94 protein-coding genes (2 of these 94 cut by a window edge) are annotated in these 115,343 nt (G+C 70.9%); 49 read left to right on the top strand and 45 right to left on the bottom strand.

The genetic code is table 11. The features are described from left to right. The 8 genes in view from ACQP0U_RS19105 to ACQP0U_RS19070 are tightly spaced (at most 28 nt apart) and all read left to right on the top strand, a layout consistent with a single transcriptional unit that may run on beyond the window. Nucleotides 1-812 carry the final stretch of an ABC transporter substrate-binding protein gene (locus ACQP0U_RS19105; protein ID WP_433308900.1) on the top strand. It extends 832 nt beyond the left edge of the window, so the window shows 812 of its 1,644 coding nt (coding positions 833-1,644); its start codon lies beyond the left edge, outside the window; its stop codon occupies nt 810-812. A gap of 1 nt (nt 813) precedes the next feature. Then, on the top strand, nt 814-1,749 hold the full coding sequence (locus ACQP0U_RS19100) for an ABC transporter permease (RefSeq protein ID WP_433308898.1): 936 nt from the start codon (nt 814-816) through the stop codon (nt 1,747-1,749). A 5-nt stretch (nt 1,750-1,754) separates the two neighbouring features. Further along, complete coding sequence (locus ACQP0U_RS19095; protein WP_433308896.1) at nt 1,755-2,645, top strand: ABC transporter permease; 891 nt, start codon at nt 1,755-1,757, stop codon at nt 2,643-2,645. Beyond that, on the top strand, nt 2,645-4,288 hold the full coding sequence (locus ACQP0U_RS19090) for a dipeptide ABC transporter ATP-binding protein (protein WP_433308894.1): 1,644 nt from the start codon (nt 2,645-2,647) through the stop codon (nt 4,286-4,288). Before ACQP0U_RS19095 ends, ACQP0U_RS19090 begins: the two co-directional genes overlap by 1 nt. Beyond that, on the top strand, nt 4,285-5,493 hold the full coding sequence (locus ACQP0U_RS19085) for an LLM class flavin-dependent oxidoreductase (protein WP_433308892.1): 1,209 nt from the start codon (nt 4,285-4,287) through the stop codon (nt 5,491-5,493). The genes ACQP0U_RS19090 and ACQP0U_RS19085 overlap by 4 nt, the downstream gene beginning before the upstream one ends. A gap of 15 nt (nt 5,494-5,508) precedes the next feature. Then, entirely contained in the window at nt 5,509-6,858 is a 1,350-nt protein-coding gene (locus tag ACQP0U_RS19080; RefSeq protein WP_433308890.1) for an NtaA/DmoA family FMN-dependent monooxygenase, read from the top strand. Between the two features lie 28 nt (nt 6,859-6,886). Then, the gene (locus tag ACQP0U_RS19075; protein WP_433308888.1) at nt 6,887-7,954 is read left to right on the top strand and encodes an LLM class flavin-dependent oxidoreductase; all 1,068 of its coding nucleotides are present in this window, start codon (nt 6,887-6,889) and stop codon (nt 7,952-7,954) included. Nucleotides 7,955-7,971: 17 nt separating this feature from the next. After that, nucleotides 7,972-9,096: an LLM class flavin-dependent oxidoreductase gene (locus tag ACQP0U_RS19070; protein WP_433308886.1), complete on the top strand. Its 1,125-nt coding sequence runs from the start codon at nt 7,972-7,974 to the stop codon at nt 9,094-9,096. Nucleotides 9,097-9,118: 22 nt separating this feature from the next. On the opposite strand, the gene ACQP0U_RS19065 is transcribed toward ACQP0U_RS19070, so the two are convergent. Continuing rightward, nucleotides 9,119-10,237 (bottom strand): sulfite oxidase, encoded by a 1,119-nt coding sequence (locus ACQP0U_RS19065; RefSeq protein ID WP_433308884.1) that lies wholly within the window; start codon nt 10,235-10,237, stop codon nt 9,119-9,121. A gap of 209 nt (nt 10,238-10,446) precedes the next feature. On the opposite strand from ACQP0U_RS19065, the gene ACQP0U_RS19060 reads away from it, so the two are divergent. Continuing rightward, nucleotides 10,447-10,812, top strand: a complete 366-nt coding sequence (locus tag ACQP0U_RS19060; RefSeq protein ID WP_433308882.1) for a hypothetical protein — start codon at nt 10,447-10,449, stop codon at nt 10,810-10,812. Between the two features lie 55 nt (nt 10,813-10,867). Here the strand turns inward: ACQP0U_RS19060 and ACQP0U_RS19055 are convergent, their stop codons facing one another. From ACQP0U_RS19055 to ACQP0U_RS19045, 3 genes are read right to left on the bottom strand one after another with little or no spacing between them, the layout of a single operon-like run. After that, nucleotides 10,868-11,524, bottom strand: a complete 657-nt coding sequence (locus ACQP0U_RS19055) for a response regulator (RefSeq protein ID WP_433308880.1) — start codon at nt 11,522-11,524, stop codon at nt 10,868-10,870. Then, nucleotides 11,521-12,816, bottom strand: coding sequence for a sensor histidine kinase (locus ACQP0U_RS19050; RefSeq protein ID WP_433308878.1), 1,296 nt, complete (start codon nt 12,814-12,816; stop codon nt 11,521-11,523). The genes ACQP0U_RS19055 and ACQP0U_RS19050 overlap by 4 nt, the downstream gene beginning before the upstream one ends. 42 nt (nt 12,817-12,858) lie before the next feature. Next, the gene (locus ACQP0U_RS19045; protein ID WP_433308876.1) at nt 12,859-14,856 is read right to left on the bottom strand and encodes a serine hydrolase domain-containing protein; all 1,998 of its coding nucleotides are present in this window, start codon (nt 14,854-14,856) and stop codon (nt 12,859-12,861) included. 368 nt (nt 14,857-15,224) lie between these two features. Here ACQP0U_RS19045 and ACQP0U_RS19040 point away from each other — a divergent pair, with 368 nt between their 5' ends. Next, nucleotides 15,225-17,306, top strand: a complete 2,082-nt coding sequence (locus tag ACQP0U_RS19040; protein ID WP_433308874.1) for a PQQ-dependent sugar dehydrogenase — start codon at nt 15,225-15,227, stop codon at nt 17,304-17,306. 114 nt (nt 17,307-17,420) lie between these two features. Here the strand turns inward: ACQP0U_RS19040 and ACQP0U_RS19035 are convergent, their stop codons facing one another. The 3 genes from ACQP0U_RS19035 to ACQP0U_RS19025 form a co-directional block, all read right to left on the bottom strand. Continuing rightward, complete coding sequence (locus tag ACQP0U_RS19035; RefSeq protein WP_433308872.1) at nt 17,421-20,213, bottom strand: AfsR/SARP family transcriptional regulator; 2,793 nt, start codon at nt 20,211-20,213, stop codon at nt 17,421-17,423. An 85-nt stretch (nt 20,214-20,298) separates the two neighbouring features. After that, nucleotides 20,299-22,434, bottom strand: a complete 2,136-nt coding sequence (gene helR / locus ACQP0U_RS19030) for an RNA polymerase recycling motor ATPase HelR (RefSeq protein WP_433308870.1) — start codon at nt 22,432-22,434, stop codon at nt 20,299-20,301. A gap of 154 nt (nt 22,435-22,588) precedes the next feature. After that, entirely contained in the window at nt 22,589-22,969 is a 381-nt protein-coding gene (locus ACQP0U_RS19025; RefSeq protein ID WP_433308868.1) for a YccF domain-containing protein, read from the bottom strand. A 237-nt stretch (nt 22,970-23,206) separates the two neighbouring features. Here ACQP0U_RS19025 and ACQP0U_RS19020 point away from each other — a divergent pair, with 237 nt between their 5' ends. Further along, nucleotides 23,207-23,803, top strand: a complete 597-nt coding sequence (locus ACQP0U_RS19020; protein ID WP_433308866.1) for a hypothetical protein — start codon at nt 23,207-23,209, stop codon at nt 23,801-23,803. A gap of 48 nt (nt 23,804-23,851) precedes the next feature. Here the strand turns inward: ACQP0U_RS19020 and ACQP0U_RS19015 are convergent, their stop codons facing one another. The 11 genes from ACQP0U_RS19015 to ACQP0U_RS18965 all read right to left on the bottom strand — a co-directional run bounded on the left by ACQP0U_RS19015 (nt 23,852) and on the right by ACQP0U_RS18965 (nt 38,601). Continuing rightward, a complete protein-coding gene (locus ACQP0U_RS19015; RefSeq protein WP_433308864.1) occupies nt 23,852-25,768 on the bottom strand; it encodes a glycerophosphodiester phosphodiesterase family protein in 1,917 nt (638 codons plus the stop codon). 101 nt (nt 25,769-25,869) lie between these two features. Beyond that, on the bottom strand, nt 25,870-26,514 hold the full coding sequence (locus ACQP0U_RS19010) for a response regulator transcription factor (RefSeq protein ID WP_433308862.1): 645 nt from the start codon (nt 26,512-26,514) through the stop codon (nt 25,870-25,872). Continuing rightward, on the bottom strand, nt 26,514-27,731 hold the full coding sequence (locus ACQP0U_RS19005; protein WP_433308860.1) for a sensor histidine kinase: 1,218 nt from the start codon (nt 27,729-27,731) through the stop codon (nt 26,514-26,516). The genes ACQP0U_RS19010 and ACQP0U_RS19005 overlap by 1 nt, the downstream gene beginning before the upstream one ends. Nucleotides 27,732-27,832: 101 nt before the next feature. After that, complete coding sequence (locus tag ACQP0U_RS19000; RefSeq protein ID WP_433308858.1) at nt 27,833-30,373, bottom strand: FtsX-like permease family protein; 2,541 nt, start codon at nt 30,371-30,373, stop codon at nt 27,833-27,835. Beyond that, nucleotides 30,370-31,122: an ABC transporter ATP-binding protein gene (locus ACQP0U_RS18995; RefSeq protein WP_433308856.1), complete on the bottom strand. Its 753-nt coding sequence runs from the start codon at nt 31,120-31,122 to the stop codon at nt 30,370-30,372. The genes ACQP0U_RS19000 and ACQP0U_RS18995 overlap by 4 nt, the downstream gene beginning before the upstream one ends. 84 nt (nt 31,123-31,206) lie before the next feature. Further along, on the bottom strand, nt 31,207-31,944 hold the full coding sequence (locus ACQP0U_RS18990) for a cellulose binding domain-containing protein (RefSeq protein ID WP_433308854.1): 738 nt from the start codon (nt 31,942-31,944) through the stop codon (nt 31,207-31,209). A gap of 74 nt (nt 31,945-32,018) precedes the next feature. Then, on the bottom strand, nt 32,019-32,327 hold the full coding sequence (locus ACQP0U_RS18985) for a DUF742 domain-containing protein (protein WP_433320951.1): 309 nt from the start codon (nt 32,325-32,327) through the stop codon (nt 32,019-32,021). 49 nt (nt 32,328-32,376) lie between these two features. Beyond that, on the bottom strand, nt 32,377-32,826 hold the full coding sequence (locus tag ACQP0U_RS18980; protein WP_433308852.1) for a roadblock/LC7 domain-containing protein: 450 nt from the start codon (nt 32,824-32,826) through the stop codon (nt 32,377-32,379). Continuing rightward, nucleotides 32,823-34,775: a nitrate- and nitrite sensing domain-containing protein gene (locus tag ACQP0U_RS18975; RefSeq protein WP_433308850.1), complete on the bottom strand. Its 1,953-nt coding sequence runs from the start codon at nt 34,773-34,775 to the stop codon at nt 32,823-32,825. The genes ACQP0U_RS18980 and ACQP0U_RS18975 overlap by 4 nt, the downstream gene beginning before the upstream one ends. Continuing rightward, complete coding sequence (locus ACQP0U_RS18970) at nt 34,772-37,336, bottom strand: LuxR C-terminal-related transcriptional regulator (RefSeq protein WP_433308848.1); 2,565 nt, start codon at nt 37,334-37,336, stop codon at nt 34,772-34,774. Before ACQP0U_RS18970 ends, ACQP0U_RS18975 begins: the two co-directional genes overlap by 4 nt. A 5-nt stretch (nt 37,337-37,341) precedes the next feature. Continuing rightward, nucleotides 37,342-38,601, bottom strand: coding sequence for an Hsp70 family protein (locus ACQP0U_RS18965; protein ID WP_433308846.1), 1,260 nt, complete (start codon nt 38,599-38,601; stop codon nt 37,342-37,344). Nucleotides 38,602-38,902: 301 nt separating this feature from the next. Here ACQP0U_RS18965 and ACQP0U_RS18960 point away from each other — a divergent pair, with 301 nt between their 5' ends. From ACQP0U_RS18960 to ACQP0U_RS18930, 7 genes are all read left to right on the top strand, one after another. Continuing rightward, complete coding sequence (locus tag ACQP0U_RS18960) at nt 38,903-39,787, top strand: IniB N-terminal domain-containing protein (protein WP_433308844.1); 885 nt, start codon at nt 38,903-38,905, stop codon at nt 39,785-39,787. Between the two features lie 116 nt (nt 39,788-39,903). After that, nucleotides 39,904-41,760, top strand: coding sequence for a dynamin family protein (locus ACQP0U_RS18955; RefSeq protein WP_433320948.1), 1,857 nt, complete (start codon nt 39,904-39,906; stop codon nt 41,758-41,760). Then, nucleotides 41,757-43,217 carry a hypothetical protein gene (locus ACQP0U_RS18950; protein ID WP_433308842.1) on the top strand — a complete coding sequence of 487 codons (1,461 nt, stop codon included), beginning with the start codon at nt 41,757-41,759 and terminating at the stop codon, nt 43,215-43,217. The genes ACQP0U_RS18955 and ACQP0U_RS18950 overlap by 4 nt, the downstream gene beginning before the upstream one ends. A 147-nt stretch (nt 43,218-43,364) precedes the next feature. Continuing rightward, nucleotides 43,365-44,387 carry an ABC transporter substrate-binding protein gene (locus tag ACQP0U_RS18945; RefSeq protein ID WP_433308840.1) on the top strand — a complete coding sequence of 341 codons (1,023 nt, stop codon included), beginning with the start codon at nt 43,365-43,367 and terminating at the stop codon, nt 44,385-44,387. A gap of 112 nt (nt 44,388-44,499) precedes the next feature. Next, on the top strand, nt 44,500-45,426 hold the full coding sequence (locus tag ACQP0U_RS18940; protein ID WP_433320946.1) for a FecCD family ABC transporter permease: 927 nt from the start codon (nt 44,500-44,502) through the stop codon (nt 45,424-45,426). Nucleotides 45,427-45,431: 5 nt separating this feature from the next. Continuing rightward, the gene (locus ACQP0U_RS18935) at nt 45,432-46,508 is read left to right on the top strand and encodes a FecCD family ABC transporter permease (protein WP_433308838.1); all 1,077 of its coding nucleotides are present in this window, start codon (nt 45,432-45,434) and stop codon (nt 46,506-46,508) included. Continuing rightward, a complete protein-coding gene (locus tag ACQP0U_RS18930; RefSeq protein WP_433308836.1) occupies nt 46,505-47,278 on the top strand; it encodes an ABC transporter ATP-binding protein in 774 nt (257 codons plus the stop codon). The genes ACQP0U_RS18935 and ACQP0U_RS18930 overlap by 4 nt, the downstream gene beginning before the upstream one ends. A gap of 62 nt (nt 47,279-47,340) precedes the next feature. Here ACQP0U_RS18930 and ACQP0U_RS18925 read toward each other — a convergent pair whose 3' ends face one another. Continuing rightward, on the bottom strand, nt 47,341-47,631 hold the full coding sequence (locus ACQP0U_RS18925) for a DUF1540 domain-containing protein (RefSeq protein WP_285795715.1): 291 nt from the start codon (nt 47,629-47,631) through the stop codon (nt 47,341-47,343). Nucleotides 47,632-47,765: 134 nt separating this feature from the next. Then, on the bottom strand, nt 47,766-48,425 hold the full coding sequence (locus tag ACQP0U_RS18920; protein WP_433320943.1) for a DUF2470 domain-containing protein: 660 nt from the start codon (nt 48,423-48,425) through the stop codon (nt 47,766-47,768). Nucleotides 48,426-48,535: 110 nt separating this feature from the next. Between ACQP0U_RS18920 and rpsD the strand changes: the two genes are divergently transcribed. Continuing rightward, nucleotides 48,536-49,144, top strand: coding sequence for a 30S ribosomal protein S4 (rpsD, locus tag ACQP0U_RS18915; RefSeq protein ID WP_433308833.1), 609 nt, complete (start codon nt 48,536-48,538; stop codon nt 49,142-49,144). A 253-nt stretch (nt 49,145-49,397) separates the two neighbouring features. After that, a complete protein-coding gene (locus ACQP0U_RS18910) occupies nt 49,398-53,348 on the top strand; it encodes a ThuA domain-containing protein (protein WP_433308831.1) in 3,951 nt (1,316 codons plus the stop codon). An 88-nt stretch (nt 53,349-53,436) separates the two neighbouring features. Here the strand turns inward: ACQP0U_RS18910 and ACQP0U_RS18905 are convergent, their stop codons facing one another. Continuing rightward, nucleotides 53,437-53,796: a hypothetical protein gene (locus tag ACQP0U_RS18905; RefSeq protein ID WP_433308829.1), complete on the bottom strand. Its 360-nt coding sequence runs from the start codon at nt 53,794-53,796 to the stop codon at nt 53,437-53,439. Between the two features lie 55 nt (nt 53,797-53,851). Between ACQP0U_RS18905 and ACQP0U_RS18900 the strand changes: the two genes are divergently transcribed. After that, nucleotides 53,852-54,304, top strand: a complete 453-nt coding sequence (locus ACQP0U_RS18900) for a MarR family winged helix-turn-helix transcriptional regulator (protein ID WP_433308827.1) — start codon at nt 53,852-53,854, stop codon at nt 54,302-54,304. Nucleotides 54,305-54,320: 16 nt separating this feature from the next. Here ACQP0U_RS18900 and ACQP0U_RS18895 read toward each other — a convergent pair whose 3' ends face one another. Beyond that, nucleotides 54,321-54,794, bottom strand: coding sequence for a septum formation initiator (locus ACQP0U_RS18895; RefSeq protein WP_433308825.1), 474 nt, complete (start codon nt 54,792-54,794; stop codon nt 54,321-54,323). A gap of 102 nt (nt 54,795-54,896) precedes the next feature. On the opposite strand from ACQP0U_RS18895, the gene ACQP0U_RS18890 reads away from it, so the two are divergent. From ACQP0U_RS18890 to ACQP0U_RS18875, 4 genes are all read left to right on the top strand, one after another. Further along, nucleotides 54,897-55,592, top strand: a complete 696-nt coding sequence (locus tag ACQP0U_RS18890) for a response regulator transcription factor (RefSeq protein WP_433308823.1) — start codon at nt 54,897-54,899, stop codon at nt 55,590-55,592. Continuing rightward, nucleotides 55,589-56,875: an ATP-binding protein gene (locus ACQP0U_RS18885; RefSeq protein ID WP_433308822.1), complete on the top strand. Its 1,287-nt coding sequence runs from the start codon at nt 55,589-55,591 to the stop codon at nt 56,873-56,875. Before ACQP0U_RS18890 ends, ACQP0U_RS18885 begins: the two co-directional genes overlap by 4 nt. A 28-nt stretch (nt 56,876-56,903) precedes the next feature. Continuing rightward, on the top strand, nt 56,904-57,458 hold the full coding sequence (locus tag ACQP0U_RS18880) for a DUF5872 domain-containing protein (RefSeq protein ID WP_433308820.1): 555 nt from the start codon (nt 56,904-56,906) through the stop codon (nt 57,456-57,458). Between the two features lie 106 nt (nt 57,459-57,564). After that, complete coding sequence (locus ACQP0U_RS18875) at nt 57,565-58,086, top strand: PepSY domain-containing protein (RefSeq protein WP_433308818.1); 522 nt, start codon at nt 57,565-57,567, stop codon at nt 58,084-58,086. A 155-nt stretch (nt 58,087-58,241) separates the two neighbouring features. Here the strand turns inward: ACQP0U_RS18875 and ACQP0U_RS18870 are convergent, their stop codons facing one another. From ACQP0U_RS18870 to ACQP0U_RS18855, 4 genes are all read right to left on the bottom strand, one after another. Beyond that, complete coding sequence (locus ACQP0U_RS18870; protein WP_433308816.1) at nt 58,242-60,134, bottom strand: ABC transporter ATP-binding protein; 1,893 nt, start codon at nt 60,132-60,134, stop codon at nt 58,242-58,244. A 51-nt stretch (nt 60,135-60,185) separates the two neighbouring features. Next, nucleotides 60,186-60,824, bottom strand: coding sequence for a hypothetical protein (locus tag ACQP0U_RS18865; protein WP_433308814.1), 639 nt, complete (start codon nt 60,822-60,824; stop codon nt 60,186-60,188). Between the two features lie 90 nt (nt 60,825-60,914). Then, the gene (locus ACQP0U_RS18860) at nt 60,915-62,165 is read right to left on the bottom strand and encodes a DUF222 domain-containing protein (protein ID WP_433308812.1); all 1,251 of its coding nucleotides are present in this window, start codon (nt 62,163-62,165) and stop codon (nt 60,915-60,917) included. Nucleotides 62,166-62,707: 542 nt separating this feature from the next. Beyond that, a complete protein-coding gene (locus ACQP0U_RS18855; protein ID WP_433308810.1) occupies nt 62,708-63,916 on the bottom strand; it encodes a chitosanase in 1,209 nt (402 codons plus the stop codon). 269 nt (nt 63,917-64,185) lie between these two features. Between ACQP0U_RS18855 and ACQP0U_RS18850 the strand changes: the two genes are divergently transcribed. From ACQP0U_RS18850 to ACQP0U_RS18840, 3 genes are all read left to right on the top strand, one after another. Beyond that, nucleotides 64,186-64,785 (top strand): RNA polymerase sigma factor, encoded by a 600-nt coding sequence (locus ACQP0U_RS18850; protein ID WP_433308808.1) that lies wholly within the window; start codon nt 64,186-64,188, stop codon nt 64,783-64,785. Continuing rightward, nucleotides 64,782-65,510, top strand: a complete 729-nt coding sequence (locus ACQP0U_RS18845) for a hypothetical protein (protein ID WP_433308806.1) — start codon at nt 64,782-64,784, stop codon at nt 65,508-65,510. The genes ACQP0U_RS18850 and ACQP0U_RS18845 overlap by 4 nt, the downstream gene beginning before the upstream one ends. A 153-nt stretch (nt 65,511-65,663) precedes the next feature. Continuing rightward, nucleotides 65,664-66,314 (top strand): hypothetical protein, encoded by a 651-nt coding sequence (locus ACQP0U_RS18840; RefSeq protein WP_433308804.1) that lies wholly within the window; start codon nt 65,664-65,666, stop codon nt 66,312-66,314. Nucleotides 66,315-66,359: 45 nt separating this feature from the next. Here ACQP0U_RS18840 and ACQP0U_RS18835 read toward each other — a convergent pair whose 3' ends face one another. After that, on the bottom strand, nt 66,360-67,985 hold the full coding sequence (locus ACQP0U_RS18835) for a glycoside hydrolase family 43 protein (protein ID WP_433308803.1): 1,626 nt from the start codon (nt 67,983-67,985) through the stop codon (nt 66,360-66,362). A 403-nt stretch (nt 67,986-68,388) separates the two neighbouring features. On the opposite strand from ACQP0U_RS18835, the gene ACQP0U_RS18830 reads away from it, so the two are divergent. Continuing rightward, entirely contained in the window at nt 68,389-69,372 is a 984-nt protein-coding gene (locus ACQP0U_RS18830; protein ID WP_425699472.1) for a LacI family DNA-binding transcriptional regulator, read from the top strand. 6 nt (nt 69,373-69,378) lie between these two features. Here the strand turns inward: ACQP0U_RS18830 and ACQP0U_RS18825 are convergent, their stop codons facing one another. Further along, nucleotides 69,379-70,086, bottom strand: coding sequence for a SanA/YdcF family protein (locus ACQP0U_RS18825; RefSeq protein ID WP_433308801.1), 708 nt, complete (start codon nt 70,084-70,086; stop codon nt 69,379-69,381). Nucleotides 70,087-70,234: 148 nt separating this feature from the next. Here ACQP0U_RS18825 and ACQP0U_RS18820 point away from each other — a divergent pair, with 148 nt between their 5' ends. Both ACQP0U_RS18820 and ACQP0U_RS18815 read left to right on the top strand, forming a co-directional pair. Beyond that, nucleotides 70,235-70,390, top strand: a complete 156-nt coding sequence (locus ACQP0U_RS18820; RefSeq protein ID WP_433308799.1) for a hypothetical protein — start codon at nt 70,235-70,237, stop codon at nt 70,388-70,390. A gap of 216 nt (nt 70,391-70,606) precedes the next feature. Continuing rightward, nucleotides 70,607-72,667: a cellulose binding domain-containing protein gene (locus tag ACQP0U_RS18815; RefSeq protein WP_433308797.1), complete on the top strand. Its 2,061-nt coding sequence runs from the start codon at nt 70,607-70,609 to the stop codon at nt 72,665-72,667. A gap of 81 nt (nt 72,668-72,748) precedes the next feature. On the opposite strand, the gene ACQP0U_RS18810 is transcribed toward ACQP0U_RS18815, so the two are convergent. Continuing rightward, nucleotides 72,749-75,505 (bottom strand): BTAD domain-containing putative transcriptional regulator, encoded by a 2,757-nt coding sequence (locus ACQP0U_RS18810; protein ID WP_433308795.1) that lies wholly within the window; start codon nt 75,503-75,505, stop codon nt 72,749-72,751. 148 nt (nt 75,506-75,653) lie between these two features. On the opposite strand from ACQP0U_RS18810, the gene ACQP0U_RS18805 reads away from it, so the two are divergent. Next, a complete protein-coding gene (locus ACQP0U_RS18805; protein WP_433308793.1) occupies nt 75,654-76,031 on the top strand; it encodes a hypothetical protein in 378 nt (125 codons plus the stop codon). Next, the gene (locus ACQP0U_RS18800; RefSeq protein WP_433308791.1) at nt 76,028-76,405 is read left to right on the top strand and encodes a hypothetical protein; all 378 of its coding nucleotides are present in this window, start codon (nt 76,028-76,030) and stop codon (nt 76,403-76,405) included. The genes ACQP0U_RS18805 and ACQP0U_RS18800 overlap by 4 nt, the downstream gene beginning before the upstream one ends. Before the next feature lie 135 nt (nt 76,406-76,540). On the opposite strand, the gene ACQP0U_RS18795 is transcribed toward ACQP0U_RS18800, so the two are convergent. Further along, nucleotides 76,541-78,895, bottom strand: a complete 2,355-nt coding sequence (locus tag ACQP0U_RS18795) for a VWD domain-containing protein (protein ID WP_433308789.1) — start codon at nt 78,893-78,895, stop codon at nt 76,541-76,543. Continuing rightward, the gene (locus tag ACQP0U_RS18790) at nt 78,892-79,503 is read right to left on the bottom strand and encodes a hypothetical protein (protein WP_433308787.1); all 612 of its coding nucleotides are present in this window, start codon (nt 79,501-79,503) and stop codon (nt 78,892-78,894) included. Before ACQP0U_RS18790 ends, ACQP0U_RS18795 begins: the two co-directional genes overlap by 4 nt. Nucleotides 79,504-79,693: 190 nt before the next feature. Here ACQP0U_RS18790 and ACQP0U_RS18785 point away from each other — a divergent pair, with 190 nt between their 5' ends. Then, a complete protein-coding gene (locus ACQP0U_RS18785) occupies nt 79,694-80,494 on the top strand; it encodes an SAM-dependent methyltransferase (protein WP_433308785.1) in 801 nt (266 codons plus the stop codon). A gap of 22 nt (nt 80,495-80,516) precedes the next feature. On the opposite strand, the gene ACQP0U_RS18780 is transcribed toward ACQP0U_RS18785, so the two are convergent. The 4 genes from ACQP0U_RS18780 to ACQP0U_RS18765 all read right to left on the bottom strand — a co-directional run bounded on the left by ACQP0U_RS18780 (nt 80,517) and on the right by ACQP0U_RS18765 (nt 82,976). Beyond that, complete coding sequence (locus tag ACQP0U_RS18780) at nt 80,517-81,095, bottom strand: hypothetical protein (RefSeq protein ID WP_433308783.1); 579 nt, start codon at nt 81,093-81,095, stop codon at nt 80,517-80,519. Between the two features lie 101 nt (nt 81,096-81,196). After that, complete coding sequence (locus tag ACQP0U_RS18775) at nt 81,197-82,387, bottom strand: hypothetical protein (protein ID WP_433308781.1); 1,191 nt, start codon at nt 82,385-82,387, stop codon at nt 81,197-81,199. 47 nt (nt 82,388-82,434) lie between these two features. Beyond that, entirely contained in the window at nt 82,435-82,683 is a 249-nt protein-coding gene (locus ACQP0U_RS18770) for a flavin reductase (protein WP_433308780.1), read from the bottom strand. Then, a complete protein-coding gene (locus tag ACQP0U_RS18765) occupies nt 82,683-82,976 on the bottom strand; it encodes a hypothetical protein (RefSeq protein ID WP_433308778.1) in 294 nt (97 codons plus the stop codon). Before ACQP0U_RS18765 ends, ACQP0U_RS18770 begins: the two co-directional genes overlap by 1 nt. A gap of 224 nt (nt 82,977-83,200) precedes the next feature. Here ACQP0U_RS18765 and ACQP0U_RS18760 point away from each other — a divergent pair, with 224 nt between their 5' ends. After that, entirely contained in the window at nt 83,201-84,010 is an 810-nt protein-coding gene (locus ACQP0U_RS18760) for a helix-turn-helix domain-containing protein (protein WP_433308777.1), read from the top strand. Then, nucleotides 83,998-84,192 carry a DUF397 domain-containing protein gene (locus ACQP0U_RS18755; protein ID WP_433308775.1) on the top strand — a complete coding sequence of 65 codons (195 nt, stop codon included), beginning with the start codon at nt 83,998-84,000 and terminating at the stop codon, nt 84,190-84,192. The genes ACQP0U_RS18760 and ACQP0U_RS18755 overlap by 13 nt, the downstream gene beginning before the upstream one ends. A 67-nt stretch (nt 84,193-84,259) precedes the next feature. On the opposite strand, the gene ACQP0U_RS18750 is transcribed toward ACQP0U_RS18755, so the two are convergent. Continuing rightward, nucleotides 84,260-87,061, bottom strand: coding sequence for a M14 family zinc carboxypeptidase (locus ACQP0U_RS18750; protein ID WP_433308773.1), 2,802 nt, complete (start codon nt 87,059-87,061; stop codon nt 84,260-84,262). 174 nt (nt 87,062-87,235) lie between these two features. Here ACQP0U_RS18750 and ACQP0U_RS18745 point away from each other — a divergent pair, with 174 nt between their 5' ends. Next, nucleotides 87,236-87,592, top strand: a complete 357-nt coding sequence (locus tag ACQP0U_RS18745) for an effector-associated constant component EACC1 (protein WP_433320940.1) — start codon at nt 87,236-87,238, stop codon at nt 87,590-87,592. A gap of 56 nt (nt 87,593-87,648) precedes the next feature. Here the strand turns inward: ACQP0U_RS18745 and ACQP0U_RS18740 are convergent, their stop codons facing one another. After that, a complete protein-coding gene (locus ACQP0U_RS18740; protein ID WP_433308771.1) occupies nt 87,649-88,977 on the bottom strand; it encodes a glycoside hydrolase family 18 protein in 1,329 nt (442 codons plus the stop codon). Between the two features lie 146 nt (nt 88,978-89,123). Between ACQP0U_RS18740 and ACQP0U_RS18735 the strand changes: the two genes are divergently transcribed. Beyond that, nucleotides 89,124-90,008, top strand: a complete 885-nt coding sequence (locus ACQP0U_RS18735) for a bile acid:sodium symporter family protein (protein ID WP_433308769.1) — start codon at nt 89,124-89,126, stop codon at nt 90,006-90,008. A 68-nt stretch (nt 90,009-90,076) separates the two neighbouring features. On the opposite strand, the gene ACQP0U_RS18730 is transcribed toward ACQP0U_RS18735, so the two are convergent. Continuing rightward, entirely contained in the window at nt 90,077-91,135 is a 1,059-nt protein-coding gene (locus ACQP0U_RS18730) for an oxidoreductase (RefSeq protein ID WP_433308767.1), read from the bottom strand. 47 nt (nt 91,136-91,182) lie between these two features. Between ACQP0U_RS18730 and ACQP0U_RS18725 the strand changes: the two genes are divergently transcribed. Continuing rightward, nucleotides 91,183-91,560, top strand: a complete 378-nt coding sequence (locus tag ACQP0U_RS18725; RefSeq protein ID WP_433308765.1) for a MerR family transcriptional regulator — start codon at nt 91,183-91,185, stop codon at nt 91,558-91,560. Nucleotides 91,561-91,641: 81 nt separating this feature from the next. Here ACQP0U_RS18725 and ACQP0U_RS18720 read toward each other — a convergent pair whose 3' ends face one another. The 3 genes from ACQP0U_RS18720 to ACQP0U_RS18710 all read right to left on the bottom strand — a co-directional run bounded on the left by ACQP0U_RS18720 (nt 91,642) and on the right by ACQP0U_RS18710 (nt 94,725). Beyond that, entirely contained in the window at nt 91,642-92,061 is a 420-nt protein-coding gene (locus tag ACQP0U_RS18720) for a PPOX class F420-dependent oxidoreductase (RefSeq protein WP_433308763.1), read from the bottom strand. Between the two features lie 139 nt (nt 92,062-92,200). Then, nucleotides 92,201-93,838, bottom strand: coding sequence for a hypothetical protein (locus ACQP0U_RS18715; protein ID WP_433308761.1), 1,638 nt, complete (start codon nt 93,836-93,838; stop codon nt 92,201-92,203). Beyond that, entirely contained in the window at nt 93,838-94,725 is an 888-nt protein-coding gene (locus tag ACQP0U_RS18710; RefSeq protein WP_433308759.1) for a hypothetical protein, read from the bottom strand. Before ACQP0U_RS18710 ends, ACQP0U_RS18715 begins: the two co-directional genes overlap by 1 nt. A gap of 287 nt (nt 94,726-95,012) precedes the next feature. Here ACQP0U_RS18710 and ACQP0U_RS18705 point away from each other — a divergent pair, with 287 nt between their 5' ends. Next, entirely contained in the window at nt 95,013-95,909 is an 897-nt protein-coding gene (locus tag ACQP0U_RS18705) for an NAD-dependent epimerase/dehydratase family protein (protein WP_433308757.1), read from the top strand. A gap of 163 nt (nt 95,910-96,072) precedes the next feature. After that, nucleotides 96,073-98,019 carry a S8 family peptidase gene (locus tag ACQP0U_RS18700; RefSeq protein ID WP_433308755.1) on the top strand — a complete coding sequence of 649 codons (1,947 nt, stop codon included), beginning with the start codon at nt 96,073-96,075 and terminating at the stop codon, nt 98,017-98,019. A 48-nt stretch (nt 98,020-98,067) separates the two neighbouring features. On the opposite strand, the gene ACQP0U_RS18695 is transcribed toward ACQP0U_RS18700, so the two are convergent. Both ACQP0U_RS18695 and ACQP0U_RS18690 read right to left on the bottom strand, forming a co-directional pair. Then, complete coding sequence (locus tag ACQP0U_RS18695) at nt 98,068-99,003, bottom strand: hypothetical protein (RefSeq protein ID WP_433308753.1); 936 nt, start codon at nt 99,001-99,003, stop codon at nt 98,068-98,070. A gap of 52 nt (nt 99,004-99,055) precedes the next feature. Then, entirely contained in the window at nt 99,056-100,150 is a 1,095-nt protein-coding gene (locus tag ACQP0U_RS18690; RefSeq protein ID WP_433308751.1) for a glycosyl hydrolase, read from the bottom strand. A gap of 289 nt (nt 100,151-100,439) precedes the next feature. On the opposite strand from ACQP0U_RS18690, the gene ACQP0U_RS18685 reads away from it, so the two are divergent. Beyond that, nucleotides 100,440-104,105 carry a family 78 glycoside hydrolase catalytic domain gene (locus ACQP0U_RS18685; RefSeq protein WP_433308749.1) on the top strand — a complete coding sequence of 1,222 codons (3,666 nt, stop codon included), beginning with the start codon at nt 100,440-100,442 and terminating at the stop codon, nt 104,103-104,105. A gap of 134 nt (nt 104,106-104,239) precedes the next feature. Here ACQP0U_RS18685 and ACQP0U_RS18680 read toward each other — a convergent pair whose 3' ends face one another. Further along, nucleotides 104,240-105,271 carry a LacI family DNA-binding transcriptional regulator gene (locus tag ACQP0U_RS18680; RefSeq protein WP_433308747.1) on the bottom strand — a complete coding sequence of 344 codons (1,032 nt, stop codon included), beginning with the start codon at nt 105,269-105,271 and terminating at the stop codon, nt 104,240-104,242. Nucleotides 105,272-105,480: 209 nt separating this feature from the next. On the opposite strand from ACQP0U_RS18680, the gene ACQP0U_RS18675 reads away from it, so the two are divergent. The 7 genes from ACQP0U_RS18675 (at nt 105,481) to ACQP0U_RS18645 (ending at nt 114,985) form a co-directional block, all read left to right on the top strand. Then, the gene (locus ACQP0U_RS18675) at nt 105,481-107,004 is read left to right on the top strand and encodes a sugar ABC transporter ATP-binding protein (protein ID WP_433308745.1); all 1,524 of its coding nucleotides are present in this window, start codon (nt 105,481-105,483) and stop codon (nt 107,002-107,004) included. Beyond that, on the top strand, nt 107,001-108,062 hold the full coding sequence (locus ACQP0U_RS18670) for an ABC transporter permease (RefSeq protein ID WP_433308743.1): 1,062 nt from the start codon (nt 107,001-107,003) through the stop codon (nt 108,060-108,062). Before ACQP0U_RS18675 ends, ACQP0U_RS18670 begins: the two co-directional genes overlap by 4 nt. After that, complete coding sequence (locus ACQP0U_RS18665; protein WP_433308741.1) at nt 108,052-109,107, top strand: ABC transporter permease; 1,056 nt, start codon at nt 108,052-108,054, stop codon at nt 109,105-109,107. The genes ACQP0U_RS18670 and ACQP0U_RS18665 overlap by 11 nt, the downstream gene beginning before the upstream one ends. 38 nt (nt 109,108-109,145) lie before the next feature. Next, a complete protein-coding gene (gene rhaS, locus ACQP0U_RS18660) occupies nt 109,146-110,231 on the top strand; it encodes a rhamnose ABC transporter substrate-binding protein (RefSeq protein ID WP_433308739.1) in 1,086 nt (361 codons plus the stop codon). A gap of 65 nt (nt 110,232-110,296) precedes the next feature. Beyond that, on the top strand, nt 110,297-111,478 hold the full coding sequence (rhaI, locus tag ACQP0U_RS18655) for an L-rhamnose isomerase (protein WP_433308737.1): 1,182 nt from the start codon (nt 110,297-110,299) through the stop codon (nt 111,476-111,478). Nucleotides 111,479-111,515: 37 nt separating this feature from the next. Continuing rightward, nucleotides 111,516-113,549: a bifunctional aldolase/short-chain dehydrogenase gene (locus tag ACQP0U_RS18650; protein ID WP_433320937.1), complete on the top strand. Its 2,034-nt coding sequence runs from the start codon at nt 111,516-111,518 to the stop codon at nt 113,547-113,549. Further along, a complete protein-coding gene (locus tag ACQP0U_RS18645) occupies nt 113,549-114,985 on the top strand; it encodes a rhamnulokinase (RefSeq protein WP_433308735.1) in 1,437 nt (478 codons plus the stop codon). Before ACQP0U_RS18650 ends, ACQP0U_RS18645 begins: the two co-directional genes overlap by 1 nt. 206 nt (nt 114,986-115,191) lie before the next feature. Here ACQP0U_RS18645 and ACQP0U_RS18640 read toward each other — a convergent pair whose 3' ends face one another. Next, nucleotides 115,192-115,343, bottom strand: the 3' portion of a protein-coding gene (locus ACQP0U_RS18640; protein WP_433308733.1) for a pectate lyase family protein. The gene runs 2,365 nt beyond the window's last position; only the last 152 of its 2,517 coding nucleotides appear in the window; its start codon lies off the right edge, out of view; the stop codon is at nt 115,192-115,194.

Below are 115,343 nucleotides of genomic sequence, written 5' to 3'. Positions count from 1 at the left end.
GCAACCGGACGCTGCGCCTGACCCGCGAACTCAACTCCGGCTCCGCCTACTCCTACTACTTCAACACCTCCCACGCGCCCTTCGACGACCTGCGGGTCCGGCAGGCGTTCCGGGAGGCCGTCGACGTCGACACCGTGTTGAAGTCCGTCTACCGCGACACCGCCACCCGCGCCTGGAGCGTGATCAGCCCATCCAGCCCGCTGTACGACAAGCGCCTCGAAGGCGGCTACAGCGGCGACACCGCCAAGGCGAACACCCTGCTCGACCAGGCCGGCTGGGCTTCCCGGGACGCCGACGGCTACCGGGTGAAGGCCGGCAAGCGGCTCACCGTACGGCTCGTGCAGTCCGCACCCTTCGTCCGGGACCGCCGCGACGTGCTGGCCCAGGCCGTACAGGCCGCCGTCAAGCAGAGCGCCGGCATCGACCTCAGGGTGTCGCTCGTCGACCAGGGCACCGCCACCGACGCGTTCCAGCGCAACGAGTACGAGGTCTTCGACAACTCGCGCGCCGACACCGACGCCGGCGCCGCCCTCAACCTGCTGCTGCACTCGAAGGGCGGCATCAACCGCACCCAGATCAACGACCCGCGGATCGACCAGCTCCTGGAGGCCGGTCAGGCCGCCGCCGACCCGACGAAGCGCGCCAGCATCTACGCCGAGCTGCAACAACAGGTCGTCGCCGAGCAGGCCCTGCTGCTGCCGCTGTACGCCCCGGCAGACCAGATCGCGGCCAGCACCGGCGTGGGCGGGGTGCGCTTCGAGCCCACCGCCGGGGTCCCCGCCAGCGCGTACGACCTGTGGATCGGCAAGTGACATGAGCCGCCCACCCGTACGTGCCGTGGCCCGCCGGCTCGGTGCCGGCCTGGTCGTCCTCTGGGTCGCGGCCACCGCCGCCTACCTGGCGCTGCTGGCCGCCCCCGGCGACACAGTGGACAACATCGTCGGCGACGGTGCCGACACCCCGCAGATCCGTGCCGAGATCGTCACCGAGTGGGGCCTGGAACGGCCGGCCGTCGTGCAGTACCTCGACTACCTCTGGCGGCTCGGCGGTGGTGACCTCGGTCGCTCGTACCTGTTGCAACGCCCCGTCGCGGAGGTGATCGGCGAACAACTCGCCCCCACCCTCACCCTCGCGGTCGCCGCCGCCGGGCTCGGGGTGCTGCTCGCCCTGCTCCTCGCGGTGGCCACCGCCGGGGACCGGCGACCGTGGCTGCGCCGGGTCAGCTCCGGCACCGAACTGCTGCTGGTCTCCACCCCGCCGTTCCTGATCGGGCTCCTGCTGCTCAGTGTGCTGTCGTTCCGGTTCGGGCTCTTTCCGGTCTCCGGCGATCAGGGCATCGCCGCGTTGGTGCTCCCCGCCGTCACCCTCGCGCTGCCCATCGCCGGGCTGCTGGCTCAGGTGCTGCGCGACGGCATCGACAAGGCCCTCGACGAGCCCTTCGTGCTCACCGCCCGCGCCCGGGGCGTTCGGGAACGGACGGTGTTGGTGCGTCACGCGTTGCGGCACGCCCTCCTGCCGGTCGTCACCCTGGCCGGCTGGCTCTTCGGCATCCTGCTCGGCGGCGCCGTGATCGTCGAGCAGGTCTTCGGCCGCCCCGGCCTCGGCCAGGTCACCCTCACCGCGGTCACCACCCGGGACATGCCTGTGGTGCTGGCCGTGGTCACCCTCTCGGCTGCCGTCTACGTCGTGGTCAACACCGCGGCCGATCTGGCGTACCTGCTGATCGACCCACGTCTGCGAAGGAGCTGACCCCGATGACCGTCACCCTGGGCCCTCCGCTCACCGAAGCCCCCGCGCGGATCCTCGCCGACCCGGCCGACCCGGCCGTACGCCGACGGTCCCGGCCGCGACCAGGCCTGCTGGCCGCCGGGACGTACCTCATCCTGCTGGTGGTCGCCACGACCTGGCCGGCGGCGCTCGCCCCCGGCGATCCGCTCGCGGCCGACCCCCTCGCCGTGCTCAGCCCGCCCGAGGCGGCGCACTGGTTCGGCACCGACCACCTCGGTCGCGACGTCTGGACGCGGGTGGTGCACGGCGCCGGCCACTCGCTCACCATCGGCGTCGCCGCCACCGCCCTCGCGGTGACCGGCGGCGTGCTGCTCGGCCTGCTCGCCGGCCTCACGCACCGGATCGCCGACGAGGCGCTGAGCCGCACGTTCGACGCATTGTCGGCGTTCCCCATGCTGCTGCTGGCCCTGCTGTTCATCGCTGTCGCCGGCCCCGGCACCGCCAGCCTGATCATCGCCATCGGCATCGCCACCCTGCCGCACCACGCCCGCGTGGTCCGTGGTCAGACGCTCATCGTCCGCCGCTCGGGCTACGTCGAGCAGGCCGTCACCTTCGGCCGGTCCCGACCCCGGCTGGTGCTGCGGCACGTGCTCCCCAACGTGGTCGGCCCGGTGCCGGTGCTGGCGGTGATCGGGCTCGGTGAGGCGATCCTGGCCGCCGCCGGGCTCAGCTTCCTCGGCATGGGTCCACAGCCGCCGTCGCCGGAATGGGGCGCGATGCTCTCCGAAGGGCGCAACTACCTTCAGGTCGCCTGGTGGATCAGCATCCTGCCCGGCCTGGCGGTCACCGCAACCGTGGTGTCGCTGACCGTCGTCGGACGCCACTGGCAGGCCCGCTTCGACGGGCGGCGGCACTGATGGCCCCCCTGGTCACGGTCGAGGACCTGCACGTCGACTTCGACACCCCGACCGGCCGGGTGGCCGCGGTACGCGGGATCAGCTTCACCGTCGAGCGTGGCGAGTGCGTGGCCGTCGTCGGAGAGTCCGGCTCCGGCAAGAGTGTCACCGCTCGTACCCTGGTCGGTCTCGCCGGCCCGGGCGCGCGGGTCCGCGCCGCCCGGCTGGAACTAGCTGGCCACGATGTGCGAGGACACCGGCCACGGGACTGGCGGCGCGTGCGTGGCCGCCTCGCCGGGCTGGTGTCGCAGGACGCGCTGGTCTCCCTCGACCCGCTGCGCACAGTGGGCGCCGAGATCGGTGAGGTGCTCACCACCCACGAGATCGTCGGCCGCCGGGAACGAGCCGGCCGGATCACCCACCTGCTCGACGAGGTCCACCTGCCGGAGCCGGAGCGCCGGGCCCGGCAGTACCCGCACCAGCTCTCCGGTGGGCTGCGGCAGCGGGCACTGATCGCCTCCGCGATCGCCGGGGAGCCGGCCCTGCTGATCGCCGACGAACCGACCACCGCGCTGGACGTCACCGTGCAGGCGCAGATCCTGCGGCTGCTCGCGGAGCGACGCGCAGCCGGAGTGAGTCTGCTGCTGATCAGTCACGATCTGGCGGTCGTCGCCCAGGTCGCCGACCGGGTCCTGGTGCTGCGCGACGGTCAGATCGTCGAGCACGGCCCCACCGACCAACTGCTGCGGGCGCCGGCACATCCGTACACCCGGCAGTTGCTGGCCGCGGTGCCCTCCGCGACCTCGCGGGGCCGCCGGCTGGCCGGAGCGGCGCGGGCCGGGGACGCACGGGCGACGCTGCCCGCCCGGCCCGAGGTCCGCGCCGACGACACGGTGCTCGACGTCGACGGCCTGACCAAGAGGTACGGGGAGCACACCGTCGTGCGGGACGTCGCCTTCACCATCGCGCGGGGCGAGACGCTCGGCCTGGTGGGGGAGTCCGGCTCCGGTAAGAGCACAGTGGCCCGGATCGTCACCGGTCTGCTCGACGCCGACGCGGGCACCGTCACCTTCGAGGAGACGCCCTGGGCCGGCGTGCCGGAGCGAGCCCGCCGTCCGCTGCGGCGCAGGTTGCAGCTGATCTCGCAGGACCCGCTGAGCTCCTTCGACCCGCGCTACACCGTCGGGCGGGTCGTCGCGGAAAACCTCGACCCGGGCGTCGGCCGCGCGGACCGCCGCGATCACGTCGTCGACCTGCTGCGTCGCGTCGGGCTCGGCGCGGACCTGGTCGACAGGCACCCCCGGCAGCTCTCCGGCGGGCAGCGGCAACGCGTCGCCATCGCCCGCGCCATCGCTCCCCGACCCAGTCTGATCATCTGCGACGAACCGGTCTCCGCTCTCGACGTCTCCGTGCAGGCCCAGGTCCTCGACCTGCTGGCCGAGCTGCGCGCCACCGACGGCACCGCCCTGCTCTTCATCTCCCACGACCTGGGTGTGGTGCACCACCTCAGCGACCGGGTGCTGGTCATGCACGACGGCGCGGTGGTCGAGCAGGGCCCGGTCGGCGACGTCTTCACCTACCCCCGACACGACTACACGCGGTCCCTGCTGAACGCGCTGCCCACGCTGGTCACCGCCGGCCGACCGGAGGAGAAGAACCCATGACCGAGAAGAGCCTGCACCTGGCCGTGGCCCTCGACGGCCTCGGCTGGCACCCCGCCGCCTGGCGGCTCTCGCACGCCGACGCGACCGCGCCGCTGACCGCCCGCTACTGGAAGGCCCTCGCCGGCGAGGCCGAACACGCCGCCCTGGACCTGCTCACCATCGACGACAGCCTCGACCTTCAGACGTCGCGGCACGACGGCCCCGACGACCGCGTCGACGAGGTCCGGGGGCGCCTCGACGCGGTGCAGATCGCCTCCCGACTCGCCCCGCTGACCCGGCACATCGGGCTGATCCCAACCACCAGCACCACCCACACCGAACCGTTCCACCTCTCCACGGCGATAGCCACCCTCGACCACATCAGCGGTGGGCGGGCCGGTTGGCGGCCCAGGGTCTCCGCGCGCAGGGCCGAGGCCGGGCACTTCGGTCGCCGTGACATTCCGCCCCTGGACCTGACCCGGCTCGACGAACCGGAAGCCGTACGGCTCGTCGGCGACCTCTTCGCCGAGGCCGGCGACGCCGTGGAGGTGGTCCGCCGGCTCTGGGACAGCTGGCAGGACGACGCCGTGATCCGGGACGTGCCCACCGGCCGCTTCGTCGACCGGGAGCGACTGCACTACATCGACTTCACCGGCCGGTGGTTCTCCGTCAAGGGCCCCTCCATCGTGCCCCGGTCCCCGCAGGGGCAGCCGGTCGTCGCCGCGCTCGCCCACTCGTCGGTGCCGTACGCGTTCGCCGCCCGGCACGCCGACATCGTCTTCGTCACCCCGACCGACGCCGGACACGCCGCCGCGATCGTGGCCGAGGTGCGGGCGACCGAGGAGACCGTCGGCCGGGCGGGCGCACCGCTGCGCGTCCTCGCCGATCTGGTCGTCCTGCTCGACGAGACGTCGACGCTGGCCCAGCACCGCCGGGCCCGCCTCGACGAGCTGCACGGCGCGCGGTTCACGTCCGACGCGTCGATCGTCACCGGCACCGCGGGGGAGTTGGCCGACCTGCTCGCCGAGTGGCACCGCGCCGGGGTGGACGGTTTCCGGCTGCGGCCCGCCGTGCTCCCCGACGACCTGACCACGATCAGCCGGGCCCTGGTGCCGGCACTGCGCGACCGGGGCCTGTTCCGTGCCGGCTACCCCGGCGGGACGCTGCGCGACCTGCTCGGCCTGCCCCGACCGGCCAGCCGCTACGCCGTCGCGGCGACCGACTGAGCACTGGAGACCGTCATGCCCAAGCAGATCATCCTGGCCGCGCACTTCCCCGGCGTGAACAACACCACCGTCTGGAGTGACCCCGCCTCCGGCAGCCAGATCGACTTCTCCTCCTTCGTCCACCTGGCCCGCACCGCCGAGCGGGGCAAGTTCGACTTCCTCTTCCTCGCCGAAGGATTGCGGCTACGCGAGCAGCGGGGCCGCATCCACGACCTGGACGTCGTCGGACGCCCGGACACGTTGACAGTCCTCGCCGCCCTCGCGGCGGTCACCACCCATCTGGGGCTGGCCGGCACCCTCAACACCACCTTCCGGGAGCCGTACGAGCTGGCCCGGCAGTTGGCCAGCCTCGACCACCTCTCCGGCGGTCGGGCCGCCTGGAACGTCGTCACCACCTCCGACGCGTTCACCGGGGAGAACTTCCGCCGGGGCGGCTACCTCGACCGCGCGCTGCGCTACGAGCGGGCCGCCGAGTTCGTGCGTACCGCGCGGGAGTTGTGGGAGTCGTGGCCGGCGGGAGCCATCGCCGGCGACCGGGACGGCGGCCGGTACGTCACCGAGGCCGCCCCCGGCGCCTTCGCCCACCACGGGGAGCAGTTCGACATCGCGGGGCACTTCACGGTGCCCCGCAGCCCCCAGGTGCACCCGGTGATCCTGCAGGCCGGCGACTCGCCCGACGGTCGTGAGTTCGCTGCGTCCAGCGCCGACGCGATCTTCTCCCGACACGGCACCCTGGAGGACGGCCAGGAGTTCTACCGGGACGTGAAGTCCCGGCTCGCCCGGTACGGCCGCCACCCCGACGACCTGTTGGTCATCCCCGGTGTCACGTTCGTGCTCGGCGACACCGACGCCGAGGCGCAGGAACGCGCTCACCACATCCGCCGCCAGCAGGTCAGCCCGCAGACCGCGATCCTGCTGCTGGAACAGCTCTGGAACCGGGACCTGTCCGGGTACGACCCGGACGGCCCGCTGCCCGCCGAGGACCCGGACGTCTCCGGCGACGCGATCAGCCGGGGCCGGGCCGGCATGTATCCCGACCCGGTCGGCACCGCCCGGCAGTGGCGGGCCCTGGCCGAGGAGAAGGGGCTGGGCATCCGGGACCTGATCATCGAGGTCACCGGCAGGCAGTCCTTCGTCGGCACCGCGCAGCAGGTCGCCGAGCGGATGAACCACTTCGTGCAGTCGGACGCCGCCGACGGATTCATCCTGGTGCCACACCTGACCCCGGGTGGGCTCGACGAATTCGTCGACCGGGTGGTTCCGCTGCTTCAGGAGCGTGGCGTCTTCCGCACCGAGTACGCCGGCAGCACCCTGCGCGAGCACCTGGGCCTCGGCCCTGCCGTGACCCCGACGGCGTCCGCCTGACCCTCCAGTCGAAAGCGACGGTCCCCGCGTGAAGTTCCTGCTGATAACGCTCATCACCCACCTGCCCGACCCGGTCACCGGCCGGCAGAGGAGCACCACCGAGCGGTTCCGGGAGGTGGTCGACACGGCAGTCCTGGCCGAGGAGCTCGGGTTCGACGGGTACGGCGTCGGCGAACGGCACGAGCGCCCGTTCATCTCGTCGTCGCCGCCGGTGGTGCTGAGCCACATCGCGGCCCGCACCTCCACGATCCGGCTGTTCACCGCCGTCACCACGCTCAGCCTGCTCGACCCCGTCCGCGCCTACGAGGACTACGCCACCCTCGACCACCTCTCCGGCGGCCGACTCGAACTGATCATCGGCAAGGGCAACGGCGCGGCGCAGGCGCAACTGTTCCACGTCACCGCCGAGGACCAGTGGGACCGCAACCGGGAGGGTTACGAGCTGTTCCGCCGACTCTGGCGGGAGGACAAGGTCACCTGGTCCGGGACGTACCGGCCGTCGCTGACCGAGGCCGAGACCTGGCCGCGCCCGCTCCAGCAGCCCATCCGGGTCTGGCACGGCAGCGCCACCAGCCGGGACTCCGTCGACCTCGCCGCCCGCTACGGCGACCCGATCTTCTCCGCCAACGTCAGCAACCCCATCGAGCCGTACGCCGAACTCATCCGCCACTACCGGGAACGCTGGGCGCACTACGGGCACGATCCGGCCGACGCCCTGGTCGGTGCCGGCACCGCAGGCTTCCACGTGGCCCGTACCTCGCAGGAGGCGATCGAGCGGTACCGGCCGATCTTCGACGCCCGGGTGGCCGCGTTCCGGCGACTCGGCGTGCCACCGGTCTTCGGCACCCTGGAGGACGCCATCGACCGCAGCTCGATCCTGGTCGGCAGCCCACAGCAGCTCGTGGACAAGGTGCTGCGTTACCACGACCAGTTCGGCCACGAGGTCATCCACCTCCAGGCCGACCACGACGGGCTGACCGACAAGCAGCACCGGGAGAGCCTGGAGTTGTTCCAGGCCGAGGTGGCGCCGGTGCTGCGCCGGGAGATCCCCAGCCGTCCCTTCCATCCGTCGGCGACCACCGCCGCCACGGCCTGACCAGAAACGGGGACACCATGCCCTCCACGCCCCTGTCCATCCTCGACCTCGCACCGGTGCCCGCCGGTGGCACCGTCACCGACGCCCTCCGCAACACGGTGGACCTGGCCGGCCGCGCCGAGCAGTCCGGTTACCACCGCTACTGGCTGGCCGAGCACCATCTCGCCGCCGGTGTCGCCAGCTCCGCGCCGGCCGTGCTCATCGGGCAGGTCGCCGCGGCCACCAGCGCGATCCGCGTGGGCTCCGGGGCCGTCCAGGTCGGTCATCGCACCGCCCTGTCGGTCGTCGAGGAGTTCGGCACCCTCGCCGCTCTCCACCCCGGCCGCATCGACCTCGGGCTGGGCCGATCCGGTCAGCGGCGCGTCGAAGCCGCCCGGGAGATCACCGTGCCAACCCCGGTGCCGGTCGAGGCCCGGGTGGTCGACGGACTGCTCATTCCGCCGCCGTTCTCCTACGCCCAGGTCCTCGCCTCACCGCGGTTCGCCCTGAGCAGCGCCCTGCTGCACCAACCGGGCGCCCAGCCACCGCCCTTCGCCGAACAGGTGGCCGACGTGCTGGCCCTGCTACGCGGCGACTACACCGACGCCGACGGTCTGGACGCGCACGCCGTGCCGGGGGAGGGCACCGATCTCCAGGTGTGGCTGCTGGGCAGCAGCGGAGGGGAGAGCGCCCAACTCGCCGGCGCGCTGGGCCTGCCCTTCGCCGCCAACTACCACGTCAGCCCCTCCTCGGTGCTCGACGCGGTCGCCGCCTACCGGGCCGCGTTCCGGCCCTCGACCGCGCTCGCCGAGCCGTACGTGGTCGTTTCCGCCGACGTGGTCGTGGGCGACACCGACGACTCCGCACGCCGGCTGGCCGCACCGTACGGGCCCTGGGTGCGCAGCATCCGCAGTGGCGACGGAGCGATCCCGTTCCCGAGCCCGGAGCAGGCCGCCGCGCTGCGGTGGACCGACGACGACCGCGAACTCGTCGCCGACCGGGTGGACACCCAGTTCGTCGGATCGCCCGCGACGGTGGCCGAGCGGCTGCGTACCCTGCGGGACGTCACCGCCGCCGACGAACTGCTCGTCACCACGATCACCCACGCCCACGCCGACCGGGTCAGCTCCTACGAGTTGCTCGCCAAGGAGTGGAACGACTGATCCGGGGGGTGGGCGGCGGTGGTCAGTCGACCGTCACCGGGTGCCGGACGACACCGTCGAACAGGTACCCGAGAGCGTTGGGGCGGGCCTGGTCCGGCTGGCCGGCCCCGGTGACGTCGGTGGCCCGAGCCCGCAGGGCCCATCGGCCCGGGCGTGGTGGGCGCCAGAGCGCCGTCCAGCGCTGCCAGACGCCGCCCTCGTCGGCGGGGTCGAGGTCGGCGGGTCGCCAGGTCGCCCCGTCGTCGGTGCTGATGTCGACAGTGCGGATCGGGCCGTTGCCCGACCAGGACCGGCCGGGTATCAGCAGCTGCTCGCCGTTCGGGACGCGGACGTCCCACGGCAGCTCGAAGGCGCTCTTGACCACCGCTGTCGTCACGAGCCGGCCGTCGACCGGATGGCCGGGCCCGAACATCCGGTAGAACCGGGTGTTCCACGGGGAGGAGAGGGGAGTCGCGGAGACCTCGATCGGGCCGACCCATTTGATCGAGGAGATGCCGATCCAGCCCGGCACCACCACCCGCACCGGGAAACCGTGGTCGACAGGCAGCGTCTCCCCGTTCATCTCGTACGCCAGCAGCACGTCGTCGAGGGCCTTGGCGATCGGTATCGGGCGACGCACCCGGCCGAGATTCGCCCCGTCGGCCACGAAGTCCGGGTCCAGGCCCTCGGGCTGCACGTCGACCGCGTCGTCGGTCAGGCCGGCGTGGCGCAGGACTGTCGACAGCCGTACGCCCCGCCAGCGCGCCACCCCCACCGCGCCCAGACCCCACGACACCCCCGGCGCGGGGTGGGCCTGCTGGGAGGCGAAGAAGCGGCGACCGTTACCCGCGCACTCCAGCAGGGCGGCGGTCTCCTCGGCGGGCATGGCCCGGAGGTCGCCGTAGTCGAACTCGACCGCGTCGTCGCGGGTCGGCGAGCCCCGCAGGCCGGTCCCGAACAGGCGAAGACGCCACGTGTTTGCGTCCAGTTGCGGACTGCGGGTGTGGTTGCGGACGAAGAACCGGTCGGTGGGGACCGTGAAGCCCTGCCCCGCCATGGCCTCCCACCGCATCTCGGCATTGCCGCCGTGGACTGTGAGCAGCCGTGGGGGTAGTGGCTTGACGATCGTCGCGGCGGCGCGTGACGGGAGGGAGAGTGTCACCCGGAACCTCCCTACGAATTGTTTGTTGGCAAGTCCTATTGAATCAATAGGAGTTCCCGCCTGGCCAGCCAGGCCGGCACCGGCGCGCGTCGCGAGGAATGTTCGGGGTTGTTCGGGCCTGTTCGAGGTGGTTCCGGCCGGCAGCGCGACCGATCAGGCTGGAGTCGGAGCCGGTTGCTCCACGGACAGTCAACGGCAGGGAGAGATCGATGAAGTTGCTCAGAACGCTGGCCATCTCCGCGGCCATGGTCGCGGCGCTCGTGACGGGCGCGGCGGCACCGGCGAGTGCCGACGCCGTCTCCAGCAACGCCTACGGGTCGGCCTACTTCCAGAGCTCCGGGGACTACATCACGCTCACCCATTACACCTACGACCCCTACCCGGGCTTCTACGCCTCCTACGCGGAGTGGTACACCGACTACGGCCGGACCGGGTTCTGCGGCGACAACACCGGTGGTCGGATCGGGTGCAACGAGGACGTCGCGGAGAAGCGGTGGATCAGCATCCGGGTCTGCACCCGCTACGGCGTCTACAACAGCGTCACGTGCGGCGACTGGGAGACCTCCCGCACCTGACCTGCCCGGGATCGGGTCGATGACAGCCGCGCCTGCCGCACCGGGGGCGCGGCTGTCACCTGTGGACCACCCCGTTCTGGTACGCCCACACGACGGTCTGTAGCCGGTCCCGTGCGCCGATCTTGGCCATGGCGCGGCCGAGGTGCGACTTGACCGTGCTGGTCTCGATGAAGAGCCGCTCGGCGATCTCGACGTTCGACAGGCCCTGCGCGAGCAGTTCCACGATCTCGGTCTCCCGCGCGGTCAGCTGGTGCGCCGCCGCCGCGTCGGAGCGGGGAGCGGGTGTACGCCTGGCGAACTCCGAGATCACCCGACGGGTGACGGCCTGGTCGACGAGCCCGTACCCGCTCGCGAGGCGACGGATCGCCTCGATCAGGTCCTCGGGCTCACAGTCCTTGAGAATGAACCCGCTGGCACCGGATTCCAACGCGCCGAAGACGTACTCGTCGAGGTCGAAGGTCGTCACGACCAGCACCGCCGGTGGCGTTCCGGGCGCCTCGGCGACGATCTGCCGGGTCGCGGTGAGCCCGTCGCCGTGCGGCATCCGGACGTCCATGCAGATGACGTCCGGTTGCAGCCGGCGGGCCAGCTCGACCGCTGCGGATCCGCTCGACGCCTCGGCCACGACCTCGATTCCGCCGGCCTGCTCCAGGATGACGCGGAAGCCGGCGCGGACGACGGCCTGGTCGTCGACGAGCATCACTCTGATCATGCGGAGGCCTCCTCCTTCGGGCGGGATGCGGTGGGGCCGTTCGTCGGAAGCGTCGCGGCGACCGACCAGCCACCGGCCGCTGTCGGGCCGGCGGTGAACGTCGCCCCGATCAGCTGCGCGCGTTCGCGCATGCCCACCAGGCCGACACCACCGGTCCGTGCCGCCGGTACGCGGCGCGGCGCGGCGGGTTCGTTCACCACCTCCAGCGACACCGAGCGGGGCTCGAAGCGGAGCACCACCCGCGCCGGGGCGCCCGGGGCGTGCTGTCGGGCGTTGCTGAGCGACTCCTGCGCGATCCGGTAGAGCGCGACGTCGGCGATCGGCGACACGTCGCGGTGCTCGCCCTCCCGGACGAACTCCACCGGGCCGGCGAGGTTGCCCGCGGTGCGGACGAGGTCGTCGAGCATGCCCAGGCCCGGCACCGGAGCGGCGCCCTCGCCGCCCTCGTGTCCCGGCCTCCCCCGCAGCACACCGACGACCAGCCGCAGGTTGTCCAGGGTCTCCTTGCCCTGGCTCCGGATCCAGGCAACGCCGGCCTTCGCGGCGGCCGGGTCACGGTCGATCAACCGCTCGACCGCCGCGGCCTGCACGACCATGCCGGAGAGGTGGTGGGCCGCCACGTCGTGCAACTCCCGGGCCATCCGGGAGCGTTCCGCGCCGATCGCCGCCTGGGCCTTCGTGTGCTGCTCCCGGATCGCCTCGTCCGCTCGCACCCGGACCAGCTCGACGTAGCGCCGGTAGGTGGCCACGTAGCCGCCGACGAACGTCGCGCTGGCGTAGGTCAGGGCGCTCGCCGAGACGTACGCGACGGCGGTCAGCAGATCCGGGGTCACCGCGACAGCCGCCCCGACCGACTCCACCACCACTGCCGCGCCGGCGGCCAGCAGCGCGCGCCGAACCGGCAGCAACGACCCGACGGTGTACGCCACGACGAACGGTGCGATGCCCCGGATGGTCGCCTCGGGCAGGGAGGCGCCGATGATGGGCAGTTGGAGGCCGACGATCAGCGCGAGGCAGAGCAGTGGCCGGACCCGACGCAGGCACAGCAGGATCGCCTGCGCGCAGCACATGGCGACGAGCAGCCAGGCCCGCGTCGGGTCGAACGACACCCCGTCCACCGGTGCCACGAACCAGAACAGCACTGTCAGCAGTACGAACGTCAGGACGGTCAGCACGCCGGCGAGCAGGCAGTCCCGGGGGAACACGCCGGTCACCCCGAGCCGGGTGAGCCGTCCGTCGAGCCACTTCGTCAGTCGGGGTCTGTCGGGTTCGGTGTCGGTGCGGTCCCTCATGCGGTGCGCATCCTTGCTCCGGATCGTCCCGGGTCGGGCGGGTCAGTAGGAGATGCTAGGCGCGAGCAGGTGGAACTCCACGGCGAACCAGCCCGCGCCGGCGAGAGCGACCAGGATCAGGCTGCTGCCGGCGATCCGTCGCCAGCCGACGTGGCGTCGGACGTCGTCGACCAGCCGGACCGTGGCGGGCACCACGCCGAGCAGACCAACCAGTTGCAGCACCTGGATGGTGCGCAGGGCGGCACCGGGAACGTCCTGCAGGCTCATGATGCTGATGATGCTCAGCACCCAACCGGCGAACGCGAGCAGCGTGCCGGCGACGGCGAGACGGCTGAGGATCCGCGCGGTACGCCCCGCCCGCTCCCGGGGAGCGCGGCCGAGCCGACGGCGGACGATCGCGCCGACCGGCCAGGACAGAACGGCGAGGAGCAGCACGACTGTCGACAGGGCGAGCACCGGGACGGCCACCGTGGAGGCACGGGCGGCTTCGACGGGCAGCAGCGTGAACGCGGGGTCGAGACTGATCGCCTCCACCCGGTCGTCGGTGGCCCGCATGGCGATCGTGCGCTGCCCGCCGACCTCGCGCCAGACCCAGGGCGCCACCTCCTCGTACAGGGCGGGAGAGTCGGAGAGCGGGCCCGGCTCCAGCAGCAGCCGGTCGCCGTCGGCGACGCTGACCGTCGTCCGTCCGACCAGGCCGATCGCGGTCAGGAAGTTGCTCCGTACCGCTCGCGAGGACTCGTACGTGCCGGCGGCCAGTGCGGCGTGCTCGGCGGTGGTCGCCGGGTCGACGCCGACGGTCGGCTGGTCGTCGCGGGCGGGGAAGTAGCGGTCGGCGAAGCCGTTCACGATCGACTCGCGAAGTTCGTTGCTGTCGAGCGCGCCGGAGCCGTTGCTGTTGAGGGAGAGGAAGATGCCGGCCCGGTCGTCGGGGTAGATCTGCAGGTGGGAGTGGAAGTACTTGGTGTCGCCGCCGTGGCCGAGGATGCGGTGACCGTTGCGGTCCTCCGCGAAGAATCCGAGTGTCATCCGCGGTCCGTCGGCCAGCGTGCCCAACGACGTCGAGTCGAGTGCCGGCCGCTGCATCAGCTCGCGGGTCGGTTGGTCCAACAGGGGCGCGAAGCCCACCGGCTCGCCGAGCTGGGCGAGCATGAATCGCGCCATGTCGGTCGCCGGGGCGCTCAGCGCACCGGGCGGGGGCGTACCGACGATCTCGAACGGCGCGGCCGGCCCGGCAGAGGTGTCGTACCCGTTGGACATCCGGTCACGCAGCGCCGCCGGGAGGGGCTGCTCGAAGGTCGACGACGGCATGCCCGCGCGGTCCAGGATGTTGCGCTGGACGTACTCCTCGAAGCGCGTCCCGCTGACGCGTTCGACGATGTAGCCGGCGAGCGCGTTGCTGTAGTTGGAGTACGCCGGGACGGTGCCGGGTTCGTAGATCTGCTCCGGCGGGTCGGTCATCAGAGCCCTGCGCAGGTTGACGTTGCCGCCGTCGGTGCCGATGAGGCCGGCGATCCGCTCCTCGAAGCCGGCGGTGTGCGTCAGCAGGTGCCGCAGGGTGACGGCCCGCTCGTAGTGGCGCGGCAGATCGAAGTCGAGGTACGTCGTGACGTCGGCGTCGAGGTCGAGCTTTCCGCTCTGCACGAGTTGCAGCACCGCGGTGGCGGTGACGAGCTTCGACACCGATCCCATCCGGAACAGGTGCCGGTCCGGGTCGACCGGCACCGCCCCGTTGCCGCCGGTGCCGGTGTCGGCGTACCCGTACCCCCGGGTTGTGATGATCTTGCCGTCGTTCACGACGGCGACAGTGGCTCCCGCGATGCCGGTACGGTCGAGCGCCGCCGGTAGCAGGCCGTCGAGCCAGGCGTTGACGTCGGTGTCGGTCAAGGCGGAACCGCTCGCTGCGGCGGGTGCCGCCGGAGCGTCGACGTGCGGTGCGGGGTGGTGCTGCGGCGCGCCGCAGCCGGCGGCGCTCACGGCGATGACGACAGCGATCGCCAGCACCGCGCCGAGTCGGACGACACGCCGGTGTCGCCGCAACGGAAGAAGAGAGAGTGGGCGCATTGTCTGCCAGTGCCTTCCCAGGCGAACGGGTGTCCGGAGCAGGTCCGTAAGGCGTCACCCGATGCCCTGGAACAAGCCTGTTCGAGCGATCGCCCCCAGCCATCTGGCGCAGGACGGCAATGCGCTTACGACCTGAGGAGGAGGGCGGATGCACCGATGGAGCAGTGCGGGCGGTTCCCGCAGTTGAACGATGCGTACGCCGATCTGCGGGTTTGCCCACCGATCGAGGGACATCGTTTGACTTGTGCGTCGAACACATCTTTGATGGTCGATGTACATGTTCGGCGTGGTCGGGCGCTTGGTCGTCTGGGTGGGCCGGTCGGTGCCCTGAGCCTGGAGGACGGATGCGAGTCATCGCGCGGAGAAACCCGAGCCACCCACGACGGCGGCTGCTGCCGGCGGCGATGGCGGCGGTGACGCTGCTGAGCCTGGCCGTTGGTGTGCCGGCGTCCGCCGCGGCGCCGTCGACAGTCGTCGGCGTGGCCAGCGGTCGTTGCCTGGACGTGGTCGGCAACGTCCGAACCGCGGGCGCCGGCATCAACATCTACGACTGCAACGGTCAAGCCAACCAGGCGTGGACGTTCACCTCGGCTGGTGAGCTGCGGGTCTACGACGAGACGATGTGCCTGGACGTGGTCGGCCAGGACACCACAGCGCCGGCCGCGCTGCAGATCAACGGCTGCACCGGCGGCGCCAACCAACGGTGGCGGATCACGACCTCGCAGACCATCGTCGGCGTCCAGTCCGGCCTCTGTCTGGATGTGAGCGGCGCGGGCACCGCGAACAGCACGACAGTCGGTCTCTGGACCTGCAACGGGCAGTCCAACCAGCGGTGGACGACGTCTCTGGGTAGCGCCGACACCCAGCCGCCGACGGCGCCGGGCAGTCCACGGGTGAGCGGCCTGACCTGCAACTCGGTGACGTTCGCGTGGAACGCCTCGACGGACAACGTGGCGGTGGCCTTCTACGACATCTACCACGATGGGCAGTTGATGACGTCGGTGAGCGGCACGACGCTCTCCACCAACCTGACCGTGGTGGCCGGGGCGACCTGGGGGCTGTACGTCAACGCCCGCGACGCCGCCGGCAACGTGTCGCAGGCGAGTTCCACCGTCTCGATCACGCCGCCTCCCTGCCAGGCCGACAGTCAGCCACCAACGGCGCCGCAGGGCCTCAGCGGCACAGCGTCGGGCACCACGGTGACCCTGCGCTGGACGGCGTCGACCGACAACATCGGGGTTCGGGCGTACGACATCTACCGGGCCGGCGTGAAGGTGGGCACTGTCACCGGCGCGCCGCCGGCGACCACGTTCACCGACAGCGGTCTGGTGGCGAACACCGCGTACCAGTACTACGTGGTGGCTCGGGACGCGCAGGACAACGCCTCGTCGCGCAGCGGCACCGCGACGGTGACCACGGGCACGGCGTGCGCCAACCCGGTGTGCGGCGTGCGGCAGGTCACCACCGACACCGACATCCCGTGGGGTCTGGTGACCCTGCCGGACGGCAGCGTCCTCTACAACCGCCGCGACGCGCACGACATCATCCAGCTCAACCCGACCACCGGGGCCAAGACCAACCTGGGCACGGTGCCGAACGTGCAGAGCACCGACGGTGAGGGCGGCCTGCTGGGGCTGGCCATCTCGGCCAGCTACTCCAGCGACCGCTGGCTGTACATCATGCACACCTCGCCGAGCGACAACCGCATCGTCCGGATCAGGCTGGAGAACGGGCGACTCAACACCGCCAGCGAGCAGGTGCTCCTCACCGGCATCCGGCGTAACAAGTACCACGACGGTGGTCGCCTGCGGTTCGGCCCGGACGGCAAGCTGTACGCCAGCACCGGCGACGCCCAGAACGGCAACTACGCCCAGGACAGGTCCAGCCTCGAAGGCAAGATCCTGCGACTCAACCCGGACGGCACCGTCCCCTCGGACAACCCGTTCGGCAACTACGTGTGGAGCTACGGCCACCGCAACCCGCAGGGTCTGGCGTTCGACTCGCAGGGCCGGCTGTGGGAGCAGGAGTTCGGCAACTCGATCATGGACGAGACCAACCTGATCACCAAGGGTGGAAACTACGGCTGGCCGGCGTGCGAGGGCACCAGCGGCTCCTGCGGCACGGCCGGGTTCATCGCGCCGGCGCGCACCTATCCGACCGCCGAAGGCTCCTGCTCCGGAATCACGATCGTGCGCGACGCGCTCTACGTGGCCTGCGCCCGGGGCGCTCGGATGTACCGCGCCGTCATCAGCGGCAGCAGCCTGACGAACGTGCAGACCTACTTCAGCGGCACCTACGGTCGGTTGCGGACGGTGGAGCCGGCTCCCGACGGGGGGCTGTGGCTGACCACCACCAACCAGGGTGACAAGGACAGCACTCCGAACAACAGCAACGAGAGGATCCTCCACGTCACGCTCGGCAACTAGTTGCGGTGTTTCCGCAGGGCCACCCCCGTGCTGGCCCTGCGGAGCCGCTCGTGCACCGAGAGAATGACGCGGCGACCTGACCAAACCCTTACCAGGCCAGGACGGCCCGGTGTATCAGGCCGGATCGGTCTGGGCGTGGTGGTCGACCCGTGCGAGGGCGGCGGCGGGATACTCGGCGTCGCCGCTGCCGATGTCGGTCATCAACGCGAGGGCCTCCCGCCAGCTGTCGACCGCCTCCCCGGTGGCGCCGAGGCCGTCGAGACCCACGCCGAGCCAGTAGAGCCCGCGAGCGGTGCTGAGCTGATCGCCGAGGTGTCGAAGGGCCACCGCCGCCCGGGCGTGCCGAACCGTTGACTCGTGCCGCGCCAGGTTCGCGTTCTGGTGCGCGAGGTGCACCTCCAACGGAGGAATCTGCTGCCGGATGTCGTTCTCGACGGCGATCCGCAGCGCCTCTTCGAGGAGGGCGAGCGACTCCTGCGCCCGACCCTGCTCGGTGTAGAGCCACCCGAGGTTGCTCAGGCAGACACACAGGATGAAGACGTCGTCCAACTGCCGGGCTGCGGCCAGGGCGAGCCGCAGATGCTTCTCGGACTCGTCCCAGTCGCCCTTCTGCCCGTAGGCGTTGCCAATGTTCATCCGGCTGACGACCTCGTCGCGGGGGGAACTCTGCTCCAGGTTGACCTGCGCGGCGATCTCCATCCACCGAATGGCCTGGTCGAAGTCCCGCCCCAGCGCGTAGGCGACACCGAGCCCGTTCGCCATCAGCCGCTCACCGTCGGGCCGGTCGTCGAGGCGCGCCGCGACCACCCCCAACTCGTGAGTCTCCCGCAGGGTCGTCAGGGCGTGGGTTCGTACCAGAAAGCTGTACTGGCAGTCGGCGAGCTGCCACGTTTCCCGCGCCAGTCCGAGACTGTCGCAGATCCTGACCAACGCCACCAGGTTGCCGCCCTCCACCTGGAACCACGAACTGGCGGCACCCATCGAGTCGAAGGTGGGTGCCTGCGGGAGTGGATGCGCGATGCGCATGGGCACGGACGTGCGGAGGCGCTGGAACACGCTCTGAGCGGCCACACCCTGCTGGACGTACGCGTCGGCGAGCCGCCCCACCGCGAGCAGGCGTTCGTGCTCGGAGTCCTCCCGCTCGGCCCGCTCAGCGCCGTAGAGCCGGAGCAGGTCGTGCATCTGGTAGCGGCCCGTGCCGTCGTCGTCGAGGAGGTAACGGTCCACCAACGCGTCGATGTTCTCCTGGATCTCGCTCTCGGCCTGACCGGCGAGGACCGCCACCGCAGCGGTCGACAGCACCGTGTTCGGCACGAGCCCCAACAGCCGGAACACGCGCGCCGATGCGGCCGGTAGCGCGCGATAGGACACCGCGAAGACACCGCGTACCGCGCTGTCGCCCTCGACGGCCAGCCCGGACAGCCGCTCTCGGGCGTCCGCCAGCTCCAGCAGCAGATCTGGGACGGTCAGACGTTCGTCCACGACGATCCGTGCGGCGGCGACGCGCAGGGCCAGTGGGAGGTTTCCGCAGAGCGCCGCCAGCCGGAGGATCTCGTCCCGACCCGCCGCCGCACGATCCGCGCCGATCATCGTGGCCACGAGCCGGTACGCCTCGTCGTCGGACAGCAGGCCCAGCCTCAGGCTCTGCGCCCCCTCGTGGGCCACCAGCCCGTCGAGACGATTGCGGCTGGTGATGACCGTCAGGCAGTTCGCCGACGCCGGGAGCAGCGGACGCACCTGTTCGGAGGAGACGGCGTTGTCGAGCAGGACCAGCACCCGCCGGTCCGCGAGCGTCGACCGGTACAGGGCCGCGGCCTCGTCGACGTCGAGGGGGATCCGCTCCGGTGGCACGCTCAGCGCCCGCAACAGCTGACCGAGTGCGTCGATCGGACGGGTCGGCGAGTCGGTTCCGTGGCCGCGCAGGTTGACGAACACCTGGCCGTCCGGATAGCGCGCGGCCGCCCGATGCGCCCAGTGCACGGCCAACGCCGTCTTGCCGAGCCCGCCGATTCCGCCGATCGTGCAGATCGGGGCGACACCGGAGGGCGCCCCGCCGTCGCTGACGGCGTTGTCCAGGGCCACGAGATCCGCGTCGCGGCCGATGAATCCGGGGATGTCGCGCGGAAGGTGCCGAGGCGCGGCCACTGTGTTGTCGGCGCTGGGCGTCGGAAACGCGAGCTCCGGATCGTCGGCGAGGATCCGTTGGTGCAGGCGCTGGAGATCCTGGCCGGGCTCGACGCCGAACTCCTCGACCAGCGTCCGGCGCGCGTCACGGTAGGCCTCCAAGGCTTCGGTACGCCGGCCCGACCGACTCAGCGCCACCATGAACAGCTCGATCCCGTGTTCCCTGGTCGGGAACTCCCGTACCAGGTCGGCCAGCAGCCCCACCACCCGGACATGCTCACCGGCCGCCAGTTCGGCCTCCACCCGCCGCTCGAACGCGGCCAACCGCCGCTCCTCAAGTCCACGCCCGAGCCGCTGACGCAGTGCCTCGTCGGCCACGCCGGCCAGCAGCGGACCACGCCACAGGTCGAGGGCCGCCGCCAGAGCCTGAGCACGAACCGCCGGATCCGCGATCGTGCGAGTCCGGGCCACCTCTGCCGTGAACCGGTGCAGGTCGACAGTCGCGGGGTCCACGTCGATCAGGTAACCCGCGCCGCGCGTGACGATGCGAACGCCGTACGGGGCGAGCCTCCGCCGCAGCCGGGCCACGTAGGTGTGCAGGGTGGCGCGACGATCCGCGGCGTCGACGTCACTCCAGAGCAACTCGATCAGACGTTCCGTCAGCAGCACCCGGCCGGGCTCCAGCAACAGCAACCCCAGCAGGCAGCGCTCCTGCCGTCGACCCAGCTCAACCGGCCTGCCCCGGTGGCTGGCCGCGACATCTCCGAGCACCTGGAACTCCACACGGCGCAGCGTATCGGGTATCGATTGCCTTCTACCGCAACGCGAAACCGGCAGTGGTGGGGCGCGGGTCAGACCGGATTCTCGCTCAGCCGCTGGTCAGGAGCACGAGTTGCTGAGTCGCCCGGGTCATCGCGACGTAGCGGTCGACCGCCCCTTCGATGCCGGTGCCGAACCTGTCCGGGTCGATGAGGACTACCAGGTCGAACTCCAGCCCCTTGGCCTGCTCCGGGCTCAGCGACCGGACGCGGGCCGTGGGCGGGAACGTCGGGTCGCCGATCACGCACGCGATCCCGTCGGCGTGCGCGGCGAGCCAGGTGTCGAGGATCGAGCCCAGTTCGGCGACCGATCCGTGCACGACGGGGAGCCCGTTGCCGCGGATGGAGGTCGGCACGTTCGCGTCGGGGAGCGCGGCCCGGATGATCGGCTCGGCCGCCGCCATGACCTCCGCCGGCGTCCGGTAGTTGATGCTCAGCGAGGCCACTGTGACCCGGTCGAGGCCGACCCGCTTGAGGCGTTCCTGCCACGACTCGGTGAACCCGTGCCGGGCCTGGGCGCGGTCGCCCACGATGGTGAAGCTGCGCGACGGGCAGCGTGCCAGCAGCATCTGCCACTGGGCGTCGGTCAGCTCCTGTGCCTCGTCGACGACGATGTGCGCGAACGGGCCGGCCAGCAGATCCGGATCGGCGTCCGGCAGGGCCGACCCGTCGACCAGGACGTCGCGCAGGTCGGGTTGGCGCAGCATCGTCAGCAGGCCCTCGCCGTCGTCGTAGGCGTCGGCCGCGAGCAGTTCGTCGACGACCCGGGCCATGTGCTCGCGTTCGACGGCGGCGGCCGGGTCGTCCCGGCGGATGCGCCCCGACCTCTCCGCGTCGCCGAGCCGCTGCCGTGCCGCGTCCAGCAGCGGCAGGTCGGACACGGTCCAGGCCCGCGGGTCGTCGCGTTGCAGCCTGCGGACCTCCTCCGGGCTGAGCCACGGCGCGCACCTGCGCAGGTACGCGGGCACCGACCACAGGTCACCCACGAGATCGGCCGCGTCGAGCAACGGCCAGGCGCGGTTGACGGCCGCCCGCAGTTCCCGGTTACGCAGCAGCGAGTTGCGGAGCACGTCGTCCGGCTCGTCGCCGTCGTACCTGTCGGTGAGGATCGTGAGCAGCTCCTCCCAGATCTCCTCGCGCGCCTCGTTGTGCGGGGTGCCCGGGCCCGGCGCCTGGAACGCGTCGGCCCAGTCGTCGGCGCGCAGGCGGATGTCGGTGTCGCCGACCGTGATCGTCATCGGGGCTACCGGCGGGTCCTCGTAGAACCGGACGGCCGCGTCGATCGCCCGGATCAGGTCGGCCGAGGACTTCAGCCGGGCCACCTCCGGGTCGGTGTCGTCGGTTGCCGCGCCCCCCTCGGCGACGAGGTCACGCAGGGTGCAGGTCTGCACGTCCTCCTCTCCGAGGCTGGGCAGGACGTCGGCGACGTAGGCGAGGTAGGGCTGGTGCGGCCCCACGAAGAGCACCCCACCCCGGCGCTGACCGAGGCGCGGGTCGGAGTAGAGCAGGTACGCGGTGCGGTGGAGAGCGACGACGGTCTTTCCGGTGCCCGGACCGCCGTCGACCACGAGGGCGCCGGCCGACCCCGCCCGGATGATGGCGTCCTGGTCGGCCTGGATCGTGCTGAGCACGTCGCGCATCCGGGCCGACCGGGCGCTGCCCAGGCTGGCGATGAACGCGGACTGGTCGTCGAGCGCGACGGCGTGCCCCACGAACCCGTCCGGCGTGAACACCTCGTCCCAGTAGTCGCTGATCCGGCCGCGGGTCCAGCGGTAGCGGCGGCGGCTCGCCAGGCCCATCGGGTTGGCGTGGGTCGCGCCGAAGAACGGCTCGGCGGCAGGTGAGCGCCAGTCGAGCAGCAGCCGCCGGCCTGTGCTGTCGGTGAGGCCGCGACGTCCGACGTACACGGGCTCGGGGTTGTCCGCCTCGACCACGTGGCCGAGGCACAGGTCCAGCCCGTAGCGGCTCAGCGAGCGCAGGCGGGCGGTCAGCCGGCGGACCTCCTCGTCCCGGTCGACGGCCTGCCGGCCCTTGCCGCCGGGCGCCCGGCGCGCGGTGTCGAGCCGGTCGGACAGCTCGGCGCTGAGCTGCGCGAGGCTCTGCGCCATGGCCGCGAAGTGCCGCTCGTCCTGGGCGATGAGCGCCGGGTCGGCCTTGGGGGAGAGGTGACCGGGGAGTTCGAACACGGAGGTAGGCAAGGAATCCAATTCATGACTTCCATTTCGGCAGAATCTGGCCTTGGCCGACGATTCTGCGTCATAAACCGGGTCTTGCCGCAAGCCCCCCAGTGCGCTATAAGTTAGAAGTGGCGGGAGACCAGGTGTCTCCCGTTCTCCGTGTTCAGGGCACGTCGACGACCTCGCGGCCGAGGGGCCAGAACGCGGCCGGCACGAGCTTGAAGTTGGCGATGCCGAACGGGATCCCGATGATCGTCACGCAGAGGGCGATGCCCGCGAGGATGTGGGAGAGCGCGAGCCACCAACCCGCCAGCACCACCCAGAGGATGTTCGCCAGGCCGGAGCCGACGCCGGCGCTCGGCTTGGGCACCAGGGTGCGGCCGAAGGGCCACAGGGAGTAGACCGCGAGGCGCAGCGACGCGACGCCGAACGGGATGGTGATGACCAGGACGAAGCAGATCAGCGCGGCGATGCCGTAGCCGACCGCCAGCACGAGGCCACCGCCGAAGACGAGCCACAGCACATTCAGTACGAAACGAATCACCACTCCAGCATGAGACATGCTCGCCACCCGGCCGTCCCGGTCCGTGGGTCAGGCCGCTGTTCAGCTCGTCGGCCTTCCCGGAGGAGTCCGCGTTGACTGGCAGGCCATTCCGCCCTCGACCGGCGGTGGTTGGCGGGGTCTCGGGGTTGCTCGGTGGAAGACCTGAGACGAAATCCGGGGCTACCCGAGGGAAGCTCCCGGAGGTCGGCAGGCGTGGGCGGCCACATGCTGGCTGGCATGAAACGCGCTGCGCTCTACGTGATCGCCGGACCGGTCGGCATCGTGGCCTACGGCCTGGTCCGTCTGTGGGGAAGATCCGACGGGGTGTACGGCCCCGGGCTCGACTGGCAGGCCGCACACCTGGTTGCTCTCGCCGGCATGGTGTGCTTCGTCCCGGGTGTGCTGGCGCTGTCCCGCCTGCTGCCCCGTAGTCCGTGGCGCACCGCGGTGGTGGCCGGCACGTTCGTCGGCCTCGCCGCGACAATGGTGCAGTTCGGCGCGGACATCGTGGAAGGGCTCCTGGCCGAGGACCGGGGAGAAATGTCGAGGCTCGGCGCGGACTTCAAGGACATCCCCGGCGTGGAGGTGGCCTTCTACGACGTCGTACCCCAGCTCTTCTTTGTCGGCCTGCTCGTTCTCACCGGCATGCTCGCCGCCCGACGGCGGCTGCCGTGGTGGAGTGTGCCGCTGCTCCTCATCGGCATCGTCCTGCCGGTGGTCACCCTCGACCTGCTCCCCATCGGCGGTGTGTGCATGGCGCTGGCGTTGGCGCCGGCGCTGCCGCTGGTGCGACAGCGGGACGAGCGGGTCGAGTCGCCCGTCGGCGTCCACTGAGGACCGTGGCGGCGCTGGCCCTCGGACCAGCGCCACCCCGGACGGCTACTACTTCAGTGCGAGGGTGCGGGCGTCGGCGGCGATGACGCTGGCGATCTCGGCCGGCACCAGCTTGCCGGCCTGCCGGTCGGCGTAGCTGGCCAGCTCGGCGTACTGGGCGTGGGCCAGCTTGGTGGTCATCGCCGTGATGGCGGCCGGGTCGGCGTTCGAGGTCAGGACGAGGTAGCCGAGGCCGGCCTGGCTCACTGTCACGGTGAAGGTGCTGGTCGCTGTGGCACTGCCCTCGGGCCCGGTCACCTCGGTGGCGATGGTGTGCCGGCCGGCGGTCAACCTGGCCAGGTCGAGCTTGCGCCCGGCGGCCGACTTCTTACCGTCCAGCGTGACGGTGACGGTGTCCGCGTTGGTCGCGGCGACGGCGATCACCGGGGACTGCGCCCGGTCCAGGCGAGCGCCGTTGGCAGGCGAGGTGATCTGCACGGTCGGGTCGGCCGAGGCCCGCTGGAGGAACGCCGAGTTCCAGCCGACCAGCTCGGCCGCGCGGTTGGTGATGATCGCGTCGGCGCCGATCCGCTCCAACCGCTGCCACAGCCCGGCGGAATCCATCGTCCAGGCCATCACGGCGACACCGGCGGCGTGCAGCGGGGCGACGACCTCGGGCTTGGCCAGCAGCGCGTTACCGTCCGGGTTGTACGCGGTCAGGTGCAGCTCCTTCGCGATCGCCACCGGGTCGGCGTCGAGGGTGCTGCGGAGCAGGCCGAGCGGCAGCTCGGGGGCGATCTCGTAGGTGTACCTCAGGGCGTCGACCTCGAAGCTCTGGATGAAGACCCGGCCCATCATCTGCTCGTCGCGGATCACCTGGATGATCGTGGCGACCTCGTCCCGGGTGTGCTTGCCCTTGATCTCCACGAGCAGGTTGCCGCCCCGGGTCCGCAGGTCGGCGAGCTGCTCGGCGAGGGTGGGCACCCGCTCGCCGACGTACTGCGGGCCGAACCAGGAGCCGGCGTCGAGCGCCTTGATCTGCGCGGCGGTCAGATCCCGGATGTTGCCGGTGCCGTCGGTGGTCCGGTCGACGGTGCCGTCGTGCAGGATGAACGGGATGCCGTCCCTGCTCGGCTGGACGTCGTTCTCGATCCAGTCTGCGCCGCCCCTGCGGGCGATCTCCTGGGCGACGAGGGTGTTCTCCGGTGCGGCGGCGGACGCGCCCCGGTGGGCGATCACGGTGAACGGGCTGCCCTCGGGGCGGAGGTAGCCGTTCGGCGCCAGCTCGGTGACGGTGACGTCGTCGTACGACACGGTCGCGCCGTTGACGAAGAGTCCCTGGACGCCGTCGGCGGAGCGCTGGAGGCTGCTCGTCCGCATCGCCTCCCGACCGTCGAAGATCCAGCGGGCCTGGTTGCCGTGCACCTCGACGGCGACGCGGACGTCCCGGCCGGTGCCGGCGGCGGACGGGGCGGAGGCGGTGTTCGTCACGACCCAGGCGTTGGCAGTGGTCCGCTGGGCGAATTCGAGGCCGTTGGCGGCGGTGGTGCCGCTGCGCATGGTGGCGATCCACCAGGGGGTCGCGCCATTGGCGGGAACGTCGATGCCGAGCGAGGCCCAGCGGGTGGCGGCCGAGACCGACTCGAAGCGCATGGTCGCCTCGAGGCGGAAGTCGTTCAGGTGCCGACCGAACGTGATCTTGTTGTTCTCGCTGGAGCTGGCGGACGTTCCGTACAGTCGGCCGTTCTCGACCTTCCAGGTGCCGTCGACCGCGTTCCAACCGGCGGGCAGCGACCCGCCCGAGAAGTTCTCCGAGACGACGACGCTGCCCGGCTCGGCGGTGGCCGGCGGGGAGGTCGCGACGGCGACCGCGACGGCTGCCCCGGTGACGGCGAGGGCGGCGACGGAGGCGGCGGCCCGGGTACGCAGGACGCCGAGGCGCGACCCGGCGCGGGGGAGCGACGGTGATGCGGGTAGGACAGTCATGGCCGGAACGGTACGAAGCGCGCCCGAACTGATGATCAATCAAGCATGGCTGCCGCCGGAACGCCGGGTGTACCGCGCCCGATCGGGGTGTTCGGGGATCTCTAGTGATTGAGGTAGGCGAGGACCGCGCGGACCCGTCGGTTGGCATCCTCGGCGGGCGGCAGGTCGAGCTTGGCGAAGATGTTGGTGATGTGTTTCTCCACCGACACCGGTGCCAGGACGAGCGCCGCGCAGATTGCCGCGTTGGACAGGCCCTGGGCCATGAGGCCGAGGACCTCCCGTTCCCGTGCGGTGAGCCCGTCGATGCCGTGGTTACGGCTGTTGCGGGTGAACAGTTGACGTACCACCTCGGGGTCGAGGGCGGTGCCCCCGTTGGCTACCCGCGTCACCGCGTCGAGGAAGTCGTCGAGGGCGGTGACCCGGTCCTTGAGGAGGTAACCGACACCGCCCCGGCCGTCGGCGAGCAGTTCCACGGCGTAGGCCCGTTCGACGTACTGGGAGACGATGAGGACCTTCGTCTCCGGGTCCGTGCCGCGTAGCGTCAGGGCAGCGCGCAGCCCCTCGTCCCGGAAGCCGGGTGGCAGCCGCACGTCGACGATGGACAGGTCGGGCCGGTGTTCGGTGACGGCCGCCAGCAGGGCGGGTGCGGTGTCGACGGCGGCCACGACGGTGTGACCGGTGTCGGTCAGCAGCCGCACCAGGCCGTCGCGGAGCAGCAGCAGGTCCTCGGCGATCACGATGCGCATCAGTGGGGCAGCTCCGCGGACAGGACGGTGGGACCGCCGGGTGGACTGGTGATGGTGAGCCGACCGTCGAGTGCCTCGACGCGGCGGCGCAGGCCGTCGAGCCCGGACCCGGCCGGGTCGGCGCCGCCCTGGCCGTCGTCGGTGAGTGTGACGGTGACCGTACCGGCGCCTTGGACGAGTCTGACGACGCAGGTCCGGGCCTGGGCGTGTTTGCCCGCGTTGGCGAGACCCTCGGCGATGACGAAGTACGCCGCCGACTCGACCGCTGGTGGATACCGCTCCTGCGGGTTGCCCCGGATCTCGACGGCGAGAGGACTGTCGCCGGCCAGGGCGGCGACAGCGGCGTGCAGCCCTCGATCGGTGAGGATCGGCGGGTGGATGCCACGCACCAGCCGGCGCAGTTCGGTGAGGGCGTCGTCGAGTTGTCGGCGGGCGAGTTCCACGTCGGACGCGGCGGTCGCGCCGGTCGGTAGCTTGCGGGCGGCCAGCGCCAACGTCATGCCGGCGGCGACGATCCGGGCCTGGGCGCCGTCGTGCAGGTCCCGTTCGATCCGACGCAGCTCCGCCGCCTGGGCGTCGACGACCCGACGGCGGGTCTGCGCGAGGCGGGCGGCCTCCTCGACCAGTTGCCGGTGCGCTCCGGGCGCCAGCAGGGCTCGGGCGGTGCGGGCCTGGGCCAGTCCAGCGGTTCGCAGCAACCACGCCGTGACCGGCAACAACAGCACGCCGAGCACGGTCAGGCCGAACCGACCCGGCACCGTCGTCATGAGCGGGCGCATGGGGAACGGCGCGTGCGGATTCGGCACCGCCCATGCCCACAACGGCGCCACGACGGCGGCGAGGTCGACGACAGTGACCACGACGGCGGCGATCCCGCCCGCCAGGCCCAGCGGGAACACCGCGACCAGCCAGGCCAGGTCGCGCCAGGTGGCGGGCTGCACGGCGACCGCGCGGACCCGCTGCCGGACGGTGGCGCCCTCGATCGGCAGGTACGGTGCCGCGACGGCAGCGCCGAGCACCCAACCTGCCCGGCGGCGCTCCACGTCCGCGAGGCGTCGGGTCACCCAGGTCGCGCCGAGGAAGGCCGGGCCACCGAGTTGCGTGATCGACAGCAGGGCGACAGCGATGGTGGACGCCAGGCTCCAGCCGAGGCCGACGACGCCCGCGACGAGGCTGCTGAGCAGGTATGCCAGCGCCGAAGCCGTTGTGCGGATCATCGCGGCGATCCTATCGGCGGCACCGCGGAGGACCGCCGGCCGGACTCGGCTCCGAATGATCCGGAGGACGAGCCCGAGCGGCGGTCCGGTCGGGAGCACCCTCAGCGCCCGTCGCCCAGAGCCGGCAGGCCGCGTCGGCGCAGCAGGACCCGGGCCGGTACGGCGCCCGCCACCAGCCCGAGTGCCGCGACACCGCCGAGCATCCCCGCGTACGTGCCGGCGTCGACGACAACCCGCAACGTGCCGTCCTGCGCCGCGCTGAACGCGCCGACCACTATCGCTGTGACAAGTGCGCCCAGCACCAGCCCGACGGCAACCGTGATGATCGCCTCGCGGTCGACGAGCCGGTGCAGCTGCCCTGTCGTCGCACCGGCCAATCGCAGGTCGGCGAACTCGCGGCGGCGCGCGGCGGTGGCGATGGCGAAGGTGTTGATGACGGCGATCGCCGTGAAGCCGAGGGAGATGACCACCATGAGTTCCCACGCACCCTGCTGGTTCTGCGCGTCCCCGGCTGGGGCCGCACCGAGCGTGGGAGCCAGCCGCAGCCCGGGCCACGAGGCGGCGATCCGATCCGGTACGTCGCCGCTGTAGCGCAGCCCGACAGTGCTGACCAGCCCACGCGGGTCGTGGGCCGCCACCAGCTCGGCCGGCAGAACCAGGTCGCCGAAGCCACGGGCCCGGGCGTACACCCCGGCCAGGCGGAGGTCGACCCGGTGGCCGTCGGCGAGCCACACCTGCACGTCGTGGCCCACCCGCCAGCCGTACTGGTCGGCCACGTACGCGCTGGCGGCGAACGCGCCCGTGCCCGGCAGCGTCCCGGCGCGCAGATCGAGGTCGAGGGCCGCCTCGGTGCCGGCGATCAGCAGACCCTGACTGGCGAAGTCCTCGGGCTTGCCGCCCTGCTCCACGATCGCCCGGGTCGGCAGCGTCGCCGCCGCACCGGTCACCCCGTCCAGCGCGACGAGCCGTTCGACGGTGTCGAGCGGAAGGCCGCCCGGTGCCGTCACCTGTGCCGTCGCCGCCGCCGTGCGGTCCTGCTGCTCCTGCCCGGCCAGCTGACCCAGCAGGGCACTGTTGAGCAGCATGGTGGCGTTGATCGCGAACATGAGCACGAGCGGGACGGCGATCGCCGCGACCCTTCGCCGCTCGGCCCTGGTGACCAGGCCGGCCAGCCAGCCGGTCGGGCCGCCGACGCCGACGAGGCGGGACACAGGTGTCGTCAGCGCCCGGACCAGCAACGGGCCGAGGGCCGCGACCGTGCACAGCAGCAGGGCGGACGACACGAAACTCATGCCCATACCGAGCGGCCCGTCGAGCGGCACGAAGATGAGCAGGGCGATAGCGCCGGCGGTGGTCACCACCGCGATGGCAGTCCGCAGGACAGAGCCGCCGGTCGGTGCGTTCGCGGTCTCGGCGAGTGCCTGCGTCGGGGCGATCCGCACCGCTCGACGGCCGGCGATCCGCGCGCCGAGAAAGGTCACCAGCATTCCGGCCGCCGCGGCGGCGATGAGCACGATCACGTTGGTCCGCACGACGAACTGCGCCGGCACCGCGCCCAGCTCCCGGAACCGGGCGGCCACCACATGGGCGAACACCACACCCAGCGGAGCGCCGGGCAGCGCCGCAGCCCCGGCGAGCAGGAGGCTCTCCACCCCGAGCAGGCGACGCAGCTGACCGGGGGTCGCGCCGGCGGTGCGCAGCAATGCCAGCTCCCGCAGCCGCTGGCGAACGCCGAGCGTCACCGTGCCGGTGAGGACGAAGACGGCAGCGAACGCCGTGATGCCGATGACGAACCCGAAGATCGAGATTGGGCCGATGTAGTCCGGCAGAGCACCCGGCAGGTCCGCCCGGACACGGTCGCCACCGGTGAGCACCTCGTGGTCGCCCGCCACCTGCCCGACGGCGTCGCGCAGCGCGACCGGATCGGTGCCCGGCCCGGCGAGAACGGCCACCGCGGTCGGACCGGGCAGCCCGGACACCATCGCCACCTCGCCGTCGGCCACGAACAGCGCGCCCTGGGCGGGCAGCCCGTCCCGGTCGGACGGTGCCGCGACGCCGGAGATGGCCATCGCGCGGGCACCCGTCTTCGTGGTGACCAGGAGACGTCCGCCCACCGTGCTGCCCGATCGCCTGGCGAGGTCGGCGTCGATGACCACCTCACCCCGGCCGGGCGCGGCACCGCTGCGCAAGAGGTACGGCGTCAGCGCCGCCGAGGCCCACCCGTGTCCGATCACCGGGGCATCGTCGGCCCCGCGCAGCGGCCGTCCGTCCGGCGTACTCGCCTGGACCGGAAACGCGACGTCCGCGACCGCCGCGGCGACACCCGGAATGTCACCCAGTCGACCGGCGAGGTCGACCGGCAGCGAGCCGGCCCCGGTGAGCCGCTCGGACTTGACCTTGCGCTTGACCTTCGACTTGTCCTTCTTCTGTTTGGTGGTGACCTTCTCGAGAGTGACGTCGCGGTCGCCCGAGACGACGATCGACGCCGCCGCGAACCTGTTGGCCGGCGGCTTCGCCGTGAGCACGGAGGCGAGCAGCAGGCCACCGCCGACGAGCAGGGCCACGGCCAGCAGCGCCGCGAAGAACGTGCCCGCGTAGGCGCCGCGGTGCTGGCGCAGGGTGCCGAGAGCGAGCCGGATCATCGGACCGTCACCGCCATCATCTGCGCGGCGACCTTCTCGGCCGTCGGGTCGGCGAGCTCGGAGACGATCCGTCCGTCGGCGAGGAACACCGCGCGGTCGGCCCACGCCGCGGCGGCCGGATCGTGCGTCACCATGACGATCGTCGTGCCCGTCTGGTCCACTGCCTCACGCAACAACCCGAGCACCTCGCGGCCGGTCGACAGATCCAGCGCGCCGGTCGGCTCGTCGGCGAAGATGACCTCCGGCCGGCTGGCGAGCGCGCGGGCGAGCGCAACCCGTTGCCGCTGACCGCCGGACAGTCGGCCGGGCCGGTCGTCCTCGCGTCCGGTGAGCCCGACGCGCCGGATCACCTCCCGCGCCCAGCCCTGGTCCGGGCGCACGCCGGCCAGCCGTTGCGGGAGCAGGATGTTGTGCCAGACCGACAGCGAATCCATCAGGTTGTACGACTGGAAGACGAACCCGACCCGTTGTCGCCGGGCCTCGGTGAGCCTGGGTTCACGCAGTCCGCCGATGTCCTGTCCGGCGAGGAGCACCCGGCCGCTGTCCGGCCGATCCAGACCCGCCGCGCAGTGCAGGAGCGTCGACTTACCCGAGCCCGACGGGCCCATCACCGCGCAGAACGAACCGGCCTCGAATCCGACCGACACCCCGTCCAACGCCCGGACACCGCCCCCGCCGGGATAGGCCTTCGTCACGTCGAGCACCTCGACGACCAGCCCATGGGCGGGGGTCACATCGCTGTTTCGCATGCGGGAAAGCCTGGTCGAGGCGACGGTTCCGGACCACACGGCGACCCATGATCTGCACGGTGGGGAAACCCCTACCTCGGACGGTCAGTTCGGCACGCCCGCGCAGGCAGCCCCGTCGATGGTGCACGCCTTCGGGGCGGAACCGGTCAACGAACCGTTCACCCGGAACGTCACCCGGACCGAGGCGCTGCCGGGCACCTGACCGGTGTTCCCGTCCGGCACGAACGTCCACACCGCACCGTCCCGGCTGGCCTGTGCTCCCTCGACCCCGCTGACCCCGAGCGACTCCCGGGGCAGGGTGATGACAAGCGTCCACCGTGGGGCCGGCACCGCGCCGGGATTGCTGATCGTCACGGTCGCGCCGTAGCTGAGCAGGGCGTTGTCAGTGATGGCGAAGTCGGCGCCGAGAGCCGCCGGAGTCGGTTCGGCGGTCGAACCGGTCGGGGCGGGCCTGGTCGACGACGCGACGGCCGGTGGGACCGAGGAGGCGGAGGCGGACGGGGCAGCGGGCGCCGCAGGGCTGGTGACCGCCGGTCGTGCCTGCGCCCGGGGCGTACCGGACGGCGACGCGCCCACCTGCTCAAGGGACGGCGGCGGGTCGAGGGTCACCGGTGTCAGCTTCTCCGGCGTACGCAGCACCCCGACGACGGAGACGGCCGTCGCGATCAGCACCCCGAGCGCCGCGATGACGGCCACCCAGGTGGCCCGCGAGACGTCCTCCCGACCGGTGAGCACCCGCCGTGCGGTCGTGACGAGGGCCACGACCCGATCCAGCAGGATGATCGCCACGGTACGGCGTGGCTGGGGTGGTGTTGCCGGCACTGCCTGTCTCTCCTTCAGTTCGTCGCCGGGCGCGTGCCCGCGATCCGTCCGGGTCGCGGGTGGCACCAGCCCGGTCACAGGCCGCGAAGCCCGACGAGTATCGCCTCGAGCAGATCCTCGGTCGGCAGCTCCGACAGCATCGGCGGTTCGTGTGTCTCGATCAGCCCAGTCGCGAGCAGGTCGCCGAGCAGCACCCGGACGGTCCCCAGCGGAAGGTCCAACTCGGCACCGACCTCAGCGACCGACACTGGATGGTGACACAGGTCGACGATGCGCGCCTGTTCGGGGAAGAGCGGTGCGGGGGGCGTGACTCCCCGCCGCGCGACGACCAGCGAGATCAGGTCGAACTGGCCGCGTGCGGGAGCGGTGCGCCCCCCGGTCATCGTGTACGGCCGGGCGACCGGGCCCGCGTCGTCGTCGTACCACGCCTCGTCAGTGGTGCCGCTGGTGTGCACCAGTGTCCCCGATCGTCACCGAGGATGCCGGTCCCAGAGTGATCGGCAGGTGCCGTTCGGCCTGCCCCACGAAGAGCGCCACCTCGTACGCCATGTCACCGACCTCGACGTCGTCACCGGCGATCCGCACGGTGAGGATGGTCCCGTTCGGGATGGTGGCGATGAACAGGAACGCTCGCGACATCTGCACCACGATCTGGCGCAGACGACCCGCGTCGCAGGTCCGGGTGGCGGCCAGCCCCAGCGAGATCAGGCCGGCGACCACGCCGGAGATCTGCTCGGCCAGCTTTTCCCCCACCCGCCGTGAGCCGCCCAGGGGCAGCCCGTCGGGCGAGAGCACCACGGCGAACTCCGCGCCGTGCACCCGGTCGACCAGGCTGTTCAGGGCGTCGGTCAGGCCGTCCTCGGTGACCACTGCAGACGTCATTGATGTCTCCTTGCTGTTCTCGCGACTGGCAACTCGACAGTGTCGTTGCTGGTCCTGCCGTGTTCCGGGCCGCTCGGCCCGGGGTGGCGGACCCGCGTCGGCAGCGCGCCGTCGCCGCTCGGGTCGGAAAGGCCGGCGCCGGTGCGGGCCGGTGGGTACGGGATGTCGGGTGGTGCGCTGGCCGGTGTGCGGCCGGTGTCGGTGACCGTGACCAGCCCGGAGGGGAGGAGCACGATGGTGGCCGTCCCTCCGCGCTGGCTGCGGCGCAGCGAGACGTGAGCGCCGCAGCGGCCGGCCAGTACGGCGGCGGCGTACCAACCGGCGAGGCCCGCGGGCGGGCCGTCCGGTGGTGGGTTGCCGAGCAGAAGGTTCGCCTCGGCCAGCGCGGTGGCGTCCAGGCCGGGCCCGTCGTCGACGACGAGGACGGCGCACCCCTGCGCTCGCCGTTCGCCGCTGACCCGGACGGTGGTGTCCGGCCCGGAGAAGGCCAGGGCGTTCTCGATCAGCTCCGCCAGCAGGTGGATGACGTCCGTGACGGCCGGCCCCGCCAGCGACCACGGCCAGTGCGGCGCGATCAGGACCCGGTGGTAGTCCGGCACCTCGGCGACCGCGCCGCGTGCCACGTCGAGCAGGGGCACCGGGCGTCGCCAGCGGCGGGCGGGCGTCGCGCCGGCCAGGGAGATCAGCTTCTCCACGTTGCGTCGGATCCGGGTGGTGAGATGGTCGAGCTGGAACAGCTCACCGGTCTCCTCGGTGGACCGTTCCCGGCGTTGCATCCCGTCCAGCAGGCTGAGTTGGTCGCGTAACAGGACCTGGTTGCGTCGGGTCAGCCCCAGGAACAGCTCCCGCTCGGCGTCGCCCCCAGGCGGGGGAGCGTCCTGCGCCGGGGCCGCAGTCTCCTGCGCCGGGGCCGGAGGGTCGGCATCCGGCCTGGTCAGCTCGTCGCTGAGGCGGCGGATGGTGCCCGCCCAGCTCAGCAGGAGCACGAGCACGACGATGAGGCCGAGCCCCACCACCGCCCCGGTACGCGCGATGAGCACGGCGGCATCGGGTGTGGCCCGCTCGACGCTGCTGCGAGCGGTGCTCGTCACAAGCGCCTGCAGCGCCCCGAGGGCGGCGTCCGCCGCGGCCCGCCAGGCCTCGACGGTGAGACCGGCCAGGGCGTTGGCGGTGCCCGCCTGGAGCACCAGCCGGTCCTCCAGGGCGAGCAGAGCCGCGAACTCGGGGCCGCTGGCGAGGCGCTGGTGCTCACCCTGGCCGGCGGACGGAAGCTCGGCCACGGCCTCGCTACGCGCGTACCGCTGGATGCCGACCAGCGCGGTCAGCCGGCGCTGCTCGTCGTCGTCGAGCCGCGCGCCGGTCAGGGCCGCGCTGACCAGGGTGTCCTCCCGGGCGAGCAACTCCCGGGCACGGGCCAGCGCGATCACCGCCCGGGTGTCGGCGGCCAACCCGCTCTCGTACGCGCCCCACTCCGGGCCGTACACCCGGAAGGCGACGTCGATGACCTCGTCGTACCCGCCGATCGTCGCGGCCTGGTCGAGCCGCCCGGTGTCCACCCGGGACCGGGTCGTGCCCAGGCCGTCGAGCCGACGGACCAGCTCGCCGGCCCGGTCGCGGACCGTGCCGGCGGTGAGCAGCCGAAGGTCGCGCCGCTTCGTGAACTCGCGGATCTCTGCGGCGGCCCGATCGGTGCCCTGGCGGGCCCCGACCAGCGCGGGCGTCGTCTGCTCCGGCCCGGCGACCGTCTCGGCGGTGATCCGGCGTTCCGTCTGCAGGCTCAGGATCAGGCGGTCGATGGGTTGGCCGAGGGTGTCCGCCAGCGCCCGGACGCGCAGCAGGTCGACGGCATCCTGGGTGGACACGTAGGCGGCGTACGACCAGAGCGTGACCAGCACGGCGGCCAGCACGGCGAGCCTGGTCCGGATCAGCCGAAAATCGTCACGGGTCATCGGCTCGCCCGCTGCGGCCACGGTTGCCCGGCGTTGTCGCTGGCCCGGTCGGCGACGAGGGTGCGCAGCAGCGCCAGCAGTTCGGTGCGGTTGGCGCAGTTCAGCCGGTTGCGCATCCGCGCCACGTGGTGTTCGACAGTCTTGGCCGAGATGAAGAGCCGGTCGCCGATCTCCCGGTACGTCAATCCGGCCAGCACCAGCTCGGCGACCTCGTACTCGCGGTCGCTGAGCCCGTGCTGGGTGGAGCCGGCCACCCGCGTCGTGCTCGTACCGGCTGTCGGTGTCTGCCCGCCGTGCCCGCCGGAGGGCCGCCCCTGCAACGCTCGGGCGCACTCCAGCAGCGTGGTCATCGCCCGCCGGTCCGCGGTCCGGATGGCGGCCTGACCGGCGAGGCGGGCGCCGTCCCAGCACAGCCCGGTGTCGTACAGCCCGCGGGCGGCGGCCTCCACCCGGATCGGGTCGACATCTCCCCGCAGCACCTCCACCCAGCTCTCCGCGGCGGCGGCGACCACCGCCGCGTACCGGCTGTGGCCCGCGGCGGCGAGCAACGCCGCGACATGTTCATCGGCGACCGTCGGCTCGCCGGTCAGAATGGCGGCGTGCAGCCCGCTCCAGTGCAACGGCACACTCCACAGCGGCGGATTGCCGAGACGGTCGAGCAACGAGCGCCCCTGGTGCAGGTACGGCTCAAGCCGGGCCAGGTCACCCAGCCGCGCGCCCGCGATGGCCAGCTCACCCAGCGGCAGCAGGGTGAACAGGTCGACGGGATGCCGCACCACGGCCTCCAGCGCCTGCCCCCAACCCCGCTTGAGCGCCCCGAGGTCACTGTTGCGCCGGCCAATGCCCATCCGGATCGCGGCGGCGAAGAGCTGGTCGCGTGACTCCAGCGGCCGCCCGTCGAGCGTCACAGTGGCGAGGCGCTCGCCGGCCGCGTGGATCTCACCACGGACCATCAGGATCCAGGCCTGCAACAGCCGGTGGCGGCGCGCCATCAGCGGGCCGCCGACACCGGCGCCCAAAGCGCGGTGCAGCACCCGCTCGGCGATCTCCAGCTCACCGCAGTGCACCGCCGTCAACGCCGCGAGGGCCGCCGGGCTGTCCGGCAGCAGCGCCGCCCGCCCGTCCGGCTCCAGCAGCGCGGCGGCCTGTACGAGCGCGGAGAGCGCCGCAGTCGGTGGGCCGGTCACGCTCTCCCGTACGCCGTTGGCCATCAGTCGGGCGGCGCTGGCGTGCAGGGTGGGCGGTTCGCCCGCCGGGTCACCCGCCGGCGACTCGGTGGTGGCGGCCAGGTCGCCGGTGGCGAGCCCGCCGACGATGGCGAACGCCGCCGCCGAGGCGGTGCCCGACCACCGGAACAGCTCGACGCTGCGACCGACGTGACCACGGTGGGCCAGGGCGGTAGCGGCGACCACTGCCGCCTCGGAGCGGTCCGGGGGAGCGGCTGTCGCCAGCAGCCGGTCCGCCAGCCGGAGCGCGTCGTCGAGGTCACCGGCGAGCGCGGCGGCGAGCGCCTGCTGCGCGTTGGGTGGCCGTCCGGCCGCCGTCGCCGCCGCGAACAGTTCGGCGGCGAACGCCGGCTCGTCGGCCAGCGCCTCGTCCGCCGCGGCGGCCAGGGTCGCGGCCGGGCAGTCGCCGAGCGCACCGACAGCGAGCAGCGAGCGGACCAGCGGCAGCACCGCGCCACCCCGGGCGAGCTGCAACTCGGTGAGCCGACGCCAGACCGCCGTACGCTCGGTGGCGGGGCTGAGCGTCGCGACGGCCCGCCGGACGATCGGCGCGAGCCGGCCGTCGGCCCCGAGCAGCCCGGCAGCCCTGGTCGTGGCGATCAGTTCGTCCACCCCGGCCGGGTCCCGGCCCAGCAACGCGCCGAGCATGTTGACCGGCAGCGCCCCGCCGGCCGCGACGGCGAGCAGCAGTCGTCGTACCTCGGTGGGCTGGACGTCCAGGTCCGGCCCGAATTCGAGGATGACCGACCGGGGTGGGTCGACCATCGCGCCGGTCCGGGTCTCCGCGCCGGCCAGGCCGCGGGCCAGCCGCTCGACATCCCTGGGTACGCCGGCGGTCTGCGTGTGGACGAAGTCGACCAGGTCGGCGGGGCGGCCCAGCTCGGGTGTGCCGGCGAGGTACGCGGCGGTCTGCTCCCGGGTGAACGGCGTGAGCAGCACGGCCTGCCCGTCGCGTCGCAGGGTGTCGACCAACTCGCTGAACGCCGCAGACCGTGGCCACGGGCGGTGCGCGACCACCAGCCGGTGTCGACGGCCGGCGACCAGACGCAGCAGCGCCTCGGTCCGCGCGTCGTCGAGCAGGTGCGCGTCGTCGATCAGCACCACAGTGTCGGGGACGACCGGCTCACCGGGCTCCGGGGCGGCGGTGCGTACGGCGATCCCGGCGCGCTGGTGAATGCGCTCCAGCTCGGCGAGCAGTGCGGTCTTTCCATGACCGGCCGGGCCGGCGATGCCGACGGCGAGTGGGCCGGCCGGGTTCTGCGCGACCGTGTCCAGCAGGGACTGCAACCCCTTGTCCAGGGTCAGCCCTGGTGCGGCGAGGTCGTTCATGATCATTGGGGTCATCCTTCGCGTCCGCGGCTGCGGGCCAGCGCCAGGCGGGACGGCTTCGGCAGTTCCAGTGGGAGGACCCGGACCGGCGGCCGCGGTGGCGGATCGCCCGGAACGGTGTGATGGGGGCGACGCGGTGCCGGGATGGTGGCCCGCCCGGCGCCGCTGACCGGGGCTGGAACGCGGGCCGGCGCCGGCGGGCGAGGGCGTGGTGACACCACCTGACAGGCGGCCATCGCCGCCCCGGTGGCGGCGGTCAACTGTGCGTCCGGCTCCACTTCGACGGGCACCGGGAGGGCCGCGCTGATCAGCTCGGTCACGAGCGGGACCCGGGTCGAGCCGCCGGCCAGCAGGACGCCGTCGAGCTGCGCCGGAGTCAGGTCGGCGCTGCGCACGGCCCGGAGCAGGAGGTCGACGGTGGCCTGCACCGTCGGGCGGATCATGGCCTCGAACTGCGCGCGGGTCACCGGTACCCGTGCCGGGCCGCTCGGCAGGGTCAGCACCACGTCGGCCGTGAGGTCGACGGTCAGCACCCGCTTGACCCGGTCACACTCCGCGCGTAGCCCGCGCAGCGCGGCCTGGGCCCCGCGACGTCCGGTGGCGGCCAACTCCCGGGCCAGCACCGTACGCGAATGCTCGGCCAGCGCCTCGTCGAAGTCGGCGCCACCGATCGAGTCGAGACCCTGCGGGGTGCCGAACGTCTCGTACGTGCCGCGTGGGGTGCGGCGCACCAGGGCCGCCTCGAAGCTGTTGCCTCCCAGGGCGTAGACCACGGCGGTGCTTCCGGCGAACCCGCGAGCGGCGTGGCTCTCGGTCACCGTGACCGTGCGGGGCAGCAGCGTCACGTGCCGTAGGCCGAGGCCGGACAGTGCCCGGTGCAGCACCTCCCGCCGGTACGGGCGCCACCCGGCCGGGTGGCTGAGCACGATCGCCTCGGCCGCCCCTCCCTCCAGGGCGTGGACCCGCTCCACCACCCACGCCGCCAGCTCGGCGGTCAGTGTCTGCGGCGCGCACGGCTCACCGCCGAGCAACACCGGCACGTCGTCGCCGATCCGGTGGACGAAGTCCCGGGTGGTGCGGCTGCCGTCATCGGTCGCGGGCTCCCCGACCCGGAGCGAACCGTCCTCCGCCAGGCACAGCACGGACGGCATGAGAGGTGAGCCGGCGCTCAGCGGGACGGCCTCGGGACGTGCCCAGGTAGCGCCGCGTCGCCGTGCGACGGCGGCGGCCGTGTTGCTGCTTCCGATGTCTATCCCCAGGACGTACGGCATCGTCTCTGTCTCTCCCCGTGAGTCGGCCGGTCGGTGGCGATGGCGTCGGCTGCCCGACGACCCACCCCCGGCGAACCCCGCGGGCTCCTACGTTCGTACCAGAGATCAGTCCCTGGTCGGGACCCTAATCTCGTCGGGACGGTTTCCCCCTGTCCCCCTAACGTACGAGGTGGCGGAGCCCCTAGTTCAACCGGCCCGGATGCGGGTTCAGCCCCGATGCCCGGGGGCGGGCCCCGGCAATAGCGTCGTCACCGTCGACGTACGACACCCCGCCAATGCCACATCCGAGGAGAACCGGCACATGGACTCGCAGCAGACGCTCCACGACTTCGTGCTCGACCTACTGACGAACCCGGACGCGCGGTCGGCCTTCGACCTCGACCCCGAGGGTGCGTTGCGGGGCGCCGGGCTCACCGACATCACCGCTGCGGACGTGCAGGACGTCGTACCGCTGGTCGTCGACTACGCGCCGGGTGCGGGCCTCGCTCCGCTGGCCTCGCCGGTCGGGCAGCTCGGGCTGGACCCGCTGCTCACCGACACCACCGACGTGGTCGGTCAGTTGCAGAGCGTGGCGCAGCAGATCAGCGTCACCAGCTCGCCCAGTGGCGTGGACGTCAAGGCCGGCGTGCTCGGCGCCATCGCGGTCGACCCGTCGACCGCCGCCGCCGGGGTCACCGTGCTGCCCGGCATCGGCCTGGGCGTCGGTCCGAGCGGCCTCGACACCGACCTGGCCGGTGTCTCCGATGTGGCGCACACCCTCGACGCCGACGTGGTGCAGCCGGTGGACGCGATCGCGGACCCGGTGCTCGGGGACGTCACCGGCACCGTCGGTGACCCGAGCGGTCTGCTCGGCGTCACCGACCAGAACCTGATCGGCGGCGACCTGACCGGCGGTGTCCTCTCCGGCACGCATGGTCAGCTCGGCGGGGTCGTCAGCTCGCTCGGTGTCGACGACACCCTCAGCGGGCTGGGCCTCGGGCACGGCGACGGTGTTGTCGGCGGGGTCCCGCCGCTCGACGTGCCGTCGACGGTGGGCGGCGTGACGCACCAGGTGGACAGCCTCCTCCCCGGTGTCACCGACACGGTCGGTGACGTGACCGGTGGGGTCACCGATGGTGTGCTCGGCGGCGACTCGCACGCCTCGTCCGATCACGGGCTGCTGGGTATCACCGGCGGCCTGCTCTGACCGGGATTTTCCGGTCGGAGCGGAGGGCCGGATCGTCTCGGGCGATCCGGCCCTTCCCGGTTCCACATCCGGTCCCTCTTGATAATTGAGCCGAAATCCGCACACTTGGTGCGGTGATGGCCGGGATCTGGTTGGACGTGCTGGATGAGATCGCCCGCACGTGCACTGCGCACGGTCGTGGTGACCTACTCCAGACGGTCCGGCAGAAGCGTGCGCAACTGCTGGATCCGACGCTGCGTGTCCTGGTCATCGGTGAGCCGAACCAGGGCAAGAGTCAGCTGATCAACGCGATCATCAACGCCCCTGCCTGTCCGGTCGGCGACGGCCGGACGACAGTCCTGCCGACAGTGGTGCAGCACGCCGACGCCCCCACCGCGGCGGTGGCGCAGGCTGCGGCAGCGGCCCCGGGCCACCCCACCGGCACCGGCGCCGCGGTGACCGTCGAGCGGACCCCGGTGGCGCTCAACCAGGTCGCGGCGGGCGTCGCCGGGCTGGTCGGGCGTCGGCCGGGCGGCGGCCCGGCGTACGTCGAGATCGGGCTGCCCCGTGCCCTGCTCGGTGCCGGGCTGGTGCTTGTGGACACTCCCGGCACCGACGAGGTCGCCGGTATCGGCGCCGCAGCCTCGGTCGCTGCGCCGGCCCGTGCGGACACCGTGCTGCTGGTCTCCGACTCCACCCGGGAGCTGTCGGTCGCCGAGCTGAACATGCTGCTGCACATCATGCGGTCGCATCCGAACGTGGTCGTGGTGCAGAGTAAGACCGATCTGGTGGCGGACTGGCGTACGGTCGCCGAGCGCAACCGGCAGCACCTGGCCGAGGCGGGCGTCCCGGCGACGCTGATCCCGGTCTCGGCGGCGCTGCGGCTGCGCGCCGCCGCGGCCGACGACCGTGGTCTCAACGCTGAGTCCGGTTTCCCCGCGCTGATCGCCTGCCTGCAACGTGACCTGGCCGGCAAGGCCGACCACCTGGCCCGCGCGGCGGTGCAGACGGTGGCCCGGACGGTGGTGGAGCAGTTGGCCGCGCCGCTGCGCGCCGAGCTGGCGACCCAGGAGGCCGAGGAGCAGTCCGGGCCGATCTCCCGCCTGCACGCGGCGCAGCGTGAGGTCGACGAGCTGCGTCGGTGCTCCACCCGGTGGCAGAACACGCTTACCGACGAGATCACCGACCTGCTCGCCGACCTCGAGTACGACCTGCGCGACCGGACCCGCCAGATCCTGCGCGCGGTGGACGAGGCGTTCGACACCGCCGATCCGTTGGTCGCCTGGGACACCTTCCAGGACTGGCTGGAGCGGAGCCTGGTGGAGGCGGCGGAGGCCAACCACGAGTGGCTGATCCAGCGCTGCGACTGGATCGCCCGGAGGGTGGCCGCCAACTTCGACAGGTACGGGTACGACGTGCTGCCGCCCTGGTCGATGACGATGCCGGACGACATCGGCGAGCGGCTGCCCGAGTTGCAACGGCCGACGATCGACAGGTTCACCACCGGCCAGAAGCTGTTCACCGGCATGAAGGGTTCGTACGGCGGCATGCTGATGTTCGGTCTGGCGACCACCCTGGCCGGGATGCCGATGATCAATCCGGTCTCGGTCGGCATCGGGGCGCTCTTCGGCGGCAAGAGTATCCGCGACGAGAGCAAGCAGTTGCTCCGTCGCCGGCAGGCGACCGTCAAGACGGCCATCCAGCGGCACGTCGACGACTTCTTCGTCCGGATCATCCGCGACTGCCGTGACGCCGCCCGGCAGGTGCAGCGGATGCTGCGGGACCACTTCACGGGACTGACCGAGGAGCTCCAGGAGGCCATCGTGCAGTCGTTCCGCAGCGCGAAGCAGGAGGCCGACACCGATGCCTCCCTGCGCGAGCAGCGGCAGCGCGAGATCCGGCTGAAGATGACCCGGTTGGCCGCGGTCTACGAGCAGGCTCAGCAGTTGACCGGCGCCCGCTCCGCCCCGCTGCTGCTGGAGCCGCAGGCATGACGGTGGGGGTGCGTCTGGACGAGGCGGCGTGGGGGTTGCTGCACCAGGCCATCGAGCTGTACCAGGACAATCCCCGGGCCGTCGGAGAGCTTCGACATCAGGTGGCCCGGTTGGAGCAGCCGTTGCGGATCGCCATCGTCGGCCCGTGGCGATCGGGCAAGTCGACGGTGCTCAACGCGTTGATGGGCGAGGAGGTCGCGCCGGTCGAGCGGGCGGACGGCGCCTTCACCTGGTACGAGGACGGGGCCGCGCCGCGGGCGACCGCCTACCCGGTCGGGCAGCCACCGCAGGAGTTGGCAGTGGTGAAGTCGGCGACCGGGCTGCGGGTGGATCTGGGCTGGGGCGCGGGGGACGTGCGGGACATCGTGGTGCGGTGGCCGACGCGGGCGCTGCGGCAGATCACGCTTATCGACACCCCGGCGGTCACCGGGGGCGCCGAGCAGGGGCGGGTGCCGGTGTTGGAGCGGGTCCTGCGGGATTCCGACGCGGTGTTGTATCTGACCCGCGACGGGCGCGACAGCGATCTGCGGGTGCTGGAGTCCGCACGGGACAGTGCCGTCGGACAGTCCGCTCCGGTCAACGTGATCATGGTGCTGTCCCGTGCCGACGAGACCGGAGGAGGCCGGATCGACGGCCTGCTCACGGCACGCCAGCTCGCTCGCCGGCACTACCGCGACCCGAGGGTGAACGCGCTGAGCGTCAACGTCGTGGCGTGCAGTGGAATGATCGGCCTGGCGGGCCGGATGCTCGGTGAGTCGGACTTCGCCGCGCTCGCGATCCTGGCCCAGGTGCCCCGGGCGGAGCTGGACGCCCACCTCATCTCCGCCGACCGTTTCCTCCGCGACGAGCTGCCGGTACGCCTGGACACCGAGGTGCGCGCCGCGCTGCTGGATCGGTTCGGGATTTTCGGTGTCCGGCTGGCGGCCACGCTGGTGCGCAGCGGGTTCGACAGCCGGGTGAAGCTCTCCGCCGAACTGATTCGGCGCAGCGGTCTGACCGAGCTGCGCGAGTCGGTGACGCGCTGCTTCATCGATCGCCGCGACGCGCTGAAGGCCCGGTCCGCGCTGGGCGCGGTGGAGGCGCTGCTGCGGGCCGAGCCCACCCGGGGGTCCGCCGAGCTGGTCGGCGCGGTGGAGCAGATCCTCGCCGGTGCGCACGAGTTCCGGGAGCTGCGCCTGCTGGTGGCGCTGCGGAACACCCGGCTGGGGTTTGACGCGGAGCTGGCCGCCGAGGCGCAGCGGCTGGTCGGCGGCGACGGGGTGGGCCTCGCTGCCCGGCTCGGTGTCGAGCATGAGACCGACGTGCAGCGGCTCTGGGAGGTCGCTGCCGACGCGCAGTGGCGGTGGCGGGACCGGGCGGAGGATCCGCTGCTCCCGCTGGCGCAGCGGCGCGGCGCCCAGGTCGTCGTCCGCAGTTGCGAGGGGATGATCGCCGAGCTGGTCGCGGGCGGCCGCTGAGCGCGATCACCGCCGCTGGCGCGGTGGCGATCGACAGTCTTTCGAGGTGGGGGGACCGGGCATTAGCCAAAACCCGAAGCATTGGTTAGCCTAACCTAACTCTCGGGCCGGTTGGCTCGCCTCTCTACGAAAGATCGGGACTTCCCCATGCACTCATGGCGTCCGGTCCTGGCCGTCGCGGCGCTCAGCGCCGTGCTCGGCGGGCTCACCGGTTGTGGCAACGACACGGGCACCGGTGACTCCGCCGCCGCTGCCACCGCTTCCGGACCCTGGTCTTTCAACGACGGCTCAGGCAAGGTCGTCAAGGCGGACAAGACGCCGACGCGGATCATCGCGCACGCCGGCGAGGCCGCGGCGCTCATGTCCTTCGGCATCAAGCCGGTCGGCGTCTACGCCGACGAGTCGGTCAAGACCGATCCCAACCTGAAGAACCTCGACCTCACCGGGATCGAGATCCTCGGCCAGGAGTGGGGCAAGATCGACGTGGAGAAGGCCGCCGCCCTGCGCCCTGACCTGATCGTCGGCGACTGGTGGCCGGCGGAGAAGGCGCACAGCGGTATGGAGGAGGGCGTCGACGAGAAGAGCAAGAAGCTCGCCGAGCTGGCCCCCGTCGTCGGCGTCACGCAGGGCAAGTCGATCGTCGCGCTCGCCGAGGGGTACGAGGATCTCGCCGAGAGCCTCGGCGCCGACGTGGCCAGCCCGCAGATCTCGGCCAACAAGAAGCGCTTCGAGGAGGCGGTGACCGCGTTCAAGGCTGCCACCTCGGCCAAGCCGAACCTGACGGTCGCCGCGATGTCCCCCTCGACCGAGAAGGTCTACGTCGCCAACCCCGAGTACGCGCCCGAGCTGCTGGACCTGCAGACCTGGGGCCTGAAGGTGATCAACCCGGCCAGCCCGGACCCGGCCTTCCCGTACTGGGAGAACCTCAGCTGGGAGAACGCCGACAAGTACCAGCCGGACCTGATCCTGTGGGACGGCCGATCCTTCACGCCCACCGCCAACGCCGAGTGGAGCACGAAGCAGCCGACCTGGTTCAAGATCAAGGCGGCCAAGGCCGGTGCCACCGTCTCCTGGCCGGCGTTCTGGCTGCACACGTACGGGGACTTCGCCACCGAGCTGGACAAGCTGACCCAGGCGGTCAAGGCCGCTGATCCGAATGTCGGCAACTAACCAGATCGGGACGCGCACCTCGACGGGAGGCGTGCGGCGAGCCTCTGCCCTCGGGCCGGGGCTCGCCGTCCTCTGTGCGGTCCTCGCCCTCGTCGGCTTCCTGAGCGTGACCATGGGCTCGCGGTCGATCGGGCTCTCCGAGGTGCTGCACGCCCTGTTCAGCCTCGACAGCGACGGGCCGATCAGCAGCACCGTCACGCTGGAGATGCGCGTACCCCGAACGGCGCTCGGCATCCTGGTCGGCGCCGCGCTCGGTGTGGCCGGGGCGATCCTGCAGGGCGTCACCCGCAACCCCCTGGCGGACGCGGGCATCCTGGGCATCAACTCCGGCGCCGCCGCGTTCGTGGTCTTCGCCATCACGGTGCTCGGCGTGCGCGGAGTCGGTGTCTACGTCTGGTTCGCCTTCGCCGGCGCGATCGCGGCGCTCGTCCTGGTGTACGCGATCGCCTCGCTCGGGCGGGAGGGCGCCACTCCGGTGAAACTCGCCCTCGCGGGCGCGGCGGTCACCGCCGGCCTGACCTCGGTGACCAGCGGAATCGTGATGACGAACGTGGACGCTCTGAACGAGTTGCGGTTCTGGCAGGTGGGGTCGCTCGCCGGCCGGTACACCCCGATCCTGACCGGGGTCGCGCCGTTCCTGCTGATCGGCCTCGTCGCGTCGCTGGGCTTCGGGCGGGTCATCAACGGCCTCGCGCTCGGCGAGGACGTCGCGCGTGGCCTCGGCCAGAACGTGACACGTACCCGCGCGGCCGCCTTCGCCGTGGTCGCGATCCTCGCCGGGGCCGCCACCGCGGCCTGCGGACCGATCGTCTTCGTCGGGCTTGTCGTGCCGCACCTCGCGCGGTTCATCTGCGGCCCCGACTACCGGTGGATCCTGCCGTACTCGATGCTGCTGGCACCCATCGTCCTGCTCCTCGCCGACGTGCTCGGTCGGATGGCCGCCGCCCCCGACGAGGTTCAGGTCGGTGTGGTCCTCGGGCTGATCGGCGCGCCCGCGTTCATCGCGATCGTCCGCTACGGCCGGCTGTCGGAGGTGTGAGCACGGTGACGACAACGACAACAACAACGAGCGACGTCCGCTCCGCTCCGTCCGGTACGGCAGCGGCGCTGCGCGCCAACCGCGGGCGTCGCGCCGGCCGGTCCATCGTGGTGACGTGCGCCCTGGCCGTGGTGGTCGCCGCCCTCTTCGTGCTCACCATGATGGTGGGCAGCTTCCGCATCGGCGCCGCGGAGGTCGTCGCCTCGGTCCTGCACCTGGCCGACAATCCCAGCGTCGACTTCGTCGTCCGTGGCCTGCGGCTGCCGACCGCGGCCGCCGCCGTGACGGTCGGGCTGGCCCTCGGCGCGTCCGGGACGATCTTCCAACAGTTGCTGCGCAACCCGCTCGCGTCCCCGGACTTCGTGGGGATCACCTCGGGCGCAGGGCTGGCGGCCATCACGGGGATCGTGCTCCTGCAGGCAGGTGGGCTCGTCGTCAGCGGGCTCGCCCTCGGTGGCGCGGTCGCCGCCGCCCTGGCGATGTACCTGCTGGCCTGGCGCGACGGCGTCAGCGGCTACCGCTTCATCCTGATCGGCATCGGGGTGGCGCTCTTCTTCGAGGGCCTGATCGGCTACGTGCTCAGCCGGGCGCAGCTCTTCGAGGCCCGCCAGGCCATGCACTGGTTGGTCGGATCGGTCGGGCAGGCCAGCACCACCGAGCTGTGGGCGCTGACGGGTGCCCTGATCGTTCTGCTGCCGGTCGCCATGTTGCTGCAACGGCCACTGAGCGCCCTCGACATCGGTGATGACGCCGCCCGGATGCTCGGTGTTCGGGTCGAGCTCAGCCGGGCCGGGCTGCTCGGCATCGCCGTCGTGCTGGTGGCCCTGGCGGTGTCCGTGGCGGGCCCGATCGCCTTCGTCGCCCTGGTGGCCGGGCCGATCGCCAACCGGCTGCTCGGCCCTGCGGCCCGGGGCGTCCTGCCCGCCGCGCTGGTCGGTGCCGCGCTGCTGCTCACCGCCGACCTCATCGCCGTGCACCTGCTGCCCACCCCGTTGCCCACCGGCGTGGTGACGGGCGCGGTCGGTGCGCCCTACCTGCTGTGGCTGCTGGCCACCACCAACCGACAAGGAGCGGGTGGATGACCCGACTACGCGCCGAGGGCCTCACCCTCGGCTACGACGACCGGACCATCGTCGACCACCTCGACGTCGCCGTGCTCGACGGCAAGGTCACTGCGATCGTCGGCGCCAACGCCTGCGGCAAGTCCACCCTGCTCCGCGGCCTGGCCCGCCTGCTGGCACCGCGCGACGGCACCGTCCTGCTCGACGACAAACCCCTCGCCGACCTGCGCAACGTCGACGTGGCCAAGGTGCTCGGGCTCCTCCCGCAGACTCCCGTCGCGCCCGATGGCATCACCGTCGCCGACCTCGTGGCCCGCGGTCGCTACCCCCATCAGGGCTGGTTCCGACGGTGGAGTGGCGACGACCACGACGCCGTCGCCCGGGCACTTGACGCCACCGGCACCGCGGATCTGATCGACCGTCCGATCCGCGAACTGTCCGGTGGTCAACGCCAGCGGGTCTGGGTCGCCATGGCCCTGGCGCAGGACACCGACCTGCTGCTGCTCGACGAGCCCACCACCTACCTGGACATCAACCACCAGGTCGAGTTGCTGCGGCTGCTGCGGAAACTGAACGCCGAGTCCGGCAAGACCATCGTCATCGTCATGCACGACCTCAACCTGGCCTGCCGTTACTGCGACCATCTCATCGCGATGTCCGGTGGCGCGATCGTCGCCGAGGGGGCGCCGGTCGACGTGGTCACCGGCGACCTCGTCGAGCGGGTCTTCGGTCTCAGCTGCCTCGTGGTTCCCGATCCGATCGCCGGCACGCCGATGGTCGTCCCGGCGTAAGCGGCCCCGGACACGGGTGGGGGACGGCCGTGACAGCCGTCCCCCACAGTGCCCCGCCGCGCTCAGCGCGGCTCGTACGTCTGACAGTCGGCGATGTCCTGACCGGGACCCACCCGGATGGACGGCGCGTGGCACTCCAACTCGGCGTTGTGCTGACAGTCGGCGCGCTTGCACGCACCGACCTGCGCGATGACGCGGTCCAGCCCGCCCTTCGCCGAGGTGTCGATGAACGTGGCGCAACTGGCGTTCTGCTGCCCGATGGTGATGGCGAACGCGTGGCAGCCGTCGTGGTTGTAGCCGCAGTCGGTGACCGTGCACTCGTGTACCCGCGGCATCTCCAGCATGTCAGTCATGGCGATCTCGCTTCCGTCGGTGGTGCCGGGCCATTTCCATACCCGGCTGCGACGGGACAACTCCGTATCAGCCGCATCTTTTGGGGAGATTTTGCATAGGTCAGCCTTCCCTAACCGCCAGATGGCGGCGACCATCAACGGGCGCGTCGGGCTCGGCAGCCGCTTGCGTGCCGCAGCAGTACCTCGATCTGAGCGCCGAGTTCCTCCGGGTGCCGCAGCGGCGCGCGGAAGTTCAGCCGGATGTCCCGGTCACCGCTGCCCAGCTCCAGCCGGAGCACGACGCCGTGGCGGTCCAGGCGTACCGGCCGGACCTGACGCACACCCTGCAGGTGGTGACCGGGTATCAGTCGGCACAGCCGTTCGACGGTGTGCGGATGGTGATGGTCGAGGTGACACAACAGGTCGGCTTCGGCGGCGGCCAGAGGGTCGGGCTGGGCGGCCGCGAATGCGTCCGGGTCGACGCAGATGGTGCGGCCCTCAACTGTCAGCTCGGCGGTGGCGAGGTCGAGGACCGCGGCCAGGTCCTGATCGCGCCCGGTCGTGGCGACCTCGGTTGCCAGCCAGCCGGTGAACCTGCCGCGCGCGCGGACCCGGTTGCGCACCGGGATGGGCACCAGGTCGGTCACCTCGACCATTGCCACGGTGTCCTGTTGGTGGGCGAGGTGGTGGGTCAGGTGGCAGCCGACCGGCAGATCGATGCGCAGTCGCCCGTCGCTCGTCACGACGTGCCGTCCGGCCACGTACGCCTCGACGCCCGGGACGTGCAGGGTGAGGGAGTCGGCGGCGGCCAGCATCGATCGAAGCCGGACACCTGCGTCGTCGATGGAGTCCGTGCTGGTCGACGGCTTGCTCACGGGGATCATCTCCTAATAAGGTTAGCCTAACCTTACTTAAGAGGTGAATGATGAATCAGACCCGCCCCAAGGTCAAGCGTTCCCGTGCTCTGGGCATCGCGCTGACCCCGAAGTGCGTGCGCTACTTCGAACGCCGCCCGTTCCCGCCCGGACAGCACGGCCGCGCTCGACGCACGACAAGCGACTACAAGGTCCGGCTCCTGGAGAAGCAGCGGCTCAAGGCGCAGTACGACCTGCACGAGGGGCAGCTCCGGCGCGCGTTCGACCGTGCCGTGCGCCGCCCCGGCAAGACCGGTGAGGAGCTGATCGTCGAGCTGGAGAGCCGGTTGGACGCGCTGGTGCTGCGAGCCGGTCTCGCCCGCACCATCTACCAGGCCCGCCAGGTCGTCACCCATCAGCACGTCACGGTGAACGGCCGTCGCCTGGACCGACCGTCCGCGCGGCTGCAGCCCGGTGATGTCATCGCCGTGGCGGAGCGCAGTCGCGACAAGGCGCCGTTCGTCGTGGCGGCGGCCGGGGCGCACGCTCCGGAACGTCCCGCCCCCTATCTCGAGGTCAGTCTGCCCGGCCTGACCGCCCGGCTGACGCGGCTCCCGCTCCGGTCGGAGGTACCGGTGGTCTGCGACGAGCAACTCGTCGTCGAGTACTACTCCCGCTGACCGACAGTGGGGCAGGGCCCCGAGTGCAGGCACCTGCACCGGGGCCCTCCGCGTGTCGATCGTGGCCCGAAAACCGTTATTCGATCTCACTCCGCACGGTCGCCCGTGACCTGCGGAGATAGCGCTCTCATGGATGGTGGGAGAGACCTTGACGGGCGGATGATCCGGACGCAACGATGCATTCGCATATCTTGTTCCACCACCGCCAGGCGTGATCGGCGCACGCCGTCCCGCACCGCGAAAGGACCCCACCGTGCGCAGATCCCTGAGATCGTGGCTCGGCGTCGCGCTGAGCGCGATCCTCGTGGCGAGCGGCATCGTCGCCGTGCCACCCACGGCCAGCGCCGCACCGTTCACCGTGCTGGTCTTCAGCAAGACCGCCGGCTTCCGGCACGGATCCATCACTCCGGGCATCGCCGCCATTCAGCAACTCGGTGCGGCCAACGGCTTCACCGTCGAGGCCACCGAGGACGCCGCCCAGTTCACCGACGCCAACCTGGACCGGTTCGCCGCGGTGATCTGGCTCTCCACCACCGGCGACGTGCTCAACGCCGCCCAGCAGGCCGCGTTCGAGCGCTACATCACCGGCGGCGGTGGGTACGTGGGCGTGCACTCCGCCTCCGACACCGAGTACGACTGGCCCTGGTACGGGGGACTGGTCGGGGCGTACTTCGCCTCGCACCCGGCCGAGCAGACCGTCACCGTGAAGGTCGCCGACCAGGTGCACCCGTCCACCGCGACGCTGCCGCAGCGGTGGAGCCGGTTCGACGAGCTGTACAACTACCGCACCAACCCCCGGGGCAACGTGCACGTGCTGGCCACCCTGGACGAGACCACCTACACCGGCGGCAGTATGGGCGCCGACCACCCGATCTCCTGGTGCCAGAACTACTCCGGCGGCCGAGCCTGGTACACCGGCCTGGGGCACACCGACGCGTCGTACACCGAGGCGAACTTCCGTCAACACCTGCTCGGCGGCATCCGGACGGCCGCCGGCGCTGTCGACGCCGACTGCGGCCCCACCGTCACCAGCAGCTTCCAGCAGGTGGAGCTGGCCAAGGGCGCGGCCGAGACCGGCGAGCCGATGAGCCTCACCGTCCTGCCGGACCGGGGCGTGTTGCACACCTCCCGCAACGGCGTGATCCGGCACACCGACGCCGCCGGCAACACCAAGATCGCCGCCACCCTGCCGGTCTACACCGGCGACGAGGAGGGCCTGCAGGGCATCAAGGCCGATCCGAACTTCGCCACCAACCGCTGGGTGTACGCGTACTTCGCGCCACCACTGAGCACCCCCGGCGGCGGTGCGCCCGCCGAGGGCACGCCGGCCCAGTTCGCCGTCTGGGAGGGCGTCAACCGGCTGGCGCGATTCACCGTCAACGCGGACAACACCATCAACCTCGCCAGCGAGACGCTGATCCTGAACGTGCCGACCAGCCGGGGCATGTGCTGCCACGTCGGCGGTGACATGGACTTCGACGCGGCAGGCAACCTCTACCTGTCCACCGGCGACGACACCAACCCGTTCGACTCGGCCGGCTTCACCCCGATCGACGAGCGGTCCGGTCGCAACCCGGCGTTCGACGCGCAGCGCACCTCGGCGAACAGCAACGACCTGCGCGGCAAGGTCCTCCGGATCAAGCCGAGCGCGGCCGGCGGCTACACCATCCCGGCCGGCAACATGTTCGCCCCGGGCACCGCGCGGACCCGCCCGGAGGTCTACGCGATGGGCTTCCGCAACCCGTTCCGGATGAGCGTGGACAAGGCCACCGGCATCGTCTACCTCGGCGACTACGGCCCTGACGCGGGCACCGCCGACCCGAACCGGGGGCCGGCCGGCAACGTCGAGTTCGCCCGGATCGACAGGCCCGGCTTCTACGGCTGGCCGTACTGCACCGCCCGCAACGACGCCTACAACGACTACACCTTCCCGTCCGGACCGTCCGGGGCGAAGTTCAACTGCGCCGGCGGGCCGGTGAACAACTCTCCCAACAACACCGGCATCACCCAGCTGCCGCCGGCCATCCCGGCGTGGTTGCCGTACGGCGGCTCGGGCTCGCCGCCGGAGTTCACCGGCGGTGGCCTGTCGCCGATGGGCGGGCCGGTCTACCGGTACGACCCGAACAACACCTCGCCCGTGGCGTTCCCCGAGTACTACGACGGGACCTACTTCGCCGGTGAGTTCGGCCGTCGTTGGATCAAGAACGTCAAGCTCGACGCGTCCGGCCAACCGCTGAAGATCAACCCGTTCCCGTGGACCGGCACCCAGGTCATGGACATGGAGTTCGGGCCGGACGGCGCACTCTACGTGCTTGACTACGGCACCGGCTGGTTCAACGGCGACGCCAACTCGGCGCTCTACCGCATCGAGTACGCCCGCGAGGGCAGAGCACCGGTCGCCAGGGCGTCCGCCACCCCGACCAGTGGCATCGCGCCGCTGACCGTGGCGTTCTCCTCGGCGGGCACCCTCGACCCGGACGGCGACCCGTTCACCTACGCCTGGGACTTCGACAACAACGGCACCACCGACTCGACGGCCGCGAACCCGAGCTTCACGTACACCACCAACGGGACCCGCAGCCCGACGCTGACCGTCCGGGACACCACAGGCAAGACGGCCACCGCGAGCGTGGTCGTCACGGTCGGCAACAGCGCCCCGGTGGTCACCGTGAACACCCCGTTGAACGGGCAGACCTTCACCTTCGGGGACGCGGTGCCGTTCTCCGTCACCGTCACCGACGCCCAGGACGGCGCGATCAACTGCGCCCGGGTGAAGGTCAACTACGTCCTCGGCCACGACTCGCACGGACACCAGCTCGGCAGCGTGCAGGGCTGCTCCGGGGTCATCCAGACCTCGGCCGACGGCGAGCACGACACGGCGGCGAACATCTTCGGCATCATCGACGCCGAGTACACCGACCTGGGTGGGGGCGGCCAGCCGCCGCTGACCACGCACACCCAGGCGGTGCTGCAACCACGCGTACGCCAGGCCGAGCACTTCGGCGACTCGTCAGGCATCCAGATCGTCGCCGGGGCGGCGGGACACGGCGGCGCGGCGGTCGGCTACGTCGACAACAACGACTGGATCTCGTTCCGTCCCTACAACCTGACCGGCGTCCAGTCGTTCAGCGCCCGGGTCGGCGCACCGGCCGGCGGTGGCGGCACGCTGGAGTTGCGGGTCGACTCACCAACCGGGCCGCTCGTCGGTTCGGCCACCGTCGTGCCCACCGGCGGGTACGCCAACTTCGCCACTGTCACCGGCGGGATCACCGCCCCGACCGGCACCCGAACCCTGTTCCTGGTCTTCAAGGGCACCGGCCCGTACTTCGACATCGACGAGTTCACCCTCTCCACCAGCCCCGGCGGACCTGGGCCGGACCCGGACCCGGACCCGGACCCGGAGCCGGGCGCCAACCTGGCCCGGGGCAAGCCGGCGCGAGCATCCAGCTTCGAGGGCGCTTTCGTCGCGGCCAACGCGTTCGACGGCGCGGCCGGCACCCGGTGGGGCAGCGCCTTCGGTGACCCGCAGTGGATCGACGTGGACCTCGGCGCCTCGTACGCCGTCAACCGGGTCAAGTTGACCTGGGAAGCGGCGTACGGCAGCGGATACCAGATCCAGACCTCGCCGGACGGGGTCAACTTCACCACGATCCGTACGGTGACCGGTGGTGACGGCGGGGTGGACGACCTGACCGGGCTCAGCGGGTCCGGCCGGTACATCCGGCTCCTCGGCACCGCCCGGGGGACCGCTTGGGGCTACTCGCTGTTCGAGTTCGAGGTGTACGGCGGCACCGGCGGTCCGACCAACCCGCCGGGCGGCAACCTGCTGCTGAACAAGCCGACGACGACCTCCAGCAACGAGGGGGCCGACGTGGCCGGCGCCCAGGCGGTCGACGGGAGCCTCACCACCCGCTGGTCGAGCACGTTCTCCGACCCGCAGTGGATCCGGGTCGACCTCGGCAGCGCCACCGCGATCGGTCGGGTCAAGCTGAGCTGGGAGGCGGCGTACAGCAGCGCGTACCAGATCCAGACCTCGAATGACGGCACCACCTGGGCCACCGTGAAGACGGTGACCGGGGCCGACGGCGGCGTGGACGAGCACACCGCGCTCGGCGCCAACGGCCGTTACCTACGGATCTACGGCACGGCCCGGGGCACCGGATACGGCCATTCGCTCTGGGAGTTGGAGGCGTATTCCAGCTGAACCACCACCGAGGACGTGGCCGGCACGGGCGATCCGTGCCGGCCACGTCCGTCGCTCGGCTCTCTGGGTCAGTGGATCGGCGGGCTGTTCACCCGACGCCTGGCGGCTGTCCACCACCGTCGCGGAACACCGCTCGGCTGAGATAGTGCCGGGACTGCCGATCGAAGCGTCCGAGCAGGTCACGGGCGGCAGGCGGGACGACTGAGGTGGACGGATCACCGCCGGTGAAGGCCGACACCGCGGCGAAGTCGGTAAATGTCATGGCGGTGAGGAATTCGCTGCCCCTGGCGGGATCCAGCTCCTGCGGGGAACGACGCAGAACCCGAAGCTCCCGAAGCCCGTCCACGCCCCGGGCGAGGATCGCGGGCGCGATGTCCTGCGTCAACAACCGCTCGTAGGCGTCGGCGAGCGTGGGCTCCGTCCATCCGCTCCACAGTCGAAGAATCATGACAGCATGCTGTCAATTTAGTAGCAACCTGTCAATGTTCGGTACCATGCTGTCGATGACGGAACGGAAGCAGGACCTGGTCGACGCGTATCGGCTGCTGATGGCAGACGTGTACGAACTGGCGGGCGAGTCTCGGCGCTCCAGCGAGGAACTCGCCCGAGACGCGGGTCAGACCGCCGCGCGATGGCACGTGATGAGCGTGCTCTCCGACGGCTCGCGCACCGTCGCGAGCGCGGCGCGCAGACTTGGCCTCGCCCGACAGAGCGTGCAGCGAGTGGTCGACGACCTGGCCCGCGCCGGAATGGTGGAGCTGCACGACAACCCCGATCACCTCCGCGCGCCTCTCGTGACACTCACGGCAGAGGGGCTGGTCACGCTCACCGGTCTACTCGAGCGCTCGGACGTCGACCGCCGGGATGCCGTGGACCGGGCCGGCCTCAGCCTTGTCGAACTTGAGAATGCTCGCGCGACAGTGCGGAGCTTGGTGGACGCCCTGCGGAGCCGGTGAGCCCGCGCCCAGGTCGTCAGTCGTCGGCGACTGCCACCGGCTCCGAGCCGATGCAGCGCACCTTCAACTCGTACTCCCGGGTCGCCCCCTGGAACGTGACCTCGACGTCGTCGTCCGGGCCCCGGTCCACGTCGCGGACCCGGTAACCCTGCGCGGGCGCCCAGGAGACGAGGCGTACGCCACCGGCGCCGCACTCGGCCACAGCCGTGCCGCCGTCGGTGGCGAATCCTCGGCGGGCCCCGGCGCTGCCGCTCGTCGCGGGGGAGGCCGTGGAGGGCCCGACCGGCGCGGTGCCCGTGGTGCCCGTGGTGCCGGTCGGTGCCGGCTCGGGTGCGGCGAGAGCCCGTTCGATCTCGGCCTCGCTGCGCACCCCGCCCGGGGTGCCGGTGAGGCTCTCGCCCACCAACCGGATCGCGCCCAGGCCGATCAGCGTCGCTATGGCGGCGGTGGCCACCCATCCGGTGGCGACGAGGATCGAACGACGGCCCATCCCCTGACTATCCCCGATCCGTCCTTGTCGTTGGCACATCCGCACGCTAAGGCATGGTTAACGTGCACCGCACTGCCAGCGGCAGCGGTTAGCCTCCCAGCTGTGGCCCGCCTGCTGCTCATCGAGGACGACCTGACGATCCGTACCCCCCTGATCCGGGCCCTGCGCGAACGCGGCCACGCGGTGGCCGCGGCCTCGACCGCGATGGCGGGGCTCCGCGACGCGCTGGAGGACCGGCCCGACCTCGTGGTGCTCGACCTGGGCCTGCCCGACCTGGACGGCCGCGAGCTGCTGCGGATGCTGCGCGCGGTGAGTTCGGTGCCGGTCATCGTGGCCACCGCGCGCGACGACGAGGCCGAGATCGTCCGGGTGCTCGATGCCGGTGCCGACGACTACGTGGTCAAGCCGTTCACCGCGGCACAGCTCGACGCCCGTGCCCGGGCGGTGCTGCGGCGGGGCCCCTCCGGTGCCGACGGGCAGGACCCGACGCTCGTCGTCGGTGGGCTCCGCGTCGACCCCCGGGCCCGGCAGGTGACCCTGGACGGGGTCGCGGTCGAACTGACGCCCCGCGAGTTCGACCTGCTGCACCACCTCGCCGGCCGACCCGGTCAGGTGGTCACCAAACGTGAGCTGCTCACGGAGGTGTGGCAGATCCCCTACGGCGGTGCCGACAAGACCGTCGACGTGCACCTGTCCTGGTTGCGTCGCAAGTTGGGGGAGAACGCCCAGCAGCCTCGCTACCTGCACACCGTGCGTGGTGTCGGGGTGCGTCTCGAAGCCCCGGCGGCGCAGCCGTGAGGGCGCGTCTCGCACTGCTGGTCGCCGCGGTCAGCGTCCTCACCCTCATCGCGTTCCTGGTGCCGCTGGCGTTGCTGGTGCGCACCGTCGCGGAGGACCGGGCCACCGTTCGGGCCACCGCCGACGCACAGAGCCTGGTGCCGGTGGTCGGCACCGCCGACGCGTCGACCATCCGGCTCACCGTCGAGCAACTCGCCGCGGAGTCCGGTCGACAGGTGAGCGTCTTCCTGCCCGACGGCACTGTGCTCGGCGCCCAGGTACCCCGTACGCCCGCTGTGGCCCTTGCCGCGCGCGGACAGAGCCTCACCGGCGAGTCGGCTGCCGGTCGGGAGGTGGTCATCGCCGTGCAGGGTCGGGCGGACGGCACCGGGGTGATCCGGATCGCGGTGCCGCAGCGCGAGCTGACCACCGGGGTCACCCGGGCCTGGCTGGTGCTGGCGCTGCTCGGCGTGATCCTCGTGCTGATCGGGCTACTGGTCGCCGACCGGCTGGCGCGCACCCTGGTCCGGCCGATCAGCGACCTCTCGGCCGTCTCGCACCGGCTGGCCAACGCCGAGCTGGACGCCCGGGTCACACCGGCCGGCCCGCCCGAACTGCGCGAGGTGGCCGGCGCGCTCAACCATCTCGCCAGCCGGATCCAGGTGCTCCTGGTGCAGGAGCGCGAACAGGTCGCCGACCTGTCGCACCAGCTGCGGACACCGCTGACGGCGTTGCGGCTGGAGGCGGAGTCGTTGCGGGACCCGGACGACGCCGCCCGGATCACCGCCGCCGCCGACGGCCTCGAACGCGCGGTCACCGGGCTGATCCGGCAGGCCCGGTGGCGGCACACACCGGCGCAGCCGGCCTCCGCGGACGCCGCGTCGATCGTCGCCGACCGGGTCGCGTTCTGGTCGGTGCTGGCCGAGGACACCGGCCGGGCCGTCACCCTCGACCTGACACCCGGCCCCCTTCTGGTCGCTGTCGCCGCCGACAACCTGACCGCGGCCGTGGACGCTCTGCTCGGCAACGTCTTCGCGCACACCCCGGACGGCACGCCGTTCGCCGTCCGGCTCGCCCGCGAGGCCGGCGAGGTGGTCCTCACCGTCGCCGACGAGGGTCCGGGCATGCCGGCCGGGGCAATTCGGCGGGGCGCCAGCGCGGCCGGGTCCACCGGCCTGGGCCTGGACATCGCCAGGCGTGCCGCGCAGGCCGCCGGCGGTCGACTGGAGTTACGGCCTGGTCCGGGAGGCGGCGCGCAGGTGCTGCTCCGGCTCGGGCCTCCGACGTCGCCGCGGGACGCATAGGCGCTGCGGGGCCGGGTAGCTGCCAGTCATGGCGCGGTATACGAAACCCGAGCTCAGAGAGCAGATCAAGGAAGAGGTCAAGGCGTCCGACAAGGGCGGCAGGCCGGGGCAGTGGTCGGCGCGCAAGTCGCAGCTGGTCACTCAGGAGTACAAGAAACGCGGCGGCGGATTCCTGGGCGAAAAGGACGAGCGGCAGAAGTCTCTCCAGCGCTGGGGCAACGAGAAGTGGCAGACGAAAGAGGGCGACACCCGGGCGCGCAAGGGCGGCACGACGAGTCGCTACCTGCCCAAGAAGGCCTGGGAGGAGATGTCGGAGAGCCAGAAACGCGCGACCGACACGAAGAAGCGCGAAGCGTCCCGGTCCGGCAAGCAGTACGTCGCCAACACCGGCCCGGCCAAACGAGCACGTCGGGACGCCACCACGGCCGGACGAATGACGGAGATGTCGGTCGCGGAGGCGGCCAAGCTGGTCCGTGGCCTCGACACCCGACAGCTCAAGACCGCGCTGCGCAACGAGCGCGCCAGCAAGGACCGCAAGACGCTCGTCCAGCGGCTGGAAGCGGAACTCAACAGGCGCGGCTGACCCGGCCCTCGACCGCCTTAACCCGGCCTTAGCGTCCGGACAGCGCGGTGCTATCCCGAACTGACCGATCCTCGGAGTCGACAACCGAGGAAAGGTGGACACCACGATGAAGCGCACCAATCTGCTTCTGGCGTCGGTCGGCGGGTCGGCGGTGCTGGCGGTGGCCGGGGTCGCGCTCGGCGTCAACGCCGCGAACGACTCGCGGACCGGCGGCACGGCACTCGCCGCGGCAACCGTCGCGCCGCCGACCACCGGTTCGCCGTCGGCCGGCACCCCATCGGGTACGCCGTCGAGCGGCACGCCGTCGGCCGGAACGCCGTCGGGTACGCCGTCGACCGGCAGCGCGCCGGCGGGCAGCGCTGTCGACGAGAAGCGCGCCGGTGAGATCGCGCTCGCCAAGGCCGGTGGCGGCCAGATCGTCGAGGTCGAAGCCGAGCAGGAGAACGGCCGGCCAGTGTGGAGCGTCGAGATCGTCGCGGGCGACACCGAGCACGAGGTGGACGTCGACCGGGACAACGGCTCCGTGGTCAAGGCCGAGCAGGAGCCGGTCGACGACGATGACAACGACGCCGCCGACGACGACGACAAGGACGACGACAACGACGCCGACGACGACAACGACGACTGACCGCCCGTCGCTGCCCACCCGGGGTTCTTTCACCGGGGTGGGCAGCGGCGCGTTCTGCCGCGGTGGTCGGACCGTCCGTTCCCGGACGGGCCGGCCATCGCGTGCGTCTGGAGGTGTGGTCAGAGGTACTGGTCGGTGTTGCCGCGCGAGGAGCGTCAGGTGGGGACGCGTTGTTCCTGGACCGTCGGCTGGTCCTGGGCGAACTGGGTGCGGTACAACTCCTGGTAGCGGCCACCAGCCGCGAGCAGGTCACTGTGTCGCCCGCGTTCCACGATCCGCCCCGCTTCCACGACGAGGATCTGGTCGGCCGCCCGGATGGTGGAGAGCCGGTGCGCGATGACCACGCTCGTCCGGCCGGTCAGGGCTTCGGCGAGGGCGTCCTGCACGGCCGCCTCCGAGGTGGAGTCGAGGTGCGCGGTGGCTTCGTCGAGGATGACCACGCGCGGGCGGGCCAGCAGCAGCCGGGCGATGGTGAGCCGTTGCCGTTCCCCGCCGGACAGGCGGTATCCGCGCTCGCCGACGACCGTGTCGAGCCCATCGGGGAGGCTGCGGATCAGCTCGTCGAGTCGGGCCCGCCGGAGCACCTCCCACATCTCGTCCTCGGTCGCGTCCGGCTGGGCGAACGCCAGGTTGGCGCGGATGCTCTCGTGGAAGAGGTGCCCGTCCTGGGTCACCACGCCCAACGCTGTCCGGATCGACTCCGCCGACAGCTCGCGTACGTCGACGTCGGCGAGCTTCACCGCGCCGTCCTCGACGTCGTACAGGCGAGGCACGAGCTGGGCGATCGTCGACTTACCCGCCCCGGAGGAGCCGACGAGCGCCACCATCTGCCCCGCTTCGGCGCGGAAGGACACCCCGTGCAGCACCTCCTCGCCGCCGCGCGTATCGAGCTTCGCCACGTCCTCGAGGGACGCGAGCGACACCTTGTCCGCCGAGGGGTAGCCGAACCGGACCCCGTCGAACTCGACAGCGACCGGCCCATCCGGAAGAGGTCGGGCGTCGGACCTGTCGAGGATCAGCGGCTTGAGGTCGAGGACCTCGAACACCCGCTCGAAGCTCACCAGCGCGCTCATCACCTCGACCCGAGCACTGGCCAGCGACGTCAACGGTGCGTACAGGCGCGACAGGAGCAGCGCGAGGGCGACCACCGTCCCGGCGTCGAGGCTGCCCCGTAGGGCGTAGAGACCACCCAGCCCGTAGACCAAGGCCAGCGCCAGCGAGCCGACGACCGTGAGCGCGGTGATGAAGACCCACTGCAGCATCGCGGCGCGGATGCCGATGTCCCGGACCCGACGTGCCCGTGCCGCGAACTCGGCGGACTCCTCGGTCGGCCGCCCGTACAGCTTGACCAGGGTGGCACCCGGTGCGGAGAACCGTTCCGTCATCCGGGTGCTCATGGCCGCGTTGTGCTCGGCCGCCTCACGCTGCAACTGGGCGAGCCGCGAACCCATCCGGCGGGCCGGTAGAACGAAGATGGGCAGCAGAACGAGCGCCAGCAGCGTGATCTGCCAGGAGAATGTGAGCATCACGGCCAACGTCAGCATCAGCGTGACCGCATTGCCGACCACACTCGACAAGGTGTCGCTGAAGGCCCGCTGCGCGCCGATCACGTCGTTGTTCAGGCGGCTGACCAGCGCACCCGTGCGGGTCCGTGTGAAGAACGCCACCGGCATGCGCTGGACGTGGTCGAAGACAGCCGTCCGTAGTTGAACGATCAGCCCCTCGCCGATGCTGGCGGAGAGGAATCGCGTCACCAGACCCAGCCCGGCCTCGGCGAGGGCGATCACGGCGATCAGTACGGCCAACCGGATCACCACGCCACTGTCGGCGCCGTCGACGATCGCGTCGACCACCCGACCGGCGAGGACGGGCGCCGCCACCGTGAGAACCGCAGTCACCACACTCAGCAGGAGGAACCTGATGATCATTGTTCGGTGTGGCCGGGCGAACCGCGCGATGCGTTTCAAGGTCGCTCGGGACAGTGGACGCTCGTCCTGCGCGTTCATCGCGTGGTGCAGGGACATCCACGCGGTAACTTCCATGCTCATGCATTACCTCCGATGTCGGAGGTTAGGACCTCACCCGAGCTTGAGGTCAAGTCACCGCGCCGGGTGCTCCAGTTCGGCGCGGATCTGGCCGAACACCGCGTGGGGGTCGTCCGCCCGCGCGAACCCGATGAAGGTCACCATGCCGAGGGTGTGCTGGTCACCCCAGACGCAGATGTCGACGGGAAGACCCGTCTTGGCCTGGCCGATGCCGCACCCGGCCATCCCGCCCAGAGGGCCCGGCGGGACCGCCCCCACGTCGGTGACGTTCGGCAGCCCGGCGAAGATCCTGTCCACCGACGCGGTCGGGTCGGTCATCGTTCCGGAGACCGCGCTGACCAGGACGACCCGCTGATCATCGCCGGGAATGTGCAGTCCGTCCTTCCGGGAGTAGACCTCGGTGGCCCGGACGTAGGCGGTGCCCACCGCGCTGGTGGGCCCGGTGCTGAGTAGCTTCTTGAAGGTGCCCATGTTCTGCTCGGCCTGCCCGCGCAGCACCCGGTCCACGGATTCGGGCCAGGTGCCCAGGAGCGTGGGTGGCTTGTCGAGACGCATCACCGTTGCAGGCGGCGACGACTGCGCGACGGCTGCCGACGCGGGAGTGTCGGCCTGCCGAGTGCACCCGGTCGCGAACAGCAGGATCGTCGCAGTCAGCGCGCCGACGATCGCCGAGCCAGCCGGCCCTGTACGCATGGTGAGTCCCGTCCTCGTCTCGTGTTGCGCGCGCACGATATCCCACGCCCACCGGGGAACCGGCTCCCCGGTCAGTCACGCGCCGGCCGGCTACGTTCGTCGGTGGTAGTGGTTGCGGCGGGGGAGTTGGTCGGGGTCGAGCCAGGCGGGTGGGACGAACTCCGGGTGCCCGTCGCCTGCCAGCTGCACGGCCCAGTCGCTGTGGTGGAGGTGGCGGTGGTGGTGGCCGCAGAGCAGGACGGCGTTGTCGAGGCTGGTGGTGCCGCCGTCGGCCCAGTGTCGGATGTGGTGGGCGTCGCACCAGCGGGGTGGTCGGTCGCAGCCGGGGAACGCGCAGCCACGGTCGCGCAGCACCAGGGCGCGGCGCAGTGGGCCGGTGACGAGGCGGCGTTGCCGGCCGACGTCGAGTGGTTGGCCGGTGCCGTTGAGGACGGTGGGCAGGAGGGCCGCGTCGCAGGCGATCCGGCGCACCGTTTCCGGTGTGAGTCGCAGGCCGGTGTCGAGGGTGCCGGCGTCGAGTTGCCGGCTCAGGCTGTCGTAGGTGGTGCTGACGACGACTTGGGCGGCGTCGCCACCGTGGTCGGGTAGCTCGCCGGTGCGCAGGCTGAGTCGGCAGAGGTCGGCGAGGGCGTCGTGGCGGCGTTGCCCGGGGGAGCGGTGGTCGTCCGGGCCGGAGGGTGCGGTCAGGGGGTCGATGGCGGCGCGCAGCAGGCCGGCTGTTTCGGCGTCGAGGGTGCCGGTGAGTCGGAGTCGACCGTCGGTCTGCTCGGACAGCGTGAGGTGTCGGTCGCGGGCGGCGCGGGCGGCTTCGGCGTCCAGGGCGGCACGGGCGGCGGCGTCGGCGATGTCGGGAGCGACGTGGTCGAGGATGCGGGCGCCGAGCTTGCGCAGCAGAGTGGGGTCGAACTGCCCGGCCCAATCGACGAGCACGCCCACGGCCCTGCCGGCGGCGTCACTGCCGGCGGCGGTCTGCACGGTGCTGGCGGTGTCGGCGATGACCCGGGCCTGCTCCAGGGTGACGTCCCCGTCAGCGAGTGCCTGTCGAACGCCGGGGTTGCCGGTGTCCAGTGCGGCGGAAAGCTCGACCAGCCGGCGAGCGGCGGGGATGGTGACGTGAAGTCGCTCGCGGAGCCAGACCACGGTGGACGAGGCGCCCTGCGCGTGGGCGGTGCCTCGGCCGTCGATCTCACGGACCAGGGCGAGCTTCACGGCAGCGAGGCGTTGCTCCAGGCGGTGCGCGGCATCGAGTGCCGCGACCAGCTCATGCTCCGGAAGCGCCCAGGTAGCGACGTCGACGCAGGCGGCGACCGCGCCGTCTGCCTGCGCCAACTCCCCAACCATGACCCGACAATAGAACAGGTGTACGACAGAAATGCCCCGCCGCGACAGCGTGCGATTCGTCATGGGTTCACCACTGCGCGTCCAGCTCGGCGAGGCGCCGGCGGAGCTGGCAGGCGTCGCGCCTGGCAGCGCATGGGTGATGACGTGCAGGATGCGGCGGAGTTCGACCGGGTCAGGACAACACGCGAGGACGCCGCAGCCGTATGCGGGGTCGAAGAGCCGGTGGGCGGGGTCGCGGAGAAAATGGCTCCAGGCGGTCAGGGCCTCGTGTGCGGCTCCTGGCCACAGTCGGGTGCGTTCGAGCTGAGCGATGGTGGCTCTGCCACGTGCTGTCAGGCCCGGCACGGTAGGGACGGCGTGATCGAGTCGGCGGTGCGCCGCGGCCCGCACTGTCGCTGGTGACCTACGCGCCATGACCCTTTCTGGTGATCGTCATGGCTGGCATGGTGATACACCGATGGTGGAACACGCGGACGGCGGGGCCGCCGGCGAACGGCCGGCGACCCCGCTGTCAACGCACGTGAGGAACTTAGCCCGGCCGACTATCCGATCCGGAACTGTTCGCCGTAGACGGCGAACACCAGCGGCGTGTTCAGGTTGAAGTTGCCGTTGTTGAGGAACACCCGCTGGGCGGTGTCGACGCGGGAGGTGTCCGAGTGGGCCTCCTCCTTCTTCATCTCGATGACCCGCTCGTCGAGGAAGGCGTTGAGCCAGGTCCGCTCGTCGCCGCCCTGGGCCGGCGGCTTGGCCCGATTCAGGGCGCGGCTGCGGATCTGGCGCATGCCCTCGTACCCGTGCATGACCGCCGCGTCGTAGTAGGCGAACTGGCCGAGCGCCCGGACCTGGTCGTTCTTGCCGTCGCGGACCGACGGGTTGAAGTAGACCCGGTCGCGTTCGGCCTCCTGGGCGGCCTGGAACACCGAGTCGGTGGCTGCGGTCCGCCAGTCGCGGGGGAAGTTGGGGTCGAGGCCGGCGTGCGACGGGGTGCCGTTGACGTTGCGCAGCGCCGGCAGGTAGCCGGCGAGCACGTTGCCCGGCTTGGTGCGGGTGTACGCCTCGACCAGTTCGAGCATGTCGCCGGTGCCGGAGCAGAAGCCGATGATGCCGGCGGTGTAGCCGCGCCCGTCGCCGATGTCCTCGATGTAGGAGAACTGCGCGCGCCAGTCGAGCGAGGAGTTCTCCGCGGCCGAGACGAGCTGCATGGCGACGTCCTTCTTCGCCGGGTCGTCGAGGTTGGTGCCGGCCGGGGTGGTGGGGGTGGGCGTGGGGGTGCCGCCGCCCGGCAGGGTCCACCGCTGGTTCGTGGTGCCACCGCAGGTCCAGATCTGCAGCCGGGCGCCGTTCGCGGTGCTCCGGTCGGTGACGTCGAGGCACTTGCCGGAGCCGGAGTTGACGAGCGCGCCGTTGCTGGCGGTCCACTTCTGCGCGCTGGTGTTGTTGCAGTCGTACAGCTGCGCCTTGGCGCCGTTGGCGGTCGACGCGGCGGTGACGTCGAGGCACTTGCCGAGTGCCCGGATCGAGTTGTCGCTGTTGCCGACGGTCCACGTCTGGGCCGCGCTGCCGTTGCAGTCGTAGAGCTGGACGGGCGTACCGTTGGCCGAGTTGGCGCCGGCGACGTCGATGCACTTACCGCCGAGGCCGGTGATCGGGCCGGCGGTCGCGGCGCTCGCCGACGGCAGGCCGTAGCCGACGGCGGCGACGCCGATCAGCAGGGTGCCCACGACGTAGGCGGCGGTTCTCTTGTGGACCATGGTGTTCCTCGGGGAAGGGGCGGCGTGCCGCCGGCCGGTCGGTGCCCCGGCGTGGCGGTTTGGCCCCGGCGGGCACCGCGAGCATCAGGAAACTGTATTAACAGATACCAGTACGTCGATTCCCCGTCAATCGACGACCGCGAGGCGTGACGGCGCCTGTTCACCCCGTCGTTGGCGGGACGTACCTACCGGTGGCTATCGTCGGGCCGTCACTGATCTACGGGCCGGTCCATCGGAACCAGTACCCGTCCGACGGACAGAAGATGGTCATGGAGTCGAGTCTGCGCGCTCGGGTGCGAGCCGGTGATCCCGGCGCGTTCGCCGAGCTGTTCGACACGTACGCGCGCTCGGTGTACAACCACGCGTTCCGGCTCACCGCCGACTGGGCCACGGCGGAGGACGTCATGGCCGCCACCTACCTGCAAGCCTGGCGTTCCCGGGAGCGGGTCACCGAGGAGGGTGGGTCGCTGCGTCCCTGGTTGCTCGGCATCGCCACCAACGAGGCCCGCAACCACACTCGCAGCAACCGCCGCTACCGCCGGGTGGCCGCAGCGCTGCTCGCCTCCGACCTCATCCTGCCCGACCACGCCGACGAGGTCGCCGGTCGGCTCGACGACAGCCGACGTATCGCCGCCGCCATCGACGCGCTGGCCCGGTTGCGCCGGCCCGAACGCGAGGTGCTCACCCTGTGCCTGTGGGAGGGCCTCGACTACGAGTCCGCGGCGCAGGCGCTGGGTGTTCCGGTCGGCACGGTCCGGTCCCGGCTGTCGCGTGCCCGCGCCCGGCTCCGTACCCTCGTCGACGCCCCGCCGCGCGCCGCGCGGCCGCCGGTCGTGGACGCCTCGCTCGTACGGGAGGGCGGTCAGTGAGCGCGCCGGATCCGGCCGAGTGGGCGCAGATCGCCCCCCACCCCGGTGATCACGAGCTGCCGACGGGCCGGCACGAGCTGCACCGCACCCGCCTGCTGGCGGCGATCGCCCAGCAGCCGCGTACCCGAAGAAGGGCTTTCGTGCCGCTGCGGCCCGCGCTCGCGGCGGCCGTGGTGGTCCTGGTCGCGGCGGTCGTGGTCGCGGTGGGGATCGGCGGAGGGCTCGCGGTCCGACCCGGCGACGCGCCGCCGGCCGCGCTCCCGTCACCCGAGGCGAGCCGCTCGGCCGCTCGGCCGGCACCGCTGGGCACGGCCGCCAAGAATCGTGGGTACGGCACGGTGCGTCAACTCACCGACACGGCTGACCTGGTGGTCCGCGGCGAGGTGGCGTCGGTGACGGACGGACGGGCGACCTACCGGGTGGCGGAGGTGCTCTACCGCGCCCCGGACGCTCCGGTGCCCACCGAGATCAGGGTGGCGGCGGAGCTAGCCGGGACGGCCGGCCGGCCGACCGTCCTCTACCTGAGCCTCGCTGACCCGGGTGCGCGCGTCTACCGCCCGCTCGGCGGCGAATTCGGGATCTTCGACCTCACCGGGGAGACAGCCACCAGCCGCTCGCCGGCGATGTCGGTGACCGGCCTGCGTGCCGAGGACGCCACCGGGGCGGGCCGCGCGTTCGTCACCACGCTGCCCGAGCTTCGTCAGCTCGCCCGCGAGCGGCGTTGAGCCGGAGCGGCGCCAGCGGCGCTGAACTCCGGAGAAGGTGAGCCCGAAAAAAAAATGGAACTCGGTGCCCGGGACGCACAGATAGAAGGCGTAAGCAGTGCCGCGTTCCGGGCGAGACGACCCGGGACGGCACCGAGACGCGAGGAGCGTTCCATGGCAGTCGACCGTCGCCGTACCCGGACTCTGTGTGCCACGGCCGCCGCCGCGCTCGCCGCGGCGGCGTTGTCCGCCTGCGGCAGCGGCGGCGCCGACCCGGCCGCCGCGCCCACGCCGAGCAGCGCGGCCGCTGGCAGCGCGGCCCCGAGCAGCACGGCCCCGAGCAGCGCCGCCACGCCGACCGACGTCGCGCCCCCGCCGATCAAGGGCAAGCTGCGCGGGTACGGCACCGTGCGGCAGCTCAGCGAAACCGCGGACCTGGTCGTACGCGGTGAGGTCGAGGCCGCCGGATTCCGGGTCGACGAGGTGCTGCGCGCGACGGCCGGATCGACAGTGCGGGCCGGTGCCCGGATCACGTTGACCTCGCTGCCCGCCGGTGTGCCGGAAACGGCGCACATGTCGAAGCTCAAGGCGGGCCAGGTCGTGGTGCTCTATCTCGCCCAGGACCCGGCGGTGCCGACGTTCCGCACGCTCAGCGGCGACTTCGGTGTGTTCGACCTGAGCGGAGCCGGCGCGGAGGCGGTCGCCACGACCCGCTCGCAGACCATGGCCGTCAGCGGCCTGAACGCCGAGGACCCGGCCGCGTCCGGTCACGGTTTCCGCACCACCCTCGGCCAGCTGCGCGCCGTCGCCGCCCAGATCAGGTAGGACGAGTGGAACGCGGACGGCACCCGCCGAGTGCCGTCCGCGTGGTCACTGCTCCCGGTAGGTGGCCAGGTCGAAGTCGGCGTGCACGCCGTCGCCGCCCAGGTCCTGCACCCACAGGCCGAGGAAGGCCCCGGTGAAGCCCCACGCCGCCGGCTCACCGTCGATGATCAGCGCGGCGTGCTCGTCGGACAGGATGGTCGCGTCCAGCTCGACAGGTAGCGGCTGCCAGCCGGCCCCGAGGTCGTAGTCGAAGCGCACCGCCGGCCCGTCGAACACGGCACGCAGGCCGACCCGGGTGACGCCGCCGACATCGACGGTCAGATCGGGGTACGCGGTGCGCCGCCCGTTGTCGGCGCTGAGCAGCTCCAGCACCGTCCGCCCGTCGTCGGCCCGGGTCAGGTAGAGGTGGTGCCAGTTGAGGGTGTTGTAGTAGGCGGTGATCCCGGCGAGCTGACGGTGGTCGGCCGGTTCGAACTCCACAACGGTCTCCAGCGAGCACTCCATCGCGCCGACGCGCCGGCCGACCAGGCTGGGTGCCTGTCGACCGACCGGCGACTGTCCGCCGTGGACCCGCAGGTACGACGGGCGGCTGCGCAGGTCGACCCAGTCCGGGGTGGCCGGCCGGCGCAGCGTCGACCAGCACCTGCCCAGCTCGGGGGCGTCGAAGTGGTCCGTCTCGGGCTCCGCCGGCCACGGGTGCGCGGGCAGGTCGGGTGCGACGACCTCGTCCGCGGGCACCCCTCCGGCGACCCGCGGCCAGCCGCCCGACGGCCACTCGACCCGCTGGATCGCGGTCTCCCGACCCAGCACGCAGTTGCCCAGCGGCGAGTACGGGCGGCCAACCAGGTGGGCCAGGTACCACTCGTCGTTCTGTGTGCGGACCAGGCTGCCGTGACCGGCCTTCTGCAACCGCAGGTCGGGCCGCCCGAACGAGGTGAGCAGCGGCCCGTCCGGGTGCACCTCGTACGGCCCGAACAGCTCCCGGGAGCGCGCCACGGTGACCTGGTGCTCCCAGCTGGTGCCGCCCTCGGCGGTGATCAGCCAGTACCAACCGTCGTGGCGGTACAGGTGCGGACCCTCGGTGACCCCGGCCGGGGAGCCGGTGAACAGGATGCGGGGGCTGCCGACCAGACGGCGCGCGGCCCGGTCGTACTGCTGGATCTCGATGCCGCCGAAGCGGTCGCGGCCGGGTCGCCAGTCCGCGCTCATGCCCAGCAGCCACGTGGTGCCGTCGTCGTCGTGGAACAGCGCCGCGTCGAACCCACGTCCGTGCAGCTTCACCGGGTCGGACCAGGGGCCGGTGATGTCCTCGGCGGTGACCAGGAAGTTCTGGGGATCCCAGTAACCGCTGGCGAAGCTGGCCACGTCGCTGTAGACGAGGTGGAACTGACCGTCGTGGTAGGTCAGGTCGGGTGCCCATACCCCGTTGGAGTCGCCGCATCCGCGCAGATCGAGCAGGCGCCGGTCGGTGATGATCCCACCCAGGCTGCGCCAGTTCACGAGATCGCGCGAGTGGTGGACGAGCACGCCTGGATACCACTCGAAGGTCGAGGTGGCCAGGTAGTAGTCGTCGCCGACGCGCAGGATCGACGGGTCCGGGTGGAACCCGGCGAGGACGGGATTGCGGATCGACCGGGTAGCGGTCGCCACGTTAGCGATGTCGGTCGACACGAGGGCTCCTCTGGACGGGCTGTCTCGAACTTCCGGAAAATCGCGGTCCCGGATCACTGGAAGTCCTGCCTACGCTAGCCGGTCTTTTCGCAATAGGACAGAGGCCTTGACCCCTGGGACGACAGCTCGTAGCGTGCCGGCCATCGATCGGTATTACCGGCGAAACATTGAAAGTTTCGGAGATCCATAGATCCCCACCTCGCCGCCGAGTCGGCGTCCGAGCATCCCCCGAGTCCCCGAATGGATGGATCATGACTACGCAGCGGGCCGAACGGCGGCTCATCGGCGGCCTGACCGGCAGCGTCAAGGGATGACAGCGCACCACCGCGAGCAGACCTGAAGTTTCCAGCAGGACGCAGGGGGGACCGTGGGCACGGAGAACGGCCGAAACGTCACCATCGCCATGATCGCGCGGTTGGCCGGTGTCTCCGTGCCCACCGTCTCCCGGGTCATCAACGGCCGCTCCGACGTCGCCCCGGACACCCGGGAACGCGTCGAGGCGCTACTCAACCGGCACGGTTACCGCCGCCGATCACCGACCCGGCGCACCGACGCCGCCCTCATCGACCTCGTCTTCAACGACCTGGACAGCCCGTGGGCTGTGGAGATCATCCGTGGGGTGGAGGACGTCGGCCAGACCAGCGGCGTCGGGACCGTCGTGTCGGCCATCCACTGGCGCATCTCCTCGGCCAAGCAGTGGCTCGACAACATGCGTACGCGCTCCACCGAGGGAATCATCTTCGTGACCTCGATGGTGAACCCACCGTTGCAGGCCGAACTGCGCCGGCTTCACCTGCCGGTCGTCATCATCGACCCGGCCGGGGTCGACCCGCAGGAGTCACCCACCATCGGCGCCACCAACTGGGCGGGCAGCCTCAGCGCCAACCAGTACCTGATCAGCCTCGGCCACCGCCGCATCGGCTTCATCGCCGGCCCGCCGCATCTGATGTGCAGCCGGGCCCGGATGGACGGCTACCGCGCCGCCCTCGGCGCCGCCGGCATCCCCATCGACGACGCCCTGATCCGCCCCGGCAACTTCTATCACGAGGCCGGCTTCACCGCTGGTACGCAGCTGCTGGCCCTGCCCGACCCGCCCACCGCCATCTGCGCCTCCAGCGATCAGATGGCCCTCGGTGTCTACGAGGCGGTCCGCAAACGGGGCCTGCGGGTTCCCGACGACGTCAGCGTGGTCGGCTTCGACGACCTGCCGGAGGTGCGGTGGTGCTCGCCGCCGCTGACCACCGTCCGTCAGCCCCTGGCCGAGATGGGCATGCTGGCCGCACGTACCGTGCTGCGCCTCGCCGGCGGCGAGAGGACCGAGAGCCCTCGGGTCGAGCTCGCCACCGAGCTCATCGTCCGGGACAGCGCCGCACCACCACGGTCGTGACAGTGCTCAGCCGACGCGCAGTGCGTCGTCGACGCCCGTCTCCCGGCGGCCGAGGTGCGCCGGATCGCGACCGGAGAGCAGATCGAGTGCGGCCTTCAGGCAGGCGCCGTTCTCCCGGGACGAGCTGAACCACCACGTCTGGGCGTACCGCTTCGCGCTGTCGTCGCCCACGCCGTTGGCGTCGATGCCGAGGCGCCGGCACAGCGCCACGGCGCGCGGGAGATGGAAGGACTGGGTCACCACCGTGGCCCGCCGCACTCCGAAGATCCGCTCGGCCCGCGCACACGAGTCGTACGTGTCGAAGCCCGCGTAGTCCGGCACCACCTTGTGCGCTGGCACACCACGCTCCACCAGCCAGCTCCGCATCGCGGCGGGCTCATTGTAGTCGGCGTGCATGTTGTCGCCCGACACGAGGATCGCCCGAACCTTGCCGGCGTCGAACAGTCGCCGCGCGATCTCCAACCGAGCCGCGAGGACGGGGGAGGGGGTGCCGTCCACGTCCACCTTGGTGCCCAGGACCAGCGCGACCGGCGCGTCCGGCACCTCGCCCTCGCCGTAGAGGTGGCCCTCGGCGGTGTCGCGGATCCACGTCACGCTGGCCACCGTGCCTCCGGTCAGCGCCACCGCCCCCACCGCGAGCGCGAGGACCGTGCGGCGGACAAGCCGCCGACGCTCCCCGTACCACCGTCTGGCCGCACCGAATCGTCCCCGCATGCCGCAAGACTATTCGCCCCGCGATCACGCCTTCCGCCGGTGGAGAGCGAGTGCCACAATGGCTGTGGCGCTCAAGCGGTTACCGCTGGGCCCGGGGGAGGGCCTTCCGCAGGAAGCGGACGGTGGGCACGAACCCGGAGGCCGTCTCATGAGCCATCTGCCAGACGCTACCGCCATCTCCGGCACGGTCGATCTGCTCGTCGGCGTGTTGCAGTTGGCCGCCGCGGTCATCACTCTGCTGGCCGCGGTCAGTGTCCGTGGGCGTCGGTCACACCGCGGCGATCGCGGCGAAGACGACGCCTGACGCACCTTGAGATCTTCGAGCCGACAATGCCATTGTGGTACGTCGATGAAGAGCCGCGCGCGGGGCTGACGCCCGTCCACTGGGCAGCCGGGATCCATTTGTGATCCCCGGCGGACGGTGTCACAAGCGACGAGAGTCAGTCGTCCACGAGGTCGCCCGTCACCGCGTCGCACCCTGACCGGTGGGGCGGCTCATCTGCGCGAAGGAACCCCGCCCATGCGTACACCGAAGACCCGCGCGGCACTCCTGACGGGCGTGCTGCTCGCCGGGAGCACGCTCGCGAGCGTCAGCCCCACAACCGCCAGCGCGGCGGCCGACCCGGTCACCGTGACCGTCAACACCCGTGCGGGCCTGGCGACAGTGCCGGACACCGCGCTCGGCGTCAACCACGCCATCTGGGACTCGAACCTCGGCACCGCCGAGACGTCGGGCCTGCTCAGGGACGCCGGAGTGCAGATGATGCGCTACCCCGGCGGCTCGTACGCCGACATCTACCACTGGAAGGACCACACCGCGCCCGGCGGCTACGTCGCGCCGGGCACCGACTTCGACACCTTCATGACGGGAGTCCGGCGCGCCGGCACCCAACCGATGATCATCGCGAACTACGGCACCGGCACACCCGCCGAAGCCGCCGACTGGGTGCGGTACGCCAACGTGACGAAGGGCTACGACGCGCGCTACTGGACCGTCGGCAACGAGAACTACGGCAACGGCCACTACGGGTCCGCGTGGGAGGCGGACGACCACCCCGACAAGAGCGCGACACAGTACGCGAGGCTCGTCGTCGAGTACTCCGACGCGATGAAGGCGGTCGACCCGAGCATCAAGGTCGGGGCGGTGCTGACCATGCCGGGTAACTGGCCGGACGGGATCACCGCCGGCAGCGACCCGGGCCCGTGGAACCAGACGGTGCTCTCCATCGCCGGTCCGAAGATCGACTTCGTGGACGTGCACTGGTACCCGGGCGGCACCGCCGCCGAGTCGCTGGCCCGCGTCAACCACCTCCCCGACGCCACCTATCTGCTGCGGCAGCAACTCACCAGGTACGCGGGCGCGGACGCCGACCGCATCGGCATCAGCTTCACCGAACTGAACGTCGACGCCGGCCGGAACACCCAGCCGGCCGCGCTCTTCCTGGCCGACGTCTACAGCGGGCTGCTGGAGAACGGCGTCTTCACCGCGCACTGGTGGAACGTGCACAACGGCATGGGGGCCGTGACGCAGGTGGCCGGCCAGACCGACTACGGCGACTTCGGGATGCTCTCCAGCGGGGCCTGCACCGAGGACGGCTCGGTCTGCCAACCACCGCTGAACACACCGTTCGCGCCGTACCACGGGTTGAGCATGATGAAGCTCTTCGCGAAGGCCGGCGACCAGTTCGTTCGCGCCGGCACCGACGAGCCCCTGGTCACCGCACACGCCGTTCGCCGGGGCAACGGTGACCTCGCGGTGTTGCTGGTGAACAAGGACCCGGACAACGACCACCAGGTCGCCATCGACTACGCCGGGTTCACCCCGTCGGCCGTCGCGCCGACGGTGTCCACCCTCACCAACGGCGCCACCGGCATCGCTACCAGCCAGTCCGGCTCGGCGACCAGCCGGACGCTGCCGGCGTACTCGTTGACCACGCTCGTGCTGCGCCCGGCCGGCGCGACCGTCGGACGGCCGGCGGCACCTGGCCAGCCGACCGCGAGCGGCGTCACCGACCGCGCCGCGACGATCACCTGGCCGGCGGCGGCCCCGGGCGCAAGCCCGATCGCCAAGTACGAGGTGCACCGGCAGAACGGCGCGGTCAGCGAGCAGCTCGGCGAGACGGCGTCCACCTCGTTCACGGTCGGCAACCTCGTGCCGGGCAGCAGGTACACGGTCAACGTGCTGGCTCGCGACACCGCCGGACGGGTCTCCTGGGCCTCGCCGCCGCTCACCTTCGCCACTGGCAGCCCCACCGCCAGCAGGTGCACCGTCCGCTTCACCACGAGCAACGACTGGGGCAACGGCTACATCGGCGGCGTTGACATCATCAACAACGGGGCCGGCCCGATCAACGGTTGGACGCTCACCTGGACCTGGCCCACCGGCTGGCAGCAGGTGAGCAGCGGCTGGAGCGCCACCTGGGAGCAGGTCGGCACCGCCGTGCGGGTCACGCCCACCACCGACAACCGGCAGATCGCCGCCGGTGGCACGGTCAGCGCCGGGTTCGTCGGCGCGTACAGCGGGCCGAACGTGCTCCCCACGGCGTTCACGCTCAACGGCACCGTCTGTAGCACCGGCTGACACCACAGAGGTGGTCCGGCTGACCCGCTCGTCTGGTCGGCCGGACCACCGCCTGCCGCATCCAACCTGCGGCAGGCGGCGTCACGGCGTGCCGACACGGCCGAGTCGGCGGCGTAGCTCCGCGATCTCCACCGGATTGTCCTCGTTGAGCTGGCGCAACGCCCGCAGCCAGCTGTTCCGGGCCGTCTCGACGTCACCCGCGTCGTGCAGGACGTCGCCCAGACGGGTCAACGTCTCGGCCACGCCCCACCGGTCATCCGACTGCTCGTAGAGAACCAGCGCCCTCCGATAGCAGGCGCTGGCCTCGTCGGAGTCACCCCGCTGGTGGTGGACGTAGCCGAGGCTGTCCCAGGTCTTGGCCGCCCCGGTCAGGTTGCCGACCTCCTCGTGCAGAGCGAGGGCCCGCCGGCAGTGGTCGGCGGCCCGGTGATGGTCGCCAAGCCGGGCGTGGTCCCAGCCGATGGCGTTGAGCGCCTTCGCCCGCCCGACCAGGTGGCCGACCTCGCCGAAGAGAGCGAGAGCCCGCTCGTCGCACTCCAACGCCTCCCGGTGCTGACCCTGCCCCTCGTGCACCCAGCCCAGGTAGAGCGCGACGTACGCCTCGCCGGCAGGGTCGCCAAGACGCCCGAACAGGTCGCCGGCGCGCCGGAGGTGGCTCAGCGCGTTGGCCAGCTCGCCGAGCTGGTGCAGAGCCAGGCCGAGATCGCGGTGGCCGTGTGCCTCCCCGACGACGTCACCGGCCCGCTGCGCCGCGGTCACGGCGGTGCCCTGGGCCGATGCCAGATCGGTCCATCGGGACAGTCTGCTCAGGTAGGTGGCGACGGCCCAGGCCAGCCGCCAGGCGTGTCCGTCCATGCCGGATTCGGCCGCCTGGTCGATCGCGGCGAGGAGGACGAGCCGCTCGGCGTCGAGCCACTGCTGTGCCTGCTCGCTGTCGGTGAACGACGCGACGGTGGTGCCGGCGGCCAGCGGCGGCAGATCGATGCGGTCCCGATGCGGCTCGATCGTCAGGGCGGCAGCGTGAGCCCCGCGCAGCCAGTGGTCGTGCAGCCGGCGCATCGCGGATGCCCGGTCGCCGTCGTCCAGCAGCTCGCCGGCGTACGCGCGCAGCAGGTCGTGGCACGCGTAACGATCCGGACCGGTCAGGTCCACCAGGTGGGCCCCGAGCAACTCGTCGAGCGGTCCACGTACCTGCTGGACGGGGAGCCCGACGAGGCTGGCCACCGCCGGCAGGCTGACGTCCGGGCCGGCGTACAGCGCGAGCAGCCGGAAGAGCGTGGCCGCCGGCGCGCTGAGCGCCCGATAGGACGCGGCGATGACCGACCGTACGTCGGCAACGGCGTCGCGGTCGGTGAGGGCGTCCAGCCCATGTTGATCCGCGAGTTCGGTCGCCAGGTCCTGGAGCGACAGGGCCGGATTCGTGGCGGCCCGGGCCGCCACGATCGACAGGGCGAGGGGAAGGCCGGCGCAGGCCGCGACGATGCTGCCCGCCGCGTCAGCCTCCGTCGACAGCCGATCCCAGCCGAGCCGGCCGGCGAGGAGGTGAAGGGCCTCGTCCCGGCTCAGGAAGCCGAGCGGCAGCGGACGGAGCCCTTCGGTCGCCACCAGGCCCGACATCTGATTCCTGCTGGTCACCAGGACCGCGCAGCTGGCCGAGCCGGGCAGCAGCGGGCGGACCTGATCGGGGTCCCGGGCGTCGTCGAGCACGATCAGCATCCGTCGCTCGGCCACCAGGCTCCGATACAGGCCGATCTGGGAGTCGAGATCTGCGGGCACAGCGTTCGGGGCGACGTCGAGGGCGTCCAGAATGGCGCGTACCGCGCCAGCCGGGGTCATCGGCGGCTCGGTGGGGTGAAAGCCGCTGAGGTTGAGGAAGAGCTGTCCATCCGGGTACCGGTCGAGGTGGGTGGCCGCCCAGTGCAGCGCGAGCCAGGTCTTGCCGATCCCGCCGGTGCCGCTCACGGCCACGGCGGCACCTGTGGTGTCCCCGTACGTCCGCAGGGCCGCGTCGAGCTGCGCCAGCTCGTCGGATCGCCCGGTGAACGACCCGGACGGCATCGGCAGTTGACGGGGGACGGGTGACCCGTTCTCAGCCGGGCCCGCCGCGAGGTCCGGCGTCAGGATCTCCCGGTGCAGCTGCTGGAGGTGCGGGCTCGGCTCGACGCCGATCTCCTCGACCAGCAGGTCCCGAAAACGCCTGTAGTGCTCCATCGCCTCGGCCGAGCGGCCGGCGCCGGAGAGCGCCAGCATCATCTGGCCGGCCAGGCGCTCGTTCAACGGCTGCCCCGACACGAGGCGCGACAGGTCCGCCAGAACTTCGTCGTGGTGGCCGACGCGCAGCGCCGCATCGACGCGTTCGAGTTCGGCTGTCAGCTTCTCCTGCTCGAGATCCGTCCGCACGGTGTCAAGCCAGAACGCGTCCAGCCCGGAGAACGGGTCGCCGCGCCAGAGCCCGAGGGCCTTGTCGAACAGGGCGAGGCGGTCGTCCTCGGACCGCTCGGCGCGGGCCTCGTCGCGCAGTTGGCGGAAACGGTGCAGGTCCACCGCCATCTCGTCGGTGGCCATGAGGTAGCCACCGGACCGGCGAGTGATCGACACGTCGGGTACGTCAGCCAGACTGCGGCGCAGGCGGTACAGGTAGCCGTAGAGGGTGTCGCGGGCGCGTTGCGGTGGTCTCTCACCCCAGACCCGGTCGATGAGCTGGTCCACCGAGACCGTCCGGTTGACGTCGACGAGCAGTGCGGCCAGGACGCACTGCTGTCGGGCATGCCCGAGGGCGACCGGGCGGTCGTCGACTGTTGCCACGACGTCCCCGAGCAAGCCGAACCGCACCGCCACCCGCATCTCCTCACCGAGGCGCCGTCTATGCCTTACCCCGCTTCGGCCAGCGGATACCAGATCCGTCCCAGACCGCCCCCAGACCCGGCGCCGATAGTCGTTCGGGACAGCCCAGGACGGGCTGGCAACGAGATTGAGGAGAACCGACATGGGATGGCTGAAACGACCGCTCGTCGTCACCGCGACGACCGCGGCGGTCCTGGTGGGCACGGGCGGCATCGCCCAGGCCGGCACCGATCGGGTGGCCACGATGTCCGGCGCGAAGGTGACGTTCACCAGTTACGGCGACTCATTCTCGGTCTGCGACACCGAGACCGACGGGTTGAACGTCTACAACGAGTACAAGTACATCCGCAAGGACGGGAGTCTCCAGCACGACCTCGAGTACAACGGCCTCGGAAGCGGGACCTGCGCCTCGTACGACCACGACTTCGGCGAGGGCCGCAGCGTCACCTTCCGTGCCTGCCTCGACATGCCGGGAATCATCCCGGACCCCTGCAGCAACTGGGCGGTGGGTGTCGCATGAACAGGGTCGGGAAACTCGGCGTGGTAGCCGCCGCCGCGACGGCGACGATCCTCGCGACCGGAACCAGCGCGTACGCCGGGACCGACGCGTCGTCCTCGGTGACCGGCTCGTCGTCGCGGTTCATCAGCTACGGAGACAAGTTCGAGAACTGCGACACGTCCTCGGACGGGCTCATCTCGTACGTCGCGTTCGAGTACGTCCGCATCGACGGCTCCCTGCAGACCGGGTCGCACTACAACCCGGGCAGCAGCGGCGACTGCTCGCAGTGGGACCACGACTTCGGCGAGGGGCGCACCGTCCGCTTCCGCTCCTGCGTGGACCAGCCCGCCTGGGCCACCGACACCTGTGACCGGTGGCGGAGCGGGGTCGCCTAGCGCCGGGTGACCTGGGCACCGACCACAGCGACAGGTCACTGCCCCGCGCGAAGGACGCTCACCGACCCGTCGCCGACCGAACCACTCGGTCGGCGACGGGTCGGTGGGGTACGTGCATCGACAGTGGCGGCACACTCAACCGGCCTGGCGGACGGTGACCGTCGCCGATCCGGTCTCGTCCGCCCAGGGGTCGAGCACGAGAGCGTACGTGCCGCCCTTGGTCAGTGGACCCATCTCGAACCGTCCGGTGCCGCCGATGACGCAGCCACTGCCGATCACGTCGCCGTCCGGGCCGGTGACGGTCAGGATCGCGCACCGGTCGGGAAGACTGGCGGCGCTCACCTCGACGGTGAGGCGCTTACCGCTGTCGGCCGGGAACCGCAGCCGGCTCACCGCACCGGGCCGGGTGACCGACAGTGTGTTCGCCCGCCCGTCCGCGACGGTGTCCCGCTGCTCGTCGCTGGCGTCGCGTAGCCGTACGTCCGCCGAGCCGGTGTCGGTGGAGACTCCGTCGACCTCCAGCACGTACCGGCCGCTGGCCGGCAGGACGATCCCGTCGACGTGCCCCTGGCCGCCGATCACGCAGCCGCTGGCCACCTGTTCGCCGGCGGGGTCGTGCAGGCGCAGGAGGTTGCACCGGTCCGGCAGGGTGGCGTCGGTGACCTGGAGGAAGACCTTCTGACCGGCGCGCCCGTCGAAGGCCAGGCGGCTGACCGCCCCCGGTTGGGCGAGTGTCGCGCGGACCGCTGGCCCGTCCACGGTGAGCGTCTTCTCCTCGTCGGTCACCGCGACGACGCGCACGGTCGCCCGGCCGAGGTCGGCAGCCCACGGGTCGAGCACCACCTGATGGTCGCCGGTGGCGGTCAACGTGGTCGTGTCGATGAAGCCGAGACCGGAGATGACACAGCCGGTCGCCAGCTGACGGCCCTGCGGGTCGAGCAACAGCAACACGCCGCAGCGATCCGGCACGGTGGCGGCGGGCACCTCCACGAAGATCTTCTGACCCGTCCGGCCCGGCACCTTCATCGCGGCCGTGGCACCGGCCCGGGTCACCTCCAGGTTGACATCACCGGCGGCGGGAGCGTCGCGCTGCGCGCGGGCGGCGTCCTCGGCGAACGCCACCTGTCCGGTGAGGCCGACGTCGAGCACACAGTCGGCGAGGATCTGCGGATCGGTGACGCCGGCCCGCCGGCAGACGAGTTCGGCGGTGGCCCGGTTGGGCAGGTCGTCAACGGTGAGCAGTCGGTCCGGGAAGCGCCGGTCGGTGAACGTGCCGGTGTTCTGCCCCGACTCGTAGTCGAACAGCGACCGTTGCGCCTCGACGCGCCAACTGTCGGCGAAGCCGGGGTACAGGGCCTCGAACGTGGGCGGCTGTGGCACCCTCTTCCCGTTGCGGACGGTCAGGTCGTCGGCGGGGTCACCGTCGTGGTCGCCGAGCAGGCCCTCCAACGTGCCGGCCCGCCCGGTGGGCGCGCTGACGCTGACGCTCAACCCCCAGACCCCGATCGGCTGCGCGGCCATTCGCGCGCCGTCCGGCCACTCGACGGTCACCGTGCCGTCTCCCCAGGTGGTGACGGTGCCGCCGCGCGGCAGTTTCACCCCGTCGGGCGCGGGCACCGGCGCGGCGCCGTTCACCCGGACCGCCGGGCCGTCGGGTGTGACGTACACGCCGACGCGGTCGCCGGCCACCCGGACCGCGACGGCCGAGTTGACGGCCACCACCGAGCTGGCCGGGAACATCGTCTGTCGTACCTGGACCTCGAAGTCGTCGCTCGTCGAGCGGGTCAGCACGAACTCCCCGGCGGCCTGGAAGTCGTAGCGCAGACCGTCGTAGGTCAGCAGGTGCGGGTCACCGTTGCTGTTCGCGCACCGGTAACCCTTGCCGATCACCGAGATGGAACACCCACCACCACCGGGCGGGCGGGGCTTGGGCTGGTCGCAGTCCTTGCCGTTCGACGGCAGTTTCATTCCACCGTACGACGGGCGCAGCGGCACCCCCACGGCCTTGCGGTACGCGTTCTCCGCCAACACCGCGTGCACCTCGGCGGGGTCCACGGTGCTCGCCTGCTGGCCGCCCTGCGTGCAGAACTGGCCGCGGTCGGTGTCGTTCACCTCGTCGAGGGCATGGTTCATCTCGTGGATGAGGGTGGCGCACTGGTCCTCGGTGAAGCCGGCGCCCTCGTCGTCCAGCTTCCGCCCGTCGTTCTCCGGCACCCAGTTGATCTGCACGTCGCTACCTGGGACGTACGTCGTGGTGCTGCTCTCCGAGCCGAAGACGGGTCTCCGGACTTTGATCTTCTTGCCCGAGCGTTCCAACTCGTCGAGCACTGCGCCGTTGCCGGAGCCGCGAATCTGCCCGACGCATCCCGCGTACTCGGCTTGCAGGTCGCTCTCGACGGTGACCACGGCGGACGCCGCCGACGGGGCGAGCAGCACCAGCACGCCCGCCAACACGAGACCGAGCCGCGTTCGGCGCCGCATCGCGATCATCCGCCCCTCACCTCGAACGTGACAGTGCCCTGCTCGGCCGTCGCGGCGCAGGCATCCGCCGGAACGCCGCGCAGCGGCGCCCGCAGGTAGCCCAGCACCAGCCGGTACGCCCCCGGTTGGTCGACCGGCCACCAGCTGACGGTGGCCCCACCCCGACCGTCCGGTGCGGAGGTGGTCAGCGCGGAGCCGACCGGGCTCTGCGGATCGCTGCCCAGCGTCAACTCCACCGACCCGCGCGGCGGCACCCGTACCAGGTTCTCAACCAGGTACGAGGTGAAGTCCCGGTAGTAGGCGGCGCCGCCGACGGCGGGCGCCACCGCCGTGCCGTCGCGGGTCAACGACATGACCGTCACGGCCCCGTCCGGCACCCGACTGAATTGGCACTCGGCGTCGCGGTTGTTGACCAACTTCAGTCGCAGGCTGATCTGCTCACCCACCCGGTACGACGGCTGCGCGGCGCTGACCGTCAGGCCGACCGTCGCCGTGCCACTGGTCGGTGCCGATGACGGACGCGACCGTCTGCACCCGACGATGGTGGCCATCAGCAGCAGGGCGAGACCGCCGGCGAGCGCCGCTCGACCCGTCGTCCCTGCGCGGGGTACGCCCATGGGCAGCGAGCCTCTCCTCCGGGTGCCGACCGTCGTCGTCGCCGATCCCGGCCAGCCTGCGCCGCAGGTTGCGGGAGCGCTGTCGTGATCCGGCCCGGTGGATGTCCGCTAGCCGACCCGAGGGTCGGCTGACCGATCATCGTGGACGTTATGCTGCGGGGCCGGACAGGCGGGGGAGAGGTGGTCGATCATGACGCAGTCGCAGCCAGAGGTCGCCCTGCAACCGGACAAGCCGAACGCGGCGAGGATGTTCGACTACTACCTCGGCGGCAAGGACAACTTCGCCGCCGACCGGGCTGCCGCCGAGATGGTGTTGCAGGTGGCGCCGTGGATGCCCGAGGCCGCCCGGCAGGGCCGTGACCTGATCGCCCGGACGGTCCGGCACCTGGTGGAGGAGAGGGGCATCCGGCAGATTCTCGACCTCGGGTCCGGGTTACCGACCCGGGACAACGTCCACGAGATCGCGCACCGCATCGACCCCGGCGTGCGGGTCGTCTACGTCGACAACGACCCGGTGGTCTGCGCGCACGGCCGCGCCCTGCTCGCCGACTCGAAGTCGGTGTCGGTGGTGCAGGCCGACCTGCGCGACCCCGAGCAGGTGCTGGGCCACCCGGACATCAGCGCCGCGATCGACGTCGACAGCCCGGTGGCGGTGCTGATGATGTTCGTGCTGCACCTGGTGCCCGACGAGCAGGATCCGCAGCGGATCGTCGCCAGCTACCGCGACGCGCTCGCCCCCGGCAGTTACCTGGCGCTGTCGCACGCCAGCACCGACGTGCACCCCGACCTGATGGCCCGGATCTCCGCGATCTACGCGCGGGCGAACAGCCCCTTCGTGCCGCGCAGCCACGCCGACATCTCCCGGTTCTTCGGCGACTTCGTCCTGGAGTCGCCGGGGCTGGTCAACATGTGGCCGTACGCCGAGCCGCCGGCCACCGACGACCCGCAGGTCGCCCGCACCGGCTACAGCGGCGTCGCCCGAAAGCCGTAGCGCAGCCTCTAGAAATGGAACCCTACTGGTTCCAGCGCACACCCCAATACGCGGTCACCTCGCGTATGTCACCGCCATAGCGGGTTGCGCCCTCACGCTGCCAGGCACAGTTGCTCAGCCGAATCACCGCTGCGCGCTGCCCCGGGTAGCCGAACACGATTGCATGCTCGGTCGTCTGTCCGAGCAGACAGACCGTGTCCTCCGGTGACGAGTTCGGCAACCCGTTGAGATAGGCCGTCAGCTCGTCGACCCTGCTGGTGATGCGTCGGCTGGCGCCAAGACTCAGGGGCGGGGTCGCCTCATGCTGGTAGCTACACAACAGCACCTCCGTCGCCCCGACTGGGACCAGGACGTCCTTGCCGTGCTGCACCGGCACCGAGTCGATCCACGTCTCGGGGCAACGGGCCGGACCCGGGTCCGTGTTCCTGTCCGATGCGGCCGAGGGAGCCGACGAAGCCTGCGCGGGTGCCTTCTCCCTGCCTGCCATCAACGTGCCGACGGTCAGCGCGAGACCGACGACCACCGAGGCGGCCATCAGGGGACCGATATACCGACGCCACCCGCTGCGGGAAGTAACGCTTGATGGCTTCTGATCGGTCATTGTCGCTCCTACTGCTGGCCTGAGGGGATGATAGTCCTCGCTGTACCGCGTCTCGGTAGGCGGATGGGGTGGGCGGCGCGCCGCCCACCCCAAGCTCTCCGTCAGGAGGTCGATGAACTCGTATTCGGGTACGCGCCGTAGACGCGGATCACATCCGCCCAGTCCTGGAAGTACATGCTGGTGCCACCGCCTCCGACGAGGATGCCCTTCGCGCGAACGCCGGAGCCGTCAAGGGTGAACACGGGACCACCACTGTCACCACCGCGTGCAGCCGGAGCGCCGTCGACCTGCGTAGTCCTGATCACACCTTCGATGACGTAGCCGCAGTCGCCGTCGGAGTCGGGGGTATTGCAGCTTACTTCGAGGCCCTGCGACTGAACCTGCTTGAGGCCGCAGACCGTTCCACTCGTCCGGCCCGACTGGCAGACGAGTTGATTCGCCGCCCAGTATCCATAGCCAGTGACATTCTTCGTGGTAGAGGTGGTCGACGTACCGTCGAAGATCTTGTACCAACCCGGAGAGTTGATCATCAGAAGATCGGAACGCCAGTCATCGTCGTAGACCGGACCCATCTCATCGAACGCCGAGCTGCCGTTCGTGCCCTGGAAGGCGACGTCTGGCGGAGTCCCGCAGTGTCCAGCGCTCAGCACGTAGCTCCGACCGTTGGCGTGTACCCCGAAGCCAGTCGTACAGGTGTTGCGCTTGTCGAGCCCTCGCCACGCCTCCCAGCGTCCACCACCGTTCCATGGGGGAGAGTCGTCGAGGCGAGAGACCATCAGATCCAATGGCTGCGTGGCGTCGATCACCGTTACCGGCACCGACACCTTCGCCTCCTTGAGGACCTGGGCGACCGGTGCCTTCGCGCTCCGGGCGAAGCTGCTGTCCTTCGCCGAGCCCGGATCCACAATCGCGGGGCCGCGCGTCACCTCCAGCCCACTGCCGTCCGGCTTGTAGCCGACCGACTGAATCTCGCTACCTCGATGCGACCTGCTGGCCTGGTGGATCTTCTGGCCAGCAGTTTGCAGCTCAGCCTCCGAGTATGCGGCCTGCTTCACCTCGACAGGACCCCAGTTGCGGGCGCGAGCGAGGGTGCTGCTCATTCCCGGAGTCAGCCCACCCTTCCAGTAGACCGACAGGCCCTTACCTTCGAAGGCAACGCCCGCGAAACCGGAGGTAGGTGTCTTCAGTTGCTCGTCCCAGATCGCGCGGAGAGCAGGCTCCAACTCATTCTGCCGACGCATCTCCGCGAGCAGTGCGGAGTCCAGATTGTCTCGGGGTAGGTGGTTGGTCATCACGGCAGCCAGTCGCCAACGAGTGGTTGGCATCGACGAGATCGCGGCTACCGCGCGGACGCCCAGCCGGTGAAGCGTGCCGTCAGGTCGGCCGGTGGCGCGCTCGGGTTCAGCGCGGCGAGGTTGGCAGCGGCTTCGGCCTGGCGCATGGCCAGGTGGACGAGCAGGGCCGGACGGTCGAGCCGGTACTCGGCGAGGAGGCGAAGCTTCGCCGCTGAGCAGGGCCAGGCGATGCCGCACGTCCCGCAGCGCCACGTCGGGCGGGCGGGCCGGTGCTCGAATGCGCGGCGGGGCATCAGCCGACCCGCACCGGGCCTCGCCGGACCGGACGCCGGGCGGTGGGCCGGCTCGGCGGGGAGGTGAGCCACTGTGCGCCCGCGGGCATCAGGTACAGCTCGCGGCGCGCGATCGCGTCGCCGTTCGGGCCGAGCTGGTAGGCGTCGATCCACAACCAACCGTGGTACGTGTGCCGGTCGCTGAGGGCGCGGATCACGCAGACTGTGATGGGCCGAGCGAACTGTGGGCTCGCCGCGCGGGTCAGGCACAACAGGTCACCGGACTGCACCTGCCGCGGCTGGTCGATGCTCATGATGCTCCCCTGGCTGACGTTGGGAGGGGCCGCCCCGTGAGTGCTCGCCCAAGGGGCGGCCCCGCTACGAACGCGTCCGCCGGGTTCGGGGTCCTCCACCAGCCGCGCCGTTGGGTCCACCCTGGATGCTGGGCCCCTAGGATCGGAATGGTTACCGCTCGGTCACGGAATGTGGCCATCAGGTCGGGGTCGGTGGGGAACGGCGCGGAATCTTGTGGAAGGGCGTGGAAGTCGTGGGAATCTCACCCTCTGAATACCTACTTCGCGAGCTGAAAAGACGCCGGACAGCGGCGGGATTGACTCAGGCGCAGCTCGGAGAGCAGGTGTTTTGCTCAGATTCTCAGGTGAGTGCCATCGAGACCGGAACGAAGCAGCCCACGCTGCCCTATCTGGCGGCCGTGGATAAGACACTCGACACCGGTGGATATTTCACGACGCTTTGGAATGAGCTGGTGAAGGGAGACGCTGCGCCGGTCTGGCTGCGCGAGTGGATCGAGACTGAGCGTGAGGCGACTGCGCTGCGCTGGTACGAGCACGCGTTCGTGCCGGGGCTCCTTCAGACCGAGGCGTATGCACGGGCAACCTTCCGGGCCGCACGGGCGCCGGCGTTCGAGCTCGATCAGCGTGTTTCTGCGCGGTTGGAACGGCAAGCGGTTCTCACCCGTGTCCCGGCTCCGCAGCTCTTCGTAGTCCTCGACGAGATGGCGGTTCGACGGGCCTGCGGTGGGCGGGACGTGATGGCCGAGCAGGTCGAATATTTGATGAGCTGCGCGGAGGAACCGCATATTCAGTTGCACGTGGTTCCGATGTCTACTGGCATGTACTCAGGGCTGGCGGACGCATTCATTCTGGCCGACATGCCCGACGGGTCACGTGTTGGTTATGTGGACAACCAGCTCTCGGCGCAGATCGTAGAGCAGCCAGAGGGTGTTGCTAGCCTGGGACTGTCGTGGGACGCCGTCCGAGGCGAGGCTCTCCCACTCGGGCAAACCCTCGACTTACTGAAGGAAGCAGCAAAGACATGGACATCTTGACGGGTGCACAGTGGCGGAAAGCCTCCCGCTCATCCACCAATGGCGGGGCCTGCGTCGAGGTTGCGGATGATCTGCCCGGCGTCGTCGGTGTACGGGACTCGAAGGACCCCGAAGGGCCGGCGCTGGTCTTCGAGCCGGTGGCCTGGCGGGCGTTCGTCACCGAGGTGGCCCGGCGGTCATAGCCAATAGCACGCACGGAAGCGCCCGCCCCCGGTTGAGGGGACGGGCGCTTCGCTGTGCACGAGTTGGTCAGCCCACCACCGACCGCAGTGGCACGTTGGCGGCGTTCAACGCGCGTACCAGATCCCTCGCGAACGGGTGTTCGTCCGCCTGGAGGCCCTGTGGGTTCGGGATCACGACGTACGCCGAGCCGTTCTTCTCGGACGCCTGCGCGTCGGTGGTGAAGCGTTCGACGATCGCCCGGGTGCGGGGTAGGTCGCCGGCCGCCACCTGGATGGTGATCGGCCGCCACCCGCCGCCCAGGTCCGGCGTCACCCGCGCGGCGGCGGCGCTGGCGCGCGCCGCGTCGGTGCCCGGCGTGCGTCGGGCACCCGGCGGGCTCGTCGGGTAGAGCAGCGCGTTGGCGACCAGGTGCAGACCATTTTCGTTGTACGCGCGGAAGAGCGGATTGAACGCGAACAGCACCGCCCGACCGGCACCGGTCGGCTCGTCGACGACGGCCGCCGTGCCCTTCAGCGTGTCCGCCCCGACGGTGTAACCGTTGGCCCAGAAGGTGTCATCCGTCGGGTAGGTGAGCACGTTCGTGCCGGTGGTGCTCGGGGTGAGGATCGGGTCGCTGTTGTTGAACTCGAAATCCTCCGCCGGGCGGCCCAGCGCCACCGGGCTGTCCTGGTCGACGTCGACCCGCAGGTGCGAGCCGATCACCAGGTAGTCCGCCGGCTTGGTCTTTTCCGTGGTCGAGGTCAGCCCGGCGGCGCGGGCCACCCGGGTGCCCTCGTTGCGCAGCCCGAGGTAGGTGTGGCCCTGTCCGATCCACTCGCGCAGGTTGGCCTGCCCGGCGGCGGTCAGACCGCCGGTGGCGCTGCTGCCGTCCGGCACCAGCAGCACGGTGCGCCCGGTGAACGCCTCGGTGTTGTCGTTGATGTCGGCAGTGGTGACCGGTTTGAGGTCGAGCCCCCACCGCTTGCCGAGCACGTAGCGGGCCTCGCCGTGCGAGCCGGAGGTGGTGGAGATGCCGGTGCCCTGGAACAGCCCCACGTCGGGCAGGTCGAGGCGGGTGCCGGCGGGCCGGCCGCCAGGGGTGAGGGTGACCCCGAGGGACTCGGCCAGCTTGTCTACGGTCCGGCTCAGCTTGGCGGCTGGGATGGCGACAGTGCTGGTCGTGGGGTCACGGACCACTGGTACGCCACGGCCGAGCAGGTTGAAGGTGAACTCCGCGGCGGCGGCCGAGTCGAGCGGGTACGTGTACGAGCCCCAGGGCCACGCCGCGCCGGTGCGACCGCCGGAGACCTTGCGGACGAGCTCGGCTCTCGGCCGGACGGTGTCTCCCGTGTAGATGGTGTTGATGCCCATCAGCAGCGGGTTGCTCCAGGACGACACGTCGTAGAAGTACGGGAACGGAACGTACGGGTCCTCGCCCATGACGGCCTGGATCCAGTGCTTCTGCGGTTGGTCCATCGGGATCCAGTACGCGCCCCTGGGCACTGTCACGTTGGTGGCGCTGCGCCCGCCGAACACCCGCGCGGTGGGCACCCGGGTCGGCTTCTGCACCTCGTACACCTCGACGTCCATCCGGCGCAGCCGCTCGACGAGTTGGCGGACGTCGGCGAGCTGCCGGTCGGGCAGCAGGAAGTACGAGCGGATGGTGAGGTCCGGCACCGGGAACTGGACCTCGTTGGTGGGCTGCACCACCTCGTTCGGCTCCAGCGTGCCCGCCCTGCCCTGGGCGAGCGCGTCGGTCCAGATGTCGAAGTAGCCGTCCAGCACCTCGCGCTTGTTCGCTGCGGCCCAGCCGAGCGTCGACCACTGGGTGTGGAACTGCTGCTGGACCCGGTCGGCCACTGCCGACGCGCTGCCCTTCTCGTACGTCATGCCGGCCGCGCCGAAGCCGGTGGTCGGCACCGTGTCGCCGTAGCCCATGAAGAACATGTCGTACGTGTCGTAGTTGAAGTAGCACTCGGTGGTGACGGTCTCGTCGCAGGCGCCGTTGAAGCCGAAACCGGCCTTGTTGGCCTCGCCGATGCGGTTGATCCAGTCCACCGCCTCACCGGCGATCTCGTGGTGGATCGGGTCGGCGTTGGGTGGGAAGAAGTACTGTCGGCCGCCCATCTCGTGCGCGTCTATGAAGACCTGCGGCGGGTAGCGGCGCAGCAGTTCCAGCTTGCCGTCGGTCTCCTGCTGGGTGCGGGCGAACCAGTCCCGGTTCAGGTCGAAGCCGAACTCGTTCTGCCGGCGGGTCGCGTCGCGACCGTCCGGGTTCTGGGTGGGGACGATGATGGTGACCAGGTTGTCGTTGCGTTGGGCGACCGCGCAGGACAGGCCCGCCGCCAACTCGTACAACGTCTTGAGCGCCGCGTCGGCGCCGCTCTTCTCGCCGCCGTGCACGTTCGCGGTGACCCAGACGATGGCCGGGCTGTCCTTCGCCGTCCGGGCGGCCGTTCGCGCGCTGGTCCGGCGCGGGTCGCGCAGGCCCCGGACGTCATCGGCGATCTCGCGCAGCGCGGCGGGCCGCACGTGGCGCTCGTTGGACACCACCGCGTAGGGCAGTGGCTGGCCGAGCACACTTGTGGTCATCACGCCGGTGACGACCCGGTTGGAGGCGCGATCGACGGCCCCGAGGTAGGTCCGGACCTCGTCGTTGGTGACGACCCGCTCCTGCCCCGCGCCGAGCGGGAAGCCGAGCACGGCCTCGGGGTTGGGCACGCTGCTCAACCGGGCGGTCGGGTCGTTGCTACAGGAGGTCGGTGGGGCGGCGCTCGCGGCCGACACGCTGCTGAGCAGGGGAGCCGTGCCGAGCAGGAGCGCGATCGTGGCGGCACCTGCCAGCCGCCTGGCGGGGACCATCCGGAACTGACGCACTGATGGAGCCATGAGTCGTGTTTCCCTTCTCAGGCACAACCTCGCAGTGGCCGGAGCTTATGAACCGTCGATACGACGGTCAAGGGTTGATCGACATTGCTGACTACTCGGCGTGCCGGTCCCGACGCTGACTGGCAGGATGGTGACACGGGGTTGTCGTCGCCTGGAGGAGGAGACGTGCCGGAGATGATCACGCTCTCGGTCCATCCGGATCTTCCGTCCGCCGATGCTCGGCGTTCGCTGGCGTCCTGGCTGCGCGCTGAGGAGCGGCTGCGGGATGGGGTCACCACCACGTCCCCTGACGGGTCATCGGCGGACCACCCGGACGTACTGCGGGTGGCAGCCGGCGACGCGGGCACCGCGATGGTGCTGGTCCAGGCGATAGCCGGCTGGCTGACCCACCGCCGCGAGGATGTGACGGTGCAGCTCACCCGGCCCGACGGTTGGTCGGCCGAGGTGGACGTACACCGGGCTCGGGACATGGACCAGGTGACCGCGCTCATCGAGGCCGCGGTGCACGCGGTGACAGCTCCACAGAGGTAGCCGGCCCGCCGCCGGCCGAGAGGTCGGCCGGCGACGGGCCCGGTAAAGACGTACGGCTACCAGGTCGTCAGGCCGAGGTCGATCGTCCTGGTCAGCGTGGCGTTGTCGTCGTCGCCGTCGAGCGACCAGACCATCGCGCCGCCCAGACCGGTTCGGCGGATGTAGAGGGTCTTCTGCAACACGACCGCTGGATCGTCGTACGTCCACAACGTCGTACCGTCGAACAACCAGGCGTGCCCGGCGCGCAGATCGCGATGCACGGTGTAGCCGTTGGCGGCCAGGGTCTTGAGCTTCTTGTAGTCCTCGTTGCCGGCCTCGAAGGTGGCCGGCGCGGGCCCGGTGGCCGGCTGGAACAGGCCGTTGCCACCGCCGGTGATGCCGGTCCAGCCACGACCGTAGTAGGGGATGCCGAGCACGAGCTTGTCGCGCGGCGCGCCACGGGCGATCCACCCGTCGACGGCCACCTCGACGGAGAAGTCCGGGTTGTCCGGCGACCCGGCCGGCACCCGCAGCGCCGACTGCTGGTTGGCCCGCGCGTCCCAGCCGCCGTGGAAGTCGTACCCCTGCACGGTGGCGAAGTCCAGGTACTTGAAGATCTTGCGACCCTCGTAGCCGGCGTCCATGGTCGCCGGATTGGCCGGCAGGAACGCGGTCAGCGGGTGGTGCGCGCGGGTCGTGCGCCCGTACGCGTCGAGCTGCCGGCGGAACTCGGCGAGCAGTTTGGTGAAGTTCTCCCGGTCCTCCGGGCGGATGACGTTGCCGGGCTCACCGTCCCAGTTGGGCCACTCCCAGTCGAGGTCGATGCCGTCGAAGACGCCGGCCGCGGCACCCCCCGGGCTGCCCGGGAGGTTGCCCTTCAGGTAGAGGTCGATGCAGGAAGCGACGAACGCCTTGCGGGAGGCGTCGGTGCGGGCCGCGTTCGAGAAGTACGTCGACCAGCTCCAGCCGCCGAGTGAGATCAGCACCTTCAGTTTGGGGTGCTTGGCCTTGAGCTTGGCGAGCTGGCCGAAGTTGCCGTTGAGGGCCTGGCCCGGGGCGTCCGCGACGCCGTCGACGCTCTCCTCGGCAGGAACGGGTCGCTGGTAGTCGGCCCAGGCGTCGCCCTCACCCGGCCCGCCGTCCACGTAGCAGCGGCCGTCCTCGGTGACGTTGCCGAACGCGTAGTTGATGTGGGTGAGGCGGCTCGCCGCCCCGGAGGTGTCGAGCTTCTTGACCGGGAACGCCCGGCCGTAGATGCCCCACTGGGTGAAGTAGCCGACCCGGTGGTAACCCTTGCGGTGCTGGTGGTTGTCACCGGCGCTGGCGGCGGTGGGTGGAGCGGCGGTGATCAGCAGGGTCGCCAGGGTGACGACGGCGGTGAGACGGCGGTGGCGGAATGGTCGCATCGGCACACTCCCACGAGACATCAAGCAGAATTAGTAAAGAGAGTTATCTGATTGATGAAGTTAAGCCGATCACCGTCCGGGGTCAAGAGCCGTCCAGCCACATGGGGGATTGTGACGGCGTTACCGGGTGGTAACGATGTTGTGCCATGGACTCCGCCGTGACTCTGATCGGACTACCCGTCGCCCTCGGCATCATCATGCTCGGTCTCGGTCTCGGACTGACCATGGCGGACTTCCGCCGGGTGGCCCACCATCCCCGAGCCGCCGTCATCGCGCTGGTGTGCCAGGTGCTGGTGCTGCCGGCGCTCTGCTTCTGTCTCGTCCTCGCGTTCGACCTCGCACCCGAGCTGGCCGTCGGCATGATGCTGCTGGCCGCGTCACCGGGCGGCACCACGGCCAACCTCTACAGCCACCTGTTCGGCGGGCACGTGGCCCTGAACATCACCCTGACCGCCATCAACTCGGTGCTCGCCGTGTTCACCCTGCCGATCCTGGTCAACCTGTCCGCGGCGTACTTCCTGCCGGACGGGAGGAGCATCGGCCTGCAGTTCGACAAGGTGCTGCAGGTCTTCGCCATCGTGCTCGTCCCGGTCGCGATCGGCATGCTCATCCGGGCACGGATGCCGCACCTGGCCGAGCGACTGAACCGTCCGGTCCGGATCCTCTCCGTCGTCGTCCTCGTCGCGGTGATCGCCGGCGCGGTGCTCGGCGAGCGGGAGAACATCGCCGACTACTTCGTCTCGGTCGGCCTGGCCGTGCTCGCCTTCAACCTGCTCAGCCTCGCCATCGGGTACGGCGTGCCGCGCCTCGCCGGTGTCGACCGGAGCGCCGCGACAGCCGCCGGGTTCGAGATCGGCATCCACAACAGCACCCTGGCCATCACGATCGCGCTCAGCCCGGCGCTGCTCAACAGCACCCAGATGGCGATCCCCGGCGCCGTCTACGGCATCGTCATGTTCTTCACTGCGGCGGCCTTCGGCTACCTGGTGACCCGCGTCGGCACCCGGTCCGCCACCGCTCTGACGCCCTGACGGGGTGGTGCTGGCCCGGTCGCCGTACGGTGACCGGGCCGGCTGTTCACCCTCTGGTGGTACGGCCGTCAGCGTGGCGCACCGGACCATCGAACACCTGTGACCTCCTCCGAGCGCTCCCAGAGTCGACGTCCGAGCGTGCGGTCCTGTGCCTCGGTCGACAACGTTGCGAGGTGCGGGTAACCGGATCGCCCGCCCCTGCCATCCGGGCCGACGTATGCCCCGGGCGCCAGCTCGGTCTCGGTAGCCGCGAAGAGTTGAGGGAGTGCCCCCATCTCCACGTCCTGTGCGAAGAGCCTGCCGGCGACGCGCATGGCGACGCCCATCAGTCCGGTTCCCTTCTGCTGCATCGGTGTGTTGCTGTACCCAGGGTGGGCGAGGACGCTCGTGATGGGTCTCGCGGACGCCTGCTCGCGTCGAGCGAATTCCACTCCGAAGACGGCGTTCGCCAGCTTCGAGGCCGAATAGGCGGCCAGCGGCCTGTACCTCCGCCGTAGCCAGCCAATGTCGTCCAGATCAAGATCACCCTTCGCGTGCAGGTAGGACGTCACCGTGACGACTCGGGGCGCGATCGAGCGACGTAACGCCGGTTCGAGCAACGCGGTCAGCGCGAAGTGACCCAGATGGTTCGCCATCAGGTGATGTTCGGCGCCCTGTGGTGTGACGGCGTGCCCGGCCGCCGAAATCCCCGCGTTGTTGATCAAAACGTCGACGGCTGCCTCCTGCCCGATCTGTTCGGCGGCCCGACGGATCGAGTCGAGGTCCAGTAGGTCGATCTGGCGTACCTCGACCTGCGCGCTGGGATTGGCCCGTCGCAGCGACGACGCGACCATCTCGCCGCGGGCAACGTCGCGCACTGCCAGCAGGACCCGTCCCCCATGTGCGGCCAACTCTCGTGCGGTGACGAGACCGAGGCCGCTGGTGGCTCCGGTGACCACGAAGGTGCGCCCCTTCTGGCTGGTCAAACGGTCGGTGGTCCACCCGGGCGCGGTGGACGTACTGCGGTTCGTCGTGGGACCTGTCATGAGATCGTCGTCACCCTCGTCCTCGTCGTGAGGTGTGACCGGCCTGAGCGGGCCGGTCGCGAACGGGGGAACGCTAAACCTTGCCATTAGTGTGAAGGTCAAGGGAGGCGAGACCGTCGTTTCCGAACACGGCAGGACTGGGGGCGTCGGTGAAGATTGGAGACCTGGCAGCGAGGACGGGGGTCGCACCGCGGCTGCTGCGCTACTACGAAGAGGTAGGCATCCTGCACCCGTTCCGATCCAGCAACGGCTATCGGACGTACGGGGAGCCGGCCGTCGAGCGGGTGCTGCAGATCCGCGAGCTTCTCGAAGCGGGCCTGACGACAGAGATGATCCGCGAGGTCCTGCCGTGCCTGGGGCCCGAGGCGGAGCGGCCGGATCCCGGCCACTGCCCAGCTCCCAAGGATCTGGACGGACTGCGACGCCAGCTCGCCACCATCGAGCGGCGCATCGACGTGTTGCAGCGCAACCGCCGAGCAATCAAGGACTACCTGCGGGCCTGGGCGGAGGCCGGGGTCACGACGTGACGTACCCCCGGGCCGGATCCAGCCCGGGGGTACGTCGGCGGCCGTAGCTGCGGAACCGAAGCTTCCGCTGGTCGACGTCCGTCAGCCGACCTGGCTGTTGTCCTTCTGCGCTCCCCAACCGTGCCAGCGGTCGATCTCGATCAGGGCGCTGACCCGGGCACGTTCCCGCCGGGGGTACGCGTTGCCCGTGTAGTGCTTCGACAACCTGTCGATGTCCGCCAGGCCCTCGTCGGGGCGCAGCTCGGCGACGTGCCCGATGATGCTCACGTGCGTGTACCAGCCGGCCTCGTCGAGCACGGTGAGGGACACCCTGGGGTCGTTGCGGACGTGCTCCAGCCGGCGGCGGCTCTCGTCCATGTTCACCAGAATCCGGCCGTCCTCCCACAGGTACCAGGTGGCGGCGGACACCGGCTGGCCACCATTGCGAAGGGTGGTCATGACGGCGGGGTTCGGCTTCTGAAGCATGGCGATCGCGGCCTCGGGAAGCGGTGGCTTGGACATGAGGTCTCCTCGTCGCGACAACGTTTACCCCTGCACGTTACGCACCCGCCGGCCTCGATCAGGATCTGATCGGGATCGTGGCGCGATCGGGGCCGCCAACAGCCGCGGGACAGGGGCCTTCCGCCACGACCGTGACCCGTCAGCCTGGCGGGTTTGGCGGCTTGGAGACGTCGGTTCGGTCTCTCAGTCGAGCCCCTGCCTGCCGCAGCCGTTCGTACAAGGGTGGCCGCCGGCCGACGCCGTGTTGGTCGTAGACGTCGTTGAGGATCCGCTCGGAGCGGCCCACGACGAACAGTGCCGTAGTGAGCAGGATGAGAAGCGCACCGGCCGTCGAGAGCACCTGCTCGGACGACACACGCCCGATCAGGTAGGCGATCACTCCGGACAGGACGGCCGTCGCGAGGGACGCTGCGGCCAGAGTGAGGAGGAGCCCTCGGATGGCCTTGTACGCCCACTCGCTCTGGGGAAACATGTCTGGGTCTGACCGGGTGGCGGTGTTGACGAAGGCCATCGCGCCGAGCAGGGCGAATGCGCCGGTGGCGATCCACCATGCACGCGAGTTGCCCAACAGCAGCGGTGGGACGATCTCCCCGACGCCGAGCACGACAGGGATGGCCGTGTCGCGAAACGTAGGAGTCCATCGCATGATGGTGGAGAACCACAGGTATTCGTACGACACGATGATCAGGCATGCCAGCGTCAACGACGACTGCGCGAGGGTCGGCACCATGGGTAGGGGATCATTGTCGCGCCTCAGTGTGTTGACGGTTTCGACGACGAGCACGCTCAGAGCCACACCCTGAATGATGCTGATGTTCATCAGGTAGCCCTGTGGGAAGATTTCGATCGACCGTAACCGCAAGATTTGCTGGTCAAGTGGCTGCAGGATTCGCTTTGACTTCGCGCTGGTCGACGTGACGCCCGAGCCACTGTCGGCAGCAGCGTGCATGTTGTCCACGGGCGCCACAGCGTCCGCGTTGACAGCATCGGGCTCGCCGAAGTAGCGACTGGCGAAGTAGGCGGTCACCACCGAGAAGGCCGCCACGAGCACCAGAGCAATCACGGGTATGGCAGTTGGCACCGCGGTGCTCGTCTCGGTGAATGTGATCAGCGCGGCTGAGCCCAGGAGCGAGGCGAAGGACAGTTGGGTGGCGAGGCGCGACACCTTCGTGGCGGTGTCGAAGCGACTGGGCGACTGGCGACCAAAAAACGACCGCAGAAGAAATGCCGCCAGCAGGGTCGTGCCGAGAGCGCCGATGGCCACCCAGTCGGGCCATCCGTAGAACGCTGCCTGGCCCTTCAGGCTTTCGAGGTGGTCCCGAACGCCACTCCACATCAGCAGGACGAGCACCGTTGGCAGGTACGACACGATGATGCTACGGAGAAAACCTATCGCGGCAATGCTGAGCGGGCGCCCCTGTGGCGCGTCATGCTGAAGGTCGCAGAGCAGAATGTAGATGGCGTACATCAGCATCGCGCCGGCGATGCTGAAGCCCATTCCGGCCACCGTCTGCAAACTTGCGACGCGCGCCGACCCGATCGGCTCACCCGCCACCAGGGCGTAGTCCAGACTCGCCGCGACCAACCCGATGAACGCGCTTACCAACGGCCCGAGGCTCCGTACCACTGTTGCTGCCGCGTTGCGGGCGGCCAACTGGGTGGTCACGAGGCCGACCACCCCGGCGAAGCCGAAGCCAGCGAGGACGCCTGCGAGTTGGGAGTAGTAGCCGGCCACAGCAGGAAGGTCCGGGCTCTCCGCCGCCCACCGGATCACCATCAGCCAGCGACCTTCGCGCCGGTGGGCACCTCGTTGGCGCCAACCGGTGATCTCGGCGGATGGTAATGACAGGTACGAGCAGCGAGGGCGGCGAACAGGCACAGGATAACGAAGGTGGCGACCTCGATGGCAATCTGGACCACGTCGGGAAGCAGGTAGTCCGCCGGCATGGTGGCGACCACGATCGCGCCGACAACTGTGATCGCGGGTACGCCGATGATGAGATGTGCCATTGCCCGTGCAGCCCAGGGCGACGGCGGTTCCTTCGGTCTCCAACAGGCGATCACTGCGGCCACTGCGAGGAGGGCGAGGAGGAAGGTCAAGCCAATTCCCAGGCCGTATGGCTGGGAGAGTGTCACTTGGCTGCTCGCCGGGCAATCCTCGGCGGGACCAGTGCGCAGGCACTCCTCGACGGAGAGATCCATGCTCGCTCCAGCCACGAGCAGCATGGCGATCGTCGGACCGACTATTCCTAGGAGGATTCGCGCCGATGCCAGCATTGGCTGGAGGTGAATGAACGGCGTGGCAGCCAATGCGGTGCCGAAGAAGATGCCCAGGATGGCTATGCAGAAAGCCGGTCCGTTCACCATCATCCCGGAGAGCGAGTTTCCGCTGTCCGGCGAACCGCCGGCCAGCATGCCGTAAAGCACCGCGCATACGACCAGCCCGCCCAGCGTGTTGAACAGTACGACAGCCACTTGTTGACGGACGCCGAGCTGGTTCTGGTTCGGTCTGCCAAGTGGCTGGCCGGGTACGTCGGCTTCCTCAGGTTGCCGGCCCAGGTAGGACAGAAGAGTGGTGAAGGCAAATCCCGCGAGCACGCCAGCGATCTGCGAGTAAAGACCGGCCGTCGCACCGATGTTGATGAAGGGCTGAGTGTCAAGCACAGGACCCCCATGGGATCGGATACGGCGACATCCTGCAGAGCCCCGCTTCTTACCGACTGCAATTGGGTACGCGAAGCGTGCCATTCCGCAGCGGCTCGGCCCATCGGCTGAAGGTTCCGTCACGTTCGATGAAGCAGCAGTAGGCCTGTCTGGATCGCGCAGATTGCTTTTCGCATGCCGTGCAGGCTGCTACGCTCCGGCGTTCCGCGATCGGACCACCTGCCCGCGTAGGGGCAGTCGAGGCACCCGCCAGCGAATCCTCGTGCCGCTTTAGAGAGGATGTGGTCATGAGCAACTCCGCACTGCCCAGACGTGTTGTCGTCACCGGCGCCACCGGCAAGCTCGGCCGTGCCGTTGTCGCCCACCTGCGCGCCGTGGGCGTCGACGTGTTGGCGGTGGACCGTGCCGGCGGCCGCGACCCGCGCGACGTGAACGGCGAGTTCCTGCTTGTCGACCTGACCGACTACGGGCAGGTGGTGGAGGCGTTCACCGGGGGTGCCGACGAGCACGCGGGCGGGGTGGACGCTGTCGTGCACCTGGCGGCGGTCCCAGCGCCCGGGCTGATGTCGAACGCGACCACGTTCGCGAACAACTCCGCCGCGACGTACAACGTGTTCGCCGCGGCCAGGGCGGCCGGGATCAAGCGGGTCGTGTGGGCGTCCAGCGAGACGGTGCTCGGGCTGCCGTTCGACACCCCGCCGCCGTACGCGCCTGTCGACGAGGAGTACGCGCCACGCCCCGAGTCGACGTACTCGCTGAACAAGGCACTGGAGGAGGAGATGGCCCGGCACTTCTGCCGGTGGGACCCGGAGCTGGTCATGGTGGGTCTGCGTTTCTCCAACGTGATGGACGTCGAGGACTACGCGCCGTTCCCCTCGTTCGACGCTGACCCGCGACTGCGCCGGTGGAACCTGTGGGGCTACATCGACGCCCGCGACGGGGCCCAGGCGGTCGAGCGGGCGCTCGCGCACGACCAGCCCGGCACCGACGTCTTCATCATCGCCAACGCCGACACCGTGATGACCCGGTCCAGCGCCAGCCTGATGGCCGAGGTCTACCCGGGAGTCGAGGTCCGTAGGGAACTGGGCGAGCACGAGACGTTGCTCAGCATCGACAAGGCACGGCGGGTGCTGGGGTACGAGCCGCAGCACTCCTGGCGGGACCACGTCGACCCGAGCCGTTGACGCGCGCTGAAGCCCATAAACAGTTTTGACGTTACGAAACATCGATCGTTGTTAACCGGTCTGTCCGCGCTGCCGCGTCTCCTCCTACCTTTCGGCACAGCCCTCCGAGTTCGGCGTCACCCGGACGCGAATCGCGGAGTCGGCACCTTGGAGGAGATCACCCGTGTTGCAACGACTCCCAGCCGCTGGCTTCGCGCTCGTTCTGGCGCTGGCCGGGGCCGTCGGCGTCGGTGGCCCGGCCCAGGCCGAGCCGACCGGCACCATCAGGTACGCGGACAGCCCGAACGCGGTGGCCGACCGCTACATCGTCACGCTCCGGTCCGCCTCGCTGGCGGCCACCCCGGTCGCCACCAGGGCCCGTGAGCTGACCGGCCGCTTCGGTGGCCAGACCCGGCACGTCTACGCGTCGGCCCTGCCCGGCTTCTCGGTGACCATGCCGGCGAAGCAGGTGCAACGGCTGGCCGCCGACCCGTCCGTCGCGTCGGTCGAGCAGGTCCAGCGCATCGGCGTACTGGACACCCAGACCAACCCGCCGAACTGGGGTGACGACCGGATCGACCAGCGCAACCTGCCGTTGAACCAGACCTTCACCTACCCGGCCAACCCGGGCCAGGGGGTCACCGTCTACGTCCTCGACACCGGCATCAACGCCAACCACAACGAGTTCACCGGCCGGGTGCGGCAGGGCACCGACATGGTGGACAACGACAGCACCCCGCAGGACTGCCACGGACACGGCACGCACGTCGCCGGCACCGCAGTGGGCACCACGTACGGCATCGCGAAGAAGGCCGGCGTGGTCGCCGTACGGGTGCTGAACTGCCAGGGCAGCGGCACGAACGACGACCTGATCGCGGGCATCAACTGGGTGCGCGCGAACGCGCAGAAGCCGGCGGTGGTCAACTACAGCATCGGCTGTGGCAGCCGGTGCACCAGTCAGGCGATGGACAGCGCCGTCACCAGCCTGATCAACTCGGGCGTGCAGTTCGTGCAGGCGGCCGGCAACTCCTCCGACGACGCCTGCTACTACAGCCCGCAGGCGGTCACCGCGGCCATCACCGTCGGCAACAGCAACAGCTCCGACGGTCGCAACAGCAGCAGCAACTACGGCTCCTGTCTGGACATCTTCGCCCCCGGCACGAGCATCGTCTCGGCGTCGTACTCGAGCAACAACGGCAGCGCCACGATGACGGGTACCTCGATGGCGTCACCGCACACGGCCGGTGCCGCGGCGCTGTACCTGGGGGCGAACCCCACCGCGACTCCCGCCCAGGTCCGCAACGCGCTGGTCACCAACGGCACCACCGGCAAGATCACCAGTCCGGGCAGCGGCTCGCCGAACGTCCTGCTCTACACCGGGTTCATCGGCGGCACCGACCCCGGCCCGGGTAGCCCGACGGTGACCAACCCGGGTAACCGCACCTCGGCCGTCGGCCAGGCCGTCGACGTACAGGTGCAGGGCAGCGGCGGCACCACCCCGTACACCTGGAGCGCCTCGGGGTTGCCGGCCGGCCTCACCATCGGCGCGTCCACCGGGCGGATCACCGGCAGCGCCACCACGGCGGGCACCTCGAACGTGACGGTGACCCTCACCGACGCGGCGAGCCGGACCGCCCAGGCGACCTTCACCTGGACGGTGACCAGTGGCGGCGGTGGCTGCACGCCGGCCCAGGTCGTCGGCAACCCGGGGTTCGAGAACGGCACCTCGCCGTGGACCGCGACGGCGAACGTGATCGGCACCTGGTCGCAGTACCCGGCACGCTCCGGCACCCGTAACGCCTGGCTGAACGGTGGCGGGCAGGTGCAGACCGACACCGTCTCGCAGTCGGTGACGATCCCGCCCGGATGCGCCAACGCGACGCTGCGGTTCTGGATCCGGATCACCACCGCCGAGTACGAGAACCTGGTGTACGACAAGCTGACCGTCACCTTGGGCAGCACCACAGTGGCCAGCTACTCGAACCTGGACAGGACCACTGGCTACGTCGAGAAGGTGATCAACGTCGGCCAGTTCGCCGGGCAGACCGCCACACTGACGTTCAACGGGGTGGAGGACTGGTCGTACCAGACCAGCTTCGTGATCGACGACGTGACGGTAAACGCGAGCTGATCGGGGTACGAGAACCGGAGTGGGCGGCTCCCCGGGACCGGGGGCCGCTCACTCCCACTCCCAGCGCATGCCCACGATCCCCGGCGGGACGTCCGAGGCGATCAGGTGGGCGCCGTGGGTGGAACCGATCCAGGCCTCCCACACGCCCTGGTCGGGCGCGTGCAGGCCCCGTCGCTCGAAGCGGTGACAGCGGGCCGGTACGGCGTCGTGGTCGAACTGCACCTGGAGGACGTACTCACTGACCGGGGTGGAGAACCCCCGGTAGTAGTTGTCCGTCGGCGCCTGCGACGTGCTGAGGAACTCGTACTCGATTACCACTGTGTCGCCCTGGGCCAGCATCCGGTCGAAGATGATCTCCGCGACGAGCAGGCCCGAGCCGTGGTCCCAGCGGACCCGGCCGACCCGGCAGTTGCGGACCGCGCTGATCCGCGTCGAGGCGGTCACGTCGTCGGTGCGGAAGATGCCCACCGTCCGCGACACCCGGTCGGTGTTCGCCCGGAGCACCTGCCGGCAGGTCAGGCTGATTTCCTGGCGTCGATCGCCCACCAGGTAGAGGTCGTGCAGGCTGAGCCGGGTCAGCTCGTGGTACAGCCATCTGTCGACCTCGGCGACCATCTTGGCGACGCTGGTGCCGTCGCTGAAGAGGCGGTCGATCTCGATCGTTCCCGGTGGTTGGCTCAGCCAGCGGCCCCGAGGCCGGCGTGGGCCAAGTTGGACGATCAACGACTCGGCCGGCAGTGACAGGATCGCTTCGAGGAGCCGGACCGCCTTGATCGACTCTGGGCGCTCCGGCCGGCTGCGCCCGCGTCGCCAGTAGCTCAACGTGGTGAGGCTGACGCTGACGCCGGCCGTCGACAGCTTCTGCTGGATCTCCTCCAGCCGCATGCCGCGGTCCTCGATGGCGAGGTGGAGGGCCGCCGAGAAGGGACCAGTACGCAGCGCGTGCGCCAGGTCCCGACCCAGCTCGGTACGGGCCTTCTCCATGTCGGCTGAGTATGGTCACGTCACCGCCGCCGCGCCAGCGGTGTCGGTGTGGTCAGCGCGCCGCCTGGTAGGCGCGGCCGACGGCGGTGGCGGTGCTGCCGGTGCGGAACAGCCCGGTCTGGTCCTTGTCGGTGGCGGGCAGGCCGAACCACGCGTACCGCTGGAGCCAGGACAGGCCCCCCAGCATCCGGGTCGCCGCGGTGAGGAACGCGGCCTGCTGTGCCTGGGTGGGGAAGCGGACGCCGTTGGAGAAGTCGATCAGGGCGAACTCGGTGAGCCAGATCGGGAGCTTGTACCTGTCGTGCACGGCCTGCAGGTACGACTTGAGCTGGTTGACCGCGTTGGCGGTGGTGAAGTCGCCGCCGTACCAGTGCAGGGCGATGAAGTCGACGCGGTAGCCACGCTGCTTCGCCCCGGCCATGAAACGGTCCAGCCATTCACCCGGCCGGTCGCCGCCCCAGGCCACCGCGGGGCTGCCCAGCGGAAGGCCGGTGGCCTGCAACTGCGGCCACAACTCCAACGCCTGCTCGACGGTCATCTCCGCCTGACCCTTCAGGTCCGGCTCGTTGAAACCGAGCAGGTAGCGGCCGTTGTTCTTGGCCTTCTGCAGGTTGGTGGCGGTGACGCTCTTCGCCCCCCAGATCATCGGGACGAACTCGGCGCCCTTCGGGCTGGTGACGCCCGAGTGGGCAACGTCCCAGGTGTAGTACCAGCTCGCCCCGGAGTTGGCCAGCGCCTGGCTGACGCCGTCGAAGGTCCACACCCCGACGCCCTTGCGCTTCGAGGTGGCCACCGGGGCTGCCGGAGCAACCGGACGGCCGGTGGTTGGCTTAGCCGACTGAGTCGCCGTCGGAGTCGGGGTCGCCCCCGCCGGGCTCGTGGTGGCGGCGGGCGTGGTCGCGCTGGGCGCGCCGGGTTGCGGGCTCGCGGGCGGCGGCGTGTCGAGCGCCTGCGTCGCCGCCGGGGCGGGCGCCGGACCGGTGGGCTGCACCACGACGATCACACCCGTCACCAGGACGGCGACCACGGCGGCCACGAGGAGCGGCCAGAGCAGTCGCCGCGCGCCGAGCATCCCGCGTCGGGGTTCCGCGTGGATGCCCCGGGTCACCCCTGGTGTGACGGCTCCATCCGGACCGGTTCCACGCATCGTCTCGACTCCTTCATGTGGTCGTACCGCTACCCGTCGTGGGGGCTGGTGGAAGATCCGCTACAGCCTCCCCTCAGGAGACTGGCCGCTCACATCGGGATAACAGTTTCTGCCGCTGGTGTCGGCCGTTGATCATCACACGTCTGGCGGGGTCGGATTCATCATCGTCAACGTCTTCACTTGACCATAATGAGCGCGTAGCCTAACTGAAACGATTCATTAAGCGGAGGTCGACGCCACCCGACGTACCCCTGCCGCCACCCCACGCAGAGAAGGATGAGGGCCAGGAATGATGCGCACGTCGCGGCGTCACGCCGCACTTTCCGCACTTCTCGTGTTGCTGCTTGGCCTGACGCCGACGGTGGCGCCGAACCCGGCGACCGCCGCGCCGGCCGCCGCCGCGTTGACGGCGACCGACCTGACCGCCGAACGGGCCACCGAGCCGATCGGCCTGGACGTGGCGCGGCCCCGACTCGGCTGGCGGATCGACGCCACCGCCCGTGGCGTGCTCCAGGAGTCCTACCAGGTACGCGTCGCCACCAGCCCGGACCGCCTCGGTGCCCCCGACGTCTGGGACAGCGGCCGGGTCCGGTCGCGGCAGAGCACCCTCGTCCCGTACGCCGGACCGGCCCTGCGGCCACGGACCCGCTACGCCTGGCAGGTCCAGGTCTGGGACACCGCCGGCACCGCCTCCGGGTGGAGCACGCCGACGTTCTGGGAAACCGGCGTGCAGGGTGGCACCGGCTGGCAGGCCAACTGGATCGGGCTGCCGTCGCCCACCGAATCCTGGGCCGACTACACGGTGCAGACGACGATCCGTCTGGAACGCGACGCAGCCGGGATCTTCCTGCGCGCCCGCGGGGCGGGCAACGCGTACATGTGGCAGTTCTCCATCACCGGCGGCAGCGCCAAGCTCCGCCCGCACGCCCGGGTCAACGGCTCCTGGACCGTGCTCAAGGAGGTGCCGCTCGGTGGTGTCGTACCGGCCGACAGGCTGACCGCGCCGCACACCCTGCGCATCACGGCGGCCGGGAACACCATCACCACCTGGATCGACGGCACCCAGGTCGACGTCACCACCAGCACCGGGCACCAGGCCGGCTCGGTCGGCCTGCGGACGAACGGGCTGGAGTCCGGCGTCTTCTCCGCCTTCTCGGTGACCAGCAGTGGTCAGACGCTCTTCGCGGCGCCGCTCACCGACGGGGTGAACCCGTTCGGGGCCGGCACGGCCACCGCGGCCGGCCTGCGGGTCGGCGGCGACACCGAGGCCATGCTCGTCGCGCTGGACGCGAACCCGCTGCTGCGCCGGGGCTTCCGGGTCGACGGTACGGTCGCCCGCGCCCGGATCTACGCCACCGCGCTCGGCGTCTACCAGCTCTCCCTCAACGGCCAGCGGGTCGGCGACCACGAGCTGGCACCGGGCTGGACCGACTACCACAAGCGGGTGCAGTACCAGACGTACGACGTGACCGGCCAGCTCCGCCCGGGCGACAACGCCCTCGGCGCCCTGCTCGGCGACGGGTGGTACGCGGGCAGCATCGCCTGGTTCGGCACCGACAACTACGGCTCCCGGCCGCACCTGAGCGCACAACTGCGCATCGAGTACACCGACGGCCGCAGCGCGACCGTCAACACCGACGGTTCGTGGCGCGCCACGGCCGGACCGTTCCTGCAGAGCGACCTCATCCACGGCGAGACCTACGACGCGCGGCGGTTGCCGGCCGGCTGGAACCAGCCCGGGTTCAACGACGCCGGCTGGAAGCCCGCCACCGTCGACACCGTCGACGCCACTGACAAGATCGTCGCCCAGGCCGATCCGCCGGTGCGGGTCACGCAGGAGTTGCCGGCCCGGGTGCTGACCCAGCCGACCCCCGGCACCTGGATCTTCGACCTCGGCCAGAACATGGTGGGCAAGGTGCGGCTGAGGGTCAACGGTGCGGCCGGCTCCACGGTCCGTATCCGGCACGCCGAGGTGCTCAACCCGAATGGCACCGCGTACACCGCCAACCTGCGGTCGGCCCGGGCCACCGACCTCTACACGCTGCGCGGCGGCGGTGCCGAGGTCTACGAGCCGACCTTCACCTTCCACGGCTTCCGTTACGTCGAGCTGACCGGCTATCCGGGCACCCCCGACCTGTCCTCGGTCACCGGCCTGGTGATGCACACCGACGGGGAGCTGACCAGCGAGTTCCAGACCTCCAACGCCATGGTCAACAAGCTGCACAGCAACATCACCTGGGGACAGCGCGGCAACTTCCTGTCCATCCCGACCGACACCCCGGCCCGCGACGAGCGGCTCGGCTGGACCGGCGACATCAACGTCTTCGCCGACACCGCGACGTTCAACATGGACAGTCTGACGTTCCTGAGCAAGTGGTTGCAGGATCTGCGCGATGCGCAGTCGGCCAACGGCGCGTACCCCGACGTCGCACCGCGCGCCTGCTGCGGGGACGGCGCGACGGGCTGGGCCGACGCCGGGATCACCGTGCCGTACGCCTTGTGGCAGCGCTACGGCGACACCCGGGTGATCGAGGAGCACTACGCGTCGATGGTGCGGTACGCCTCCTGGCTGGAGAGCACCAGCTCGGGCAACCTGCGGACCAACGCCGGCCCGTACCTCGACTGGCTCAACCTCGACGATCCGACGCCGGCCGGGGTGGTCGGCACCGCCTACTACGCGTACAGCATCCGGCTGCTGGGGGAGTTGGCCGCAGCCATCGGACGGAGCGCCGACGCGACCCGTTACGCGGCGCTGTCCAGGGCCATCACCCAGGCGTTCGTCAACACCTACGTCGCGGCCGACGGGACCGTGCAGGGCGACAGCCAGACCGGGTACGTGCTGGCCATCGGGATGGGCCTGCTGACCGACCCGCTGCGGGCCAGGGCCGCCGACCGCCTGGTCGCCAACGTGCAACGGCACGACTGGCACCTCTCCACCGGCTTCCTCGGCACTCCGGACCTGCTGCCGGCGCTGAGTGACACCGGGCATCTCGACGTCGCCTACCGGCTGCTACTCAACGACACCTACCCGTCGTGGGGTTACGAGATCGGCAAGGGTGCGACCACGATCTGGGAGCGCTGGGACTCGATCAGACCCGACGGCAGCTTCGGCGACGTGGGGATGAACTCCTTCAACCACTACGCGTACGGCGCGGTGGGCGACTGGATGTACCGGACGGTGGCCGGCATCCACCCCGACGCCGCCAACCCCGGGTACGCGCACGTCACGTTCGCCCCCCAGCCGGGCGGCAACCTCACCTCGGCCAAGGCGTCGTACCGCTCGGCGTACGGAACGATCGGCAGCGACTGGGACCTCGACGCGCGCGGCGACATGCGGCTGCGCCTCACCGTGCCGGCGAACACCACGGCGACCGTGCGTTTCCCGGCGCCCGGACGCGAGGCGGTCACCGAGGGCGGCCGGCCCGCGGAACAGGCCGACGGGGTACGGTTCGCCCGGATGGACGGCGCTGTCGCCGTGTACGAGATCGGGTCCGGCTCCTACTCCTTCGCGGTCGTCCCACCGACGAACGCCTACGACCACGTCGACCTCGGCGTCGCGGCGTCCGAGCAGGCGCACCGCCTCACCGCCTCCACCTACTCGGGCACCAGCACCGAGGCCGGGCTGACCCGCCGGTACACCGACGTGACCCGCCCCGGCGGCTGGTTCGAGTTCGATCTCGCGGTCCGGCCCGGAGAACCGTTCGCGCTGCGCGCGGTCGAGACGTACGACGGGCCTCAGCTCAAGGACTACCAGGTGCTGGTGGACGGCGTGGTGGCGCACACCCGCTCGTGGCAACGCACGGCGGGCGGGCCCGGCACGGTCAGCTACCAGTTCGTCGTCAACCTGCCGGACGCGACCCGGGACGGCGTCGTGCGGGTGCGGTACCAGGACACCGGCACCGGCTACGACCCGTCGATCGCCGACGTCTGGGCGCTGCCCGGCCCGGCGGCCTGACCCAGCCGGGCAGGTGGCCTGGCCGGCGAACCCGGCCGGGCCACCCGGGGGTCGGCGCGCAGGTCGGCGGTGGGCGTCGGCCCAGGTAGCCCAGCGCCAACCAGGACCGGGTGCTGACCGCTGCCGGGTGGAAGTCAGCGTCGGTTGCGTCGGGGCTGTTCGCTGGAGCGGCGGACGACCAGCTCGGGTTGGAACACCACGTGCCGGTGCCGGTGCGTGTCGCCGGAGTCGGCCTCCTCCAGCAGCAGCTCCGCCGCGGTGCGGCCGAGCTGGTCGCGGGGTTGACGTACCGACGACAGCGGCACCGCCGCCGCGTCGGCGAACTCGATGTCGTCGTAACCGACGATGGCCACGTCGGCCGGCACCCGAAGCCCACGCGCGGTCAGTTCCTGGAGTACGCCGAGAGCGAGCAGGTCGTTGGCGCAGAACACGGCGGTGGGGCGCTGCCGGGCCGACAGGGCCAGCAGCTCCTCAGCGGCACGTCGGCCGGCGGCGACGGTCAGGCTGCTGGTGACCGCCACCCGGAGTTCGGCGGTGCCGCCGCGTTCCTGCAACGCTGCGGCGGCACCGGCGTGCCGGTCGGCCACCTGGGGGATGGAGGTCGGGCCACCGAGGTAGGCGATGCGTTGGTGGCCCTGGTCCAGCAGGTGGTCCATGGCGAGTCGGCCACCGAGGACGTCGTCGACCGCCACCGAGCAGCGGTTCGCGCGGCCCGTGCCCCGGTCCACCAGCACCACCGGGATGCCCCGGTCGACGAGCTTGTCCAGGTTGGGCTGGGGGCCGTGACCGACCGGGGTGACGAGGACACCGCGGACCCGCTGCTCCTCCAGCAACTCCAGGTGGCGGCGCTCCCGGGCGCTGTCCTCACCACTGTTGCAGACGACGAGCATGGCACCGGCTGCCTCGATCACCTGTTCGGCGCCCCGCACGACGTCGGTGAAGAACGGGTTGGCCACGTCCAGCACCACGATGGCGACGGTGCGACTCTGCCCGGCACGCAGTTGACGCGCGGAGTCGTTGCGGACGTACCCGAGGGTGGTGATGGCGTCGAGCACCCGTTGGCGGGTGGCGGGGGCGACCGTGTCGGGCCGGTTGAGCACGTTGCTCACGGTGCCGAGGGAGACGCCCGCGTGCCGGGCGACCTCCTTGATGTTCGCCGTTGCCATGTCTCCCTCGATGCTCGGTGCGGTGGTAGCGGACCCACGCGGTGGGGCGGCACGGCCAGGTCGCCTTGGCAGTCTATAGCGGCTAAAACGTTTCATCTATTCGGCCTGGTGTGGCAACAGGGAAGAAATGGCAGTGAAACTCTTGACGCTCTGGAAGGCCGGCCCCTACGGTCCAGGGCGATGCATGAAACGATTCAGGAGGGGGTCGGATGACCGCCGGAGCCCCGGACACGGACCGCGTTCCGCTGCTGGCACTCGACGGCGTGACGAAGTCCTTCGGGGCCGTCGCCGCGCTGCGCGGAGTGCGCCTGGCGCTGCACTCCGGCGAGGCGCACGCCCTGGTCGGCGAGAACGGCGCCGGCAAGTCCACACTGGTGAAGATCCTGGCCGGCGCACACGACCCGGATTGCGGCGAGATGACCCTCGACGGGCAGCCGCTGCGCCTTCGCGGCCCCGGTGACGCCCGAGCCGCCGGCATCGCCGTCATCTACCAGGAACCGACGCTCTTTCCGGACCTGTCGGTGGCGGAGAACATCTTCATGGGCCGGCAACCGCTTCGCGGTCTGCGCCGCATCGACACAGCGACGATGAACCGCGACGCGGCGGCACTCTTCCAACGGCTGGGCGTCCGGATCGACCCGACCCGCCCCGCACGCGGGCTCTCCATCGCCGACCAGCAACTCGTCGAGATCGCCAAGGCGATCTCCTTCGACGCCCGGGTCCTGGTCATGGACGAACCCACGGCCGCGCTGTCCGGTGTGGAGGTCGAGCGCCTGTTCGCGGTCACCCGCGCGCTCTGCGAACGCGGGGCAGCGGTGCTGTTCATCTCGCACCGGTTCGACGAGGTGTTCGAGCTGTGCCACCGCATCACAGTGCTCCGTGACGGCACCTGGGTCTCCAGCGACCCCGCGACCGATCTCACCGTCGACGAGGTGGTGCGGCGCATGGTCGGTCGGGACGTCTCCTCGCTCTACCCGAAGCAGGACGCCGAGGTGCGGGACACGCTGCTCGAGGTCCGTGGGCTGACCCGGGCCGGGGTCTTCACCGACGTGTCCTTCTCCGTCCGGGGTGGAGAGATCGTCGCCCTCGCCGGGCTGGTCGGGGCCGGGCGCAGCGAGGTCGCCCGCGCCGTCTTCGGCGTCGACAGGTACGACACGGGTGCGGTGCTGCTGGCCGGCCGGGCTGTCCCGGCCGGGAACCCGGGTCGGGCGATCGTCGCCGGCATGGCGCTGGTCCCCGAGGACCGTCGGCAGCAGGGCCTGGTGATGGAGTTGTCGGTGGAGCGCAACGCCACCCTGGCCCGCCGCCGGGCGCTGAGCCGGCTGGGCCTCCTGCTCGGAAGCGCCGAGCGCGCCGAGGCCCACCACTGGACGCGGCGGCTGCAGGTGAAGGGTGCCCGGCTCGGTGCGGCCGTGGCGACCCTCTCCGGGGGCAACCAGCAGAAGGTCGTGCTCGCCAAGTGGCTGGCCACCGAACCACGGGTCCTGATCATCGACGAGCCCACCCGTGGCATCGACGTCGGGACCAAGTCTGAGGTGCACCGCCTGCTCTCCGAGTTGGCCGGGGAGGGTCTGGCCATCCTGATGATCAGCAGTGAACTGCCCGAGGTGCTCGGCATGGCCGACCGGGTTCTCGTCATGCACGAGGGGCGACTGGTCCGCGAGCTGTCCCGGGCCGAGGCGGACGAAACCTCCATCATGTTCGCCGCCACCGGTCAGGGAGCGACCGCATGAGCCGCACCGACGCTGTCGCGCCCGACCAGACCGCCGGGCACGCCCCGACCGGCCCCGGCCGGCAGCGCCGTGGCCTCGCCGAGCGGTTGCTGGCCGTACGCGAGCTGAGCCTGCTGATCGCGCTCGGCCTGCTGGTCCTGGTCACGACCCTGCGCAACGACCGATTCCTGAGCGGCCAGAGCGTCAAGGACCTCCTGCTGGGCTGCGCGATCCTGGTGATCCTGGCGGTCGGCCAGACCCTGGTCATCGTCACCCGCAACGTCGACCTCTCCGTCGGCTCGATCCTGGGCCTGGTCGCCTTCGCCACCGGCACGCTGTTCGTCTCCGCCCCCGGCACCCCGTGGCCGGTGGCGCTCGTCCTGGGCGTCGCGTTGGGCGCGCTGTGCGGGGTCGTCAACGGCGGCCTGATCGCGGTGGCCCGGGTGCCCGCCCTGGTCATCACCCTCGGCACCCTCTACGTCTTCCGGGGCGTCGACTACTACTGGGCGTCCGGGCGGCAGATCAACGCCGCAGACATGCCACAGTCGTTCCTGCGGCTGGGCAACCAGACGGTGTTCGGCGTACCCGTGCTCTTCCTCGTCGCCCTGGGCGTCGTGGCAGTGATCGGTTTCTACCTGCGGTCCTACCGCAGCGGCAGGGAGCTCTACGCGATCGGCTCCGAACCGGCCGCCGCGCGCCTCTCCGGCATCCCGGTGGGTCGGCGGGTCTTCGCCGTGTTCGTGGCCAACGGCGCGCTCGCCGGCCTCGCCGGTGTCCTGTACGCGGCCCGGTTCGGCACGCTGGACGCGGCCGCCGGCACAGGTCTGGAGCTCCAGGTCGTCGCCGCGGCCGTGGTTGGCGGAGTGGCGATCTTCGGCGGCAGCGGCAGTGCCTACGGTGCGGCGCTCGGCGCCGTGCTGCTGACCACGATCGGCAGCTCACTCGCTGTCCTGCGCATCGACCCGTTCTGGCAGCAGGCCGTGGTCGGCGCACTCATCCTTGCCGCCATCGGGCTGGATCGGGTCCTGGCTCTGCGGGTGGCGGCCCGGCTCCGAGGGAGAAGCGCCCATGGCGCATGACAGCCTGTACGCGGCACCGCCCACCGCCGAGGCCGAGGCCGGCGCGGGCCGCATCGCCAGCCTGCGCGGACTGCTCGGTTCCTGGGACGCGGTGATCGTCGCCGCTCTCGTGGTGGTCGTGGTGGTCGCCGGCCTGACCGTGGACAATTTCGCCACCGGTCGCAACGCCCAGTTCCTGCTGCTCGATCTGGTGCCGCTGGCGCTCATCGCGCTACCGATGACCCTGATCGTGATCACTGGGGAGATCGACCTCTCGGTGGCCAGCATGGTGGGCCTGTGCAGCACCCTGATGGGCCAGCTCTGGCTCTCCAGCGGGCTGTCCCTGGAGCTGATCTGCGTCCTCGTGGTGCTGCTCGGGGCCGTGCTCGGCGCGGTGAACGGCCTCTTCGTCACCGGCTTCGGCCTGCCGTCGCTGGCGGTCACCATCGGCACGCTCGCCCTCTACCGCGGGCTGTCCTTCGTCGTGCTCGGCGACCAGGCCGTCGCGGACTTCCCCGCGGGCTGGACGGCCGCCATCGTGCGCACCATCCCCGGCACCTCCGTTCCGGTCGTGGTCGTGCCGCTGCTGCTGCTCGCGGTGGTCTTCGCTGTCGTGCTGCACGCCACGCCGGCCGGCCGGGCGCTGTACGCCATGGGCAACAACGACCAGGCCGCGACGTTCACCGGTGTCTCGGTCGCCCGGACGAAGTTCTGGCTCTTCGTGGTCTCGGGTGCCGTCTGCGGGTTGGTCGGCATCTTCTGGACCCTGCGCTATGCCAGCGCCCGCGGCGACAACGCCACCGGCCTGGAGCTGACGGTGGTGACCGCTGTCCTGCTCGGCGGCGTGTCGATCTTCGGTGGCCGGGGTGCTCTGCTCGGTGTGCTGGCCGGCGTCCTGCTCCTCGGAGTCCTGCGCAACGCACTGCAACTCGCCGACGTCGACGCCAACGCGCTGACGATCGTCACCGGCACCCTGCTCGTCGCATCCGTCGTACTGCCCAATGCCGCCGCGGACCTCCGCGCCCGGCTGCACCGTCGACGACAGCGGCAGCCCGCCGCGTCGTGACGTTCCCCCGCGCACCAACCACCCCCGGAAGGATGACGATGTCCGCGAACCGCAGAGGGCTCCGCGTCGGGGCCACCAGCCTCACTATCGCCGCACTGCTGCTCAGCGCCACGGCCTGTGGCGGCACCACCCGGGACGACACCGACAACGACGCTGGCACCGGAAACCAGGCCAGCGGCGCCGCCAATCCCAACGCCGCTCTCCGGACAGGTCTCAAGATCGCCTTCCTGCCGAAGCAGCTCAACAACCCGTACTTCACGGTCTCGGACAACGGCGGCAAGGACGCGGTCACCGAGATCAAGGGCGAGTTCAAGGAGGTCGGCCCCTCCGAGGCCAGCGCCTCGTCCCAGGTCAGCTACATCAACACCCTGTCCCAGCAGGGTATGGACGTGATCGTCACCTCGGCCAACGACCCGAACGCGATCTGCGGGGCGCTGAACCAGGCGAAGGCGGCCGGCGCGAAGATCGTCACGTTCGACTCCGACACCAAGCCGGAGTGCCGCCAGGTCTTCGTCAACCAGGTGACCGCCGAGGGCATCGCGGAGAACCAGGTCAAGCTCATCTCGGAGCAGATCGGTGGTGCCGGCGAGGTCGCGATCCTCTCCGCCACCGCGAACGCGACCAACCAGAACGCCTGGATCGCGTTGATGAAGACCGAGCTGGCGAAGCCCGAGTACAGCAAGATCAAACTGGTCACCGTGGCGTACGGCAACGACGACGACCAGAAGTCCTTCCAGGAGACCCAGGGTCTGCTGCAGTCCTACCCGAACCTCAAGGGCATCATCTCGCCCACCACCGTCGGCGTCGCCGCCGCCGCCCGCTACCTCAGCGGCTCGCAGTACAAGGGCAAGGTCAAGCTGACCGGCCTGGGCACGCCGAACCAGATGCGCCAGTACGTCAAGGACGGCACCGTCGACGCGTTCGCCCTGTGGAGCCCGGCCGACCTGGGCTACCTCGCCGCGTACGCCGGCGCGGCCCTGGCCTCCGGTCAGATCACCGGCGCCGAGGGCGACAGGTTCAAGGCCGGCAAGCTCGGCGAGTTCACCGTCGCGAAGGACGGCGTGGTCATCCTCGGGCCACCCACCGTGTTCGACAAGAACAACATCGACCAGTTCCAGTTCTGAGCGCCCTTCCGGTCGGTGCCGGCGCGCGCCGTGCACCGACCGGGGGAGCCGACGGGAGAGACACCATGACGCTGCCCGACACGCAGACCCTCGAACGGGTCAAGCAGGCTCTGCGGTCCCAGCGGATCGAGACGCCATCCTGGGCGTACGCCAACTCCGGAACCCGGTTCAAGGTCTTCCCCCAGGAGGGGGTGCCGCGTAACCCGTACGAGAAGGTCGCCGACGCGGCGGTCGTCCACCAGCACACCGGCATCGCACCCACAGTGGCGCTGCACATCCCGTGGGACCGGGTCGACGACTACGCCGATCTGGCCGCGTACGCGGGGCAGCGTGGTGTCGCCCTGGGCGCGATCAACGCCAACGTGTTCCAGGACAACGACTACAAGCTCGGCAGCGTCACCAACCCGGATCCGGGGGTACGCCGCAAGGCCATCGACCACCTGCTCGAGTGTGTGGACATCATGGACCGCACCGGCTCCCGCGACCTGAAGCTCTGGTTCTCCGACGGCACCAACTACCCGGGCCAGGACGACATCCGCGCCCGGCAGGACCGGCTCGCGGTGGCGCTGCGCGAAACCTACGACCGGCTCGGCGACGACCAGCGGCTGCTGCTGGAGTACAAGCTGTTCGAGCCGGCGTTCTACAGCACCGACGTGCCGGACTGGGGCACCGCGTACGCGCACTGCCTGGAGCTGGGTCCGAAGGCGCAGGTGGTCATCGACACCGGCCACCACGCACCGGGTACGAACATCGAGTTCATCGTGGCGTTCCTGCTGCGCGTCGGGAAGCTCGGCGCGTTCGACTTCAACTCGCGCTTCTACGCCGACGACGATCTGATGGTCGGCTCGGCGGACCCGTTCCAGCTGTTCCGGATCATGTACGAGATCGTCCGTGGCGACGCGCTGGCACCGGAGGCCGGCATCGCGTTCATGCTCGACCAGTGCCACAACATCGAGGCGAAGATCCCCGCCATCATCCGCTCGGTGCTCAACGTGCAGGAGGCCACGGCGAAGGCGCTGCTCGTCGATGCGAACGCTCTCGCCGCCGCACAGCGCAGCGGTGACGTGCTCGCCGCCAACGCCGTGCTGATGGACGCGTACAACACCGACGTCCGGCCGCTGCTCGCCGACCTGCGCGCGGAGTCGGGCCTGGACCCGGACCCGATGGCCGCGTACGCCCGCTCCGGCTACTTCGACACGATCCGCGTCGAACGCGCCGACGGCCAGCAGGCCGGCTGGGGCGCCTGACCGCCGTTCAGACACGCAGACTGGGGACGTGAGGACGATGCAATCCGAGGTACAGGCGCTCATCGCGCGCAGCAACCGGCTCGGTGCCGACCCGACCACAACGAACTACGCCGGCGGCAACACCTCGGCCAAGGGTGCGGCCACCGACCCGGTCACCGGCGGTCCGGTCGAGTTGCTCTGGGTCAAGGGTTCTGGCGGTGACCTCGGCACGCTCACTCCGCCCGGGTTGGCCGCGCTGCGGCTGGACCGGCTCCGCGCCCTCGTCGACGTCTACCCCGGCGTGGAGCGGGAGGACGAGATGGTGGCCGCGTTCGACTACTGCCTGCACGGCCGGGGCGGCGCCGCGCCGTCCATCGACACCGCCATGCACGGCCTCGTCGACGCCCCGCACGTCGACCATCTGCACCCCGACGCCGGGATCGCGATCGCCGCCGCCGCGGACGGGCCGGAGCTGACCAAGGAGATCTTCGGCGACCGGGTGCTGTGGGTGCCCTGGCGGCGTCCCGGCTTCCAACTCGGCCTCGACATCGCCGCGGTGGCGCGGGCCAACCCCCGCGCGATCGGTGTGATCCTCGGCGGGCACGGCATCACGGCCTGGGGCGCGACCAGCGACGAGTGCGAACGCAACTCGCTGGAGATGATCCGGAAGGCACAGGCGTTCCTCGACGAGCGGGGCCGGGCCGAACCGCTCGGCCCGGTCATCGCCGGCTACGAGCCGCTGCCACCTGACGAACGTCGGCGTCGGGCGGCGGCGCTGTTCCCGGTGCTGCGGGGTCTGGCGTCCACCGACCGGTCGCAGGTGGGCCACTTCGACGACAGTGACGTGGTGCTCGACTTCGTCGCGAGGGAGAAGCACCTCGCGCTCGCGGCCCTCGGCACCTCCTGCCCGGACCACTTCCTGCGGACCAAGGTCCGTCCGATGGTGCTCGATCTGCCGCCGGCCGCCCCTGTCGAGGCCGTGCTCGCCCGCCTCACCGAGCTGCACGCCGCCTACCGTGACGACTACCGCGCCTACTACGAGCGGCACGCCGGCCCGGACAGCCCCGCGATGCGTGGCGCGGACCCGGCAATCGTGCTGGTGCCGGGCGTGGGCATGTTCAGTTTCGGTGCCAACAAACAGACCGCCCGGGTCGCCGGCGAGTTCTACGTCAACGCCATCAACGTGATGCGCGGCGCGGAGTCCGTGTCGCGCTACGCGCCGATCGACGAGGCCGAGAAGTTCCGGATCGAGTACTGGGCACTGGAGGAGGCGAAGCTGCAGCGGATGCCGAAGCCGAAGGCACTCGCCACGCGGGTCGCGTTCGTCACCGGTGGTGGCTCCGGCATCGGCCGGGCCATCGCCCACCGGCTCGCCGCGGAGGGCGCGTGTGTCGTGGTCGCCGACCGCGACGCCGAGGCGGCCGGCACCGTCGCCACGGAGATCGGCGGCACCGACGTGGCGGTCGCCGTCGCCGTCGATGTCAGCGACGGTACGGCAGTCGCGGACGCCCTGCGCGCCGCGGTGCTCGCCTTCGGTGGGGTGGACCTGGTCGTGAACAACGCCGGGCTCTCACGGTCCAGGCCGCTGCTGGAGACGACCGAGGCGGACTGGGACGTCCAGCACGACGTGATGGCCAAGGGCTCCTTCCTCGTCTCCCGGGAGGCCGCCCGGGTGCTGCTGGCGCAGGGGATGGGCGGGGACATCGTCTACATCTCCAGCAAGAACTCCCTGTTCGCCGGCCCGAACAACGTGGCGTACGGCGCGGCCAAGGCCGACCAGGCGCACCAGGTCCGCCTGCTCGCCGCCGAACTCGGCGGCCACGGCATCCGGGTCAACGGGGTCAACCCGGACGGGGTGGTCCGCGGCTCCGGGATCTTCGCCGGGGGCTGGGGTGCGCAGCGGGCCGCCGTCTACGGCGTGCCGGAGGAGAAGCTGGGCGAGTTCTACGCCCAGCGCACGCTGCTCAAGCGCGAGGTGCTGCCCGAACACGTGGCCAACGCCGTCTTCGTGCTCACCGGCGGCGAGCTGTCGCACACCACGGGGCTGCACATCCCGGTGGACGCCGGCGTCGCCGCGGCCTTCCTCCGCTGATGACCGCCGTGCGACTGGCCGCGGTGGACGTGGGCGCGTCCAGCGGTCGGGTCATGCTCGCGCGTGTCGGACCAGGGACGCTGGAGCTGGCCGAGGCGCACCGGTTCCGCAACGATCCGGTGCGGGTGGCGGGCACCCTGCACTGGGACGTCCTGGCGCTCTACCAGGGGATCCTGGAGGGACTGCGCTCGGCCGGACCGGTCGTCGGTCTCGGCATCGACACCTGGGCGGTGGACTACGGCTTGCTCGACGCCACCGGCGCGCTGCTCGGCAACCCGGTGCACTACCGCGACGGGCGTACCGAGGGCGTCGGCGACCGGGTGTCCGAGCAGCTCGGCCCGGAGCGGCTCTATGCGACGACCGGGCTGCAACACCTGCCGTTCAACACCCTCTACCAGCTCGTCGCCGCCGCCGGAACGCCTCAGCTGCGGGCCGCGCACCGGCTGTTGCTGATCCCGGACCTCTTCGCGTACTGGCTCACCGGTGTGATCGGCGCCGAGGTCACCAACGCCTCCACCACCCAGCTGTACGACCTGCGTCGCCGCGCCTGGGCCACGGACCTGATCGCCGACGCGGGGATCAGCGGTGAGCTGTTCCCGCCGCTGCGTGAGCCGGGCACCCGGATCGGCCCCGTGCTGCCCACGCTCGATCTGCCCGGAACGCCCGAGGTGGTCGCGGTGGGATCGCACGACACAGCCTCGGCCGTGGTGGGAGTACCGGCGGTGGGTGAGCGCTTCGCCTACATCTCCTGCGGCACCTGGTCGCTGGTCGGCGTCGAGCTGGACGCCCCGGTGCTCACCGAGCCGAGCCGGCAGGCCAACTTCACAAACGAAACCGGCGTCGACGGCACGGTCCGCTACCTGCGGAACGTGATGGGCCTCTGGCCACTGCAGGAGTCACTGCGGACCTGGGGCACCACCGACCTGCCCGCCCTGCTCCGTCAGGCGGCCGAGGAGCCGGCCTTCCGATCGGTGGTGGATCCGGACGACCCCGCATTCCTGCCACCCGGGGACATGCCCGCCCGCATCGCCGAGGCCTGTCGGCGTACCTGTGAGCCGGTGCCGGCCAACCCGGCGGCCACGGCCCGGTGCATCCTGGACAGCCTCGCGTTGGCGCACCGGCGCGCCGTCCAGCAGGCGCAACAGCTCTCGGGTCAGCACGTCGACGCGGTGCACGTCGTGGGCGGCGGCGCCCGTAACGACCTGCTCTGTCAGCTCACCGCCGATGCCTGCGGTCTGCCGGTGCTCGCCGGGCCGGTCGAGGCGACGGCCCTGGGCAACGCCCTGGTACAGGCCCGGGCCCTCGGCGTGATCGGTGGTGGCCTGGCCGAGCTGCGGTCGGTGCTGCGCGCGACGCAACAGATCGTGCGGTACGAGCCGCGCGCCGACGCGTTGGCGTGGCGGGCCGCTGCCCGACGTCTCGGCTGGGAGGACTGAGCCTGCCGGCCCGGGTTCAGCACCGCCCGGCCGACAGGTCAACCCGTCAGGCCGGTGTGGGCGAGGCCCTTGATGAACTGCCGTTGGGCGATGACGAGGCGGACCCACGCCTCGGTGCCCGGATCTGCGTGGCCCGGGCGGTCTGACCGGCCGGCTGCACACGCAGGGGTGGGGCGGCGGTCCGGTGACCGCCGCCCCAGCAAGGGTCAGACCGTGATGCGTCCGGCGCCGGCACCTGCGGTGACGCTCGCCTTCACACCGCTGGCCGCGTCGAGTTGGTAGGAGTAGGGGATGGTGGCGACGTCGCCCGCGCTCTCCGGCGCACCGGAGTTGACGAAGATGTTGTTGCGCTGGACGA

This window comes from Micromonospora sp. CA-269861 (assembly GCF_050948505.1).
GTDB lineage: Bacteria > Actinomycetota > Actinomycetes > Mycobacteriales > Micromonosporaceae > Micromonospora.
Note: the sequence above shows the minus strand (reverse complement) of the source record. Positions and strands in the feature narration are given on the sequence as shown.

Coding starts and splice junctions, on each gene's coding strand:
- ACQP0U_RS18750 (WP_433308773.1), bottom strand. CDS start 87,061: ATGGCTCCATCAGTGCGTCAGTTCCGGATGGTCCCCGCCAGGCGGCTG.
- ACQP0U_RS18805 (WP_433308793.1), top strand. CDS start 75,654: ATGGGATGGCTGAAACGACCGCTCGTCGTCACCGCGACGACCGCGGCG.
- ACQP0U_RS18825 (WP_433308801.1), bottom strand. CDS start 70,086: ATGCGGGGACGATTCGGTGCGGCCAGACGGTGGTACGGGGAGCGTCGG.
- ACQP0U_RS19085 (WP_433308892.1), top strand. CDS start 4,285: ATGACCGAGAAGAGCCTGCACCTGGCCGTGGCCCTCGACGGCCTCGGC.
- ACQP0U_RS18875 (WP_433308818.1), top strand. CDS start 57,565: ATGAAGCGCACCAATCTGCTTCTGGCGTCGGTCGGCGGGTCGGCGGTG.
- ACQP0U_RS18685 (WP_433308749.1), top strand. CDS start 100,440: ATGATGCGCACGTCGCGGCGTCACGCCGCACTTTCCGCACTTCTCGTG.
- ACQP0U_RS18945 (WP_433308840.1), top strand. CDS start 43,365: ATGCACTCATGGCGTCCGGTCCTGGCCGTCGCGGCGCTCAGCGCCGTG.
- ACQP0U_RS18865 (WP_433308814.1), bottom strand. CDS start 60,824: ATGCGTACAGGGCCGGCTGGCTCGGCGATCGTCGGCGCGCTGACTGCG.
- ACQP0U_RS18960 (WP_433308844.1), top strand. CDS start 38,903: ATGGACTCGCAGCAGACGCTCCACGACTTCGTGCTCGACCTACTGACG.
- ACQP0U_RS19020 (WP_433308866.1), top strand. CDS start 23,207: ATGAAACGCGCTGCGCTCTACGTGATCGCCGGACCGGTCGGCATCGTG.
- ACQP0U_RS18705 (WP_433308757.1), top strand. CDS start 95,013: ATGAGCAACTCCGCACTGCCCAGACGTGTTGTCGTCACCGGCGCCACC.
- ACQP0U_RS18720 (WP_433308763.1), bottom strand. CDS start 92,061: ATGTCCAAGCCACCGCTTCCCGAGGCCGCGATCGCCATGCTTCAGAAG.
- ACQP0U_RS19005 (WP_433308860.1), bottom strand. CDS start 27,731: ATGATCCGCACAACGGCTTCGGCGCTGGCATACCTGCTCAGCAGCCTC.
- ACQP0U_RS18880 (WP_433308820.1), top strand. CDS start 56,904: ATGGCGCGGTATACGAAACCCGAGCTCAGAGAGCAGATCAAGGAAGAG.
- ACQP0U_RS18955 (WP_433320948.1), top strand. CDS start 39,904: ATGGCCGGGATCTGGTTGGACGTGCTGGATGAGATCGCCCGCACGTGC.
- ACQP0U_RS19090 (WP_433308894.1), top strand. CDS start 2,645: ATGGCCCCCCTGGTCACGGTCGAGGACCTGCACGTCGACTTCGACACC.
- ACQP0U_RS18670 (WP_433308743.1), top strand. CDS start 107,001: ATGAGCCGCACCGACGCTGTCGCGCCCGACCAGACCGCCGGGCACGCC.
- ACQP0U_RS18840 (WP_433308804.1), top strand. CDS start 65,664: ATGGCAGTCGACCGTCGCCGTACCCGGACTCTGTGTGCCACGGCCGCC.
- ACQP0U_RS18975 (WP_433308850.1), bottom strand. CDS start 34,775: ATGACCCGTGACGATTTTCGGCTGATCCGGACCAGGCTCGCCGTGCTG.
- ACQP0U_RS18795 (WP_433308789.1), bottom strand. CDS start 78,895: ATGATCGCGATGCGGCGCCGAACGCGGCTCGGTCTCGTGTTGGCGGGC.
- ACQP0U_RS18690 (WP_433308751.1), bottom strand. CDS start 100,150: ATGCGTGGAACCGGTCCGGATGGAGCCGTCACACCAGGGGTGACCCGG.
- ACQP0U_RS18745 (WP_433320940.1), top strand. CDS start 87,236: ATGATCACGCTCTCGGTCCATCCGGATCTTCCGTCCGCCGATGCTCGG.
- rhaI (WP_433308737.1), top strand. CDS start 110,297: ATGACGCTGCCCGACACGCAGACCCTCGAACGGGTCAAGCAGGCTCTG.
- ACQP0U_RS18790 (WP_433308787.1), bottom strand. CDS start 79,503: ATGGGCGTACCCCGCGCAGGGACGACGGGTCGAGCGGCGCTCGCCGGC.
- ACQP0U_RS18820 (WP_433308799.1), top strand. CDS start 70,235: ATGAGCCATCTGCCAGACGCTACCGCCATCTCCGGCACGGTCGATCTG.
- ACQP0U_RS18980 (WP_433308852.1), bottom strand. CDS start 32,826: ATGACGTCTGCAGTGGTCACCGAGGACGGCCTGACCGACGCCCTGAAC.
- ACQP0U_RS18775 (WP_433308781.1), bottom strand. CDS start 82,387: ATGACCAACCACCTACCCCGAGACAATCTGGACTCCGCACTGCTCGCG.
- ACQP0U_RS18850 (WP_433308808.1), top strand. CDS start 64,186: ATGGAGTCGAGTCTGCGCGCTCGGGTGCGAGCCGGTGATCCCGGCGCG.
- ACQP0U_RS18675 (WP_433308745.1), top strand. CDS start 105,481: ATGACCGCCGGAGCCCCGGACACGGACCGCGTTCCGCTGCTGGCACTC.
- ACQP0U_RS19015 (WP_433308864.1), bottom strand. CDS start 25,768: ATGACTGTCCTACCCGCATCACCGTCGCTCCCCCGCGCCGGGTCGCGC.
- ACQP0U_RS18895 (WP_433308825.1), bottom strand. CDS start 54,794: ATGGGCCGTCGTTCGATCCTCGTCGCCACCGGATGGGTGGCCACCGCC.
- ACQP0U_RS18785 (WP_433308785.1), top strand. CDS start 79,694: ATGACGCAGTCGCAGCCAGAGGTCGCCCTGCAACCGGACAAGCCGAAC.
- ACQP0U_RS19000 (WP_433308858.1), bottom strand. CDS start 30,373: ATGATCCGGCTCGCTCTCGGCACCCTGCGCCAGCACCGCGGCGCCTAC.
- ACQP0U_RS18920 (WP_433320943.1), bottom strand. CDS start 48,425: ATGCTGGCCGCCGCCGACTCCCTCACCCTGCACGTCCCGGGCGTCGAG.
- ACQP0U_RS18650 (WP_433320937.1), top strand. CDS start 111,516: ATGCAATCCGAGGTACAGGCGCTCATCGCGCGCAGCAACCGGCTCGGT.
- ACQP0U_RS18870 (WP_433308816.1), bottom strand. CDS start 60,134: ATGAGCATGGAAGTTACCGCGTGGATGTCCCTGCACCACGCGATGAAC.
- ACQP0U_RS18970 (WP_433308848.1), bottom strand. CDS start 37,336: ATGATCATGAACGACCTCGCCGCACCAGGGCTGACCCTGGACAAGGGG.
- rhaS (WP_433308739.1), top strand. CDS start 109,146: ATGTCCGCGAACCGCAGAGGGCTCCGCGTCGGGGCCACCAGCCTCACT.
- ACQP0U_RS18740 (WP_433308771.1), bottom strand. CDS start 88,977: ATGCGACCATTCCGCCACCGCCGTCTCACCGCCGTCGTCACCCTGGCG.
- ACQP0U_RS19060 (WP_433308882.1), top strand. CDS start 10,447: ATGAAGTTGCTCAGAACGCTGGCCATCTCCGCGGCCATGGTCGCGGCG.
- ACQP0U_RS18665 (WP_433308741.1), top strand. CDS start 108,052: ATGGCGCATGACAGCCTGTACGCGGCACCGCCCACCGCCGAGGCCGAG.
- ACQP0U_RS18940 (WP_433320946.1), top strand. CDS start 44,500: ATGGGCTCGCGGTCGATCGGGCTCTCCGAGGTGCTGCACGCCCTGTTC.
- ACQP0U_RS18830 (WP_425699472.1), top strand. CDS start 68,389: ATGATCGCGCGGTTGGCCGGTGTCTCCGTGCCCACCGTCTCCCGGGTC.
- ACQP0U_RS18770 (WP_433308780.1), bottom strand. CDS start 82,683: ATGCCCCGCCGCGCATTCGAGCACCGGCCCGCCCGCCCGACGTGGCGC.
- ACQP0U_RS18930 (WP_433308836.1), top strand. CDS start 46,505: ATGACCCGACTACGCGCCGAGGGCCTCACCCTCGGCTACGACGACCGG.
- ACQP0U_RS18855 (WP_433308810.1), bottom strand. CDS start 63,916: ATGGTCCACAAGAGAACCGCCGCCTACGTCGTGGGCACCCTGCTGATC.
- ACQP0U_RS18780 (WP_433308783.1), bottom strand. CDS start 81,095: ATGACCGATCAGAAGCCATCAAGCGTTACTTCCCGCAGCGGGTGGCGT.
- ACQP0U_RS19055 (WP_433308880.1), bottom strand. CDS start 11,524: ATGATCAGAGTGATGCTCGTCGACGACCAGGCCGTCGTCCGCGCCGGC.
- ACQP0U_RS19100 (WP_433308898.1), top strand. CDS start 814: ATGAGCCGCCCACCCGTACGTGCCGTGGCCCGCCGGCTCGGTGCCGGC.
- ACQP0U_RS18755 (WP_433308775.1), top strand. CDS start 83,998: ATGGACATCTTGACGGGTGCACAGTGGCGGAAAGCCTCCCGCTCATCC.
- ACQP0U_RS18815 (WP_433308797.1), top strand. CDS start 70,607: ATGCGTACACCGAAGACCCGCGCGGCACTCCTGACGGGCGTGCTGCTC.
- rpsD (WP_433308833.1), top strand. CDS start 48,536: ATGAATCAGACCCGCCCCAAGGTCAAGCGTTCCCGTGCTCTGGGCATC.
- ACQP0U_RS18645 (WP_433308735.1), top strand. CDS start 113,549: ATGACCGCCGTGCGACTGGCCGCGGTGGACGTGGGCGCGTCCAGCGGT.
- ACQP0U_RS18765 (WP_433308778.1), bottom strand. CDS start 82,976: ATGAGCATCGACCAGCCGCGGCAGGTGCAGTCCGGTGACCTGTTGTGC.
- ACQP0U_RS18800 (WP_433308791.1), top strand. CDS start 76,028: ATGAACAGGGTCGGGAAACTCGGCGTGGTAGCCGCCGCCGCGACGGCG.
- ACQP0U_RS18715 (WP_433308761.1), bottom strand. CDS start 93,838: ATGGTGATCCGGTGGGCGGCGGAGAGCCCGGACCTTCCTGCTGTGGCC.
- ACQP0U_RS18860 (WP_433308812.1), bottom strand. CDS start 62,165: ATGGTTGGGGAGTTGGCGCAGGCAGACGGCGCGGTCGCCGCCTGCGTC.
- ACQP0U_RS18900 (WP_433308827.1), top strand. CDS start 53,852: ATGACGGAACGGAAGCAGGACCTGGTCGACGCGTATCGGCTGCTGATG.
- ACQP0U_RS19080 (WP_433308890.1), top strand. CDS start 5,509: ATGCCCAAGCAGATCATCCTGGCCGCGCACTTCCCCGGCGTGAACAAC.
- ACQP0U_RS18950 (WP_433308842.1), top strand. CDS start 41,757: ATGACGGTGGGGGTGCGTCTGGACGAGGCGGCGTGGGGGTTGCTGCAC.
- ACQP0U_RS18925 (WP_285795715.1), bottom strand. CDS start 47,631: ATGACTGACATGCTGGAGATGCCGCGGGTACACGAGTGCACGGTCACC.
- ACQP0U_RS18985 (WP_433320951.1), bottom strand. CDS start 32,327: ATGACCGGGGGGCGCACCGCTCCCGCACGCGGCCAGTTCGACCTGATC.
- ACQP0U_RS19095 (WP_433308896.1), top strand. CDS start 1,755: ATGACCGTCACCCTGGGCCCTCCGCTCACCGAAGCCCCCGCGCGGATC.
- ACQP0U_RS18735 (WP_433308769.1), top strand. CDS start 89,124: ATGGACTCCGCCGTGACTCTGATCGGACTACCCGTCGCCCTCGGCATC.
- ACQP0U_RS18995 (WP_433308856.1), bottom strand. CDS start 31,122: ATGCGAAACAGCGATGTGACCCCCGCCCATGGGCTGGTCGTCGAGGTG.
- ACQP0U_RS18905 (WP_433308829.1), bottom strand. CDS start 53,796: ATGATTCTTCGACTGTGGAGCGGATGGACGGAGCCCACGCTCGCCGAC.
- ACQP0U_RS18965 (WP_433308846.1), bottom strand. CDS start 38,601: ATGCCGTACGTCCTGGGGATAGACATCGGAAGCAGCAACACGGCCGCC.
- ACQP0U_RS18695 (WP_433308753.1), bottom strand. CDS start 99,003: ATGGAGAAGGCCCGTACCGAGCTGGGTCGGGACCTGGCGCACGCGCTG.
- ACQP0U_RS19010 (WP_433308862.1), bottom strand. CDS start 26,514: ATGCGCATCGTGATCGCCGAGGACCTGCTGCTGCTCCGCGACGGCCTG.
- ACQP0U_RS19040 (WP_433308874.1), top strand. CDS start 15,225: ATGCGAGTCATCGCGCGGAGAAACCCGAGCCACCCACGACGGCGGCTG.
- ACQP0U_RS19050 (WP_433308878.1), bottom strand. CDS start 12,816: ATGAGGGACCGCACCGACACCGAACCCGACAGACCCCGACTGACGAAG.
- ACQP0U_RS19070 (WP_433308886.1), top strand. CDS start 7,972: ATGCCCTCCACGCCCCTGTCCATCCTCGACCTCGCACCGGTGCCCGCC.
- ACQP0U_RS18680 (WP_433308747.1), bottom strand. CDS start 105,271: ATGGCAACGGCGAACATCAAGGAGGTCGCCCGGCACGCGGGCGTCTCC.